Source organism: Variovorax sp. V15 (assembly GCF_041154425.1).
GTDB classification, from domain to species: Bacteria; Pseudomonadota; Gammaproteobacteria; order Burkholderiales; family Burkholderiaceae_C; genus Variovorax; species Variovorax guangxiensis.
The window spans coordinates 3,135,354-3,248,379 of sequence record NZ_AP028659.1 but is presented as its reverse complement, the minus strand read 5'-3'; the positions used below and the strand labels follow the sequence as shown (position 1 = coordinate 3,248,379).

The 113,026-nt window shown below is 68.4% G+C and carries 102 protein-coding genes (2 of these 102 only partly in view); 44 read left to right on the top strand and 58 right to left on the bottom strand.

The features are described 5' to 3' along the window. Together ACAM57_RS15385 and ACAM57_RS15380 are read left to right on the top strand one after the other, a co-directional pair. Positions 1–997 carry the 3' portion of an MFS transporter gene (locus ACAM57_RS15385; protein WP_369662252.1) on the top strand. 194 nt of this gene lie to the left of the window's left edge, so 997 of the gene's 1,191 nt are visible here — the last part of the coding sequence; the start codon falls outside the window, past its left edge; the stop codon is at positions 995–997. 43 nt (positions 998–1,040) lie between these two features. Next, positions 1,041–1,565, top strand: a complete 525-nt coding sequence (locus ACAM57_RS15380) for an N-acetyltransferase family protein (RefSeq protein ID WP_369662251.1) — start codon at positions 1,041–1,043, stop codon at positions 1,563–1,565. 18 nt (positions 1,566–1,583) lie between these two features. On the opposite strand, the gene ACAM57_RS15375 is transcribed toward ACAM57_RS15380, so the two are convergent. Both ACAM57_RS15375 and ACAM57_RS15370 read right to left on the bottom strand, forming a co-directional pair. Next, a complete protein-coding gene (locus ACAM57_RS15375; RefSeq protein ID WP_369662250.1) occupies positions 1,584–4,349 on the bottom strand; it encodes a diguanylate cyclase in 2,766 nt (921 codons plus the stop codon). A 154-nt stretch (positions 4,350–4,503) separates the two neighbouring features. After that, the gene (locus ACAM57_RS15370) at positions 4,504–5,949 is read right to left on the bottom strand and encodes a PLP-dependent aminotransferase family protein (RefSeq protein ID WP_369662249.1); all 1,446 of its coding nucleotides are present in this window, start codon (positions 5,947–5,949) and stop codon (positions 4,504–4,506) included. A 108-nt stretch (positions 5,950–6,057) separates the two neighbouring features. Here ACAM57_RS15370 and ACAM57_RS15365 point away from each other — a divergent pair, with 108 nt between their 5' ends. Next, positions 6,058–6,498 (top strand): carboxymuconolactone decarboxylase family protein, encoded by a 441-nt coding sequence (locus tag ACAM57_RS15365; RefSeq protein ID WP_126020106.1) that lies wholly within the window; start codon positions 6,058–6,060, stop codon positions 6,496–6,498. A 6-nt stretch (positions 6,499–6,504) separates the two neighbouring features. On the opposite strand, the gene ACAM57_RS15360 is transcribed toward ACAM57_RS15365, so the two are convergent. Further along, on the bottom strand, positions 6,505–6,915 hold the full coding sequence (locus tag ACAM57_RS15360) for a PaaI family thioesterase (RefSeq protein WP_369662248.1): 411 nt from the start codon (positions 6,913–6,915) through the stop codon (positions 6,505–6,507). Between the two features lie 30 nt (positions 6,916–6,945). Then, a complete protein-coding gene (locus ACAM57_RS15355; RefSeq protein WP_369662247.1) occupies positions 6,946–7,659 on the bottom strand; it encodes an FMN-dependent NADH-azoreductase in 714 nt (237 codons plus the stop codon). A 99-nt stretch (positions 7,660–7,758) separates the two neighbouring features. Between ACAM57_RS15355 and ACAM57_RS15350 the strand changes: the two genes are divergently transcribed. Together ACAM57_RS15350 and ACAM57_RS15345 are read left to right on the top strand one after the other, a co-directional pair. Continuing rightward, positions 7,759–8,685: a LysR substrate-binding domain-containing protein gene (locus ACAM57_RS15350; RefSeq protein WP_369662246.1), complete on the top strand. Its 927-nt coding sequence runs from the start codon at positions 7,759–7,761 to the stop codon at positions 8,683–8,685. A gap of 132 nt (positions 8,686–8,817) precedes the next feature. Then, positions 8,818–10,341, top strand: a complete 1,524-nt coding sequence (locus ACAM57_RS15345; protein ID WP_369662245.1) for a serine hydrolase domain-containing protein — start codon at positions 8,818–8,820, stop codon at positions 10,339–10,341. A 57-nt stretch (positions 10,342–10,398) separates the two neighbouring features. Here the strand turns inward: ACAM57_RS15345 and ACAM57_RS15340 are convergent, their stop codons facing one another. Beyond that, positions 10,399–10,599 carry a hypothetical protein gene (locus tag ACAM57_RS15340; RefSeq protein ID WP_126020114.1) on the bottom strand — a complete coding sequence of 67 codons (201 nt, stop codon included), beginning with the start codon at positions 10,597–10,599 and terminating at the stop codon, positions 10,399–10,401. Between the two features lie 187 nt (positions 10,600–10,786). Here ACAM57_RS15340 and ACAM57_RS15335 point away from each other — a divergent pair, with 187 nt between their 5' ends. Further along, positions 10,787–11,503 (top strand): hypothetical protein, encoded by a 717-nt coding sequence (locus tag ACAM57_RS15335; RefSeq protein WP_369662244.1) that lies wholly within the window; start codon positions 10,787–10,789, stop codon positions 11,501–11,503. 10 nt (positions 11,504–11,513) lie between these two features. Here the strand turns inward: ACAM57_RS15335 and ACAM57_RS15330 are convergent, their stop codons facing one another. From ACAM57_RS15330 to ACAM57_RS15320, 3 genes are all read right to left on the bottom strand, one after another. Then, entirely contained in the window at positions 11,514–11,786 is a 273-nt protein-coding gene (locus tag ACAM57_RS15330; RefSeq protein WP_240650500.1) for a general secretion pathway protein GspL, read from the bottom strand. A 21-nt stretch (positions 11,787–11,807) separates the two neighbouring features. After that, entirely contained in the window at positions 11,808–12,056 is a 249-nt protein-coding gene (locus ACAM57_RS15325) for a hypothetical protein (protein WP_369662243.1), read from the bottom strand. Positions 12,057–12,359: 303 nt separating this feature from the next. After that, positions 12,360–13,262, bottom strand: a complete 903-nt coding sequence (locus ACAM57_RS15320; RefSeq protein WP_369662242.1) for a LysR substrate-binding domain-containing protein — start codon at positions 13,260–13,262, stop codon at positions 12,360–12,362. 135 nt (positions 13,263–13,397) lie between these two features. On the opposite strand from ACAM57_RS15320, the gene ACAM57_RS15315 reads away from it, so the two are divergent. Further along, the gene (locus ACAM57_RS15315; protein ID WP_369662241.1) at positions 13,398–14,066 is read left to right on the top strand and encodes an FMN-dependent NADH-azoreductase; all 669 of its coding nucleotides are present in this window, start codon (positions 13,398–13,400) and stop codon (positions 14,064–14,066) included. A gap of 10 nt (positions 14,067–14,076) precedes the next feature. Here the strand turns inward: ACAM57_RS15315 and ACAM57_RS15310 are convergent, their stop codons facing one another. From ACAM57_RS15310 to ACAM57_RS15215, 20 genes are all read right to left on the bottom strand, one after another. After that, a complete protein-coding gene (locus ACAM57_RS15310; protein ID WP_369662240.1) occupies positions 14,077–14,982 on the bottom strand; it encodes an SDR family oxidoreductase in 906 nt (301 codons plus the stop codon). Positions 14,983–15,063: 81 nt separating this feature from the next. Continuing rightward, entirely contained in the window at positions 15,064–16,002 is a 939-nt protein-coding gene (locus tag ACAM57_RS15305) for a glutathione S-transferase family protein (RefSeq protein ID WP_369662239.1), read from the bottom strand. A 32-nt stretch (positions 16,003–16,034) separates the two neighbouring features. Continuing rightward, a complete protein-coding gene (locus ACAM57_RS15300; RefSeq protein WP_369662238.1) occupies positions 16,035–17,678 on the bottom strand; it encodes an isovaleryl-CoA dehydrogenase in 1,644 nt (547 codons plus the stop codon). Between the two features lie 102 nt (positions 17,679–17,780). After that, positions 17,781–18,797 carry an NADP-dependent oxidoreductase gene (locus ACAM57_RS15295; protein WP_369662237.1) on the bottom strand — a complete coding sequence of 339 codons (1,017 nt, stop codon included), beginning with the start codon at positions 18,795–18,797 and terminating at the stop codon, positions 17,781–17,783. Positions 18,798–18,827: 30 nt separating this feature from the next. Next, on the bottom strand, positions 18,828–19,289 hold the full coding sequence (locus ACAM57_RS15290) for a PaaI family thioesterase (protein ID WP_184637720.1): 462 nt from the start codon (positions 19,287–19,289) through the stop codon (positions 18,828–18,830). A 138-nt stretch (positions 19,290–19,427) separates the two neighbouring features. Beyond that, entirely contained in the window at positions 19,428–20,225 is a 798-nt protein-coding gene (locus tag ACAM57_RS15285; RefSeq protein WP_126020138.1) for an SDR family oxidoreductase, read from the bottom strand. A gap of 28 nt (positions 20,226–20,253) precedes the next feature. Next, complete coding sequence (locus ACAM57_RS15280; RefSeq protein ID WP_019652558.1) at positions 20,254–20,556, bottom strand: Dabb family protein; 303 nt, start codon at positions 20,554–20,556, stop codon at positions 20,254–20,256. 11 nt (positions 20,557–20,567) lie between these two features. Further along, a complete protein-coding gene (locus ACAM57_RS15275; protein ID WP_184637718.1) occupies positions 20,568–20,831 on the bottom strand; it encodes a hypothetical protein in 264 nt (87 codons plus the stop codon). After that, positions 20,831–22,684: an acyl-CoA dehydrogenase gene (locus ACAM57_RS15270; RefSeq protein ID WP_369662236.1), complete on the bottom strand. Its 1,854-nt coding sequence runs from the start codon at positions 22,682–22,684 to the stop codon at positions 20,831–20,833. Before ACAM57_RS15270 ends, ACAM57_RS15275 begins: the two co-directional genes overlap by 1 nt. 170 nt (positions 22,685–22,854) lie before the next feature. Beyond that, positions 22,855–24,030 carry an acetyl-CoA C-acyltransferase gene (locus tag ACAM57_RS15265; RefSeq protein WP_369662235.1) on the bottom strand — a complete coding sequence of 392 codons (1,176 nt, stop codon included), beginning with the start codon at positions 24,028–24,030 and terminating at the stop codon, positions 22,855–22,857. Positions 24,031–24,085: 55 nt separating this feature from the next. After that, positions 24,086–25,561, bottom strand: coding sequence for a M20 family peptidase (locus tag ACAM57_RS15260; protein ID WP_369662234.1), 1,476 nt, complete (start codon positions 25,559–25,561; stop codon positions 24,086–24,088). Positions 25,562–25,600: 39 nt separating this feature from the next. Further along, positions 25,601–27,706: a 3-hydroxyacyl-CoA dehydrogenase NAD-binding domain-containing protein gene (locus tag ACAM57_RS15255; protein WP_126020152.1), complete on the bottom strand. Its 2,106-nt coding sequence runs from the start codon at positions 27,704–27,706 to the stop codon at positions 25,601–25,603. A gap of 265 nt (positions 27,707–27,971) precedes the next feature. Beyond that, entirely contained in the window at positions 27,972–28,667 is a 696-nt protein-coding gene (locus ACAM57_RS15250; RefSeq protein ID WP_126020154.1) for an ABC transporter ATP-binding protein, read from the bottom strand. Position 28,668: 1 nt separating this feature from the next. After that, positions 28,669–29,439 carry an ABC transporter ATP-binding protein gene (locus ACAM57_RS15245; RefSeq protein ID WP_369662233.1) on the bottom strand — a complete coding sequence of 257 codons (771 nt, stop codon included), beginning with the start codon at positions 29,437–29,439 and terminating at the stop codon, positions 28,669–28,671. Continuing rightward, on the bottom strand, positions 29,436–30,764 hold the full coding sequence (locus ACAM57_RS15240; protein ID WP_369662232.1) for a branched-chain amino acid ABC transporter permease: 1,329 nt from the start codon (positions 30,762–30,764) through the stop codon (positions 29,436–29,438). The genes ACAM57_RS15245 and ACAM57_RS15240 overlap by 4 nt, the downstream gene beginning before the upstream one ends. A gap of 4 nt (positions 30,765–30,768) precedes the next feature. Beyond that, a complete protein-coding gene (locus ACAM57_RS15235; RefSeq protein ID WP_126020162.1) occupies positions 30,769–31,722 on the bottom strand; it encodes a branched-chain amino acid ABC transporter permease in 954 nt (317 codons plus the stop codon). Positions 31,723–31,801: 79 nt separating this feature from the next. Continuing rightward, entirely contained in the window at positions 31,802–33,034 is a 1,233-nt protein-coding gene (locus ACAM57_RS15230) for a branched-chain amino acid ABC transporter substrate-binding protein (protein WP_126020164.1), read from the bottom strand. A gap of 199 nt (positions 33,035–33,233) precedes the next feature. Then, complete coding sequence (locus ACAM57_RS15225) at positions 33,234–34,463, bottom strand: branched-chain amino acid ABC transporter substrate-binding protein (protein ID WP_369662231.1); 1,230 nt, start codon at positions 34,461–34,463, stop codon at positions 33,234–33,236. A gap of 143 nt (positions 34,464–34,606) precedes the next feature. Next, positions 34,607–36,250, bottom strand: coding sequence for a 3-(methylthio)propionyl-CoA ligase (locus ACAM57_RS15220; RefSeq protein WP_369662230.1), 1,644 nt, complete (start codon positions 36,248–36,250; stop codon positions 34,607–34,609). A gap of 114 nt (positions 36,251–36,364) precedes the next feature. Continuing rightward, positions 36,365–38,122 carry a carboxylesterase/lipase family protein gene (locus tag ACAM57_RS15215; protein WP_369662443.1) on the bottom strand — a complete coding sequence of 586 codons (1,758 nt, stop codon included), beginning with the start codon at positions 38,120–38,122 and terminating at the stop codon, positions 36,365–36,367. 279 nt (positions 38,123–38,401) lie between these two features. On the opposite strand from ACAM57_RS15215, the gene ACAM57_RS15210 reads away from it, so the two are divergent. The 6 genes from ACAM57_RS15210 (at position 38,402) to ACAM57_RS15185 (ending at position 43,161) form a co-directional block, all read left to right on the top strand. Further along, a complete protein-coding gene (locus ACAM57_RS15210) occupies positions 38,402–39,439 on the top strand; it encodes an AraC family transcriptional regulator (protein ID WP_184638742.1) in 1,038 nt (345 codons plus the stop codon). Between the two features lie 63 nt (positions 39,440–39,502). Then, the gene (locus ACAM57_RS15205; protein WP_369662229.1) at positions 39,503–40,984 is read left to right on the top strand and encodes a YdiU family protein; all 1,482 of its coding nucleotides are present in this window, start codon (positions 39,503–39,505) and stop codon (positions 40,982–40,984) included. Beyond that, entirely contained in the window at positions 40,981–41,391 is a 411-nt protein-coding gene (msrB, locus tag ACAM57_RS15200; RefSeq protein WP_369662228.1) for a peptide-methionine (R)-S-oxide reductase MsrB, read from the top strand. Before ACAM57_RS15205 ends, msrB begins: the two co-directional genes overlap by 4 nt. Positions 41,392–41,417: 26 nt before the next feature. Next, positions 41,418–41,963: a septation protein A gene (locus ACAM57_RS15195; RefSeq protein ID WP_019652541.1), complete on the top strand. Its 546-nt coding sequence runs from the start codon at positions 41,418–41,420 to the stop codon at positions 41,961–41,963. Next, positions 41,960–42,238, top strand: a complete 279-nt coding sequence (locus ACAM57_RS15190; RefSeq protein ID WP_369662227.1) for a BolA family protein — start codon at positions 41,960–41,962, stop codon at positions 42,236–42,238. Before ACAM57_RS15195 ends, ACAM57_RS15190 begins: the two co-directional genes overlap by 4 nt. Before the next feature lie 137 nt (positions 42,239–42,375). Then, the gene (locus ACAM57_RS15185; protein ID WP_126020178.1) at positions 42,376–43,161 is read left to right on the top strand and encodes a peptidylprolyl isomerase; all 786 of its coding nucleotides are present in this window, start codon (positions 42,376–42,378) and stop codon (positions 43,159–43,161) included. 138 nt (positions 43,162–43,299) lie between these two features. Here ACAM57_RS15185 and ACAM57_RS15180 read toward each other — a convergent pair whose 3' ends face one another. Together ACAM57_RS15180 and purL are read right to left on the bottom strand one after the other, a co-directional pair. Further along, a complete protein-coding gene (locus tag ACAM57_RS15180) occupies positions 43,300–43,611 on the bottom strand; it encodes a hypothetical protein (protein ID WP_369662226.1) in 312 nt (103 codons plus the stop codon). Between the two features lie 7 nt (positions 43,612–43,618). After that, on the bottom strand, positions 43,619–47,590 hold the full coding sequence (gene purL / locus ACAM57_RS15175) for a phosphoribosylformylglycinamidine synthase (protein WP_369662442.1): 3,972 nt from the start codon (positions 47,588–47,590) through the stop codon (positions 43,619–43,621). Between the two features lie 156 nt (positions 47,591–47,746). Between purL and map the strand changes: the two genes are divergently transcribed. From map to ACAM57_RS15125, 10 genes are all read left to right on the top strand, one after another. Next, positions 47,747–48,571, top strand: a complete 825-nt coding sequence (gene map / locus ACAM57_RS15170) for a type I methionyl aminopeptidase (protein WP_093195007.1) — start codon at positions 47,747–47,749, stop codon at positions 48,569–48,571. Between the two features lie 22 nt (positions 48,572–48,593). Next, the gene (locus ACAM57_RS15165) at positions 48,594–51,200 is read left to right on the top strand and encodes a [protein-PII] uridylyltransferase (protein WP_126020184.1); all 2,607 of its coding nucleotides are present in this window, start codon (positions 48,594–48,596) and stop codon (positions 51,198–51,200) included. A gap of 28 nt (positions 51,201–51,228) precedes the next feature. Next, on the top strand, positions 51,229–52,266 hold the full coding sequence (locus ACAM57_RS15160) for a diguanylate cyclase (protein ID WP_369662225.1): 1,038 nt from the start codon (positions 51,229–51,231) through the stop codon (positions 52,264–52,266). 257 nt (positions 52,267–52,523) lie between these two features. Continuing rightward, entirely contained in the window at positions 52,524–52,997 is a 474-nt protein-coding gene (bcsD, locus tag ACAM57_RS15155; RefSeq protein WP_126020188.1) for a cellulose biosynthesis protein BcsD, read from the top strand. Further along, positions 52,994–53,443 carry a hypothetical protein gene (locus ACAM57_RS15150; protein ID WP_369662224.1) on the top strand — a complete coding sequence of 150 codons (450 nt, stop codon included), beginning with the start codon at positions 52,994–52,996 and terminating at the stop codon, positions 53,441–53,443. The genes bcsD and ACAM57_RS15150 overlap by 4 nt, the downstream gene beginning before the upstream one ends. Positions 53,444–53,445: 2 nt before the next feature. Continuing rightward, a complete protein-coding gene (gene bcsQ, locus ACAM57_RS15145; RefSeq protein WP_184637691.1) occupies positions 53,446–54,258 on the top strand; it encodes a cellulose biosynthesis protein BcsQ in 813 nt (270 codons plus the stop codon). Next, a complete protein-coding gene (gene bcsA / locus ACAM57_RS15140; protein WP_369662223.1) occupies positions 54,255–56,423 on the top strand; it encodes a UDP-forming cellulose synthase catalytic subunit in 2,169 nt (722 codons plus the stop codon). The genes bcsQ and bcsA overlap by 4 nt, the downstream gene beginning before the upstream one ends. Continuing rightward, entirely contained in the window at positions 56,420–58,783 is a 2,364-nt protein-coding gene (gene bcsB / locus ACAM57_RS15135) for a cellulose biosynthesis cyclic di-GMP-binding regulatory protein BcsB (protein ID WP_369662222.1), read from the top strand. The genes bcsA and bcsB overlap by 4 nt, the downstream gene beginning before the upstream one ends. A 7-nt stretch (positions 58,784–58,790) precedes the next feature. Continuing rightward, positions 58,791–60,053, top strand: a complete 1,263-nt coding sequence (gene bcsZ, locus ACAM57_RS15130) for a cellulose synthase complex periplasmic endoglucanase BcsZ (RefSeq protein ID WP_369662221.1) — start codon at positions 58,791–58,793, stop codon at positions 60,051–60,053. Then, positions 60,029–64,429, top strand: a complete 4,401-nt coding sequence (locus tag ACAM57_RS15125) for a cellulose synthase subunit BcsC-related outer membrane protein (protein ID WP_369662220.1) — start codon at positions 60,029–60,031, stop codon at positions 64,427–64,429. Before bcsZ ends, ACAM57_RS15125 begins: the two co-directional genes overlap by 25 nt. A 177-nt stretch (positions 64,430–64,606) precedes the next feature. On the opposite strand, the gene ACAM57_RS15120 is transcribed toward ACAM57_RS15125, so the two are convergent. Both ACAM57_RS15120 and ACAM57_RS15115 read right to left on the bottom strand, forming a co-directional pair. Then, positions 64,607–65,962 carry a putative bifunctional diguanylate cyclase/phosphodiesterase gene (locus ACAM57_RS15120; protein ID WP_369662219.1) on the bottom strand — a complete coding sequence of 452 codons (1,356 nt, stop codon included), beginning with the start codon at positions 65,960–65,962 and terminating at the stop codon, positions 64,607–64,609. Positions 65,963–66,104: 142 nt separating this feature from the next. Next, complete coding sequence (locus tag ACAM57_RS15115; RefSeq protein ID WP_369662218.1) at positions 66,105–66,479, bottom strand: hypothetical protein; 375 nt, start codon at positions 66,477–66,479, stop codon at positions 66,105–66,107. Between the two features lie 172 nt (positions 66,480–66,651). On the opposite strand from ACAM57_RS15115, the gene ACAM57_RS15110 reads away from it, so the two are divergent. Genes ACAM57_RS15110 through ACAM57_RS15100 form a run of 3 tightly spaced genes read left to right on the top strand, consistent with a single transcriptional unit; the run spans position 66,652 to position 69,407 of the window. Beyond that, on the top strand, positions 66,652–67,329 hold the full coding sequence (locus ACAM57_RS15110) for an HAD family hydrolase (RefSeq protein WP_126020204.1): 678 nt from the start codon (positions 66,652–66,654) through the stop codon (positions 67,327–67,329). After that, complete coding sequence (gene pgm / locus ACAM57_RS15105; protein ID WP_369662217.1) at positions 67,326–68,981, top strand: phosphoglucomutase (alpha-D-glucose-1,6-bisphosphate-dependent); 1,656 nt, start codon at positions 67,326–67,328, stop codon at positions 68,979–68,981. The genes ACAM57_RS15110 and pgm overlap by 4 nt, the downstream gene beginning before the upstream one ends. A gap of 6 nt (positions 68,982–68,987) precedes the next feature. Continuing rightward, positions 68,988–69,407, top strand: coding sequence for a PPC domain-containing DNA-binding protein (locus tag ACAM57_RS15100; RefSeq protein WP_369662216.1), 420 nt, complete (start codon positions 68,988–68,990; stop codon positions 69,405–69,407). On the opposite strand, the gene ACAM57_RS15095 is transcribed toward ACAM57_RS15100, so the two are convergent. From ACAM57_RS15095 to ACAM57_RS15080, 4 genes are all read right to left on the bottom strand, one after another. Next, positions 69,373–70,734 (bottom strand): homoserine dehydrogenase, encoded by a 1,362-nt coding sequence (locus tag ACAM57_RS15095; RefSeq protein WP_369662215.1) that lies wholly within the window; start codon positions 70,732–70,734, stop codon positions 69,373–69,375. The two genes, ACAM57_RS15100 and ACAM57_RS15095, sit on opposite strands and share 35 nt — an antisense overlap. A 271-nt stretch (positions 70,735–71,005) precedes the next feature. After that, on the bottom strand, positions 71,006–72,061 hold the full coding sequence (locus tag ACAM57_RS15090) for an amino acid ABC transporter permease (RefSeq protein WP_369662214.1): 1,056 nt from the start codon (positions 72,059–72,061) through the stop codon (positions 71,006–71,008). Continuing rightward, positions 72,058–73,047, bottom strand: coding sequence for an amino acid ABC transporter permease (locus tag ACAM57_RS15085; protein ID WP_369662213.1), 990 nt, complete (start codon positions 73,045–73,047; stop codon positions 72,058–72,060). The genes ACAM57_RS15090 and ACAM57_RS15085 overlap by 4 nt, the downstream gene beginning before the upstream one ends. Then, on the bottom strand, positions 73,044–74,078 hold the full coding sequence (locus ACAM57_RS15080; RefSeq protein WP_184638737.1) for an amino acid ABC transporter substrate-binding protein: 1,035 nt from the start codon (positions 74,076–74,078) through the stop codon (positions 73,044–73,046). Before ACAM57_RS15080 ends, ACAM57_RS15085 begins: the two co-directional genes overlap by 4 nt. A gap of 170 nt (positions 74,079–74,248) precedes the next feature. Here ACAM57_RS15080 and ACAM57_RS15075 point away from each other — a divergent pair, with 170 nt between their 5' ends. Continuing rightward, a complete protein-coding gene (locus tag ACAM57_RS15075) occupies positions 74,249–74,644 on the top strand; it encodes a DoxX family protein (RefSeq protein WP_126020222.1) in 396 nt (131 codons plus the stop codon). Between the two features lie 11 nt (positions 74,645–74,655). Here the strand turns inward: ACAM57_RS15075 and def are convergent, their stop codons facing one another. The 5 genes from def to smc form a co-directional block, all read right to left on the bottom strand. Next, positions 74,656–75,195, bottom strand: coding sequence for a peptide deformylase (gene def, locus ACAM57_RS15070; protein ID WP_369662212.1), 540 nt, complete (start codon positions 75,193–75,195; stop codon positions 74,656–74,658). A 46-nt stretch (positions 75,196–75,241) separates the two neighbouring features. Then, complete coding sequence (locus ACAM57_RS15065) at positions 75,242–75,646, bottom strand: hypothetical protein (RefSeq protein WP_126020226.1); 405 nt, start codon at positions 75,644–75,646, stop codon at positions 75,242–75,244. Positions 75,647–75,773: 127 nt separating this feature from the next. Further along, on the bottom strand, positions 75,774–77,861 hold the full coding sequence (ligA, locus tag ACAM57_RS15060; protein WP_369662211.1) for an NAD-dependent DNA ligase LigA: 2,088 nt from the start codon (positions 77,859–77,861) through the stop codon (positions 75,774–75,776). 24 nt (positions 77,862–77,885) lie between these two features. Continuing rightward, entirely contained in the window at positions 77,886–78,989 is a 1,104-nt protein-coding gene (locus ACAM57_RS15055) for a cell division protein ZipA C-terminal FtsZ-binding domain-containing protein (RefSeq protein WP_126020229.1), read from the bottom strand. Positions 78,990–79,007: 18 nt separating this feature from the next. Beyond that, positions 79,008–82,523 carry a chromosome segregation protein SMC gene (gene smc / locus ACAM57_RS15050; RefSeq protein ID WP_369662210.1) on the bottom strand — a complete coding sequence of 1,172 codons (3,516 nt, stop codon included), beginning with the start codon at positions 82,521–82,523 and terminating at the stop codon, positions 79,008–79,010. Positions 82,524–82,694: 171 nt separating this feature from the next. Here smc and ACAM57_RS15045 point away from each other — a divergent pair, with 171 nt between their 5' ends. The 3 genes from ACAM57_RS15045 to ACAM57_RS15035 all read left to right on the top strand — a co-directional run bounded on the left by ACAM57_RS15045 (position 82,695) and on the right by ACAM57_RS15035 (position 85,037). Further along, the gene (locus ACAM57_RS15045) at positions 82,695–83,420 is read left to right on the top strand and encodes a hypothetical protein (protein WP_369662209.1); all 726 of its coding nucleotides are present in this window, start codon (positions 82,695–82,697) and stop codon (positions 83,418–83,420) included. 134 nt (positions 83,421–83,554) lie between these two features. Next, the gene (locus ACAM57_RS15040; RefSeq protein ID WP_126020235.1) at positions 83,555–84,247 is read left to right on the top strand and encodes a mobilization protein; all 693 of its coding nucleotides are present in this window, start codon (positions 83,555–83,557) and stop codon (positions 84,245–84,247) included. Positions 84,248–84,326: 79 nt separating this feature from the next. Beyond that, positions 84,327–85,037, top strand: coding sequence for a DUF4339 domain-containing protein (locus tag ACAM57_RS15035; RefSeq protein ID WP_369662208.1), 711 nt, complete (start codon positions 84,327–84,329; stop codon positions 85,035–85,037). A 28-nt stretch (positions 85,038–85,065) separates the two neighbouring features. On the opposite strand, the gene fabG is transcribed toward ACAM57_RS15035, so the two are convergent. From fabG to ACAM57_RS14985, 10 genes are read right to left on the bottom strand one after another with little or no spacing between them, the layout of a single operon-like run. Beyond that, positions 85,066–85,797: a 3-oxoacyl-ACP reductase FabG gene (gene fabG / locus ACAM57_RS15030; RefSeq protein ID WP_369662207.1), complete on the bottom strand. Its 732-nt coding sequence runs from the start codon at positions 85,795–85,797 to the stop codon at positions 85,066–85,068. Then, entirely contained in the window at positions 85,794–86,276 is a 483-nt protein-coding gene (locus tag ACAM57_RS15025) for a hydroxymyristoyl-ACP dehydratase (RefSeq protein ID WP_369662206.1), read from the bottom strand. Before ACAM57_RS15025 ends, fabG begins: the two co-directional genes overlap by 4 nt. Then, on the bottom strand, positions 86,273–87,043 hold the full coding sequence (locus tag ACAM57_RS15020) for a class I SAM-dependent methyltransferase (protein ID WP_369662205.1): 771 nt from the start codon (positions 87,041–87,043) through the stop codon (positions 86,273–86,275). The genes ACAM57_RS15025 and ACAM57_RS15020 overlap by 4 nt, the downstream gene beginning before the upstream one ends. Continuing rightward, complete coding sequence (locus ACAM57_RS15015) at positions 87,040–87,864, bottom strand: polysaccharide deacetylase family protein (RefSeq protein WP_184637646.1); 825 nt, start codon at positions 87,862–87,864, stop codon at positions 87,040–87,042. The genes ACAM57_RS15020 and ACAM57_RS15015 overlap by 4 nt, the downstream gene beginning before the upstream one ends. Positions 87,865–87,881: 17 nt before the next feature. Continuing rightward, positions 87,882–90,296 carry an MMPL family transporter gene (locus tag ACAM57_RS15010; RefSeq protein WP_369662441.1) on the bottom strand — a complete coding sequence of 805 codons (2,415 nt, stop codon included), beginning with the start codon at positions 90,294–90,296 and terminating at the stop codon, positions 87,882–87,884. After that, positions 90,296–90,943, bottom strand: coding sequence for a LolA-related protein (locus ACAM57_RS15005; RefSeq protein WP_369662204.1), 648 nt, complete (start codon positions 90,941–90,943; stop codon positions 90,296–90,298). The genes ACAM57_RS15010 and ACAM57_RS15005 overlap by 1 nt, the downstream gene beginning before the upstream one ends. Next, on the bottom strand, positions 90,915–91,937 hold the full coding sequence (locus ACAM57_RS15000; RefSeq protein WP_369662203.1) for an acyl-CoA synthetase: 1,023 nt from the start codon (positions 91,935–91,937) through the stop codon (positions 90,915–90,917). Before ACAM57_RS15000 ends, ACAM57_RS15005 begins: the two co-directional genes overlap by 29 nt. After that, positions 91,937–93,649, bottom strand: coding sequence for an AMP-binding protein (locus tag ACAM57_RS14995; RefSeq protein WP_369662202.1), 1,713 nt, complete (start codon positions 93,647–93,649; stop codon positions 91,937–91,939). The genes ACAM57_RS15000 and ACAM57_RS14995 overlap by 1 nt, the downstream gene beginning before the upstream one ends. A 28-nt stretch (positions 93,650–93,677) precedes the next feature. Beyond that, a complete protein-coding gene (locus ACAM57_RS14990; RefSeq protein ID WP_126020253.1) occupies positions 93,678–94,322 on the bottom strand; it encodes a hypothetical protein in 645 nt (214 codons plus the stop codon). A gap of 4 nt (positions 94,323–94,326) precedes the next feature. Then, the gene (locus tag ACAM57_RS14985) at positions 94,327–94,638 is read right to left on the bottom strand and encodes a phosphopantetheine-binding protein (protein WP_093194980.1); all 312 of its coding nucleotides are present in this window, start codon (positions 94,636–94,638) and stop codon (positions 94,327–94,329) included. Positions 94,639–94,738: 100 nt separating this feature from the next. Here ACAM57_RS14985 and ACAM57_RS14980 point away from each other — a divergent pair, with 100 nt between their 5' ends. Continuing rightward, positions 94,739–96,259: a helicase HerA-like domain-containing protein gene (locus ACAM57_RS14980; protein ID WP_369662201.1), complete on the top strand. Its 1,521-nt coding sequence runs from the start codon at positions 94,739–94,741 to the stop codon at positions 96,257–96,259. Between the two features lie 31 nt (positions 96,260–96,290). Here ACAM57_RS14980 and ACAM57_RS14975 read toward each other — a convergent pair whose 3' ends face one another. From ACAM57_RS14975 to ACAM57_RS14965, 3 genes are all read right to left on the bottom strand, one after another. Continuing rightward, entirely contained in the window at positions 96,291–96,932 is a 642-nt protein-coding gene (locus tag ACAM57_RS14975; protein ID WP_126020257.1) for an NrsF family protein, read from the bottom strand. Next, on the bottom strand, positions 96,929–97,519 hold the full coding sequence (locus ACAM57_RS14970; RefSeq protein ID WP_369662200.1) for a sigma-70 family RNA polymerase sigma factor: 591 nt from the start codon (positions 97,517–97,519) through the stop codon (positions 96,929–96,931). The genes ACAM57_RS14975 and ACAM57_RS14970 overlap by 4 nt, the downstream gene beginning before the upstream one ends. Positions 97,520–97,596: 77 nt before the next feature. Beyond that, complete coding sequence (locus ACAM57_RS14965; RefSeq protein WP_184637634.1) at positions 97,597–97,905, bottom strand: hypothetical protein; 309 nt, start codon at positions 97,903–97,905, stop codon at positions 97,597–97,599. Positions 97,906–98,040: 135 nt separating this feature from the next. Between ACAM57_RS14965 and ACAM57_RS14960 the strand changes: the two genes are divergently transcribed. The 12 genes from ACAM57_RS14960 (at position 98,041) to ACAM57_RS14905 (ending at position 110,497) form a co-directional block, all read left to right on the top strand. Continuing rightward, a complete protein-coding gene (locus tag ACAM57_RS14960; protein ID WP_369662199.1) occupies positions 98,041–99,360 on the top strand; it encodes a GTP cyclohydrolase II in 1,320 nt (439 codons plus the stop codon). Further along, positions 99,357–100,772 carry a URC4/urg3 family protein gene (locus ACAM57_RS14955; protein ID WP_369662198.1) on the top strand — a complete coding sequence of 472 codons (1,416 nt, stop codon included), beginning with the start codon at positions 99,357–99,359 and terminating at the stop codon, positions 100,770–100,772. The genes ACAM57_RS14960 and ACAM57_RS14955 overlap by 4 nt, the downstream gene beginning before the upstream one ends. A 44-nt stretch (positions 100,773–100,816) precedes the next feature. Then, positions 100,817–101,449, top strand: a complete 633-nt coding sequence (gene upp, locus ACAM57_RS14950; protein WP_093194973.1) for a uracil phosphoribosyltransferase — start codon at positions 100,817–100,819, stop codon at positions 101,447–101,449. 152 nt (positions 101,450–101,601) lie between these two features. Beyond that, positions 101,602–102,606, top strand: a complete 1,005-nt coding sequence (locus ACAM57_RS14945) for a BMP family protein (protein WP_369662197.1) — start codon at positions 101,602–101,604, stop codon at positions 102,604–102,606. 155 nt (positions 102,607–102,761) lie between these two features. Continuing rightward, positions 102,762–103,646: a 5'-methylthioadenosine/S-adenosylhomocysteine nucleosidase gene (locus tag ACAM57_RS14940; protein WP_240650506.1), complete on the top strand. Its 885-nt coding sequence runs from the start codon at positions 102,762–102,764 to the stop codon at positions 103,644–103,646. Then, positions 103,637–105,286: an ABC transporter ATP-binding protein gene (locus tag ACAM57_RS14935; RefSeq protein ID WP_369662196.1), complete on the top strand. Its 1,650-nt coding sequence runs from the start codon at positions 103,637–103,639 to the stop codon at positions 105,284–105,286. Before ACAM57_RS14940 ends, ACAM57_RS14935 begins: the two co-directional genes overlap by 10 nt. Next, entirely contained in the window at positions 105,286–106,350 is a 1,065-nt protein-coding gene (locus ACAM57_RS14930) for an ABC transporter permease (protein ID WP_184638729.1), read from the top strand. The genes ACAM57_RS14935 and ACAM57_RS14930 overlap by 1 nt, the downstream gene beginning before the upstream one ends. Next, positions 106,347–107,270: an ABC transporter permease gene (locus tag ACAM57_RS14925; protein WP_369662195.1), complete on the top strand. Its 924-nt coding sequence runs from the start codon at positions 106,347–106,349 to the stop codon at positions 107,268–107,270. Before ACAM57_RS14930 ends, ACAM57_RS14925 begins: the two co-directional genes overlap by 4 nt. Further along, positions 107,270–107,743 (top strand): hypothetical protein, encoded by a 474-nt coding sequence (locus ACAM57_RS14920; protein ID WP_369662194.1) that lies wholly within the window; start codon positions 107,270–107,272, stop codon positions 107,741–107,743. Before ACAM57_RS14925 ends, ACAM57_RS14920 begins: the two co-directional genes overlap by 1 nt. A gap of 23 nt (positions 107,744–107,766) precedes the next feature. Next, entirely contained in the window at positions 107,767–108,222 is a 456-nt protein-coding gene (locus tag ACAM57_RS14915; RefSeq protein WP_369662193.1) for a hypothetical protein, read from the top strand. A gap of 30 nt (positions 108,223–108,252) precedes the next feature. Next, on the top strand, positions 108,253–109,539 hold the full coding sequence (locus tag ACAM57_RS14910) for an amidohydrolase family protein (RefSeq protein WP_369662192.1): 1,287 nt from the start codon (positions 108,253–108,255) through the stop codon (positions 109,537–109,539). 73 nt (positions 109,540–109,612) lie between these two features. Beyond that, positions 109,613–110,497 (top strand): alpha/beta hydrolase, encoded by an 885-nt coding sequence (locus tag ACAM57_RS14905; RefSeq protein WP_184637621.1) that lies wholly within the window; start codon positions 109,613–109,615, stop codon positions 110,495–110,497. On the opposite strand, the gene ACAM57_RS14900 is transcribed toward ACAM57_RS14905, so the two are convergent. Next, positions 110,494–111,318 carry an NAD-dependent protein deacetylase gene (locus ACAM57_RS14900; RefSeq protein WP_369662191.1) on the bottom strand — a complete coding sequence of 275 codons (825 nt, stop codon included), beginning with the start codon at positions 111,316–111,318 and terminating at the stop codon, positions 110,494–110,496. The two genes, ACAM57_RS14905 and ACAM57_RS14900, sit on opposite strands and share 4 nt — an antisense overlap. Before the next feature lie 122 nt (positions 111,319–111,440). On the opposite strand from ACAM57_RS14900, the gene ACAM57_RS14895 reads away from it, so the two are divergent. Continuing rightward, a complete protein-coding gene (locus ACAM57_RS14895) occupies positions 111,441–111,863 on the top strand; it encodes a GFA family protein (RefSeq protein WP_240650509.1) in 423 nt (140 codons plus the stop codon). A 13-nt stretch (positions 111,864–111,876) separates the two neighbouring features. Here ACAM57_RS14895 and ACAM57_RS14890 read toward each other — a convergent pair whose 3' ends face one another. The 3 genes in view from ACAM57_RS14890 to ACAM57_RS14880 are tightly spaced (at most 27 nt apart) and all read right to left on the bottom strand, a layout consistent with a single transcriptional unit that may run on beyond the window. Next, positions 111,877–112,440, bottom strand: a complete 564-nt coding sequence (locus ACAM57_RS14890; protein WP_369662190.1) for a GNAT family N-acetyltransferase — start codon at positions 112,438–112,440, stop codon at positions 111,877–111,879. Beyond that, a complete protein-coding gene (locus tag ACAM57_RS14885; RefSeq protein ID WP_369662189.1) occupies positions 112,427–112,882 on the bottom strand; it encodes a DUF3574 domain-containing protein in 456 nt (151 codons plus the stop codon). The genes ACAM57_RS14890 and ACAM57_RS14885 overlap by 14 nt, the downstream gene beginning before the upstream one ends. A 27-nt stretch (positions 112,883–112,909) precedes the next feature. Then, positions 112,910–113,026 carry the 3' end of a CatB-related O-acetyltransferase gene (locus tag ACAM57_RS14880; protein ID WP_184637614.1) on the bottom strand. The gene runs 618 nt beyond the window's last position, so 117 of the gene's 735 nt are visible here — the last part of the coding sequence; its start codon lies off the right edge, out of view — the gene reads right to left on this strand; it ends in the stop codon at positions 112,910–112,912.

The window sequence follows — 113,026 nt, the reverse complement described above, 5'->3', positions numbered from 1 at the left end:
GCCGCGCAAGACGGTGCTGCTCGCGCTGATGGCGATCTTCACGCTCGGCAACCTCGCCTGTGCCCTCGCGCCCAACTACGAAATGCTGATGGCCGCGCGCGTGGTCACCTCGCTGGCGCACGGCACCTTCTTCGGCGTCGGCTCGGTGGTCGCCACCGGGCTGGTGGCGCCGGAACGCCGCGCCTCGGCCATCGCGATCATGTTCACCGGCCTGACTGCCGCCACGCTGCTCGGCGTGCCCGCCGGTGCATGGCTGGGGCTGCATTTCGGCTGGCGCTCTACCTTCTGGGCCGTGACGGCGATCGGCGTGCTGGCGTTCGCGGTGCTCGCGGTGTTCGTTCCCCGCGTGAAGGAAGAGGCCAAGGCCGCGCCGCTGCGCGAGGAGCTGGGCGTGCTTGCGCGTCCGCAGGTGCTGCTCGGCCTGGCGATGACGGTGCTCGGCTTCGCAGGCGTGTTCGTGGTCTACACCTACATCCAGCCGCTGCTCACGCAGGTCACGGGCCTGTCGGAATCGGCCGTGTCGCCGATCCTGCTGGTGTTCGGGGGCGGCCTCGCGGTCGGCAACCTGCTCGGCGGCAAGCTGGCCGACCGGGCGCCGATGGCCGCCGTGTTCGGTACGCTGGTGGCGCTGGCGGTGGTGCTCGGCGCAATGCAGTTCACCATCGGCACGCCTTTCACCGCGGTGGTGTTCGTCGGACTGCTGGGCGTGGCCTCCTTCGCCACCGTGGCGCCGATGCAGCTGCGGGTGCTGGAGAAGGCTTCGGGCGCCGGTCAGAATCTGGCTTCGAGCCTGAACATCGCGGCCTTCAATCTCGGCAACGCACTTGGTGCCTGGGTCGGCGGCGTGGTGATCGACCATGGCCCCGGCCTGCGCGCGCTGGGCTGGGTGGCCGCGCTGCTCACGCTGGTGGGCCTGGCCATCGCGCTGTGGAGCCGCGCGCTCGACAGGCGCGAGCCGCGCGACGCGCTGGCCGACTGCGCTTCGGCCCGGGCCTGAGTTCTTCTTCTGGGGGAGCGCGAGAGCACAATCGCGCGGCCCCATGCCCCGCAGCACTCCCCTTCAAATCCGCCCCGCCATCGCCGCCGACGCTCCCGCGCTGGCGGCGTTGTCCATTCAAGTCTGGCTGAGCACCTATGCGACCGAAGGCGTGAACGAGCTGCTCGCGCGCTACGTGCTGGACGAGTTCACGCCGGCCGCGTTCGTTTCCTGGATGAGCGATCCGGACACCGCCCTGCTCGTCGCCGAGGCAGGCGGCCATCTGGCCGGCTACGCCCGACTGCGCTTCGGCGCACCGCAGGAGTTGTTTCCCGCCGCCAGCACCGAACTCTGCACCCTCTACGTGCAGGAGCCCTTCACCCGCTCGGGCGTGGGCTCCGCCCTGTTGCGGGAGGCCCGCTCCACGGTACGTGGTCGCACGGGCAACGGCGCACTCTGGCTCACGGTCAACGTCCGCAACCGCCGCGCCAGCGCCTTCTACGAGAAGCACGGCTTCGCCCACAGGGGCACGGCCTGGTTCGCGCTGGGCGATGGCCGCCACGAGAACCACGTGCTGGGCGCCTGCTGATTCGCAGGGCCTGCCGGCTCAGTGCTCCAGCCGCGTCGGCGAGCCGCTGTGCGAGCCGCCGGACTGCATGAAGAACGCGAACCTGTCGCGCCCCGCCGCCTTGGCGTTGTAGAGCGCGACGTCCGCGCGCGCCAGCAGCTCCTCGGCCGTGGCCGACGAGCCGCTCGCGCGGTGGAAGGCGATGCCGATGCTGGTCGTCACGTCGACGCGCTGGCCGTCCACCACGAAGGGCGGCGTGTGGACGCGGTCCACGATCTTCTCCGCGACGACGGCGGCCGCCTCCGGCGTGCCCAGCCCCTCCAGCACCAGCACGAATTCGTCGCCGGCCAGCCGCGCGACCATGTCGGTGCCGCGCACGCAGCCTTGCAGCCGCCGCGCGTATTCGGAGAGCACAGCGTCACCCACCGCGTGGCCCATGGTGTCGTTGATGGCCTTGAAGTGGTCGATGTCGAGGAACATCAGGGCCATCGCATGGCCGGTGAGCTGGCTGCGCAGTACCGCGTCGGGCAGGTACTCGTTGAAGGCCAGCCGGTTGGGCAGGCCGGTGAGCGTGTCCAGCCGCGCCAGTTCGATGAGCTTGTGCTCCACCACCTTCAGCGCCGTGATGTCCAGCGCCAGCGAGAAGATGCCGTGCGTCACGCCGTCGGCGCGCACGTCGGGCACGTAGATGACCTGCGTGATGCGCTCGCTGCCGGCGCGCTGCATGCGCGCCTCGAATTCCACGCGCTCGCCGGCCAGCGCGCGCGCCAGCATCGGCTGGCGCGACACGTACACCTCGCGGCCCGACACCTCCTGCACGTGGCGCCCCAGCACCTGTGCCGGATCGAGCCCGAGCCACTCGCGGCTGGTGGCGTTGGCGAAGGTGATCTTCTCCTCGCGGTCGATGTAGGTGATGAGCGCCGGCATGTTGTCGGTGATGGCGCGCAGCCGCAGCTCGCTCTCGGCCTGGCGCAGCTCTGCTTCCTTCAGCGCCGTGATGTTGAAGGACATCAGGTAGAAGCCCACCACTTCGCCGCGCAGGTTCTTGTCGGGAATCAGGTTGACCTGGAAATAGCCCTGGCGGCCGTGCAGCGGCGCGCGCACCGGAAAGCGCACCTTCTTGCCCGAGAACATGACCGGAAGGTACGGTTTGAGTTGGGAATAGATCGTCCTGCCCAGGGCCGAGCGCAGCGTGGTGCCCTGCAGCGCCGACTTCTCGCCCAGGCCGGCCATCTGCCGCGCGCGGATGTTCGCGAAATGGCAGTTCTGCTGGCGGTCGAAGTAGCCGACCAGCGCCGGGATGCTGTCGGTCACGTCGCGCAGGCGGGTTTCCTGTTCGCTCAGCGCGCGGCGGATGTTGACCTCCTCGGTGATGTCGAAGGTCATCGAGAACACGCCGCACACCCTGCCCTGGGCGTCGAGGTCGGGGATGTAGTGCGCCTTGAAGGTGCGGTCGCCGATGCCCAGCGCCGGGTCGCCCGATTTCTCGAGGATCACGGTCTCGCCGGCAAGCGCGCGCATGAAGTGTGGCTCCACGACCGCGAAGTCGGCCGGGCCGCGCACGTCGGGCATCAGGCGGCCGACGAGCGGCCCGTTGCCGCGGTGCAGCGCCCGCACGTGTGCATTGACGAAGGTGTAGCGCAGCGACGCGTCGACGTGCGACACCATCGCCGGAATGCTGTCGGCAATGATGCGGACCTGCGCCTCGCTGTGGGCCAGGCTGCGCTCGATGGCGCGCCGCTGCTCCATCAGCTCGTCGAAGGTACGCGAGAGGTCGCCGATCTCGTCGGCGGCGTAGCGCCGCTGCGCCACGGGCGTCCCTTCGTCCCCCCCGGAGGGCGCCTGCTGGGTGGACTGCATGTGACGGTGCAGTTCCGCCAGCGGGGTGAGCTGCCGGCGCACCACGGCCAGCGTCAGCGCGCCGGCGCACAGCGCGAGCGCGAGTGCGCCGATCCAGGCACCGCGCTCGATGGCGTTGATGCTCGCGAAGGCCTCGCTGCGCGGATACATCGCCCCGACGATCCAGTTCGCCTGCACCATGCGGTCGAAGGCGTAGAGGCTGGGCACCCCGGCCTCGTTGACGCCTTCGCTGGAGCCCTGGAAGCCGGCCATCGCGCGGAGGATCTGGGCGTCGCCGCCGCTGCCGTTGGGCTGGACGTGATTCAGGATGCGCGAGGCGTTCGGGTGGTCGACCACGATGCCGTCCACCGTGGTCACGAACAGGTAGCCGGTCTTGCCGAACTTCACGTCGGCGAGCGTGCCCAGCACGCTGCGGTCCTTCAGGTTGATGGCGCCGGAGATCACGAAGCGCACCTGCCCGGTGCTGTCGAACACCGGCTCGGTGATGGCCACCTGCGCCAGTCCGTTGAGCCGGTTGCGGTACGGCTCGGACACCAGGCCCGTCCTGGAGGCGACCGTCTGCTGGAAATAGGGCCTGTCCTTGACGTTCACCTTGCCGATCGCCTGCGCGCCGTTGAGGTTGGCCACGAGGTTGCCGTCCATGTCGAGGAAGGCGACGTTGTCGAAGGCCTGGCGCAGCGAGGGATGCTTCTCCACGAAGGTCTGAAGCGCCGCCGTGCCCTGGAAGTCCTGGGCCTCGACGCTGCCGCTGAAGGTCTGCAGCAGGATGCGGCGGCTGCCGAATTTCTGGTCGATCGCGTCGGCGATGGCGTCCACCCGGGCGAACTCCTCGGACGCGATCGAGGCGCGCATGCTGCTCTTGACAAGGTGCAGGGCGAAGGTGGCGATCGCGAAGGTGGCCAGCAGGACCACCGCCGCCACGCCCAGGCTCAGGCGTGTGTGCAATCCGAACCGGAATTTCGAGGGACCTGTTTGATTCATTGAACTTGCTCGGGGCCGGTACGTTGCCGGCGGCGCGAATGTTTCCCGTCTCTGAGTATCGGTGGGTTCGGGTTGCGGCGGAAGATACCGGGTTTACGCGGCGCGGGCGCCGCCGGATTCATTCCATTTGCAACAGCACGTCTCGTACCCGGTCCAGCGACGGGTCGATGTCGGCCTCGCCGATGGCGCCGAACCCCAGCATCAGCCCCGCCCGAGGGGGTGAGAAATGGAAGAACGGCGCCAGCGGATACAGCCCCACGTCGACCCGGCGCGCCAGCCGCACCAGCTGGTCCATGTCGATCCGGTCCCCTTTTCCGGGCCTGCACAGCGCCGCCATGTGGATTCCGGCCGAGATCGGCACCAGCTCGAACCACGGCGAAAGATCTTCCGCGAAGCGCCGCACGATGCGCTCGCGTCGCTGCGCATAGGCTGCGTGGCAGCGCCGGATGTGCCTGTTGAGGTCACCGTCGGCGATGAACTTCGCCAGTGCCGACTGCGCCGGCGTCGCGGTGTGGCAGTCGCTCAGGTACTTGGCCGTGGCGGCTGCCTCCAGCACGTCGGGCGGCGCGAGCAGGTAGCCCAGCCGAAGATCGGGCGCCAGCGTCTTCGAGAAGGTGCCGACGAAGACCACGCGGCCGTTGGCATCCATGCCGTGCAGCGAGTCGGCCGGGCGGCCCTCGTAGCGGAATTCGCTGTCGTAGTCGTCCTCGATGACGATGGCGCCCAGTTCGTCGGCCCGCTTCAGCAGTGCCTTGCGGCGCGCCTCGCTCATCGGCATGCCCAGCGGGAACTGGTGCGCGGGCGTCACGTAGATCAGCCGCGTTCCGTCGGGAATGCGCTCAACCACCAGCCCTTCGCCATCGACCGGTATGCCCACCACCTTCGCGCCCTGCCCGGCCAGCAGCAGCCGTGCCGGCGGATAGCCCGGCTCCTCCATCGCGACCGTGCTCCCCGGCTCGACCAGCACCCGCGCGACCAGGTCCAGCGCCTGCTGCGCGCCGTTGGTCACGAGGATGTCGGCCGCGACGCAGCGCACGCCCCTGGAAAAGCTCGCGTGCCGCGCGATGGCGTCGCGCAGCTCCGGCAGGCCCTCCGCCTCGCCGTACAGCCCGCGCGAGCGGGCGCCCTGCCGCAGCGCATGCAGCATGCAGCGGCGCCAGTCCGCGTGCGGAAAAAGATCGCGCGCCGGCGCACCGCCGATGTATTCGTAGCGCGCGCTGCCAGCCGGCGCGGGGTGCCGCAGCGGTGTGCTGATGCCGCGCCAGTGCTCGACCATGGCGCCCCCGGCCAGCGCCCGCGTGGCTGCCGCGCCCGGCTTGCGCGCGGCGTCCCGGGCCACGAAGGTGCCGCTGCCGACACGGCCCGTGAGCAGCTTTTCGAAGCTCAGGCGGGCGTAGGCCTCCGACACTGTCTTGCGCGACAGCCCCAACTGCTGGGCGAAGAGGCGCGACGGCGGCAGCTTCTCGCCCGCCGCAAGCCGGCCGCTGCGAATGGCCTCCTTCAACTGCCGGTACAGCTGGCCGGCCAGGTCCTTGTCGCCTTCGATGACGACGTGCAACTCCATGGGATTGGTCTCCTGCGAATGCCCCGGATTGGCCGCCTGCGGCGACGCCCCTCGCTCCTAGCATCGAGGCTGCATTGAACCACTCAACCCATTGAAGGAACCCGCGCCATGCAATCCCGCCTCGACTTCTACAAGGCTTCTCCCGACGCGCTCAAGGCCATGATCGGCTTCGAAGCGGCCATCGGCAAACTCGGCCTGGAGCCGAAGCTGCTCGACCTGGTCAAGCTGCGCGCTTCGCAGATCAACGGCTGCGCCTACTGCATCGACCTGCACTCGGCCGACTTGCGCAAGGCCGGCGAAACCGAACGCCGCCTGGCCACCCTGTGCGTGTGGCACGAAACGCCGCTCTTCACCGGGCGCGAGCGCGCAGCGCTGGCCTGGACCGAAGCGCTGACGCAGGTGTCGCTCACCCATGCGCCCGACGAGGCCTACGAAGCGCTGGCCGCCCATTTCAGCGAGGCGGAACGTGTCAACCTGACGATGGCGATCAACGCCATCAACAGCTGGAACCGGCTGTCGGTCGGCTTCCGCAAGCAGCTGGCGGACTGACCGGGATCAGCCCTTCACGATGCGCGCGCTGGCCGTGGAACGCGCCACGATGCGGCCGCCGGCATCGCTCAAACGGGCTTCGAGAAAGGCGATCGTCCTGCCCCGCTGCACCACGCGGCCCTCGCCGTACAGCAGGCCGGGCTTCGCGGCAGCCAGGAAGGACACACTGAGGTCGATGGTGACCGAGCAGGTCTCCTCGCCGTTCAGCACCCACAGCGCCGGTCCCATCGTGTCGTCGAGCATCGCGACCAGGATGCCGCCCTGCACCGCGCCCGCGGGGTTGAGGAAGGCGTCGGTGGCGACGAAGCTCAGGCGGATCGAGCCCTTGGCTCTGTCGAAATCCAGCACGCGCTGGCTGAAGAGTTCGGCGGTGGGTGGACGCGGAAAGCGCTCCAACCGGGGGGCGTTGGGCACCATTTTTTCGCTCCGGACGTGGAGCGAGAAATCCTAGGCCGCAGCTGCTGACAGCGTGGTGTCAGCAGGCTCCAGCAGCGCATCCACCAGAGCGTCCACCCGTTGCTCCGCGCGCCGGATCGACTGGGCGAGCTGCTCGCCGCCGAACTCGTCGGACTCCACCGCTGCCTCGTATACCTCCGTGATGCCGATGTAGCCCAGCGCCGAGCGCACGCTGTTCTCGGTGTGGTTGAGATGCGCGATGCGCCCGCCCGCGTCGTAGCCGTGGTCGCCGCGCGCGCCCAGCAGCACCACGCGCTTGCCCGCGTCCGCCAGCATCGGCCAGTACGGCACCGCGCCGCGCGAGCGGTCGAATCCGAAGGTGCGGCCCACGCGCACGATGTTGTCGATCCACGCCTTGAACTGCGCGGGCGCGCTGAAGTTGTACATGGGAAGGCCCACCACGATCAGGTCGGCCGCGACGAGCTGGTCGACCAGCCGGTCGCTTTCGGCGAGCACCTGCGCCATCCAGGGCTCGCGCGCGGCGGGCGGCGTGAAGGCCGCGTGGATCCAGCGGCCGCTGACGTGCGCGGGCGGCTGCTGGCCCACGTCGAGGTAATCGACGCGGTCGCCGGGCCGCGCCTCGAGCCAGCGTTCGACGAAGCGCGCGGAAAGGCGGCGGGTGTGCGAGCCGTGCAGGTCGGTGTCGGAACGGCCCGGCCGGGCGCTGGCGTCGATGTGGAGGATGTTCATGGTCGCGTTCGTCATGGATGAGTTTCCTTCTTTCGTTTCGCGCTGCCAGAATGGAGCGCAGGCCTTGAATCTAGGTTTCAGGAGCCAGCTTCACAAACGATCATTTCTCCACCGATGAACGAGATTGGCTCACCTGTCCGCACGCCGCGCCGTCTGCCTGCGTTGCTCTCGCTGCGCGCCTTCGAGGCCGCGGCCGCACACCTGAGCTTCCAGCGGGCTGCGCAGGAGCTCTCGGTGACGCCATCGGCCATCAGCCACCAGGTGCGCGCGCTCGAAGACACGCTGGGCCAGCCGCTTTTTCGCCGCCTCACGCGCCAGCTTGCGCTGACGCCTGCTGGCCAGCGCCTCTTCGACGACCTGCGCACAGGCTTCGACCTGCTGGAGGCCGGTGTCGACAGGCTGCGCCGCCCTTCCGCCTCGCAGGCCGTGACCCTGAGCACCAACACCGCCTTCGCCGCGCGCTGGGTGCTGCCGCGCATGGATGCCTTCCGCAAGGCCTGCCCCGGTGTGGAACTGCGGCTGCATGCGAGCGACACGCTGGTCGACCTGGCGCGCGGCGAGGCGGACATCGCGGTGCGCTCCGGCAACGGCAACTGGCCGGGGCTGGTGTCGCGCGAACTGATGCCCGAGCGCTACGCGCCGCTGTGCAGCCCGATGCTCGGCCTGAAGGACGCGGCAGATCTGCCGAAGCACCGGCTGATCCACTGCGACTGGCAGCCGCAGGCGCTCGCCCCAGCCGTGTGGCCGCGCTGGTTCCGCGAAGCCGGCATCGCGCCGCCGAGGGGGCGCGCGATGAAGGCATCGGGCCTGTCGTTCTCCGACGAGACGCACGCCATGCTGGCCGCGCTCGCCGGGCATGGCGTGGCGCTGCTGAGCCTCACGCTCTCGGCCGAGGAACTCCGCAGCGGCGCGCTGGTGCAGCCCTTCGGGCCTGTGCTGGACACGGGCAGCTACTTTCTTGCCGTTGCGAACGGCAGGGAAGACGAGCCGGCGTTACGCGCCGTGTGGGAGTGGATCGCATCGCAGGCCACCGCAGCCTGAGCGGAATCTGAAGACCGGGCTTGCAGTCTGTTACCGGTTTCGCGCAGACTCCGGCAACAACTAAGCGAGGAGCCCCCTATGAAGAGGTTTGCCGGCGTGCCCGTTGCCATTGCGACAGGCGCGCTTCTTGTAATGGTTTTGACCTCATGCGGAGGCGGCGGTGGGGGCGGCGGCGGAGGTGGAGGAATAGGCATAGGACTGGGCACCGGCGGAACCACGCCGCCCGCCACGAACACACCCGAACTGCCGGCGCGCGAGGCCCTCATCGCACGCGCCAGAAGCTACGAACTCAACACGCCGTACGTGCCGCCGCCGGGCGATCCGCTGGAGCACAACACCTCGGGCTACGCCAAGGCGATGTGCTCGGCGGCCTTCATCACCGGGCTCGACCCCGCCGTCGCGGCCGAGAGCGTGGGCTACTTCACCGGCCCTTACGCGCAGCGCAAGAAGGTCGGCACGCCGGTGGTCGACCGCGCGAAGAAGGAAGTCCGCATCACCATTCCCAACGGCCCGACGCTGACGGCCCGCTACTACGGCTCGCAGGGCTGCATCACGCTGCCGCCGGGCAGGGACGACGTGTTCTTCACGCCGGTGGCGGTCAAGAGCGCCCTGCCCGACGCGTCGACCCAGGCATGGCCCATGGGCGACGTCATGCCTGGCGGCACTCCGCCCGGCATCGACACCGCGAAGGTGAGCCAGGCGGTCGACGCGGCCTTCGAGCTGCCCGAGGCCTACACGGCGGCTTTCGTGGTCACGCACAAGGGGCGCATCGTCGGCGAGCGCTACATGAACGGCATCGGCCCGGGCACGCCGCTGGAGTCGTGGTCGATGGGCAAGAGCGTGACCGCGACCATGATGGGCGTGCTGATGAAACAGGGCGAATACCAGCTCGACCAGCGCGCGCCCATTCCGGAATGGCAAGGCGCGGACGACAAGCGCAAGGAAATCAGGATCTCCGACATCCTCCACATGTCGAGCGGCCTGCGCATCAAGGCGCCCGACGACCCGGACTTCGACCCCAACGGCACCTACCCCGACCACGTCTACTTCTACACGGGCCGCATCAACATCTTCAACTACGCGGCCACGCGGCCACAGCAATGGCCGCCCAACACCATCGGCCGCTATCGCAACACCGACCCGGTGCTGGCGAACTACCTGATCCGGCTGGCCGTGGAAAAACGCGGCGAGGAATACCTGTCATTCCCGCAAAGAAACCTGTTCGACAAGATCGGCATCCGCACGATGACGCTGGAGACCGACCCCTACGGCAACTTCATGGGCCAGGGCTACGACTTCATGTCGGCACGCGACTGGTCGCGCCTGGCCAACCTGTACCTGCAGGACGGCGTGTGGAACGGCGAGCGCATCCTGCCCGAGGGCTACGTCAAGTTCGTGAGCACGCTCGCGCCGACGTGGGCGGCCGACAAGCGCCCGATCTACGGCGGCTTCTTCTGGCTCAACGGAACGAGCACATGGCCGGTGCCGACCTCGGCCTACTACATGCTCGGCGCCGGCGGGCAGGTGGTGCTGATCGTTCCCTCGCACGACCTCGTCGTGGTGCGCCTGGGTTTCGACAAGGGCGAAAGCTCGTCGGTCCCGAGCCTGCGCAAGGCGCTGTCGCTGCTGATGCAGGCGGTGCCCGCGTCGTCGTGAAATGAAAAAAGGCCTCCCGAAGGAGGCCTGCAACTCGAGGTGGTGTCCGGCTTCGTCTCAGCGCGTCTTGCTCAGCAGCGTCGGCACCACATAGCCATCACGGTAGACGGCCTCGATGGTTCCGTTGACCGTGTCGGACGGATGCGCGGTCACGAACTTTTCCTCCGTCACGCGGTAGACCACCATGGTGCAGGACGAGTGCTTGCTCAGGGTGCGGGCCACGCCTGTGGCCTGCCTCAGGGTCGGATATGTCTCCATGGGGTGCTGCCTCCTCGTGTGCTTGATTGCTCCAAATGTTAACTCTTTGGTACTCAAATATTCCTAAGGGTATTTTCCGAGCGCCAACAACGCGGATTTTCCTCATGGCGTCCTCCGGGGGAACCGGATGATCCCGTCATTGACAGTCCAGGCGACAGGCGCGACGTGCTTACTACACTGCCCACCGATGAACCAGGCGCTGATCTCCTTCTTCCACAGCGGCGGCGACCGCCTCCGCAGCCGCAGCGTGAGCGAGGTTGTGCTGAGCGGCATGGTGGACGTGCCCATGCCTCCCGCTCGCCTGCTCGCCGACTGGGACCGAGAGATTTCCTCGCAGCTCGCGCTGGAGCTCGGAGACGTGGAGCCCCTGCCCCTCGCACGGGCCCGCGCGCGCTGGCCGGACTACCGGCTCTGCGTCCAGGCCGCGTCCGACTGGGCGCAGGCGCAGAGCCTGCCCGGGGTGCTGGCCTCCAGCGACATCGCCCTGATGGCCTGCCGCGGTGCGAAGTACCACCACGACGGCACCCGGTACGGCTTCGCGGCGTTCTGCAATCTCTTCATGAGCGAGGACAAGGGACTGGACCTGCACTTCCCCTTCGCGGACCGGCGCATCCCGCTGAGGCGAGGCACGGTGGTGATCTTCGACACCGGCCAGCCTCATGCCGTGATCCGGCGCGGCAGCAGCGGCTTCGACGCGGCCGACTTCGCGGAGGGCACGGATTGCAACCTGGTCTTCCTGACATGGGAGCTGCCCATCGAGGACGCCTTCGTGGCGAAGGCGCTGCGGATCGAGTTCGACGTGGCCGCACAGAACGCGGCGCAACCCGACGAGGAGTCGCTCATGCTGGGCGGCAAGCCCGCCGTCGTGCACCCGGCTTCCGGCCAGTGGATCAGCGACGACTGACCGGCTTCACTCAGCGCTCCTGCGGACGAGCGGCAGCGCCGGCGGCAAGCTCGGCCAGGCATTCCCTGACCGCCTGAAGCGGCGTCCTCTCATGGCAGCGTGCCGCAGCCTCGCGCGCGACGGCTTCGCTCAGGCGCCGCTCCTGCGCGGCCTCGACCTGCAGTTCGACAATCCATTTCATGAGCACGGCCAGCACGATCAGCAGCCCGATCGCAGCGCCGATGAAGGTCAGGCGCCAGCTGCCGATGCGGAGGATGGGAGCCGTGCCAGGCTTGCCGGCCATGCTTTCTTCCCGCCCGGGCATCTAGCGCGGCAGGCCCGGAAAGACCCACATGCTCAGGCCGAGGATCAGCCCGATCCCAAGGAACACGATGGCGGCCGTGGTGAACACCGATGCCGCCACGATGTTCTGGACGAACAGCGCCATCAGCACGAACCCCACTGCGGCGGCGAAGCACATCAAGACCGGCAGCAGCGCCCTGAGCGCCGCGCCGCGCCCGGGCACCGAGGTTGGTTCGTCCGGGCTGCCTTCGCGCAGGAACGGGGTTCGCATGACTGTCCTCCTCTTCGCGATATCTCGCGTATATGCATGGGGTCCGCTGAAGAAGGCCGGCTGCTTCGGGGCAACCTTTTCTGACCTTCATCAAAGAAAGTGTCCGAAGGTTAAGGAAAGGATCCGGCCGGGCTAAGGGATTACTGCGCGAACCTCGCGCGTGAGAAGAGGCCCGGCGAACAAAGCTCGACGGCCTGCGTAATAGTTAACAACCGGTACACCGCAAGGCACCGCCCGATCCTCGCGCGGACTCTAGAAGCCCGAACCGGCCGCCACCAGTGTCGAAAGTCATTGCACGCGAAGTCAGCTATTCGCGCCGGGCGGCTGAAGCCCCCTCACCCACTCGAACACCGCCGCCACGGCGGGTTCGTCGCGCCGGGCCTGGGGGCAGACGAGATGGAACGGCAACCCCGGCAGTTCCGGGCCGAAGGGCTGCACGAGATTGCCCGCGCGCAGTTCGTCCGCGATCAGCGCCAGGCTCATCAGCGCGACGCCCTGCCCCTGCAGCGCGGCCCACACCGTGTGCGTCTCGTCGGAGAACACCGGCCCCGCCGACACGTCGAGGCCCGGCACCTGCGCTTCCTGCTGCCACGCGGCCCATGTGCCGGGCTGGCTCTTGCTGCCGGGCACCGTGAAGTGCAGCAGCGTGTGTCGCACCAGTTCGCCAGGGCGGCGCAGCTTGAGCGCGGGGCTGCACGCGGGCGCGAAGACGTTGTCGAACAGCTTTTCAGACACCATGCCCGGCCACTGCCCGCGTCCGTAGCGGATCGCGAGGTCGGCCGTGACGCCATCGAGCGCCACCGCGTCGTGCGACGCGTGAATGCGCAGGTCGAGCCGCGGATGCAGCGCGCGCAGCGTGCTCACGCGCGGCAGCAGCCATCGCGCCGCGACCGCCGGGGTGGTCGACAGCGTGATGGCCATGCGCTCAGGTGGCGCACGCAGCCGCGCAACGGCATTCGCCATCGCGTTGAACGATTCGCCGAGCACCACCTGCAGTTCCCTGCCTTGCGGCGTGAGCACCAGTTGCCTCGGCTGGCGGATGAAGAGCGCCACGCCCAGCGAATCCTCCAGTTGGCGCACCTGGTGGCTGATGGCCGTGGGAGTCACCGAGAGCTCGTTGGCCGCGAGCTTGGCGCTGCAATGCCGCGCCGCGGCTTCGAAGGCGCGCAGCGCCGCCAGCGGAGGGAGTTGGCGAAGGTTGGCCATGGATGAATTTATTTTTCAGAAACGCAAAGAAATCGTCGTTTGTCGCCTTGGCGGTGCGCCGATAAATTTCTCTCCATGCCAGGCAGACAGCTGAATTCTCTTCATCCAACCCTTCATGTCAAAGAGGACCGCACCATGACCACACTGCTCCACATCGACGCCAGCGCCCGCCCCGGCCGTTCGGGCACGCATGTCCACGGCTCGCATTCGCGCCGCCTCAGCCATCACTTCGTTACGACCTGGCGGGCAGCCCGGCCCGACGACGAAGTGATCTACCGCGACATCGGCGCCACGCCGCCCGGCAACGTCACGGGCGAGTGGATCGCCTCGGGCTATACGCCGGCCGGGCAGCGTGAGCCGTGGATGCACGCGGTGCTCGCCGAAAGCGACGCACTGATCGACGAGCTCCGCCGCGCCGACGTGCTGGTGATCGGCGCGCCCATGTACAACTTCGGAATGCCCGCGCCGCTGAAGTCGTGGATCGACAACATCGTGCGCATCGGCTCGACCTTCGACTTCGACCGCGACCGCGAGAACCCGTACGTGCCGTTGCTGGCCGAGCGACACCGCCGCACGGTGCTGCTCACCTCGTGCGGCAGCAGCGGCTACGGCCCGGGTGGATTCCAGGCGCAGATGGACCTGCTCACGCCGGGCATCGCGAGCCCGCTGGCGCTGCTCGGGCTCAACGAAGTGCACAGCGTGGCGATCGAGCACGCCGAAGACCACGGCGACCTGCTCGACCGCTCCATCGCCAGAGCGCTTGCCCGTGTCGAAGCGCTCGTGGCCGAACTGCAGGCCGGCTGAACGCCCCGGCTCAGGCCGAGCGCAACTGCTCGCGCAGCCTCTGGCCGATTTCGGGCCGCTCCAGGAACGGGTCGGCCGGATTGGTGATGGAGACGATGTTCTCCATGCGGCTGCGCACGTTGCCCAGCGCCTTCGGATGGCTGAACACGTAGAACTGGTTGTCGCTGATGGCTTCGAACACCTTGGCGGCCACTTCGGCAGCCGTGATCTTGCCGCTGCTCACAGCCTTGTTGCTCATCGCCTGGCCGATCAGCTGGCTCTTGGTGAGCTCGCTTTCCTTCGGCGCGTTCGGACGGTTGCGCTCGCTGCTGGTGATGCCGGTGGGCACGAAGTACGGGCACAGCAGGCTCGCGCCGATCTGGTCGGTGACGAGGTTCAGGTCCTGGTACATCGTCTCGGTAAGGCTCACCACCGCGGCTTTCGCGGCGTTGTAGATGCCCATGTTGGGCGGCGTGAGCAGGCCGGCCATGCTGGCCGTGTTGGTCACGTGGCCGCGGTAGGACGGGTCCTTGGCCGCAGCCTCCAGCATCATCGGCACGAACAGGCGTACGCCATGGATCACGCCCCACAGGTCCACGCCCAGCACCCATTCCCAGTCGGCCACGGTGTTCTCCCACACCAGGCCGCCGGCGCCCACGCCCGCGTTGTTGAAGACGAAGTGCGGCGCACCGAAGCGCTCCTTCACGGCAGCGGCCAATGCCTCCATCTGCGCCGCGTCCGACACATCGACCTTGCGCGCCAGCACCTGCACGCCGGCCGCTTCCATCTCGGCCTGGGCCTTGTCGAGCGCATCCTGCTGCACGTCGACCAGCACGAGGTTCATGCCGCGGGCGGCGCCGATGCGCGCGCACTCCAGGCCGAAGCCCGAACCCGCGCCGGTGAGAACGGCGGTCTTGCCCTTGAAGTCCTGAATCATTGGGTGCTTTCCTTTGGTTGACTCTGTGCCGTCTATTGGACCGCTTCAAGCGGAGAACGGCTGTCGTTCGCGTGACGCGAGTCAGCCCTCGGCCTTCTTCAGCACATAGCCGATCCGAGGAAAGTGCACATGCACCGTGCCCGCGCGCTCGCTGCTGCGCTCCAGCGTGTAGTGCGTGCGCGTGGCGGCCACGAGCGTGCCGGGCGTCTCCTCGAGGCCGAAGCTCTCGGCGCGGATGGTGACCGCGGTGCCCAGCGGGATGCCGTGGTCGTCCTGGAAGGTGCTGTCGGTCAGCAGTGAATGCGGCGTCGAGGCCTTCGCCACCGCGATGGCTTCCTCACTCGAGAACTTCTCGGGCACGTCGTGGCCTATGGCGGCCATGCGGTCCATCCAGTCGATCACCGCGGGCGTGAGGTCGAGGATGGTGCGGACCGACTCTATGCGCCGCGTGTACCACAGCGGGTGGTAGGCCGAGAAGTCGGCGATGCTGGGCACCTCGCCGAGCAGATAGGGCTTCTCGTCGAGCATGTCCGACAGGCGGCGCAGGTACGACTTGTAGGCGCTGGTGGCGTCGGCCGGGCGCAGGCGGGTCATGTTGCCCGCGCTCATCTTGCCGCGGTCCTCGCCGAAGGCCTTCGCGGCTTCGGGCGGCGCCTTGGCAAACACTTCCGCCGCGCCCCTGGGCTGCAGGTTCCAGGCCATGGCGGCCCAGAAGAGCGTGGTGTCGGCCCACTGCGCGAGGATGCGCGACATGCCTTTTTCAGGCTCCGGATAGAGCGTGGGTTCGGGCCGCAGATGCTCGAGCACGTCGGCGATGAGCGCGCTGTCGCAATAGATGTCGGCGCCGATCTGCAGGAACGGCGTCTTGCGGTAGCCGCCGGTGAGCACCTCCACGTCGGGCTTGGGCATGATCGGCGGGATGAAGACCGACTTCCACGGCAGCTTCTTGGCGCCGAGGATGAGGCGCACCTTCTCCGAGAACGGCGAGGTGAGGTAGTGATGGAGGATCAGGTCGGCCATGGTGTTTCCCGTGGGTTGTCGTTCGTGTTGCTTCAGCACGGCTGTGCGCGCTGGATGATGGCGTCGAAATCTGTGCCTGCGCCCAGCGTACCGAAGGCATTGCCCCAGTCGCCGGCCAGGCGCGATGCGCAGAACGCGCCGGCCACTGCAGCCGGCGCCGTCTGCACCAGCAGCGCGGCCTGCACGGCCAGCGCCACGTCCTGCGCGAGACGGCGGGCCTCGGCTTCCGAAGCCATCGCCTCGATGCGCGCCGGTAGCGCATCGGCCAGCCGGTCGAGCGCGGCGTGATGTCCGCGCGCAGGTGCGAGTTCCTTCGCCAGCGTGGCCGCCGCGTCGCCCTTGCGCAGGCCGCGCAGCAGGTCGAGCGCCATGATGTTGCCCGCGCCTTCCCAGATGGAGTTGAGCGGCATCTCGCGGTAGATGCGGGCCATGATGCCTTCGCCGCCCTCCTCCACGTAGCCGTTGCCGCCCAGGCATTCCATGGCTTCCTGCGCGAAGGCGCTGCCGCGCTTGCAGATCCAGAACTTGGCGACCGGCGTGAGCAGCCGGGCCATCAGGCGCTCGTGCTCGTCGGACTGGTTGTCGAAGGCCCTCGCGAGGCGGATGGCGAGCGCGGTGGCGGCCTCGCTCTCCAGTGCGAGGTCGGCCAGCACGTTCTTCATCAGCGGCTGGTCGATCAGCGCCTTGCCGAAGGCCATGCGCTGCGTCGCGTGGTTGAGCGCGATGGCCAGCGACTGGCGCATCAGCCCGCTGGTGCCCAGCGCGCAGTCGAGCCGCGTCATCGTGCCCATCTCGAGGATCTGCGGGATGCCACGCCCCTCCTCGCCCACGAGCCATGCGATGGCGCCATGGAACTCCACCTCGGAGCTCGCGTTGGCCTTGTTGCCCAGCTTGTCCTTCAGCCGCTGGATGCGGATCGCGTTGCGCGAGCCGTCCGGCAGCACGCGCGGCAGGAAGAAGCAAGAAAGCCCGGCGGGCGCCTGGGCCAGCACCAGGAAGGCGTCGCACATCGGCGCCGAGAAGAACCACTTGTGGCCGGTGATGGCGTAACGCTCGCCCCAGGCGTCGCCGGTGCCGTCGCGCACGGCCTGCGTGGTGTTGGCCCGCACGTCGGAGCCGCCCTGCTTCTCGGTCATGCCCATGCCCATGGTCACGCCGGGCTTGTCGCTGAAGGGCTTGAGCGCCGGGTCGTACCAGAGGCTGCCGAGCTTCGGCGCCCAGTCGGCATGCACCGCCGCGTTGCCGCGCAGCGCGGGTGCAACGGCGTAGGTCATGGAGACGGGGCAGAGAATCGACGGCTCCAGCTCGGTGAAGAGCATGAAGCCAGCCGCGCGCAGCACGTGCGGCGAGGCCGATGTGCCGGTCCACGGCGTGCCGTGCAGCCCGGCGCCCACCGCGGCGCTCATCAGCGCGTGATAGCCCGGATGGAACTCCACCTCGTCGATGCGCCGCCCGAAGCGGTCATGCGTGTGCAGCTCGGGCGTGTGGATGTTGGCGAGCCGCGCATGCGCCTGCATGCCGGCCGAGCCGAGGGTTGCGCCCAGTTCGTGCAGCTGCGCGGTCTGCAGCGCGGGCGCGTTGAACTTCAGCGCATCGCGCAGGGGCCGGTTGGTGTCGAAGAGGTTGTAGTCCACCAGCGGCGTGGGCTGGTTGAAGACCTCGTGCGTCGAGTCCATTCGAATACCTCCGTGCTCTGCACTGCGGTGCGCGCTGGCTTGGGCGGCCCGGCGCGGCGCGCATGGCCGGCCTCCTTGCCGTGCGTTCAGCTCATTGATGCATCAGATCAGCTTAACCAGTTGCTTGCCGAAGTTCTTGCCCTTGAGCAAGCCCAGGAATGCCTCGGGCGCAGATTCGATGCCCTGCGCGATCGACTCGCGCGGCTTGAGCTTGCCAGTGGCCACCAGCGTGCCCAGCTCGGCCAGCGCCTCGGGCCACACTTCCATGTGCTCGCTGACGATGAAGCCTTCGATTTTCATGCGGTTGATGAGGATCAGCGCCGGGTTGGCCAGCGGCAGCGGCTGGCCGTCGTAGCCCGCGATCATCCCGCACAGGGCCACGCGGGCGAAGGCGTTGGCGCGCAGCAGCACCGCGTCGAAGATGTAGCCGCCGACGTTCTCGAAGTAGCCGTCGATGCCGTCCGGGCAGGCTTCCTTGAGCGCCGCGCTCATCGACTTGAGGTCGGGGTGCTGGCGGTAGTCGATGCAGGCGTCGAAGCCCAGCTCGTCCGTCACGTATCTGCACTTGTCGGCGCCACCCGCGATGCCGACCACGCGGCAGCCGCGCGCCTTGGCCAGCGCGCCGAAGGCACTGCCGACCGCGCCGCTGGCGGCTGTGACGACCAGCGTTTCGCCGGCCTTGGGCGCGATGATCTTCACCAGCCCGTACCAGGCGGTCACGCCCGGCATGCCGACGGCGCCGAGGTAGTGCGACAGCGGCACGTGCGTGGTGTCGACCTTCTTCAGCGCGCCGGGCTGCGAGGCATCGACCACGCTGTATTCCTGCCAGCCGCCGAAGCCCACCACCTTGTCGCCCACGGCGTACTTGGGGTGCTTGCTTTCCACCACTTCACCGACCGTGCCGCCCTGCATCGTCTGGCCCAGCGGCTGCGGCTGCGCGTAGCTCTTGGAGTCGTTCATGCGCCCGCGCATGTACGGGTCGAGGCTCATGTAGTGGTGGCGCACCAGGACCTGGTTGTCCTTGAGGTCGGGGGTCTGGGCCGTGACGAGCTTGAAGTTGCTGGCGATGGCCTCGCCCTCGGGGCGGTTGTCGAGATGGATCTGCTTGTTGGTGGGCATGGAAGGCTCCGGGGGAGAAATAGGGTCGGGTCAGTCGGTCGAGGGCGGGCGCATCTCGTTGGCGCTGGCCGGGCCGGTCGGCAGCCGGCGCTTCACGTACTTGAAGGTACCGGTGGCGTGGGCGCACACGCGCTCCTGCTCGTCGTAGATTCTGGCCTCGGTGAAAGCCAGCGTCGCCGTCCTGTGAATGAGCGTGCCGCGCGCGTGCAGCGGGCCGACCGAGGGCTGCATGAAGCTGGTCTTCATCTCGATGGTGACCACGCCCATCTCGGGCGCGATGCTGCGCGCGGCAGCGGCCATGGTGATGTCCAGCAGCGTCATGCAGGCGCCGCCGTGCGTCACGTCGAAGGTGTTCAGGTGCTCGGGCTTGGCGGTGTAGAGGATCTCCGATTCGCCGTTCTCGAACTTCGTCAGCTCGAAGCCCAGGTGGCGCGCGAAAGGGATGCGGCTCGTGTACGAGCGGAAATTGATGTCGTCGGTTTGATCGGTCATTTCAGTTTGCCAGCCTCCTGCACCTCTGCGCGGCCCGTTCGCGGGCTCCCGCGGAACCGGCTTCGCCGGGCCGCAGGGTGCGCCCCCTCGAGGGGGTGTCCGAGCCACACGAAGTGGGCGAGGCTGGGGGTGGTCATTTCAAGCTGCGCCGAGCACCACGCTCACGCCACCGTCCACGGCCAGCCACTGGCCGGTGACGTGCTTGCCGGCGTCGCTCGCGAACAGCAGCGTCAGGCCCTTCAGGTCCTCCTCGTCGCCCAGGCGGCCCAGAGGCGCCTGCGCGGCCATCTTCTCCTCGCCCAGCGACTTGATGAGGCCCGCGGCCATCTTCGTCATGAAGAAGCCCGGGCAGATGGCGTTCACGTTGATGTTGTACTTGCCCCATTCGGCAGCCAGCGTGCGGGTGAAGCCGATGACCGCGGTCTTGGAGGTGTTGTAGGCCAGCGTCTGCATCTCGGGCGGGTTGCCGTTGAGGCCGGCGATGGAGGCGATGTTGATGATGCGGCCCGATTTCTTCGGGATCATGTAGCCGTTGGCGATCTGCTGCGACAGGATGAAGTAGCCCCGCACGTTGAGGTTCATCACCTTGTCCCAGGCCTCGACCGGGTGGCTCTCGGCCGGAGACCCCCAGCTGGCGCCCGCGTTGTTCACGAGGATGTCGACCGCGCCCATGCGCTGCAGGGTCTCGTCGGCCAGGCGGCGGGTGTCTTCCTCCTTCGAGCAGTCGGCGGCGATCCAGCGCGCGTCGATGCCGGCGGCCTGCAGCTCGGCGGCCGCCTGCTCCAGATCGTCGGCCTTGCGCGAACTCAGCATGATCTTCGCGCCGGCCTCGCCCAGCGCGTGGGCCATCTGCAGGCCCAGGCCGCGCGAGCCGCCGGTGACGAGGGCGGTCTTGCCGGTGAGGTCGAAGAGTTTCTGGACGGTGCGTGCGGTCATGGGTTGTCTCCGGGGTTCTGGTAGTGGTTCAGATCGTGTAGTCCATGCACTGGCGGGCTTCGCGCACGGCGCCGATGAATGGCTTCAGGGCCACGTGCTGCGGATGGTCGGCATAGGCCGCCAGGGCGGCGGCGTCGGTGAATTCCGAATAAAGGACAAGGTCGTAGGTGGCTTCCAGCCCGGGTTGGGCGATGGCTACCTCGAAACGCAGCGTGCCGGGCGACAGCTTCGCGCAGGCGTCGAGCAGCGCCTTGGCCTTGAGCAGGTTGGTGGCCTTGTCGGCGCCCTCGGCGTGCTCCTTGAACTTCCACATCACGATGTGCTTGAGCATGGCGGGCCTCGTTACTTGCTTGAAGGGGTGTTGGGAAGGCGCGAGCGCACGTAGATCAGCACGAAGCCGACCAGTGCCACGATGCCGCCGGGCACGGAGATGGACCAGCCCAGCGCGGCATCGGTGCGGCCGGTGGCGATGCCCAGGATCACGACGAACAGGCCGCCGTAGATCAGGATCCAGATCCATTTCTCCAGCCGCGCATGCGGCTTCGGCGGCTTGGCGGCGGGGGTGTTGCTGCTGGGGGTGGGGTTCGGCGAATCGGTGGTGGCCATCAGAAGGCGTCCTCGGGCAAAGCTGTACAGGTCGGATCACGGGTTTCGACCACGTTGAGCCATGCGCCGATTTTCGGCAGCTCGTAGTGGAAGAAATAGTCCGTGGCGCCGATCTTGCCAGCTGTTACCGCCCTCGCCTTTTCCGCGTCGGTTTGCAGGGCCTTGCCCGCGACGTCGAGCCAGATCCAGGCCAGCACCGTGTGGCCGAAGGCCTGCATGTACGGCACCGCATTGGCCAGCGCGTCGGCCGGGTCGCCGGTGGACCAGGCGGCCTCGGTGGCGCTGCCGATGCGCTGCAGCGCGGCGCCCAGCGCCTTGGCGTGGCCTGCCAGCGCCGGCACCTTGGCCGCGCGGCCGATGGTGTCGGTCATGCGCGCGGCCAGCAGCTGCAGGCCGCGGCCCTTCTCCATCAGCACCTTGCGGCCGAGCAGGTCGGCCGCCTGGATGCCGTGGGTGCCCTCGTGGATCATGTTCAGGCGGTTGTCGCGCCAGTACTGCTCCACCGGGAAATCGCGCGTGTAGCCATAGCCGCCGTGCACCTGGATGGCCAGCGAATTCGCCTCCAGGCACCACTCGCTGGGCCAGCTCTTCGCGATGGGCGTGAGCACCTCCAGCAGAAGGCGCGCGTCGTCGGCGGCCTGCGCGTCGCCGGTCTTCTGCTCGTCGACAAGGCGGGCGCAGTACAGCTCCAGCGCCAGCGCGCCCTCGCAGTACGCCTTCTGGGCCAGCAGCATGCGGCGCACGTCGGCGTGCTCGATGATGCGCACCTGCGGCGCGGCCGAATCCTTGGCGACCGCCGTGCCGGCGGCTTCGGGCTTCTTCACCAGCCGGCCCTGCGGGCGGCTCTTCGCGTATTCGAGCGAGGCGTGGTAGCCGGCCATGCCGAGCATGGTGGCCGCCGTGCCGACGCCGATGCGCGCCTCGTTCATCATGTGGAACATGCAGTGCAGGCCCTTGCCGGGCTCGCCGACCAGGTAACCCACCGCGCCGGCCTTGCCGTCGACCGGGTACCTGCCCTCGCCGAAGTTCAGCAGCGTGTTGGTGGTGCCGCGCCAGCCCAGCTTGTGGTTGAGGCCCGCGAGCGCCACGTCGTTGCGCTGGCCCGTGAGATTGCCCTGGGTATCGACCATGCGCTTGGGCACGATGAAGAGCGATATGCCCCTCGTGCCGGGCACCAGCCTGCCGTTCTCGTCGGGAATCTTCGCCAGCACGATGTGCACGATGTTCTCGGTCAGCTCGTGGTCGCCCGCCGAGATCCACATCTTGTTGCCCGTGAGGCGGTAGCGCGGACCCAGCGGATCGTTCTGGAAGTCGTCGCCGTCGGGCACCGCGCGCGTGGCCACGTCGCTCAGCGACGAACCGGCCTGCGGCTCCGACAGGCACATGGTGCCCGCCCAGCGGCCCGAGAACTCGTTCTTGGCGAAGACCTCCTTCTGCATCTCGGTGCCATGCACCATCAGCAGGTTGGCGTTGCCGCTGGTGAGCATGTTCGAGCCGATGCTCACCGAGGCCATCGCGAAGAAGCTGTTGGCCGCGGCCTGCAGCGTGTAGGGCAGCTGCATGCCGCCGATGTCGTAGTCCTGTGCCGCGCTCATCATTCCCGACTCGACGAAGGCCTTGTGCGCATCGTGCGTGGCCTGCGGCAGCACGACCTTCTCGCCGTCGAAATGCGGCTCCTGCGTGTCGACCGTGCGGTTGAACGGCGCGTACTTCTCGCGCGCGATGCGCTCGCAGGTGTCGAGCACGGCGTCGAAGGTCTCGCGCGAATGGTCGGCGAAGCGCTCGCGCTGGTTGAGGGATTCGGCGTCGAGCCAGTCGTAGAGCAGGAAGTCGAGGGTGGGACGAAGGCTCATGAAATTCTCCAGGGGGTCGGGATCGGACAGCCGAACGCAAAAGAGGTACGGGAAATACGCAGAAGTCGCAGAGAAAAACCAATCAAATTCTGGTTTCTCTTCTGCGACTTCTGCGTAACCTTCGCGACCTCTGCGTTCGGAAGTCCGAATTCAGCGGCTCAGGTGGAAGCTCAGAGCACCTCGAACACGCCCGCGGCGCCCATGCCGCCGCCGATGCACATCGTGACCACGACCTTCTTCGCGCCGCGGCGCTTGCCTTCGATGAGCGCGTGGCCCGTCAGGCGCTGGCCGCTCACGCCATAGGGGTGGCCCACGGCGATGGCGCCGCCGTTCACGTTCAGGCGGTCGGCCGGAATGCCCAGCTTGTCGCGGCAGTAGATCACCTGCACGGCGAAGGCTTCGTTCAGCTCCCACAGGTCGATGTCGTTCACCGTGAGGCCCAGGCGCTTGAGCACCTTCGGAATGGCGAAGACGGGGCCGATGCCCATCTCGTCGGGTTCGCAGCCGGCCACTGCGAAGCCGAGGAAGCGGCCCATGGGCTTCAGGCCCTTCTGCTGCGCGTACTTCTCGTCGACCACCACGCAGGCGCCGGCGCCGTCGGAGAACTGGCTGGCGTTGCCGGCAGAAATCAGGCCGCCGGGCAGCGCCGGGCGAATGCCGCTGATGCCTTCCTTGGTGGTGCCTGGGCGGATGCCTTCGTCGTTCTCGACGGTGACTTCCTTGGTACGCAGGCCCATCACGGGGTCGGCTACGCCGGCCAGCACGGTGATGGGGGCGATCTCGTCCTTGAACTTGCCGGCTTCCAGCGCGGCGGTGGCGCGCTGCTGGCTCTGCGCGCCGTATTCGTCCATGGCGTCGCGGCCGATGTTGTAGCGCTTGGCGACCTGCTCGGCCGTCTGCAGCATGTTCCAGTAGATCTCGGGCTTGTTCTTCACCAGCCACGGGTCGGCCAGCATGTGCTTGTTGGCTTCGTTCTGCACGCACGAGATGCTCTCGACGCCGCCGGCCACGTAGACCTCGCCTTCGCCCGCGATGATGCGCTGGGCTGCGGTGGCGATGGTCTGCAGGCCCGAGGAGCAGAAGCGGTTGATGGTCATGCCCGAGGTGGTGATCGGCAGGCCGGCGCGCAGCGCGATCTGGCGCGCGATGTTGGAGCCGGTGGCGCCTTCGGGCGTTGCGCAGCCCATGAGGACGTCGTCGACCGATGCGGGGTCGATGCCGGCGCGCTGCACGGCGTGCTGCACCGCGTGGCCGCCCAGCGTGGCGCCGTGCGTCATGTTGAAGGCACCCTTCCAGCTCTTCGCGAGCGGCGTGCGGGCAGTGGAAACGATGACGGCGCTGGTCATGGTGAGGTCCTTTGAAGCAGATGGAAGGGAAAAGAGGTTGCGTAAGCAGGTGTCGTCATTGCGCCGGAGCAGCGTTGGCGTTGCTCAGGAGCTGGCGGTAGAAGCCGATCATCTCGCCATAGTTCGAGATGGCCAGGCGTTCGTTGTTGCCGTGGAAGCGCGCGAGGTCTTCGTTCTTCATGCGGAACGGCGAGAAGCGGAAGACGGCGTCGCTCACGATGCTGAAGTGGCGCGAGTCGGTGGCCGCGGTCATGAGGCCCGGGGCCACCACCGCATCGGGAAAGCTCTGGCGCACGGCCTGTTCGATCGCGCGGTAGCCGGTGCTGTCGGTCGACGACACCGGTGACGGCTCGGAGTTGCCCGGGTAGGCCTTGATCTTGATGTCGTCGTTGCCCAACGCCTTGCGCAGATGCGCCTCGGTGCTGGCGATGGTGTCGCCCGGCAGGATGCGGAAGTTGACGGCAGCCTCGGCGCGGCCGGGCAGCACGTTGTCCTTGTTGCCTGCGCGCACGATGGTCAGTGCGGTGGTGGTGCGCAGCATGGCGTTGCTGCTCGGGCTCTTCTCGAGGATGCCGCGCACCAGCGGTTCGGTGAGCCACAGGTTGGAAAGCATCACGCGGTTGACGCCGCTCATCTCGGGCGCGAGCGCGCCGAACATCTGGCCGGCCACGCCCTTGATGCCGCCGGGCATCGGGTCGGCTTCGAGCCGCGCCAGCGCCGCGCTCATGCTGCCGATGGCGCTGTGCTGCGGCGGCATCGACGAATGGCCGGGCGCGGTGTCGAGCGAGAGGAAGAAGGTGGCGTAGCCCTTCTCCGCCAGGCCGATGAGCGCCGCCGGCTGCTTCAGGCCCGGCAGCACGCCGTCGAGCACCAGCAGGCCCTCGTCGAGCACCCAGTCCAGGCGCACGTTGCGCGACTTGAGCAGTTCGGCGATGGGCAGCGCGCCACGCAGGCCGCTCACCTCCTCGTCGTCGCCCATCACGAGGTAGACGGTCTGCCTAGGCTTGAAGCCGCTGCCGATGAGCAGTTCGATGGCCTCCATCTGCGCGAACAGGTTGCTCTTGTTGTCGAGCGTGCCGCGACCCCAGATGAAGCCGTCCTTGATCTCGCCGGAGAACGGATCGACCGTCCATGCCTTCTCGGTACCAGGCGCGATGGGCACCATGTCCTGGTGCGCCATGAGCGCTACGGGCCTGGCCTGCGGATCGGTGCCGGCCCAGGTGTAGAGCAGCGCTTTGTTGCCCACCACTTCCTTCTTCAGGGTGGCGTGCACCTTCGGGAACTGCTGCTCGAGGTAGGCATGCAGCTTGTCGAACTCGGCCGCGTTGGCGGCCGGGTCGTCGAGGCCCGATACCGTGCGGAACGTGATCGCCGTGGACAGCCGCCTGGCGGCCGCCTGCAGGTCGATGTCCAGCTTGGGCGCGGGCGCCACCGCCAGCTGGCGCGACGGCGTGGTCCAGGTCTTGACCGCCACGGCGGCCGCGAGCAGCACAACTGCCAGCAGCAGCCCGAGGAAGATGCGTTTCAACATTGGCGGTCTTGGTCCCGGCTCAGGTTCTGCGCGTCGTCATCAGCCGAAGGACTTGCCTTCTGCCACCAGCTTCTGGATCAGCGGCGCGGGCTGCCAGAACTCGGCGTCGTCGCGCGGGTTCTTCGCGAAGCGCTTCATCGTCTCGGCCACGTTGTACAGGCCGACCTGCGACGCGTAGTGCATGGGGCCGCCGCGGTAGATCGGGAAGCCGTAGCCGGTGAGGTACACCATGTCGATGTCGCCCGACTTGGAGGCAATGCCGTCTTCCAGGATGTGTGCGCCTTCGTTGACCAGCGCATACACCAGGCGCTGCACGATCTCCTCGTCGGAGATCTTGCGCGGCGTGATGCCCAGCTCCTTGCGGTGGTCCTCGATCATCTTGTTGACCAGCTCCGACGGAATGGCGTCGCGTTTGCCGGCCTGGTAGTCGTACCACCCTGCCCCGGTCTTCTGGCCGAAGCGGCCCAGTTCGCAGAGCTTGTCGGCCGTGCGGCTGTACTTCATGTCGGCGCGCTCGACGGCGCGGCGCTTGCGGATGGCCCAGCCGATGTCGTTGCCGGCCAGGTCGCCCATGCGGAACGGGCCCATGGCGAAGCCGAACTTCTCGATGGCCTTGTCCACCTGCTGTGGCGTGGCGCCTTCGTCCAGCAGGAAGCCGGCCTGGCGGCTGTACTGCTCGATCATGCGGTTGCCGATGAAGCCGTCGCAAACGCCCGAGACCACGGCCGTCTTCTTGATCTTCTTGCCGATGGCCATTACGGTGGCCAGCACGTCCTTGGCGGTGGCCTTGCCGCGCACCACTTCCAGCAGCTTCATCACGTTGGCGGGGCTGAAGAAGTGCATGCCGACCACGTCCTGCGGACGCTCGGTGAACGACGCGATCTTGTCGACGTCGAGCGTGGAGGTGTTCGACGCCAGGATCGCGCCCTTCTTGGCGACGCGGTCGAGTTCCTTGAACACCTTCTCCTTCACGCCGATTTCCTCGAACACGGCCTCGATGATGAGGTCGGCGTCCTTCAGCTCGTCGTAGCTGAGCGTGGTGCTCAAGAGGGCCATGCGCTGCTCGTATTTGTCCTGCTTGAGCTTGCCCTTCTTGACCTGGGCTTCGTAGTTCTTGCGGATGGTGGCAATGCCGCGGTCGAGCGCTTCCTGCTTCATCTCGAGGATGGTCACGGGAATGCCCGCGTTCAGGAAGTTCATCGAGATGCCGCCGCCCATGGTGCCGGCGCCGATCACGCCGACCGACTTGATCTCGCGCTTGGGCGTGTCTTCGGGCACGTCGGGGATCTTGCTCGCGGCGCGCTCGGCCATGAACAGGTGGCGCAACGCCAGCGACTCGGGCGTGAACATCAGCGAAGTGAAGATGCGGCGTTCCTCGGCCATGCCGGCGTCGAACTTCATCTTGGTGGCGGCCTGCACGGCATCGACGCACTGCAGCGGCGCGGGGTAGTTCTTCGACATGCCGCCGACCATGTTCTTCGCGAACTGGAAGTAAGCATCGCCCTGCGGGTGCTTGCACGGCAGATTGCGCACCAGGGGCAGCTCATCGCCCGTCTTGCCGGCCACGCTCTTGGCGAAGGCCACGGCCTCGTCGAACACCGATTCGGCCGAGGCGGCCAGCTTGTCGAACAGCTTCTGGCCGGGCACCGACGCGAGCAGCTCGCTCTTGACCGGTTCGCCGCTGACGATCATGTTCAGGGCCGTCTCCACGCCCAGAACGCGCGGCAGGCGCTGCGTGCCGCCCGCGCCGGGAATCAGGCCCAGCTTGACTTCGGGCAGCGCGACGTTGGTGCCGGGAGCGGCCACGCGGTAGTGGCAGCCCAGGGCCAGTTCGAGGCCGCCGCCCATGCACACCGAGTGGATGGCCGCGACGATGGGCTTGGGAGAAGCTTCCAGCGCAAGGATCACGCTCAGCAGGTTGGGCTCCTGCAGCGCCTTGGGCGTGCCGAACTCCTTGATGTCCGCGCCGCCCGAGAACGCCTTGCCGGCGCCGGTGATGACGATGGCCTTGACGGCGTCGTCGGCATTGGCCTTGGACAGGCCGTCGGTGATGCCGATGCGCGTCGAGAAACCGAGACCGTTGACCGGAGGATTGGTCATGGTGATCACGGCGATATCGCCGAGCACTTTGTATTCAGCCGTCATGCTGCGTTCCTTGGTGTGTGAAGAAAAAGAAGAAAAAGCACGAGTGTTCTTTTTCGGGGATTCTAGGCGTTTCGCGTGGCCCAACAATGGCACGCAGTCGCTGTAGAGACAAGGGCCGTGGATGCGGGAACGGGTACCGAACGCAGAAGACGCGAAGATTTCGCAAAGGACGCGAAAGGGAAAGCAGATCATTTTTTCTGACTTGCTTTCGCGTCCTTCGCGAAACCTTCGCGCCCTCTGCGTCCGGAAATCCGCATCCAGCGGCCTAGACCTCCAGCCACTCCTTGCGGGTGGTGGCGTCGGCGCGCAGGCCGGCGGGGGTGCCGTCGAAGACGATGCTGCCGTGGCCCATGACGAGCGCACGGTCGGAGATTTCCATCGCGATGGTGAGCTTCTGCTCGATCAGCAGCACCGAGATGCCCTTGTCCTTGAGCGTGCGCAGGTACTGCCCCACCAGCTCCACGATCTTGGGCGCGAGGCCCTCGGTGGGCTCGTCGATGATGATCAGGTCGGGGTCGCCCATCAGCGTGCGGCACAGCGTGAGCATCTGCTGCTCGCCGCCCGAGAGCACGCCCGCCTCGGTGTGCTGGCGCTCCTTCAGGCGCGGGAACATGCCGTACATGTCGTCGAACGACCAGCGGCTGCCCTTGCCCGAGCCCTTCTGCCCCAGCAGCAGGTTCTGGTGCACCGTGAGCTTGGGGAAGATGTCGCGGTTCTCCGGCACGTAGCCGATGCCGCAGTGCGCGATCTCGTAGGCCTTTCGGCGCAGGATGTCCTGACCCTTCCAGTGCAGGCCGCCCTCGGCATGCACCAGGCCCATGATGGCCTTGGCGGTGGTCGAGCGGCCCGAGCCGTTGCGGCCCAGCAGCGCGACGATCTCGCCCGGGTTCACGTCGAAGGAAACACCATGCAGCACATGGCTCTTGCCGTAGTAGGCGTGGATGTCTTGAAGCTTCAGCATTTCAGTGTCCAGCCCCTTGTGCATCGGCGACGGCGGAGCCCAGGTAAGCCTCCTGCACGCGCGCATTGGCGCGGACGGCAGCCGGCGTATCGAAGGCGATCACCTCGCCATACACCACCACCGCGATCTTGTCGGCCAGCCCGAAGACCACGCCCATGTCGTGCTCCACCGTCAGCAGCGTCTTGCCGACGGTGACGTGCTTGATGAGCGAGATGAAGTGAGAAGTCTCCGTCTTGCTCATGCCGGCCGTGGGTTCGTCCAGCAGGATCACGCTGGCGCCGCCCGCTATGGTCACGCCGATCTCCAGCGCGCGCTGCTCGGCGTAGGTGAGGTTCACCGCGTGCACGTCGCGCTTCTTCTCCAGGCCGATCTGGCGGATGAGTTCTTCCGTGCGCTCGTTGGCGTCGTCGAGGTTCGAGAGAAAGCGCAGGAAGGTGTACTTGTAGCCCAGGCTCCACAGCACGCCGCAGCGCAGGTTCTCGAAGACGGTGAGCTTCGGGAAGATGTTGGTGATCTGGAAGCTGCGCGACAGCCCCATGCGGTTGATCTCGTACGGCTTCATGCCGTCGACGCGCGTGCCGTTGAGCAGCACCTCGCCGCTGCTGGGCGCGAGCCGCCCGCTGATCAGGTTGAAGAGTGTCGACTTGCCCGCGCCGTTCGGCCCGATGATGGCGATGCGCTCGCCGGCCTTCACGGCCAGGTCGACGCCTCGGATGATGTCGGTCTTGCCGAAGCTCTTGCGCAGGTTCTTGAGTTCGAGTGAATAGGTCATGCCGTCTCCCGCCGCTTGATCTCGGCTTCGATTTCTTCCTGCGCATGGCCCCATACCTTCGCGAAGCGCCGGCGCACCACCTCGAACACGCCCAGGCCGACAGCGAACAGGACCACGGCGACCACCCAGGCCATGGCCGAGGATGTGTCGAGCTGCAGGCCGGCGAACGGCACCATCGGCCCGAGCGCCGCGTTGAGCTGCATGTGATAGATCATCTCGACGATGGCCGCCGCACCCGCGAGCATGATGGCCGCGCCAACGAGAAGGCCCACGTACAGCAGGTAGAAGCGCTTGATCTTGCCGAACAGCGCCACGCGCACGTTCATCATGATCAGGCTGGCCACGCCGCCGGGCGCGAACATCACCATCAGCAGGAACACCAGGCCCACGTACAGCAGCCAGGCCTTGCTGAGCTCCGACAGCAGCACCAGCGCGAATACCAGCAGCGCCGCACCGATGATGGGCCCGAAGAAGAAGGTCGCGCCGCCGAGGAAGGTGAACAGCAGGTAGCTGCCCGAGCGCAGCCCGTTGAGGCTGTCGGCCGCGTTCACGATCTCGAAGTTGATGGCCGCCAGCCCGCCGCCGATACCGGCGAAGAAGCCCGCGATGATGAAGGCGTAGTAGCGCACGCGCTGCGTGTTGTAGCCGATGAACTCCACGCGCTCCGGGTTGTCGCGCACCGCATTCAGCATGCGCCCGAGCGGCGTGCCGGTGAAGGCGAACATCAGCCCGGTGCAGATGAAGCAGTAGACGGCGATCAGGTAGTACACCTGGTTCTGCGGACCGAAGTTGAGCCCGAAGAACGAGGCGCCGTACACGCGGTTGGTGGTGATGCCGCCCTCGCCGCCGAAGAAGCTGGGGAACATCAGCGCCATGGCTGCCACCAGTTCGCCCAGGCCCAGCGTGATCATCGCGAAGGTGGTGCCCGACTTCTTGGTCGACACGTAGCCGAAGAGCGCGGCGAAGAACATGCCGCCCAGCCCGCCCACGAGCGGAATGAGCACCAGCGGAACCGGCAGCTTGCCCGCGCCGGCCAGGTTCATGGCGTGGATGGCGATGAACGAGCCCATGCCCACGTACACCGCATGCCCGAAGCTGAGCATGCCACCCTGCCCCAGCAGCATGTTGTAGCTCAGGCAGATGATGATGAGATAGCCGATCTGCGACAGCATGGTCAGCGCCAGGCTGCTGGTGAATATCATCGGCGCCACGATCAGCAGCAGCGCGAAAAAGGACCAGATCAGGATGCGGCCGATGTTCAGCGGCTTGAACCGGTAGTAGCGCACCGGCGTGGAGGTCGAAGCGGTTGTCGTTGCGGTGTTCATCGCGTCAGTCCTCCCGCGTTCCGAGAAGACCCTTGGGCCTGAAGATGAGGATCAGCACCAGGAAGAGGTACGGAAGGATCGGCGCGACCTGCGAGATCGTCAGCCTGAGCAGCTCGTAGCCGAAGGTCTGGTCGGTCACCGCCACGCCGAAGGCCTGCAGGCCGGTGGCGAGCGACTGGTCCATGGCCACGGCGAAGGTCTGCACCACGCCGATGATCAGCGAGGCCAGGAAGGCACCGGCCAGCGAGCCCATGCCGCCGACCACCACCACCACGAAGATGATGGAACCCACCGACGCGGCCATGGCCGGCTCGGTGACGTAGGTGTTGCCGCCGACCACGCCGGCCAGCCCCGCCAGCGCGGCGCCGCCGCCGAACACCAGCATGAAGACGCGCGGCACGTTGTGGCCCAGCGCCTCGACCATCTCGGGGTGCTTCAGCGCCGCCTGGATCACCAGGCCGATGCGCGTGCGCGTGAGCAGCAGCCACACCGACACCAGCATCAGCACCGCCACCAGCATGATGAACGAGCGCGACTTGGGGAACTGCGTGCCGTAGAGCGTGAAAAGCGGCCCCTGCAGCGCCGACGGCAGGCCGTACGGCACCGTGGAGCGGCCCCACACCAGCTGCACGACTTCGAGGATCAGGTACGAAAGACCGAAGGTCACCAGCAGCTCGGGCACATGGCCGAACTTGTGGACGCGGCGCAGGCAGTAGCGCTCGAAGGCGGCACCCAGCGCGAACACCAGCACCGGCGCGATGACCAGCGCCGGCCAGAAGCCGACGATGCCCGACAGCGTGTAGGCGAAGTAGGCGCCCAGCATGTAGAAGCTCGCGTGCGCGAAGTTGAGCACGCCCATCATGCTGAAGATCAGCGTGAGGCCTGAGCTCAGCATGAACAACAGCAGGCCGTAGCTCACGCCGTTGAGCAGCGAGATGACGAAGAATTCGACGTTCATCGGTCTTTCGTGTCAGTTGAAAAAGAAAAAGGCCCGAGTGTTGAAGTCGGGCCTCGACCGCGTTGGCGCGTTCCCGGAATCAGGAGGGACGCTTCATCTGGCAGGAGGTGGGCGTGCTCGCCACGTAGGCGTCGTAGAACTTCACCGGCACCAGCGTGTAGCCGGTGTTCTCGGGGCTGTAGGGGTACTTGGCGGTGGCCTTCTCCCAGCGGGTGATGTACAGGCCCTGCTGAGCCTGGTGGTCGGTCTTGCGCAGCTCGATGTCGCCGTTGAAGCTCTTGAACTTCAGGCCTTCCATCGCGGCCGCGACCTTCACCGGGTCGGTCGACTTGGTCTTCACGAAGGCCTCGGTGAGCGCCTGGAACACCGTGTAGATGTCGGTGGTGTAGAGGTCGTCGTTGAACTTCTTCTTGAAGTCGTCGGCGTACTTCTGCATGTCGCCGCCCATGTTGTAGTGGGCGTAGCCGACCTGGTAGACCTTGCCGTCCGAAGCCGCGCCCATGGCGGTCGGCGTGCCGGTGGTCACGGCGTAGTAGGTGTAGAACTTGACGTTCAGGCCCGCATCGTTGGCCGCCTTGATCAGCAGCGCCAGGTCGGAGCCCCAGTTGCCGGTGATGACGGTGTCGGCGCCCGAGGCCTTGATCTTGGCGATGTACGGCGCGAAGTCGCGCACCTGGGCCAGCGGATGCAGGTCGTCGCCCACGATCTGGATGTCGGGACGCTTGTGCTTGAGGTCTTCCTTCGCGAACTTGGAGACCTGCTGGCCGTGCGAATAGTTCTGGCCGATGATGTAGACCTTCTTGATCTCCGGCTGGTCCTTCATGTAGGTGGTCAGCGCCTCCATCTTCATCGACGTGTCGGCGTCGAAGCGGTACTGCCAGTAGCTGCACTTGCTGTTGGTCAGGTCGGGGTCGACGGCGGCGTAGTTCAGGTAGAGCGCCTCCTTGCCCGGGTTGCGCGCGTTGTTCTTCTCGAGCGCGTCGATGATGGCGAGCGCCGGGCCGGAGCCGTTGCCCTGCACGATGTAGCGCGCGCCCTGGTCGAGGGCCGAGCGCAGCGCGCTGGTGGTCTCCTGCGGGCTGAGCTTGTTGTCGATGCCGATGATCTCGAACTTCACGCCCGCCGCGTTCTTCTTGTTGAACTCCTCGGCGAAGAACTGGAAGGTCTTGAGCTGGTTGGTTCCGACCGCGGCCATGAGGCCCGACAGCGGATCGAGCCATGCGATCTTGACGGTTTCACCCTTCTGGGCAAAGGCACCGGTGGCGGTGGCAGCGATGACGGCTGCGGCGGCGATTTTCAGAGCGAACTTCAATCTATATCTCCTGGTCAAACCGATTCAAAACGCCGCACGAGAGTACAAGCGTTTGCAGCCCCTCCCCTCAGGGAATGCCCGTAAGAGGGGTGCTGCAAAGGCCCGTTTCTATCGCGCATGCGACACCGCGTTTCTCCAATTTGCTACCCGCCGGTAGACAGCTGCTACCGATGGGTAGGAAACGCGTTCACAAAGACGCCTAGGGGCGCTTCATCTGGCACGACGTGGGCGTGCTCGCCACGTACGATTCGAAGTACTTCACGGGAACGTTGGTGTAGCCGGTGTTCTCCGCGTCGTACGGGTACTTCGCGCTCGCCTTCTCCCACCTCGCGATGTAGAGGCCCTGCTGCAACTGGTGGTCGGACTTGCGCATCTCGACCTCGCCGTTGAAGCTCTTGATCTTCATGCCCTCCAGGGCCGCCGCCACCTTCACCGGGTCGGTCGACCTGGTCTTGACGAAGGCGGCATCGAGCAGCGCGAACACGTGATAGATCGACGACTGGGTGAGGTCGTCGTTCATGCGCTTCTTATAGCCCGCGAGCAGCTGCTGGATCTCGCCGCCCATGTTGTAGTGGGCATAGGCCACGGTGTAGACCTTGCCTTCCGAGGTGGCGCCCATCGCCGTGGGCGTGCCCGCGCCCGGCGCGTAGTAGGTCAGGAACTTGACGTTCAGGCCCGAGTCGTTGGCTGCCTTGATGAGCAGCGAGAGGTCGGAGCCCCAGTTGCCGGTGATGACGGTGTCTGCGCCAGATGCCTTGATCTTCGCGATGTAGGGAGAGAAGTCGCGCACCTGCGCCAGCGGATGCAGGTCGTCGCCCACGATCTGGATGTCGGGGCGCTTCACCTTCAGGTCTTCCTTGGCGTACTTCGACACCTGCACGCCGTGCGCGTAGTTCTGCCCGAGGATGTAGACCTTCTTGATGTCAGGCTGGTCCTTCATCCAGGTGGTCAGCGCCTCCATCTTCATCGACGTGTCGGCGTCGAGCCGGAAGTGCCAGTAGCTGCACTTGCTGTTAGTCAGGTCGGGGTCGACCGCCGCGTAGTTCATGTACAGCAGCTCCTTGCCCGGGTTGCGCGCGTTGTTCTTCTCGATGGCGTCGATGATCGCGAGCGCGGGGCCGGAGCCGTTGCCCTGCATGATGTAGCGCGCGCCCTGGTCCTGCGCGGAACGCAGGGCCGCGGTGGTCTCCTGCGTGCTGAGCTTGTTGTCGATCGCGATGATCTCGAACTTCACGCCCGACTGGTTCTTCTTGTTGAACTCTTCGGCAAGGAACTGCGTGGTCTTCAGCTGATTGGTGCCCACCGCCGCCATCAGGCCCGACAGCGGGTCGAGCCAGGCGATCTTGACGGTCTCGCCCTTCTGGGCGAACGCCGCGGCAGCGCTCACCAACATTGCACAGGCAGCTACAGACTTGATGGCAAATTGCATGAAGAGTCTCCGGTGTGAAAGGCGGACCGCCAGCGTACAAGCGGCCTTTTTTTCGCCGCACAGGGATTGCCCGCAAGCAGGGCCGCCGGGGCCGCCTTGCTATCGCGTATGCGACAGCGCGGCGCTCGCAGCGGGCCCGGCGGTCATGCCGTGGGCAGCTTGTAGTCCTTGAGCAGCTCCCGCAGCTTCGTCTTGAGGATCTTGCCGGTGGCGCCCAGCGGGATGGCCTCGACGAACACCACGTCGTCGGGGATCTGCCACTTGGCGGTCTTGCCCTCGTAGAACTTCAGCAGCTCCTCGCGCGTGACCTCCGCGTTGGGCTTCTTCACGACGGCGATGATCGGCCGCTCGTCCCACTTCGGGTGGAACACGCCGATGCACGCGGCCATGGCCACGCCCGGGTGCGCGACGGCGATGTTCTCGATGTCGATGGAGCTGATCCACTCGCCGCCGGACTTGATCACGTCCTTGCTGCGGTCGGTGATCTGCAGGTAGCCCTCGGCATCGATGGTGGCCACGTCGCCCGTGGGAAACCAGCCGCGGTTGCGTTCATCTGGAATGAGCGGATCGCCGCCCTCGCCCTTGAAGTACTCCTTGACGATCCATGGCCCCTTCACCAGCAGATCGCCGTAGGCCTTGCCGTCCCAGGGCAACTCCTTGCCGTCGCCGTCGACGATCTTCATGTCGACGCCGAAGATGGCGCGGCCCTGCTTCATGCGGATCTGCAGCTGCGCGTCGGCCGGCAGCGACAGGTGCTTGTTCTTGAGCGTGCACAGCGTGCCCAGCGGGCTCATCTCGGTCATGCCCCAGGCGTGCAGCACCTCCACGTTGTAGATGTCCTGGAACGCCTTGATCATGGCCGGCGGGCAGGCCGAGCCGCCGATCACCGTGCGGTTGAGCTTGCTGAACTTCAGGCCGCCCGCCTGCATGTGGCCCAGCAGCATCTGCCACACGGTGGGCACACCTGCCGCGAAGGTCACGCCTTCGGCCTCGATCAGGTCGTACACCGACTTGCCGTCGAGCGCGGCGCCGGGAAACACCAGCTTGCAGCCCACCAGCGCGGCCGAGTACGGGATGCCCCATGCGTTGACGTGGAACATCGGCACCACCGGCAGCACCGAGTCGCGCGCCGACAGGCGCATCACGTCGGGCAGCGCGGCGGCGTAGGCATGCAGCATGGTCGAGCGATGGCTGTAGAGCGCAGCCTTGGGGTTGCCCGTGGTGCCGCTCGTGTAGCACATGCTGGAGGCGGAGTTCTCGTCGAAGGTCGGCCACTCGTACTCGGTGGACTGCGACCCCATCCAGCTCTCGTAGCTCACGAGATTGGGCACGCCGCTGTCGGCCGGGAGCCTGTCGGCGTCACACAGTGCAACCCATTTCCGGATCGTGGGACACCGCGCATGCACCGCCTGCACCAGCGGCAGGAACGTGAGGTCGAAGCACAGGATCTGGTCTTCGGCATGGTTGGCGATCCACGCGATCTGGTCGGGGTGCAGCCGCGGGTTGATGGTGTGCAGCACGCGGCCGCTGCCGCTCACGCCGTAGTACAGCTCCAGGTGGCGATAGCCGTTCCAGGCCAGGGTGGCGATGCGGTCGCTGAACAGCAGCTGCTCGCCATCCAGCGCGTTGGCCACCTGCTTGGCGCGCGATGCGATGTCGCGCCACGTGCAGCGGTGGATATCGCCTTCGACACGGCGCGAGACGATCTCGCCGTCGCCGTTGTGGCGCTCGGCGAACTCGATCAGCGACGAGATCAGAAGCGGTTGGTCTTGCATCAAACCCAGCATCTACGGACTCCTATGTGAAATGACTTCTTCAAAGCTCGGGAACAACGCATTCACGCAAGCTTCGGCCATTTGCACAATGACACAAACCCGCACTGCACGATTGAACGAAGCGGCTCATTGCATGAGCGTGATCTTGGTGGCCGTGGGAGTGGCGTCGAGCAGCAGCTGCGAGGGCCAGGGCGCCCAGGTTGCACCAAGTTCGGGCGTGTTCGGGTCGCCCGTTCGCATGAAGGCGCCCACGCTGGCCATGACCGCGTTCGATAGCGCCAGCCTCCCCTTTTCGTTGGCCTTGCCGCGGATCACGTTCGACAGCACCGAGGGACCGAAATTGCCGAACACGAAAGGCAGGTCGAAGGCGTGAGCCGCGCCGTAGACGTCGTTCCAGGGCGAGGCTTCCTGGGCCCAGTCGAGGCGGTAGTGCCAGATGTTCGACTGGCGCGTCTTCATCGTGTCGAGCAGGTTGTCGCGGTTGGCTTCGAACAGGCCCTTGGTGATGAGCGCGGTGGCCGCGTTGTAGCCGGTGCCGGCCTTGTCTACCGGAAGGTAGAACGGGTCGATGATGTCTTCCACCTTGAGCGTGGGCGCCGCATCGGGGTCGAAGCTGAACATCATCGAGAAGCGCTGGGCGTCGTTGACGATCCACCCCGGCTTCGGGAAGCCGATGGTGCCCAGCAGCGACGCGAAGAGCTTGCCCTCGTCGCGCGTGTTGCCCGAGAGCATCGGCACCTTCGCGTACTGGTCGGCGGCGATGGCGCCGATGGGGTCGGTCGGGATCACCGTGCCGTCGGGAATGGGCCCGACCGCACCGAGGCCGGCGGCGACCACGGTGGTCAGCATCCTGCCGCCGTCCTGAGCGCGCAGGTACTCGGCGATCTGCGCCGGCGTGCGGGTGGCGATGTAGTTCTTGGCGGCCGTCGCATCGGCCGCAGTGCCGTCGGCTACGAGCAGCTTCTCGAGGATGGATTCGCCCTGCGCCAGCGAAGCAGATGCCGGCGACAGCGAAGGCAGCGTGCCCGGCGGCAGGTTGCTCGCGAGCGAGATGCCGCCGCTCATCTCGAAGGCCTTGTGGAACAGGCCCTTGGCCATCGGCGAAGTCATCACCGACAGCAGGTTGGTGGCGCCTGCCGATTCGCCCGAGAGCGTGACGTTGCCCGGGTCGCCCCCGAAGCTGGCGACGTTGTCGCGGATGAAGCGCAGCGCCGCCATGTTGTCGAGCAGCGCGAAGTTGCCCGAGTCGTCGCCCTCGCTGCCGCCCGGACGCAGCTGCGGCACGTTCAGGAATCCCAGGATGCCCAACCGATAGCTGGCGGTGATGACCACCGCGTTGGCGGCCTTGGCCAGCGCCGCGCCGTCGTACAGCGGGTCTGCCGTGTAGCCCGAGATGTTGCTGCCGCCATGAATGAAGAGCAGCACCGGCAGGTTCTTCTCGCCAGTGGCCGGGCGCCAGATGTTGACGAACAGGCAGTCCTCGCTGCCGCTGGGCTTGCCCAGCATGGTGCCGATGGTTTCGTCGTAGGTGTTGTTGGCGCCGGGGCTGAAGATGCGGCCGATCTGCAGGCAGGCGTTGCCGAACCTGGTGGCCGGGCGGATGCCGCTCCAGGGCTCGGGCGCCGCAGGCGCGCGCCAGCGCAGTGCGCCGACTGGCGGCTTGGCGAACGGAATGCCTTTCCAGAACCAGGTGCCGGTCCTGGCGCTGTCGTCCACGCCCTCGACCTTGCCGGCAACGGTCTGGCGGACCATGGGGCCATCCGCCGCGGGCGGGGCTGGCGCCGGAGCCGGTGCGGGCGGCGGGCCCGGAAGGAAGGCGAAGCCGGACGAGCCGGAGCCGCCACCGCCGCAGGCCGAAAGAGCCGCCAGGGCGGCCGCGGCCATCACCAGGGCGACGGCCCTGGCCGTTGCCGTCTTCTTTACCGCCGCCGGACCCTGCCAGTCGCGTGCGTTCGTCTCTGTCTCCATGTTTCTTGTCTCCACACCGGGTTAATCGGAATTCCTGGTCTGACGCGCCGCGCCCATACTCCGGGGCCGCCGAACGCGTAAAAAAATTCTAGAAACCGGCACGGTTTTCATCGCTATCGCAACAAAGCCAAACGAATGACTTCAGGAGCCTCCACGCCACTGCGCCAACGCGGCACCCAGCGCCGGGCGGGCTGCATGCCGCAGCCGGAGCTGCGCACCAGCTCGGCCGCGTGGCTCGAGGGCGTCCTGTCGATGTTCGAGGCCGAAGGACTGGATGTGCCCTCGCTGCTGCGCGAAGCCGGCTTCGACCCCGACTCGCTGCACCGGCAGAACGCGCGCATCCCGGTCGATGAGATCTCGGTGCTCTGGCAGCTCGCGGTGGCCCGCGCCGGCCGGCCCACGCTGGGCCTGCACCGAGACCTGGCTTCCACACACAGCAAGCTGGGCACGGTGGGGCATGCGATGTCGTGCAGCTCCAGCCTCGAATCGGCGCTGGTGCGGCTCACGCGCTACATGGCCGTTATTTCGGACGCCACCGCCTTCTCTCTGCACCCCGATCCGCGCGGCTGCTGGATGGTGATGCGGCACACCGGCGGCAGCCTGCCCATTCCGCGCCAGCGCGTCGAATACGCCCTGCTGACCGTGCTCATGCAGTGCCAGTGGCTCACGCGGCGCGAGCTGCAGCCGCTGGCGATGGAGTTCGTCTACCCCGCCCCGGCCGACGACCGCCTGCACCGCGAGGCCTTCGGCTGCGAGGTGCGCTTCAACGCCGAGGCCAACCGCCTGCTGCTGTCTTCGGCCGACATGGCGACGCCGCTGCCCACCTTCCACGAAACGCTGGGCGAGATGCAGGAGCACCTGCTGGACGATCAGCTCGATCTGCTGGGCCAGACCACCACCAGCACGCTGGTGTGCGCCGAGATCGCGCGCCGCCTGCAGCACGGCGAACCGCGCCGGCAGGACGTGGCCTCCGGCCTCGGGCTGGCCGAGCGCACGCTGCAGCGGCGGCTGCAGGAGGAGTCGGTGTCCTTCCAGTCGCTGCTCGACCGCACCCGCCGCGAGCTGGCCAAGCAGTACCTGGCCGAAGACCGCCACACGCTGACCGATGTGGCGGACATGCTGGGCTTCGTCGATACCAGCAACTTCTTCCGCGCCTGCAAGCGCTGGTTCGGCGTGCCTCCGGCGCAGTACCGGGCCCGCCTCTGGGACACCCCCGCCGCCCTCGCGGCCTGACACCGGCGGGCCCCCGATGGCCCGCCAGGCCAGGGGTTACGCGCGGTGCCGGACAATCCGGACATGAGCTTGCTTGCTGAAGACACCGAGGCCGCGGACCTGGGCTTGCGCTGGAAACCGGGTTTCGCCGCCCTTGGACCGGCCTTCCTCACCGAACTGCGCCCCACGCCCCTGCCCGAACCCTATTGGGTAGGCCGCAGCGAAACCGTCGCCCGCCAGCTCGGGCTGCCGGCCGGCTGGCACGAATCCGGCGCCACGCTGGCGGCCCTCACCGGCAGCCTGCCCGTTACAGGCACCCGCCCCTTCGCCACCGTCTACAGCGGCCACCAGTTCGGCGTGTGGGCCGGGCAGCTCGGCGACGGGCGCGCCATCATGCTCGGCGAGACCGAAGGTGGTCTCGAAGTGCAGCTCAAGGGCGCCGGGCGCACGCCCTATTCGCGCGGCGGCGACGGCCGCGCGGTGCTGCGCTCGAGCATCCGCGAATTCCTCTGCAGCGAGGCCATGCACGGCCTGGGCATCCCGACCACCCGGGCGCTGTGCGTGACCGGCTCCGATGCCCCCGTGTACCGTGAGGAGATCGAAAGCGCCGCCGTCGTCACCCGCGTGGCGCCCAGCTTCGTGCGCTTCGGCCACTTCGAGCATTTCGCGGCCAACCAGCGCAACGACGAACTGCGCGCTCTGGCCGATTACGTCATCGACCGCTACTACCCCGCCTGCCGCACCACCGAGCGCTTCGGCGGCAACGCCTACGCCGCCTTCCTCGAAGCCGTGAGCGAGCGCACCGCCGCCCTGCTCGCCCAATGGCAGGCCGTGGGCTTCTGCCACGGGGTGATGAATACCGACAACATGAGCATCCTCGGGCTCACCATCGACTACGGCCCGTTCCAGTTCCTCGACGGCTTCGACCCGCGCCACATCTGCAACCACAGCGACACCAGCGGGCGCTACGCCTTCAACCAGCAGCCCAACGTCGCCTACTGGAACCTCTTCTGCCTGGCGCAGGCGCTCCTGCCGCTGATCGGCGACCAGGAAGTGGCCGTGGCCGCCCTGGAGTCTTACAAGACGGTGTTCCCGAACGAGTTCGAAGGCCGCATGCGCGCCAAACTGGGCCTTCCTGAAGCAGCCGAGTGCGACCGCGCGCTGATCGAAGGCGTGCTCAAGCTGCTGGCCGCCGGCAAGGTCGACTACACCATCTTCTGGCGCCGGCTCTCCAACTACATGGCCGACGGCAACGTGGAGCCGGTGCGCGACCTCTTCCTGGATCGCCCGGGCTTCGACGCCTGGCTGCTATCGTTTTCGCAGCGCCATGCCGCCGCCGACAGGGCCCGGGCCGCGGAACTGATGCGCCGCTCCAACCCGAAGTTCGTGCTGCGGAACCACCTGGGACAGCAGGCCATCGAAGCGAGTCAGCAAAAGGACCACTCGGGTGTGGCAGTCTTGCTGGCTCTGCTGCAGACCCCATTTGAAGAACATCCCGGCGCCGACGCGTATGCCGGGTTCCCGCCCGACTGGGCCTCCACGATCGAAATCAGCTGCTCATCATGACCACTCCCGTACAGAAAACCGACGCCGAATGGAAAGCCCTGCTCACTGAAAAAGGCGCCGAACCCGCGGCCTTCGAGGTGACGCGCCACGCGGCCACCGAACGCCCCTTCACCGGCAAGTACGAGGCGCACTGGGAAGACGGCACCTACCACTGCATCTGCTGCGGCGCCAAGCTCTTCGAGTCGGCGACCAAGTTCGACGCCGGGTGCGGCTGGCCCAGCTTCTCGCAGGAAGCCGTGCCGGGCGCCATCCGCAACATCATCGACCGCTCGCACGGCATGGTGCGCACCGAGAATGTCTGCGCCAATTGCGGCGCCCACCTGGGCCACGTGTTCCCCGACGGCCCGACCGAAACCGGCCTGCGCTACTGCATGAACTCGGCGTCGCTCGACTTCCAGAAGAAATAAGAGAAAAGAAACAGGCAACCCGCTCGATGAAACTGATCCTCGACTTCTTCCCGATCCTGCTCTTCTTCATTGCCTACAAGATGGGCAACATCTACACCGCCACCGGCGTGCTCATGGCCGCCACGGTGGTGCAGATGGCGATCATCTACGCCACCGAGCGCAAGCTGCAGGCGATGCAGAAAGCCACGCTGGTGCTGATCCTGCTGTTCGGCACGCTCACGCTGGCGCTGCACGACGATCGCTTCATCAAGTGGAAGCCGACGGTGCTCTATGGCGCCATGGCGCTGGCGCTCGCGGTGGCGCTGTGGGCGCTGAAGAAGAACTTCCTGAAGATGCTGCTGGGCTCGCAGCTGGAGCTGCCCGACCGCATCTGGGGCCGGCTCAACGTGGCCTGGATCGGCTACTGCGTCTTCATGGCCGTCATCAACGGCTACGTGGCGGCGTACTTCACCACCGAGGCCTGGGTCAACTTCAAGCTCTGGGGCTACGTGTTCCCCATCGTCTTCCTGGTGGCGCAGGGCCTGTACATCGCGCCGCACCTGAAGAACGAAGAAGACAAGCCCGCGGCATGACGAGCACGGCCGCCCCCCTTCCCACCACGGCCGAACTCGAGGCGGCGCTGCGCAAGGCGCTTGCGCCGACCGCGCTCGAGGTGATCGACGAAAGCGCCGCCCACGCGGGGCACGCGGGTGCCAACGCCGAGGGCCGGGGCACCCATTTCAGGGTGCGCATCGCCTCCCCCCTGTTCGACGGGAAGCCGCGCGTGGCGCGGCATCGGCTTGTGTATGATGCCCTCCACGTTTTCATCGCACAGGGTCTGCACGCCATCGCCATCGAGGTGCTCTGAGTCAGTCGTCCAACGCATCGCTCGCACGCCGCGCCCGCACCGGCAGCTGCTTTCTCCCTTTCTTCCCTCAATCCCCTGCTTTCATTACCGCGCAACTCCTACACGCGCATTTCCTTCCCAGCTCGACCATTCATTCCATGAAAAAACAAATCTTGCAGGCCGTCGCGGCCGCAGCGCTGCTCGGTGCTATCCCCATGGCGGCCCTGGCGCAGAACGCAGCCATCGTGAACGGCAAGCCGGTGCCCAAGGCCCGCATGGACGTCCTGGCCCAGCAGCTGGCAGCCGCCGGCCGCCCGGTGACGCCCGAGATGCAAGGCCAGCTGCGCGAGGAAATCGTGGCTCGCGAAGTGTTCATGCAGGAAGCCCAGAAGCAGGGCCTGGACGCCACCGAGGACTACAAGAACCAGCTCGAACTCGCCCGCCAGGCCATCCTGATCCGCGCCCTGTTCGAGAACTACCGCAAGACCAACCCGGTCTCGGACGCCGACGTGAAGGCCGAGTACGACAAGTTCGTCGCTGCCAACGGCGGCAAGGAATACAAGGCCCGCCACATCCTGGTCGAGACCGAAGACCAGGCCAAGAAGATCATGGCCGACCTGAAGAAGGGTGCCAAGTTCGAAGACATCGCCAAGAAGCAGAGCAAGGACCCGGGTTCGGGCGCCAACGGCGGCGACCTCGACTGGGCCAACCCCGCGAGCTTCGTGCCCGAGTTCTCGGAAGCCATGATCAAGCTCAAGAAGGGCGAGACCACCCCCGCCCCGATCAAGACCCAGTTCGGCTGGCACATCATCCGCGTCGACGACATCCGCCAGGCTCAACTGCCGAAGCTGGAAGAAGTGAAGCCGCAGATCACGCAGCAGCTGCAGCAGCAGCGCCTGCAGAAGTACCAAGAAGACCTTCGCGCCAAGGCGAAGGTGGAATAACACCCAGGCGTCGCGCACTTCGTGTCGCTACGCCCACTCCTGAAGGGGCAGCACCTGCGGCCCGGCGAAGCCGGTTCCGCGGTGTTCTGGAAATGAAAAAGGCGGCCTGCGGGCCGCTTTTTCGTGGGCGTCCTTGTTTCAGATCGCCCAGGTTCCGAAGTTGTCGCCTGGGCCGTCAAGAACGACGAAAGCCTGCCAGGCGCCATCCGCGCTGTCGCCCTGCGTCGCGCGGCGCAGCGCATCGAGCGTGCGCGCGATCTTCTTCGAAGCGCCAAAGTGCGCGGCGTTGAGCGCATCGAGTTGCGGCAGCAGCACCTGCAACACCTGCGCACGCGCCACAGCCTCGGCGGCCAGATCGTCCCGCCACGCGAGCAGCTGCTTGCGGATCAGGCCCTCGATCCGCGCCGCTTCCAGAACATGCCGGCTTCGCGGGTGATCGAGGTCGAGCATTCGAGCCTCAGCCCACCCAGCGGCGCGCATTGCGCCAGATCTGCATCCAGGGGCTCAGCTCGCTCTTGTCGCCCGAGGTCCAGCTCATCTGGATGTTGCGGAACACGCGCTCCGGATGCGGCATCACTGCGGTGAAGCGGCCGTCCGGCGTGGTCACGGAGGTCAGGCCGCCGGCGCTGCCGTTCGGGTTGAACGGGTACTGCTCGGTGGGCTTGCCGTGGTTGTCGACGAAGCGCATGGCCGCGATGGCCTTGTCGGCGTCGCCGCGGTACTTGAAGTTGGCATAGCCCTCGCCGTGCGCCACCGCGATCGGCAGGCGGCTGCCGGCCATGCCCGCGAAGAAGATGCTGGGCGACTCGAGCACCTCGACCATCGACAGGCGCGCCTCGAAGCGCTCGCTCTGGTTGGTGGTGAAACGCGGCCAGGCCTCGGCGCCCGGAATGATGTCGGCCAGCTCGGCGAACATCTGGCAGCCGTTGCACACGCCCAGGCCGAAGGTGTCGGCGCGGCCGAAGAAGGTCTTGAACTGCTCGGCCAGCTTCGGGTTGAAGGTGATGCTGCGGGCCCAGCCGATGCCGGCGCCCAGCGTGTCGCCGTAGCTGAAGCCGCCGCAGGCGACCACGCCCTTGAAGTCGGCGAGGTCCGCCCTGCCCGTCTGCAGGTCGGTCATGTGCACGTCGAAGGCTTCGAAGCCGGCTTCGGTGAAGGCGTAGGCCATCTCGACGTGCGAGTTGACGCCCTGCTCGCGCAGGATCGCGACCTTGGGGCGCGACTGCAGGATGGCCGGGGCAGTGGTTTGTTGCGCGTTCGGCAGGAACACGTGCATGCCCGGGTCGGCCGGATCGCCGGCCGCGGCGTGTTCGGCATCGGCGCAGGCGGGGTTGTCGCGCTCGCGGGCGATCTTCCAGCTGACCGAGTCCCACACTTGCTGCAGGTCGTGCAGGCTCGCGCTGAACACGGACTTGGCGTCACGCCAGACTTCGATCTTGCCCTTGCCCGCGTCCATGGTGGAGCTGGCCGGACGGGTCTTGCCGACGAAGTGGCTGTGGGTGCTCAGGCCGTGGGCGCGCAGCACCTGCATGACGTCGTTGCGCTCGGCGGTGCGCACCTGCAGCACCATGCCCAGCTCCTCGTTGAACAGCGCCTTGAGCGTGAGTTCCTCGCGGCGCGCGCTGACCTGCTGCGCCCAGTTCTTGGCGTCGCCGGTCTCCATGCGGCTGTCGGAGATGCCATCACCTTCGGTGACGAGCATGTCGACGTTGAGCGCCACGCCGACGTGGCCTGCAAAGGCCATCTCGCAGGCGGTGGCGAACAGGCCGCCGTCGCTGCGGTCGTGCATCGCGAGGATCTTGCCGTCGGCGCGCAGCGCGTTCACGGCATTCACCAGCGCCACGAGTTGCGCCGGGTCGTCGAGGTCGGGCACCGTGTCGCCGCTCTGGTCGAGTGTCTGCGCGAGGATGCTGCCGGCCATGCGGTGCTTGCCCTGGCCCAGGTCGATCAGCACAAGGGTGGTGTCGGCCTCTTCGGCGTCGAGCTGCGGCGTGAGCGTGCCGCGCACGTCAGGCAGCGTGGCGAAGGCGCTGACGATCAGGCTCACGGGCGAGGTGACCTTCTTCGCCTCCGCGCCATCCTTCCACTGGGTGCGCATCGACAGCGAATCCTTGCCGACGGGAATCGACACGCCCAGCGCCGGACACAGTTCCATGCCGACGGCCTTGACGGTCTCGTACAGCGCGGCGTCCTCGCCGGGCTCGCCGCAGGCGGCCATCCAGTTGGCCGACAGCTTCACGCGCGAGAGTTCGATGGGCGCGGCCAGCAGGTTGGTGATGGCCTCGGCCACCGCCATGCGGCCGGAGGCCGGCGCGTCGAGCGCGGCCAGCGGCGTGCGCTCGCCCATGCTCATGGCTTCGCCGGCGAAGCCCTTGTAGTCGGCCAGCGTCACGGCGCAGTCGGCCACGGGCACCTGCCACGGGCCGACCATCTGGTCGCGGTGGCTCATGCCGCCCACCGTGCGGTCGCCGATGGTGACGAGGAAGCGCTTGGAAGCCACCGTCGGGTGCGAGAGCACGTCGATGGCCGCCTTCTGCAGGTCGACGCCGGTGAGGTCGAGCGGCTTGAAGCTGCGCGCCACGGTCTTCACGTCGCGGTGCATCTTCGGCGGCTTGCCGAGCAGCACGTCCATGGGCATGTCGACGGGCTGCACCTCGGCGCCTTCATCGGCCACCAGCAGCTGGCGCTCTTCGGTCGCCACGCCAACCACCGAGAACGGGCAGCGCTCGCGCTCGCAGAACGCCTTGAACTGTTCGAGCGATTCGGGCGCGATGGCCAGAACGTAGCGCTCCTGGCTCTCGTTGCACCAGATTTCCTTCGGCGCCATGCCCGACTCCTCGAGCGGCACTGCGCGCAGGTCGAAGCGCGCGCCGCGGCCGGCGTCGTTGGTCAGCTCGGGGAAGGCGTTGCTCAGGCCGCCCGCGCCCACGTCGTGGATCGCGAGGATGGGGTTGGCCGCGCCCTGCTGCCAGCAGTGGTTGATGACCTCCTGCGCGCGTCGCTCGATCTCGGGGTTGCCGCGCTGCACGGAGTCGAAGTCGAGCTCGGCCGCGTTGGCGCCGGTGGCCATCGAGCTGGCGGCGCTGCCGCCCATGCCGATGCGCATGCCGGGGCCGCCGAGCTGGATCAGCAGCGAGCCGGCGGGGAACTGGATCTTCTTGGTCTGCGTCGCATCGATGCTGCCCAGGCCGCCCGCGATCATGATCGGCTTGTGATAGCCGCGCTGTACGGTGTCGACGTCGCTCGCCACGGTCTGCTCGTACTCGCGGAAGTAGCCCAGCAGGTTGGGGCGGCCGAACTCGTTGTTGAACGCGGCGCCGCCCAGCGGGCCCTCGGTCATGATCTGCAGCGGGCTGGCGATGTGCTCGGGCTTGCCGTAGCTGCCCTCTTCCGGCCAGAGCTTCGAGACGGTGAAGCCGGTCAGGCCGGCCTTGGGCCTGGAACCACGGCCGGTGGCGCCCTCGTCGCGGATCTCGCCGCCCGCGCCGGTCGAGGCACCCGGAAACGGCGAGATGGCCGTGGGGTGGTTGTGCGTCTCGACCTTCATCAGCACATGGCTCAGGGCGCTATCTTTTTGATAGCTCTGCGAGCCGCTGGCGGGCACGAAGCGCTCGATGGCCGTGCCTTCCATGATCGAGGCGTTGTCGGCGTAGGCCACCACCGTGTGCTGCGGGTTCAGCTTCTCGGTGTTACGGATCATCGAGAACAGGCTCTGCGGTTGGGCCTGGCCGTCGATGGTGAAGTTGGCGTTGAAGATCTTGTGGCGGCAGTGCTCGCTGTTGGCCTGCGCGAACATCATGAGCTCGACGTCGCTGGGGTTGCGGCCCAGGCGGGTGAAGGCGTCGACCAGGTAGTCGATCTCGTCCTCGGCCAGCGCCAGGCCGAAGCCGGTGTTGGCCGCCACCAGCGCGGCGCGGCCGCCGCCCTGCACGTCGACCTGCGCCATCGGCTGGGCCGGCAGCTCGCTGAAGAGGCTGGCGGCCTGCTCGACCGTGGCCAGCACCGATTCGGTCATGCGGTCGTGCAGCGGGACGGCCACGGCCGCCAGCTGGTCGCCGTCGAGCACGGGGGCCTTGCCGATCAGCGGGGCCTTCAGCTTCAGGTGGTACTGGGTGACGCGCTCGACGCGCCGCAGGGCCAGCCCGCAGTTGTGGGCGATGTCGGTGGCCTTGGAGGCCCAGGGCGAGACGGTGCCCAGGCGCGGCGTGACCACCACGCTTGTGCCCGCCTTGGCCGGCGCCTCGAAGGGGTCGCCGTAGGTCAGCAGCGCGGCGAAACGCTCGCGGTCGGCCTGGCCGAGCGCCGCGTCTGTCACCACGAGGTGCACGAAACGGGCCGAGATGCCCTCGATGCGCGGCTCGATGGCCTGCAGCTTCGGCAGGAGCTGGCGTGCGCGAAAGTCGCTGAGTGCGCTGCCGCCCTCGAACATGGTTACGACAGGAAGGGCTTGAGGTGCGGGCTGCGTCACGGTCGATGGGGCCTCGGGGGCCGCGTTGGGAAATCAAGGAATCGAGGCGGATGGCCGCTGACTGGGGTCATCCGCGTTAACCCGGGATTTTAGCCGGGCCAATGGGATAATTCGGCCATGAGCATTAACTACAAAGACGCTGCAGGCATCGAAGCCATGCGGGTCGCATGCCGCCTGGCCTCCGAGGTGCTGGACTACCTCACTCCCCTCATCAAGCCCGGCATCACGACCAACGATGTCGACCGGCTGGCTGCCGAGTACATGGTCAAGCAGGGCACCACCTCCGCCACGGTGGGCTACATGGGCGCGAGCAGCGTCCCGTTCCCGAAGTCGCTGTGCACCTCGGTGAACCACGTGGTGTGCCACGGCATCCCGAACGACAAGCCCCTGAAAAAGGGCGACATCATGAATGTCGACGTCACCGTCATCAAGGACGGCTGGTTCGGCGACAACAGCCGCATGTACGTGATCGGCGACGCCTCCATCGCGGCCAAGCGCCTGTGCAACATCACCTTCGAGGCCATGTGGCACGGCATCCTGCAGGTGCGCCCCGGCGCGCACCTGGGCGACGTGGGCCATGCGATCCAGAAGTTCGCCGAGGGCCAGGGTTTCTCGGTGGTGCGCGAGTTCTGCGGCCACGGCGTGGGCCAGCGCTTCCACGAGGAACCCCAGGTGCTGCACTACGGCCGCCCGGGCACCATGGAAGAACTCAAGCCCGGCATGATCTTCACCATCGAGCCGATGATCAACGCCGGCAAGCGCGACGTGAAGGAAGACTTCAAGGGCGGCCAGTACGACGGCTGGACCATCGTCACGCGCGACCATTCGCTGTCGGCCCAGTGGGAGCACACCGTGCTCGTCACCGAGACCGGCTACGAGGTGCTGACGCTGTCGGCCGGAAGCCCGCCGCTGCCCTCCTTCGTCACCGCCACCAAGACCTGACGCGCAGACGCACCCCCTCGCCGTGATCGAAGCAGCCAACATCGACGTGGCGACGCTGCGCGAAGCCTATCGCGCGAAAAAGCTCGCCCTGTTCGACACCCTGCGCTTCGCGCGCGCCCCGACCCGCAGCGTCCACACGGTGCTGCGCCAGCTCTCGGCGCTGGCCGACGAAACGCTGTGCACCCTGTGGCGCGACGCCGGCTTCGGCGACTCGCTCACGCTGGCGGCCGTGGGCGGCTTCGGGCGCGGGGAGCTGTTTCCGTATTCCGACGTCGACGTGCTGCTGCTGCTGCCGCCCGAGGGCGAGGCCGGCGGTATCGAGCCGGCCCGCATCGAGGCCTTCATCGGCCAGTGCTGGGACGCCGGCCTGGAGATCGGCTCCAGCGTGCGCACTGTCGAAGAATGCCTGGCGGAGGCCGAGAAGGACGTCACCGTGCAGACCTCGCTGCTCGAGGCGCGCCTGATCGCCGGCAACAAGAAGCTCTTCACCGCCTTCCGCCGCCGCTTCTCGCGCGCCATCGACCCGCAGGCCTTCTTCGTGGCCAAGTCGCAGGAAATGCGGCACCGCCACCAGAAGTTCGACAACACGCCCTACGCGCTGGAGCCCAACTGCAAGGAATCGCCGGGCGGCCTGCGCGACCTGCAGACCATCCTCTGGATGACCAAGGCCGCCGGCTACGGCAGCCGCTGGGACGACCTGGCCAAGAACGGCCTGGCCACGTCCTTCGAGGCGCAACAGATCAAGCGCAACGAGGCACTGCTTTCGCTGATCCGCGCCCGGCTGCACGTGATCGCCAACCGGCGCGAGGACCGCCTGGTGTTCGACCTGCAGACCGCCGTGGCCGCCAGCTTCGGCTACGAGAGCGAATCACAGCGCAAGTCGAGCGAGGCGCTCATGCGGCGCTACTACTGGGCCGCCAAGGCGGTGTCGCAGCTCAACCAGATCCTGCTGCTCAACATCTCCGAGCGGCTGCAGCCCAGTGACGAGCAGCACACGCCGATCAACGAGCGCTTCTACGAACGCGCCGGCCTGATCGAGATCGCCAGCGACGACCTCTACGAGCGCGAGCCGCACGCGGTGCTAGAGACCTTCCTGCTCTACCAGAAGACCATCGGCGTGAAGGGCCTGTCGGCGCGCACGCTGCGCGCGCTCTACAACGCGCGCCACGTGATGGACAGCAAGTTCCGCAACGACCCGGTCAACCACCAGACCTTCATGCGGATCGTGCTGCAGCCCTACGGCATCACGCACGCCTTCAGGCTGATGAACCAGACCTCGGTGCTGGGGCGCTACCTGCGGGTGTTCCGCAGCATCGTGGGGCAGATGCAGCACGACCTGTTCCACGTCTACACGGTGGACCAGCACATCCTGATGGTGCTGCGCAACGTGCGGCGCTTCTTCATCGCCGAGCACGCGCACGAGTACCCGTTCTGCTCGCAGCTGGCGGCCGGCTGGGACAAGCCCTGGATCCTGTACGTGGCCGCCCTCTTCCACGACATCGCCAAGGGCCGCGGCGGCGACCACTCCACGCTGGGCGCGCGCGACGTGCAGCGCTTCTGTAAGCAGCACGGCATCGCCCGCGAGGACGCGAAGCTCATCGAATTCCTCGTGGCCGAGCACCTGGTGATGAGCCAGGTCGCCCAGAAGCAGGACCTGAGCGATCCGGAGGTGATCGGCGCCTTCGCCAAACGCGTGGGCAACGAGCGCTACCTGACCGCGCTCTACCTGCTGACGGTGGCCGACATCCGCGGCACCTCGCCGCGCGTGTGGAACGCCTGGAAGGGCAAGCTGCTCGAGGACCTTTACCGCTACACCCTGCGGGCACTGGGCGGCCGCATGCCCGACCCGGACGCCGAGGTCGAGTCGCGCAAGCGCGAGGCCCTGGTGCAGCTCGCCCTGCATGCCCAGCGCTTCGAGGCGCACAAGGCGCTGTGGGACACGCTCGACGTCGGCTATTTCATGCGCCACGACGCCGGCGAGATCGCCTGGCACGCCAAGCAGCTCTCGCGCTTCGTGCCGCCGCCGAACGTGCCGGCCGACCCCAAGGCAGCGCCCATCGTCAGGGCGCGCCTGTCTCCGGTGGGCGAAGGCCTGCAGGTGGTCGTGTACACGCCCGACCAGCCCGACCTGTTCGCGCGCATCTGCGGCTACTTCGACCAGGCCTCCTTCAGCATCCTGGACGCCAAGGTGCACACCACGAGCAACGGCTACGCGCTCGACACCTTCCAGGTGGTGACCACCTTCCTGCCGGATCACTACCGCGACCTGATCAGCATGGTCGAGTCGGGCCTGGCGCAAACGCTCACCGAGGCCGGCGCGCTGCCGCCGCCCAGCATGGGCCGGGTGTCGCGCCGGGTGCGCAGCTTTCCGATCAAGCCGCGCATCAGCCTGCTGCCGGACGACAAGGCGCAGCGCTGGCTGCTCAGCATCTCGGCCAGCGACCGCGCGGGCCTGCTGTATTCGGTGGCGCGGGTGCTGGCGCGCCATCACCTGAACCTGCAGCTCGCCAAGGTCACGACGCTGGGCGAGCGGGTGGAAGACACCTTCCTGATCAGCGGCCCCGAACTACAGGGCCAGAAGACGCAACTGGCCATCGAAACAGAATTGATGGAAGCACTGGCCTCCTGACACCCCGGGAGCCCTCAGAATGTCGGCCATGGAATTCCTGATCGAACAGCTATCCGAAACCGTCTCCTCGGCCACGACGCTGGAAGACCTCGCGCGCCCTATGCTCGAAATGCTCGAGGCGGCAACCGGCCTTGAATCGGCCTATCTCACGGTCATCGAGCCCGACGAGGCCCGCCAGCACATCCTCTTCGCCCACAACGCGGGCGAGCTGACCATTCCCGAAGGCGCCTACGTTCCCTGGGGCGACACGCTGTGTCGCCATGCGCTGGAAGAAGACCGCATCTACGCCGACGATGCCGGCGGCTGCTGGGGCGATGCCGATGCGGCCCGCGAACTGGGCATCCAGACCTGCGCGAGCGCACCCGTCAGGCTCGACGGCGGCGGCCTGCATGGCGCGCTGTGCGCCGCCAGCGCCCGGCAGATGCCCCTGCCGGCCATCGCCGAGCCGGTACTTCGCCTGTTCGCAAAGCTGATCGCCCAGCAGGTGGACCGCGAGCAGATGGTCGCCAGGCTCGACAAGGCCGGCATCGAACTCTCGGCCAATGCAGCGACCGACGTACTTACCGGCCTGCCGAACCGCCGCGCCCTGGTCGACGCGCTGCAGCGCATGCTGGCGCAGGGTGCGCGCAGCGCCCAGAGCGTGCTGGTCGGCTTCATCGACATGGACGACTTCAAGAAGATCAACGATGCGCACGGCCACGCGGTCGGCGACGAGTTCCTGGCGGCCATGGCGAAGCAGCTGTCGAACTGCGTGCGCGCGAGCGACATGCTGGCGCGATTCGGCTCCGACGAGTTCGTGGTGATCGGCCTGGGCCCCGGCCTCGGCGAATCGCCGCGTACCGGCGCGATGGCGCTGGGCGACCGGCTGGCGGAAAACACCAAGGGCGAACTGCGGCTCAGGAACCTGACCATCGACTACGCGGGCGCCAGCGTCGGCGTGGTGGCGGTCGATCCGCGCACCACCTCCGCCGAGGAGGCCCTGCGGCAGGCCGATGCCGCCATGTACGCGGTAAAGCACGGCCGCCGCACCATGTTCCAGCACGCGGGCAAAGCCCTCTCGGACTGACCCCGGGCCGAGTCGCGACGCGGGCGCACGGCAGCGTCGTCCGCGCCTGTCTCCGATGACGGCGGGGACGAAAGCGCACTTCACCAGAAACTTGAATCCGATCGCGCCCGCGCGACGTATGGAACTCGACCCGACGAAGGTCGCGGCTCGAGCTCGTCCCCGAATTCAGACAGTTGGCCAGCTCAAATTCAGTTCTTTCGTACTAATTAGTTCACATTCATTGTCAATAGTTAACTGATCCAAGAGAATGCCTCGGCATGGAAACTGGTGCGACGTTTATTGACTATTACGAAAAGAAATCCTGCAGCGCCCAATGGTTGGAATTCAACCGCGGCATGGCCGCCGAGTTGAGCGCCGGGTTGCCTCCGGAAGATCTGAGGCAGCTTTTCTTTCGCATCGGCCAGCGTCTCGCGCAGGCCCTGCCGATCCCCCGCTGCCGCACGCTCGAGGAGTTGCAGGACCAGTTCAACGCCCGCTGGGACGGCATCGACTGGGGCTTCGCCGTGCTGAACGAGGAAGCCGACGGCGTCGCCATCACCCACGCCTGCAGCCCAGTGGCCGCCGCCTTCGGGCCCGGATCGACCGACTGGAGCGTCGGTTTCTTCGAAGGTGCCTACCAGACCTGGTTCGAGGCGCAGCACATGCCCTCCACGCTGCGCGTGCAAGCGTTGCAGCCCGAGGTCCAGGCCGGGCCGCGCATCGATCTGCGCCTGTCGAGGGCAGGCGCATGAGCACCGAGGAACACATGCCCGAGGACATCGCCGGCCTGTTCGGCAAATTCGGCGGCAACGGCAACGGCTACAAGGAATTCGCGCCGCCCGACGCCGAGGCGCCGCGCGTGTGGCCACTGCTGTCGGGCGAGAAGATCACCCATCCGCCGGCGGTCACGGCTGCCGCCCCGGTCCCTGCGCCCGCACTGGCGCCCGCTCCAGTTCCGGTCGGCGCGGCCCCCCCCCTGCACGCGCCCTCGCCCGCACCGTTGGTCGCCGCTCCAGCTGCCCATGCACCGGCCGCGGTCCCGGTGTTCGCACCCGAGCCCGCACCGGCTCCGGCCGCCATCGCCTCCGGCCCGGGTTCCGCTGCGACACCGCTCGAGCAACTTTTCGCACGTCTGGCCGCGCCGCAGAAGGCAGCCGTGGCGCAGGGTCCCATGTCACGCTGGCGAAGGCCGACGTGACGATGGTTGTCATCCCCGTAATCTCCTCCAAGGGCGGCGTAGGCAAGACGACGATTGCCGCCAACCTCTGCACCGCGCTCGCGCAGCGCGGCAGGCAGGTGCTGGCCATCGATCTCGATCCGCAGAACGCGCTGCGTTTCCACATCGCCAACGAGCCGCAGGCCTGCGACAGCGGCCTGGTCGAGGCTGCCACCGGCCTGATGCCGTGGGCCCGCGCCATCCGTCCCGCGCACGGCGGCGTGATGCTGCTGCCTTTCGGCGACGTCGACGACGAACGCCAGATCGCGTTCGAGCAGCAGCTGGCCCGGTCGCCCGGCTGGCTCGGCGACACGCTGGAGCGCTTCGGCCTGCCCGCCGGCACGCTGGTGGTGCTCGACACCCCGCCCGGCCCCTCGGTCTACCTGCAGCAGGCGCTGCGCGCGGCCAGCTTCGGCGTGGTCGCGGTGCTGGCCGATGCGGGCTCCTTCGCCACGCTGCCCATCGTCGAGCGCATGCTCGACAAGTACGCCCGCCCACGCGGCGGCTACCTCGGCACCGGCTACGTGGTGAACCAGATCGACCCGGGCAAGAGGCTCAACCACGATGTCTTCGAACTTCTGCGCCAGCGGCTGCGCCCCGAGCTGCTGGGCATGCTGCACCTGGACCAGGCGGTGCCAGAGGCGCTGGCCTCGGCCGCGCCGGTGCAGCGCTACGCGCCCATGAGCCAGGCGACGCAGGACATCGACGCCTGCGCCGAGCGCCTGCTCGAACGCCTAGACACCGCGCGCCAGGCGGCGTCCTTCCCGACCCTGCGGACCACGGAAACGAACCGATGAAACACGCCCAGTCCGCCGCGCCGGCCCAGCCGGAGCCCCGTCCGGCGCCGGCCATCCTGAAGCTGCTGCCGGTGCGCATCCTCGGCTGGATCGTGGCGCTCACGATGCTGCCCGCGCTGATCATCGCGCCGATGACCTTCGAGCAGCAGATCGTGCTGTCCGTGGGCATCTTCGTGGCGGCGCTCGTCACCAACCGCTTCCGCGGGCGCTTCGCCAGCCTGGTTCTGATCTTCCTGTCGGTGGTGGTGTCCTCTCGCTACACCTACTGGCGGGTGACCGAGACCATGTTCATGGACAACCTGCTCGACCTGGTGCTGGGCGTCGGCCTGCTGATGGCCGAGCTCTACGCCTTCGTGGTGCTGCTGCTGGGCTACGTACAGACCGCCTGGCCGCTGGAGCGCAAGCCGGTGCCGCTGCCGGAGGACCCGGCCGAGTGGCCGACCATCGACCTGTTCATTCCGACCTACAACGAATCGCTGTCGGTGGTTCGCTCCACGGTGCTGGCCGCGCAGCTGATCGACTGGCCGCGCGACAAGATCAAGATCTTCGTGCTCGACGACGGCCGGCGCGAGGAATTCCGCGTGTTCTGCGAACAGGTCGGCGTGACCCACGTCACGCGCGACAACAACCGCCATGCCAAGGCCGGCAACATCAACGCCGCGCTGAAGAACACCACCGGCGAGTTCGTCGCGATCTTCGACTGCGACCACATCCCCACGCGCTCGTTCATGCAGATCGCCATGGGCTGGTTCGGACGCGACCCCAAGCTGGGCATGGTCCAGCTGCCCCACTACTTCTTCTCGGCCGACCCCTTCGAGCGCAACCTCGACACCTTCGGCACGGTGCCCAACGAGGGCGAGCTTTTCTACGGCCTGATCCAGGACGGCAACGACCTCTGGAACGCCACCTTCTTCTGCGGCTCCTGCGCGGTGCTGCGCCGGACCATCGTGGAAGAAGTGGGTGGCATCGCGGTCGAGACCGTCACCGAAGATGCCCACACCGCGCTGAAGATGCACCGCCTGGGCTACAACACCGCCTACCTCGCGCTGCCGCAGGCCGCGGGCCTGGCAACTGAAAGCCTCTCGGGCCACGTGGGCCAGCGCATCCGCTGGGCGCGCGGCATGGCGCAGATCTTCCGCATCGACAACCCGCTCTTCGGCCGCGGGCTGCACTGGGCGCAGCGCCTGTGCTACGTGAACGCGATGCTGCACTTCCTGTACGGACTGCCGCGGCTCATCTACCTGACGGCGCCGCTGGCCTACCTGTACTTCGGCGCGAGCGTGATCCACGCCTCGGCCTCGATGATCTTCGCCTTCGCGCTGCCGCACATCCTGCACGCCAACCTGACCAACAGCCGGATACAGGGGCGATTCCGCTACCTGCTGTGGAACGAGGTCTACGAGGCGGTGCTGGCCTGGTACATCTTCCGCCCGACGCTGGTGGCCCTCATCAACCCCAAGCTGGGCAGCTTCAACGTGACGGCCAAGGGCGGCCTGATCCAGGAAGAGTATTTCGACAGCACCATCGCCAAGGCCAGCCTGGTGCTGCTCGCGCTGAACTTCGTGGGCGTGTGCCTGGGCGTGTGGCGGCTGACCTGGGTCGACTCGCAGCACATCGCCACCGTGTGGCTGAATCTCGCCTGGACGGTCTACAACCTGATGATCCTGGGCGCATGCGTGGCCGCGGCCAACGAGTCGCGCCAGCTGCGCGGATCGCACCGCGTCGAACTCAACCTGCCGGCCACGCTGTACTTCGCCGATGGCCGCTCCCTGCGCTGCAACACCTTCGATTTCTCCAGCGGCGGCCTGGGCCTCGAGCTCCCGCAGGACCTGAAGCTGGACCTCGAAACGCCAGTAGAGGTGGCGCTGTACCGCAACGACCAGGAATCGCGCTTCGCATCCACCGTGCGCTTCAGCAGTGGCAAGCGCCTGGGCCTGAGCTTCGTGCCGATGAGCTTCGCGCAGGAACGCGCGCTGGTGCAGTGCACCACCGCGCGCGCCGACATCTGGGCCGCGCGCTGGGGCAACCACCCGCGCGTGCCGATCCACCGCGTGCTCGGCCACATCATCAGCATCAGCGGCACCGGTTTCCGAGACATGTTCAGCCATTACTACCGTGCGGCCGCCTCGCGGCTGCGTCCCGTCAAAGCGAAGGAATCCACGTGACGACCCACGTGACGCCCAACCAGCGTGCGCATCGCCGCGCCGAGCATCCCGTCAGCGTGGCTTCGTCCCCGTTCGTCTCCCGCGCCGTGGCCCTCGCCGTGGCCCTCGCCGCCGCCGGCACGGCCTTCGCCCAGCCCCGGCCGGCCGAGCCCCAGGCTGCGGCCGCCGCTGCCGCCCCGCAGGCGGCGCCGGCTCCCATTGCTGCCGCGGCACCTGCCGGCGGCGCGGTGCGCGAACTCAACCTCACGCAACTCGGCATCGACTACGCGGTTCAGCTGCGCGGCATCAGCGGCACGGTGGGCATCCCGTTCAACGTGCGCGCCGACGAGCTGGTGACGGCCGCCTCGTTCAGGCTGAACTACGCCTACTCGCCCTCGCTGATCCCGGAGCTCTCGCACCTGAAGGTCACGGTGAACGACGTGCTGGTGGCCACGCTGCCGGTGCCCACCGCGGGCGCGGGCCGGCCGCAGACGGCCGACATCCCGATCGACCGGCGCCTGATCACCGAGTTCAACCGCATCAACGTCGAGCTCATCGGCCACTACACCCGCGAGTGCGAGGACCCGGCGCACACCAGCCTGTGGGCGCGTATCGACGCCACCAGCACGCTGAAGCTGACGGTGGCGCCGCTGAAGCTGGTCAACGACCTGGCCGCCCTGCCGCAGCCCTTCTTCGACCGCCGCGACGTGCGCCGCGCGCGCATTCCCTTCGTGTTCGGCACCGCCGCCTCGGGCCCGGTGCTGGAGGCCGCGGGCGTGGTGTCGTCGTGGTTCGGCGCGCTGGCAGATTACCGCGGCGCGACCTTCCCGGTGTCGGGCGGTGACCTGCCCACCGGCCACGCGGTGGTGTTCGTCACGCCCGATTCGAGCATTCCGGGCCTGACGCTGCCGGCCATCCGCGGGCCGGGCCTGGCGATCGTCGACAACCCGCGCGACGCCAACGGCAAGCTGCTGCTGGTAATGGGCAGCACGCCCGCCGACCTGCGCACCGCCGCCGCCGCGCTGGCGCTCAACGCCAAGGCCTTCGCGGGCGCGACCGCATCGATCACCGCCTTCCAGGAGCCGCCCGCGCGCAAGCCCTACGACGCGCCGCGCTGGGTGCCGAGCGACCGTCCGCTGCAGCTGGGCGAGCTGGCCACGGCGGCCGACCTCTCGGTGTCGGGCTACAACCCCGACGTGGTCCGCGTGAACCTGCAGCTGCCGCCCGACCTGTTCACCTGGCGCAGCCGCGGCATTCCGCTCGATCTGCAATACCGCTACACGCCGCGCGTGCGGCCCGACCAGTCGACGCTGAACGTCAACGTCAACGAGAACTTCGTGGGCGGCCTGCCGCTGCGCTCGGCCAACCCGGCCGGCGACCGCTGGTGGAACCCGCTGGCGGTGAAGCTGATGCCCGACGGCACGCTGGCCGAACGCAAGGAAATCATCCTGCCGCCGCTGGCCATGGGCCCGCGCAGCCAGTTGAGGCTGCACTACTACTTCGAGCCGGTGGGCGGGCGCTGCGTGCCGCAGCTGGACAACGTGCGCGGCTCGATCGACCCGACTTCGAAGATCGACGTGTCGGGCTTCCCGCACTTCATCGCGATGCCCGAGCTTGCCGCCTACGCCAACGGCGGCTTCCCGTTCTCGCGCATGGCCGACCTTTCGGACACCGCCGTCATCCTGCCCGACCAGCCCAGCAGCAGCGACACCGAAATGTTCCTCGGCCTGCTCGGCCAGATCGGCCGCTCCACCGGCTACCCCGCGCTGCGCGTGAAGGTGGGCCGCTCGGGCGAGGCGCCGCAGTGGGCCGACAAGGACCTGCTGGTCATTGGCAACCTGCAGAACCAGCCGCTGTTCACCCAATGGGCCGACCGGATGCCGCTCAAGCGCAACGGCACCGCGCCCGAGCTGAAGCTCAACAGCTGGATCGACAACGCCATCGACTTCGTGATCGGCGCACGCACCCGCGAGGACCTGCCGGGCTCGATGCAGATCTCGGTGAGCGCCGACGGCCGCGACGCGGTGCTGGCAGGCTTCCAGTCGCCGCTGCAAAGCGGCCGCAGCGTGGTCGCCGCCATCACCAACAGCGAGTCGAAGGACGCGCTGCTCAACGCGCTGATGACGCCCGAGCTGCTCAAGAGCGTGCAGGGCAGCATGACCATCGTGCGCGACACGCAGGTCAACAGCGTGCTGGGCCAGGACACGTATTACGTCGGCCGCCTGCCGCCCGTCGCCTGGGTGCAGTGGCACCTCTCGCGCAGCCCGCTGATGCTGGCCGGGCTGGTGATCGTGCTGGCGCTGCTGGGCGCGGCCGTGTCGTACGCGGGCCTGCAGCTGCGCGCGCGCCGCCGGCTGTCTGTGAAGGCCAAGGGGAAGTAAGGAACTCATGCGACGCTCGAACACGGCGCCCCCACCCGAGCGGCTTGCGAGCCGGCGTGCCCTGCTGGGCGCGGCCGGGCTGGCGCTGGCGCTGCCCCGGCTGGCCGCTGCAGCGCCCACCGCAGCGCCCCCGGCGCCTGCCGCTGCTCCAGCTGCCGCACCGGCCTGCCACCCCGCCACCGACTGGGCCGCCTTCGCCGCGCGCCATATCCAGCCCGACGGCCGGGTGATCGACTTCAACACGCCGCAGCAGCAGTCGACCTCCGAAGGCCAGTCCTACGGCCTGTTCTTCTCGCTGATCCACAACGACCGCGCCACCTTCTCGCGCGTGCTGGCGTGGACCGAGGCCAACCTCGCGGGCGGCAGCCTCGCAAAGCAACTTCCGGCCTGGCAATGGGGCCGCAAGCCGGCCGGCGGCTGGGGCGTGCTCGACGCCAACGCCGCATCCGACGCCGACCTGTGGATCGCCTATTCGCTGATGGAAGCCGGCCGCCTCTGGAACGATGGCGCCTATCGCACGCTCGGCCGCGAGGTGCTGGCGCTGGCGGTGCGCGAGGAGATCATCAACGTGCCGGGCCTCGGGCGCATGCTGCTGCCCTGGCCCAAGTCGGTGGCGAGCGGGCCGCTGTGGCGCCTCAACCCGAGCTATGCGCCGCTGCAGCTGCTGCGCTACTTCCAGCAGGCCGACGCGGCTGGCCCGTGGAACGAGGTCATCGACAACACGCTGCGCATGTTCGGCGCCGTCACGCCCAAGGGCTTCGCGCCCGACTGGTGCGCCTGGTCGCAGGATTCGCGCTCTTTCGTTGCCGATCCGCAGAAGGGCGTCACCGGCAGCTACGACGCCATCCGCGTCTACCTCTGGGCAGGCATGCTTTCCGAGCGCGACCCGGCGCGCAAGATGCTGCTGCTGAGCCTGCGCGGCCCGCGCCAGGCACTCGCCGAGAACCACGCGGTGCCCGAGTACGTCGACACCGTCACCGGCCAGGTCCGCGGCATGGCGCCGCTGGGCTTCTCGGGCGCAATGCTGCCCTACCTCAAGGCGCTGGACGCCGCCGACGCCCTGGCCGACCAGGTCGCCCGTGTGCCCGGCGGCCGTGCGGCGCCTCCCGCCCCCAACGCAACGACGCCACCCGTGGCGCCCTTGCCGTACTACGAACAGTGCCTGTTGCTTTTCGGACAGGCGTGGCTCGACGGCCGCTATGAATTCGGCCGCAACGGCCAGCTGCAAACCTCATGGAGAACGCTATGCCGTCCCAATCGACCGGCCTGAAGCCCCGGCGCTCGCTCGGCGTCGCCCCCGGCTCGCGTCCTTTCCCGAGCCCTTTTTCGCTCTCGCCGCAATCCCGTCAATGGACGGCCTGCCTCGGCATGCTCGTCGCGCTGTGCGCCGCCAACCCCGCTCACGCGCAGGCAGACGCCAGCGCCGCGCTGATCGAGCAAGGCAACTACTGGCAGGCCCAGGGCCGTGCCGATCTCGCCGAGGAAAGCTGGAAGAAGCTGCTGAGCGTGCAGCCCCAGTCGACCGACGCGATGTACGGCATGGCGCAGGTCGAGCTCTCGCGCGGCAACTCCGAGGCCGCACGCGGCTGGATCGCCAGGCTGCGCACCGCGAACCCGAACGACAGCCGCCTCGCCCGCCTGCAGCAGCAGTCGCAGCAGCCTGCCGGCGCGCAGAGCACGCTGCAGCGCGCCCGCGCCGCCGCGCGTGCCGGCCGTGCCGCCGAGGCGGTGGAGCTGTACCGCAGCCAGTTCGACAACCGCCCGCCGCCCGAGGCGCTGGCACTCGAGTACTACCAGGTGCTGGCCAGCACGCCCCAGGGCGCCGACGAAGGCCGCCGGGGCCTCGAGCAGCTGGTGAAGGATCACCCGGAAAACACCAGCTACAAGCTCGCGCTGGCGCAGCAGAAGACATACAGCGAATCGACGCGCCGCGCCGGCATCCGTGAGCTGGTCGAGCTGACCCGGCAGCCAGCCGTTGCCAGCGCCGCGCGCGCCGCGTGGCGGCAGGCGCTGATCTGGCTCGACGCCCGCCAGCCCGACGTTCCGCTCTACCAGGAATACCTGAGCAACAACCAGACCGACGCAGCCGTGGCCGCGCGGCTGGAAAGCCTCACCACCGCCAAGGCCGCGGCCACCAGCTCGCCCGGCGTTCCGGTGGGCGAAGGCTTCAAGGCGCTGGACCGCGGCGATGCGAGCACCGCCGAGCAGCGCTTCCAGCAGGCGCTTCGCACCAAGGCCGACGACACCGAGGCGCTGGGCGGACTGGGCCTGGTGCGCCTGCGCCAGGAGCGCTTCGCCGAGGCGCAGGAGCTGCTGGAGCGCGCGGTGCGCGGTGGCGGCAGCAAATGGAACTCGGCACTGCAGAGCGCCAGCTACTGGGTGCTGGTCGGACAGGCCCGGGCCGCCCAGGGCAAGAACGACCTGCGCGGCGCGCAGTCGCTCTACGAACGCGCGGTGCGCATCGATCCGCGCGAGCCGGTGGGCCAGAACGCGCTGGCCGACCTGCGCGCCGCCGCGGGCGACTACGCGCAGGCCGAACAGGGCTACAAGCGCGTGCTCGAAAGCCGTCCGCAGAACACGCAGGCGCTGCGCGGGCTGATCTCGGTCTACGGCCAGACTGGCCGCCCGGACGAGGCGCTGGCCCTGTCGCGCCGCCTCACGCCCGAGCAGGCCACGCAGTTGGGCGGACTGCGCGACATCCAGGTCGAGCAGGCGCGCAACCGCGCCCGCCAGCAGGCCGATGCTGGCGATACGGCCGGCGCGCAGCGCACGCTGGAAGACGCGATGCTCGCCGCGCCCGACAGCCCCTGGGTGCGGCTTGACCTCGCCAATCTCTACCGCAAGCGCGGCATGGTGTCCGAGGCACGCGGCGTGATGGAGGGCCTGCTGATGTCTCAGCCCGACATGCCCGACGCGCTGTACGCCAGCGCCCTGCTCGCCTCCGAGACCGGTGATGCGGCCGCGGGCATCCAGTACCTCGAACGCATTCCCGCCGGCTCGCGCACGCGCGACATGGCGGCACTGCAGCGCCGCCTCTGGGCGCAGCAGCAGGCGGCGCGCGCGCTGGCGCTGGCTCGCCAGGGCCAGGTGGATGCCGCGCGCGGCGTGCTCGCGCAGGCAGAGTCGGCGCTCAGCGCCGACATGCCGGCCGAGCTCTGGGGCCAGCTCGCGGGCGCCTATGCCGAGATCGGCGACGCGCCGCGCGCCCTGGCCATGAGCCGCCAGCTGCTGGCGCGCTCGCCCACGCCGAGCACCGGCGACCGGCTGCTGTACGCCTCGGTGCTGCTCAAGACCAGGCAGGACATCGAGCTGTCGGCCGTGCTGCGCCAGCTGGCCACCACCAACATGACGGCCAGCCAGCGCGCCGACTTCGACAACCTGCGCATCGCCTTCGCGCTGCGCCAGACGGATTCGCTGCGCGAGGCCGGCAACCTCGAAGCCGCCTACAACGCGATGGCGCCGGTGCTCGCCGAGCGCCCGGACGATCCGCAGGCGCTGGCCGCGCTGGCACGCCTGTACTCGGCGGCGCGCGACGAAGGCCAGGCGCTCGCGCTCTACCAGCGCGTGCTTCAGCGCAACCCGACCGATCTCGACACCCTGCTCGCCGCCGCGGCCAGCGCCAGCGCACAGCGCGACCACAGCTCGGCCGAGAACTACGTGATGGCCGCGCTCAAGCAGGCCCCCGACCAGTCGCGCGTGCTCGCGGCGGCCGGCCGCGTCTACCGCAACGCGGGCGAGAGCCGCAAGGCCGAGCAGTACCTGCGCGCGGCGGTCGAGGCCGAGCGGCAGGTGGCGTCGGGCGGCTTCGCGCCCGGCGGCATGGCGGCCTCGCCGTTGCCGCCGGCCAATCCCTTTGCGGGCATGACGGGCGGCGCGCCGAGCGCGGCCGTGCCGGCCAGCTATCCGGCAGCCAACGGCAATCCATTCGCTCAGGCGCGCATGCAACCGGCGTCCTATCAGGCATCTCCGGTGCCGGCGGGTTACCCGGTCGCGCAGGCCTATCCGGCGGCGAACCAGGCGTATCCGGCCTATCCCGCGGCTGCGGCACCGAATGCCTATCCGCCTGGCGCCCTGCCCTGGAACCCGGGCGCTCCGGCGTCGAACGCCAAGGGCCGCACGACGGCGGCCAAGTCGTCGTCGACGCGCACGGCGCGCAATGCCGCGGCGAATCCGAACAACGTGCCACAGGCCTCCGCGTACATCGCGCAGCCGGCGCAGCAGCCCCTGCCGCAGTACCCGGTGCCCGGCACGCAGCAGGTCGCGCCGGTCTACATTCCGCCGGCGCAGCAGCCCGGCGGCTATCCGGCTCCCGGCTATCCGCAGGCGAATGCCGCGTATGCGCAGGCCAACACGCCACGCGCGGACACCAGCTGGAATGCGCCGCCGCGCAGCGCGCCCGCGGCGAGTTCGGTGGCCGCCGAGCTGCAGGAGCTCGAATCGCAGCGCGCCGTGAGCCTCACGGCGGGCACGGTGTACCGCAACCGCGCCGGCGAGGCGGGGCTGAGCCGGCTGTCGGACTTCCAGCTGCCGATACAGGCGCGCTTCCCGGCGGGTGAAGGCAAGATCGTCGTGGGCGTGACGCCCACCGTGCTCGATGCCGGCACGCCCGCGAGCGACTACGCCACCGGCAGCCGCTTCGGCGGCGGCCCCAGCGCCGCACTGAACGCGCTGCGCAGCGGCGCCTCGGCCGGCCAGCAGAATGCGGCCGGCGTCGGGCTCAACGTGGGCTACGAGGGCAAGAACATCGATGCCGGCATCGGCACCACGCCGCTGGGCTTTCCCACCACCAACGTGGTCGGCAACGTGACCTTCAAGGGCAGCATCGGAGACTCGTGGAACTACAAGGCCGACATCTCCCGCCGCGCCGTGACCGACAGCGTGCTGTCGTTCGCGGGCGCCAAGGACGAGCGCACCAACGAGCGCTGGGGCGGCGTGGTCGCCACCGGCGTGCGCGGCGACATCGGCTATGACGACGGCACCTACGGCGTGTACAGCTACCTCGCCGCGCACGGCATCACCGGCAGGAACGTGCAGAGCAACTCGCGCGTGGAAACCGGTGGCGGCGCCTACCTGCACCTGCTGAACAGCCCGAACTCCAAGCTCACGCTGGGCATGAACATCGGCCTGATGGGCTACCAGAAGAACCTGAGCTACTACACCTTCGGGCAAGGCGGCTACTTCAGCCCGCAGAGCTTCGTGAGCGTGGCCTTCCCGGTCGACTGGAGCGGGCGCAGCGACAGGCTCTCGTGGCGCCTGAACGCCTCGCTGGGCGTGCAGTCGTTCACCCAGAAGTCGTCGCCCTACTTCCCGACGGACCCATCGCGCAACGCGGCCGCATCGAGCGCCGCCTACCAGGCGCTGGCGCTGGGGCTGAGCAGCTCGGCCTACAACAACACCTACGCCAGCAGCTCCAAGACCGGCCTGGCCTACAACCTGGCCGCGGTGGTGGAGTACCAGCTGGCGCCGAAGATGTTCCTGGGCGGGGCGCTGGGGTTCAACAATGCACAGAACTACCGGCAGTTCACCGGCAGCGTCTACCTGCGCTATGTGTTCGGCGGCTCGAGCAGCATCGGCGTGCCCGGCTACGGCACCGGAAGCGGCACCACGCTGAGCCCGATGACATCGCCCTACACGCCGCTGCTCTAGGGCCTGTTCACACTATTTCCGGGCTCGCGTTGGTGCGCCAACCCTGCGGGAAGGGCCGCCAGGGCGGGCCACTCGGCGTTGCGCTCCTAGCGTGTGCGCATGCACACACGTCGTCGCGCGCCTTGATTGGCCCGCCCTGGCGGCCCTTCGCGACCCCGGAAATAGTGTGAACAGGCCCTAAGCGGGGAGGCCCAGGGTGGGCCACCCGTCGCGGCCCCACAGCGGGGCGCGCTCGTATTGGGCCACCCACGGCGCCACGTCCTTGGCCGCCATCGGCTTGCTGATGCCGAAGCCCTGTCCCAGCGTGCAGCCCATGGCCAGCAGCGCCTCGCCCTGCTTCACCGTCTCGACGCCCTCGGCCACGGCCGTGAGGCCCAGCGCGTGAAGCAGCGCGATGATGCCCTGCACGATGGCCCGGTCCTGGCTGTTGTCGAGCATGCCGCGCACGAAGGACTGGTCGATCTTCACCGTCGACACCGGCAGCTGGCGCAGGTAGGTCAGCGACGAGTACCCGGTGCCGAAGTCGTCGATGGTGACGCCCACGCCCAGCAGCTTGCAGGCCTCGACGAACAAGGCGACGTTCGCGAATTGGCTGATGGCCGTGGTCTCGAGGATCTCGAGTTCGAGCATGCCCTCGCCCTGCTTCGGAAACTGCGCGAGGTGCCGTGCCAGGCGCTCGACGAAGTCCCAGCGCATCATGTGGCGCGGCGCCACGTTCACGCTCACCGAGATCTGCAGGCCCGCGAGGCGCCACTGGTGCGCCTGCCACAGCGCGGTGGCGATGGCCCAGTCGCCGACCTGCTCGACCAGCGCGTCGTCTTCGATCAGCGGAACGAACTGCGAGGGCGGCATCAGGCCGCGCTCGGGGTGCTGCCAGCGGATCAGCGCCTCGACGCCGACCACTACGCCGCGCAGCATGTCGACCTTGGGCTGGTAGACAAGGAAGAACTCGCCCTGCAGCAGCCCTTCCTGGATGCGCTGGCGCTCGCGCACCACCTGCTCGTCTGCGCGTGCCTGCGGGGCGTCGAAATAGTGGACCTTGCCGTCGGCCGCGCGCTTGGCGAAGAAGGCCGCGTGCTGCGCCTGGCGCAGCGCCGTCTCGGGGGGCGGGCCGTTGCTGTCGAGCAGCATGGCGCCGATGCTCGCGTCGATGCTGGCCGACTGGCCGCGCCAGTCCCAGGGCTCGGCGAGCGATGCCTGGATGCGCTCCAGCACCTGCGCGCACTGCGAGGTGCCGAGGCCGGCGAACAGGGCCGCGAACTCGTCGCCGCCCACGCGCGCCATCACGCTCTCGCGCGGCAGCTCGGCCTTGATACGGCGGGCCACTTCCTCCAGGGCCGCATTGCCCGCGACCATGCCCAGGCGCGAATTCAGCTCGGCGAAGCGGTCGACATCGATGTAGCAGACCGCGGCCAGCCGCTTGCCGGCCCGGGCCCAGTCCGCCATCAGCGGGCGCAGCACCTCATCCGGCGGGAGGCGGGCCGATCCGTCGTAATACGACGGCAACGAGACTGTGGGTTGCTGGTTCGACAAAAGACTGGAGCTCCGGAAGTCGCGGGCTATTGTTCTCCCAATTGGGACTGATCCACCCTTTGCAGCGAAGATTTGTTACCGGTACGTGTTTGCACCACAACACCTTCGTATACATCACGGTGGCGTGGTCCGGCGAAGTCCGCTAGCCGCAGTACGCGCCGACCACCCGGCCGGTGGGCTCGACCTGCACGTTGAGCCGCATCATGTCCTGCGCCGGGTCGGCCGGCTCGGTCGCGAGCACGCTGCGCGCCATGCGGGCGCCGGCGCGCTGGCGCATTTCCTCCAGCAACTGCTGGGTGATGCGCAGCCCCAGTCCGAAGCGCACGGAGGCCGCCTGGCAGGTCTCGGGCGGCGTGACGAAGGTCGGGGGTTCCGGCACTTCCGAAGTCAGGGGCCGGTCGGCGGGGGGCGCCTGGCAGGCGGCCAGGGCGAGGCAGAGGCCCAGGGCAGCCATGCCGGGCAGGTGTCGACCGTTCGCGTGGATGCGCATCTTTCTTGCTCCTTCGTCGTTCTTCATGCTGTGCGGAAGCTTATTCAACTCCGGGGGGCGGCCCTGTGGCACAGGTTAAGCCAGCGGGCCTCGACGCATCAACTAAATCACGGGGGCGCGGCCCGGCGTCGCATCCGAGGGGTATGCTGAAAGCAACGCGCGCAGCCCATTGCAGTCAAGGCCCCTCGGGCACGAACCCATGACACAAACCCCTGCCACGGTCTTCCTGATCGACGTCGACAACACCCTGCTCGACAACGACCGCTTCATCGCCGATCTCCATGCCCGCCTCGACGAGGCTTTCGGCGCCGAGCTCGCCAGCCGCTACTGGACGGGCTTCGAGAAGCTGCGCGACGAACTCGGCTACGTCGACTACCTCGGCGCGCTGCAGCTCTTTCGCGCCGGCGCGGGCCGCAGCGGCATGAGCGACCCGCAGCTGCTGCGGATGTCCGGCTTCGTGGTCGACTACCCCTTCGCCGACAGGCTCTACCCCGGCGCGCTAGAAGCGCTGAAGCACCTGCGCCGCCACGGCCCCACGGTGATCCTCTCGGACGGCGACGTGGTCCTGCAGCCGCGCAAGGTGCAGCGCTCGGGCCTGTGGGAGGCCACCGAGGGCCGCGTGCTGATCTACGTGCACAAGGAGGAGATGCTCGACGCCGTCGAGCAGCACCACCCCGCGCGGCACTACGTGATGATCGACGACAAGCTGCGCATCCTCTCGGCCATGAAAGCCATCTGGGGACCGCGTCTTACAACCGTCTTCGTGCGGCAAGGGCACTATGCGCTCGACGCCGGGGCCAACGCGGCCCACGCACCCGCCGACATCACCGTCGAGCGCATCTCGGATCTCATCAACTTCGACTTCCCGTCCACATGAGCCAAGCAAGCAACCCTCTCGCGGGCAAGCCCGCCCCCATCGAACTGCTGGTCGACGTGCCGCGACTCGTCTCGGCCTACTACACCGGCCGGCCCGACCCGTCGGTGCCTTCGCAGCGCGTGGCCTTCGGCACTTCGGGGCACCGGGGCTCCTCCTTCGACGATGCCTTCAACGAATGGCATGTGCTCGCGATCAGCCAGGCCATCTGCGACTACCGCAGGCAGCAAGGCATCGACGGCCCCCTCTTCCTCGGCATCGATACGCATGCGCTCTCCACTCCGGCCTTCGGCAGTGCAGTCGAGGTACTGGCGGCCAACGGCGTGGAACTGATGATCTCGAAGGACGACGAGTACACGCCGACGCCGGCCGTGTCGCACGCGATCCTGGTCTACAACCGCGGCCGCACCTCGGGGCTGGCCGACGGCATCGTCATCACTCCCTCGCACAACCCGCCCGAGAGCGGCGGCTTCAAGTACAACCCGCCCAACGGCGGCCCGGCCGGCACCGACATCACCTCGGCCGTGGAGGCCGCGGCCAACAGGATGCTGGCGAACGGCCTGGAAGGCGTGAAGCGCATGCCGCTCGCGCAGGCGCTGCGCGCATCGACCACGCACCGCCACGACTACCTGAACAGCTACGTCGAAGACCTGGCGCAGGTGCTCGACATGGAAGCGATACGCGACGTGAACATCGACCTGGGCGTCGATCCGCTGGGCGGCGCCGGCGTGCGCTACTGGCCCGCCATCGCCGAGCGCTACAAGCTCAAACGCCTGAACGTGCTCAGCCGCGAGGTCGACCCGACCTTCCGCTTCATGTCGCTCGACTGGGACGGCCGCATCCGCATGGACCCGTCGTCGCCCGACGCGATGCACAAGCTGATCGAACTGAAGGACCGCTTCGGCATCGCTTTCGCCTGCGACACCGACCACGACCGCCACGGCGTCGTCGCCGGCAGCACGGGGCTCATGCAGCCCAACAGCTACCTCGCGGTGATGATCGACTACCTCTACACGCACCGCCCGAACTGGCCCGCGCAGGCGGCCATCGGCAAGACGGTGGTGAGCAGCCAGATGATCGACCGCGTCGCCACCCGGCTCGGGCGAAGGCTGCACGAGGTGCCGGTGGGCTTCAAGTGGTTCGTCGACGGGTTGGTCGACGCTTCGCTGGCCTTTGGCGGCGAAGAGAGCGCGGGCGCAACCTTCCTGCGCAAGGACGGCTCGGTGTGGACCACCGACAAGGACGGCATGGTGCCAGCCCTGCTTTCCGCCGAGATCGCCGCGCGCACCGGACGCGACCCCGGCGAGCGCTCTGCCGAGCTGACGCAGGCGCTAGGCAGGCCGGTGTCGAACCGGGTGGACGCGCCGGCCACGGTCGAGCAGAAGAAGCGGCTGTCGAGCCTGTCGCCGCAGCAGATTCGCTCCACCGAGCTGGCAGGCGACAGGATCGTCGAGGTGCTGAGCCATGCGCCGGGCAACGGCGCGGCCATCGGCGGCGTGAAGGTCGTGACCGCCAACGGCTGGTTCGCCGCGCGGCCCTCGGGCACGGAGAACATCTACAAGATCTATGGCGAGAGCTTCAAGGGCGAGGAGCATCTCGCGCGCATCCTCGAGGAGGCGCAGCAGGTCGTGGACGGTGCACTCTCCGGAAACTGAAGCCGCATGCGGACGCTGGTGCTGCGGCTGAACCCGGGCGACGACCTGCGCGCTTCGCTCGATTCGGCGCTGGGCCGAAGCGGGAGCGATGCGGCCTTCGTCGTCTCGGGCATCGGCAGCCTGAGCGGCGCGAGCATCCGGTTCGCGGGTGCGCCGACGCCGGCCCGCATCGAGGGCGACCTGGAAATCCTCACGCTGGCGGGCAGCCTGTCGCCGGACGGATCGCATCTGCACATCAGCGTGTCGGATGCCGAGGGCCGTGTCTCCGGCGGGCATGCGGCGCCGGGGTGCGTCGTGCGGACCACGGCCGAGATCCTCGTCGCCGTGCTGCCCGACTGGCGATTCGCGCGAACGCTCGATCCGCTCACCGGCTATGCCGAGCTGAGCGCGCTCAGCCTTCCAGCGACTCCACGCGCAGGGTCGTGACCGCGCCTGCCACCTCGGCGCGCGCCTGCAGCGCATGCACAGCCAGGTCGAGCGTGCCCTGCTCCACCGGGCCGGTCAGCACCAGCACCTGAGGCCCCGTGCCGGGCCGCTCGGCCGCCAGCGCGACCTGGCGCACCGGCACTTTCTGCTCCGCGAGACTGGCCGCGACGGCCTGGATCTGATTGACCGCATGCACCGGCACGCGCAGGTAGTGCGATGTGTGGACGGCTGCGCGCGGCAGCACGGCCAGCGCGTTGGTCGCATGCGCATGGACGCCAAGGTGCGGCACGTGCTGAGCGGCATGGACGCCATCGAGACGCGCCACGTCGACCAGGTCGGCGATCACGGCGGAAGCCGTCTGCTCCGAGCCGGCGCCCGCGCCGTAATACATCGTGAGGCCGGCTGCGTCGCTCTTCACCATGACGGCGTTCATCGAGCCGCTCACCTGCGCCATCAGGTGCGTGGCCGGCACGAGCACCGGCTGCACGCGCAACTCGACGCCGGCCGCCTGCCGGCGCGCGACGCCGAGCAGCTTGATGCGGTAGCCCATCTGCTCGGCGCAGGCCACATCCACGCCCTGCAGCGCGGTGATGCCCTCGACCTGCGCGTCGGCAAAGCGAAGCGGCATGCCGAAGGCGTTGGCCGCCAGCAGGGTCAGCTTATGGGCCGCGTCGATGCCCTCGATGTCGAAGCTGGGGTCGGCCTCGGCATAGCCCAGCGCCTGGGCCTGCGCGAGTGCGGCGGCGAAGTCCAGGCCCTCGTCGCGCATCTTGCTCAGAATGAAGTTGGTGGTGCCGTTGATGATGCCGGCCACCCATTCGATGCGGTTGGCGGCAAGGCCTTCGCGCAGCGCCTTGATGATGGGGATGCTGACGGCCACGGCGCCCTCGTAAGCCACGATCACGCCCTTCTCGCGCGCGGCGGCGAAGATTTCGGCGCCGTACACGGCCAGCAGCGCCTTGTTGGCCGTGACCACGTGCTTGCCGTGCGCGATGGCGGCCAGCACCCAGTCACGCGCCGGGCCGGTGCCGCCGGCCACTTCGACCACCACGTCGACGTCGGGATGCGTTGCGACCTGCATCGCGTCGGCCGTCAATGCGACGCTGTCTCCCACGACGCCGGCCGCTCGCTCCAGGTTGCGCGCGGCGACCATCACCAGTTCGATGGACCGGCCCGCCCGCGCGGCGATGTCGGCCCGGTTGCGCGCCAGCACGCGGAAGGTGCCCGAGCCCACGGTGCCGATGCCGATCATTCCCACGCGCAGGGTACGAATGGCCGCATGGCGGTGGTGCAAGGGCTCTAGGGATTCAACGGGATCGCGGTACATGGACAACTCCTGACGAAAAAACAAAACCCAGCTGCCAGAGCTGGGTTCATTCGTTCGGGGAGAGAGCGATACACCAGGTGGCTGCCGGAACGGCCACCTGCGCGTGCTCAGGTGGCCGCGGTGGTAATGGTGGTAATCATTCGGGCAACGACCATCGCCTGCGCGGAGGCAGGCGGCATCATGCGGCCCATGGGGGCTGCGAAGGATGCGAAGGGGAAGCGTTGGCTCGACATGAAGCCCCGGAGTGTACAGGAGCCGGCGGCGCCACCGGTCAGGGCGCGGCCGACAGCCGCTTTTCGAGCCACACGCTGTAGCGCGAGAGCCCGAAACACAGCAACCAGTAGACCGCAGCGATGAAGAGATAGCCCTCGAGGTAGAACGGCCGCCAGGTCGGGTCGCCGCCCAACGCCAGCCCCAGCGCACCCGTGAGCTCGAAGAGCCCGACCACGGTGACCAGCGAAGTGTCCTTCAGCGTGCCGACCACGTTGTTGGTCAGCGCGGGCACGACGAGCCGCAGCGCCTGCGGCAGCACGATGTCGCGCTGCACCGGCCAGCGGCCGAAGCCCAGCGCCATCGCCACTTCGGTCTGCCCGCGCGGCACAGCCTGCAGGCCGCCGCGGATGATCTCCGCAAGGTACGCGGCCACGAAGAGCGCCAGGCCCGCGAGCACGCGCACCAGCACGTCGGGCTGCCACCCGGCCGGCCACAGCAGCGGCAGCAGGAAGGAGGCCATGAACAGCACCGAGATCAGCGGCACCCCGCGCACCAGCTCGATGTAGCTCGCGCTCAGCGTGCGCACCACGGGCCATCCGGAGCGCCGCCCCAGCGCCAGCAGCAGCGCGAGTGGAAAGGCCAGCGCCAGCCCCACCACCGCGAGCCCGATGGTCAGCGGCAGGCCGCCCCAGCGTCCGGTGGGCACATGGCTCAGGCCCAGTACGCCGCCGCGCATCAGCAGCACGAAGAGCAGCAGCGCGACGACCCACAGCGGCACCAGCCACCAGCGCCAGCTGCGTGGCCAGGCGCTGAGCATCGTCACGGCCGACAGCACGATCACCGCGACGGCGGGACGCCACTGTTCCTCGTACGGAAAACGCCCGAACAGCATCGGCCGCCACTTCTCGGCCACCACGCCCCAGCAGGCGCCATGCTGCACCGCGCGACAGGCCTCGGCATCGGGACGGAACACCGCGTGCACGACGCCCCATTCGACGACGTGGAAGCCGATCCAGGCGAACAACGCCAGCAGCAGCAGCGTCGCGACCGCGCGAAGCGGCGAACCCCAGAGTTCGCTGCGCCAGGCGATCGGCCCCCGCGCGGCATTCCTCATCGCCAGCCCCGCAATGCGACGCGCGCGTTGTAGCGGTTCATGCCGAAGGAGATCACCAGCGACAGCATCAGGTAGACCGCCATGATGATCGCGATGCACTCGAAGGCCCGGCCGTTCGTGCCGATGGTGGTGTTGGCCACCGATACCAGTTCCGGATAGCCCACTGCCACCGCCAGCGACGAGTTCTTGGTGAGGCTCAGGATCTGGTTGGTGAGCGAAGGCACGATCACCCGCAGGGCCTGCGGCAGCACGACGATGCGCAGCTGCTGCACCGGCGACAGCCCCAGCGCCTGCCCCGCCAGCACCTGCCCCTGGGGCACCGACAGGATGCCCGCGCGCACGATCTCGGCCACGAAGGCGGCCGAATAGAGGCTCAGGCCGGCCACGATGGTCACGTATTCCGGGCTCAGCGCCGCGCCACCGCTCACGCCGAAATCACCGCGCTCTGGAAGCTCGAAATGCAGGCCGCCCTCGCCCATCATCGGCCACGGCACGCTGAGGCCGCCCTTGCTCAGCCATACGCCCGGGAGCAGCCGTACCGGCTCCGTCGGATCGGGCAGCAGGTTCGCCATCGCGAAAGCCAGCATCAGCAGCTGCACCAAGAGCGGCACGTTTCGCACCAGCTCGACATACGCGGTGCAGATGCCGCGCAGCAGCACATGCGGGGCCAGCCGGCCGATGCCGATCAGCGTGCCCAGCACCACCGAGAAGATGGCCGCCGGCACCGCCGCGCGCACCGTGTTGATCAGCCCCGCGAGGAAGGCGCGCCAGAATGGCTGGCTGGCATCGAAGTCGAGCCAGCCTTCGCTGATGGAAAAGCCCGTGGGCTCGGTCAGGAAGTCGAAGCCCGATCGCACGCCGCGGGCACGCAGCACTTCGAGCGCGTGGTGCACCACCCAGACAGCGCCGGCCACCACGGCCAGCACCAGCAGGGCCTGGACGGCCCAGGCCAGCCAGACCCCGCGGCGCGAGGCCCGGTCGTTCATCGAACGGGGGGTGCGTAGATCAGGCCGCCCTTGCTCCACAGGTTGTTGGAGCCGCGCGGCAGCTTCAGCACCGACTTGGGCCCGACGTTGCGCTCGAAGATCTCGCCGTAGTTGCCCACGGCCTTGATGGCGCGGAAGGACCAGTCCTTGTCCAGGCCCAGCAGCTTGCCGAGGTCTTCACCGCTGCCCAGCAGGCGCTGCTGTGCAGGGTCCTTGCTGCTGGCCTTGAGCTCGTCGGCGTTGGCCTGGGTGATGCCGAACTCCTCCGCCTCGATGAGCGCGTTCGGCACCCACTTGGCGATGGCGAACCACTCGTCGTCGCCGCGGCGCACCAGCGGCGCCAGCGGCTCCTTGGAGATCAGCTCGGGCAGGATGATGTAGTCGTCGGGGTTGGTCGCTTCCTTGTTGCGCAGGCCGGCAAGCGCCGAGGCGTCCGTCGTGAAGGCCTGGCAGCGGCCCGAGAAGAAGGCCTTGAACGAGGCCTCGAAGCTCTCGAACACCACGGTCTTGACCGGAATGCCCTGCGCGCGGAAGTAGTCCGACACGTTCTTCTCGTTGGTGGTGCCCGACTGGGTGCAGATGGTGGCGTTCTTCAGCTGCCTGGCGCTCGTCACCTTCAGCTTCTTCGGCACCAGGAAGCCCTGGCCGTCGTAGTAGGTGATGGTGGTGAAGTTGAAGCCCAGCGAGGCGTCGCGCGTGAGCGTCCAGGTGGTGTTGCGCGCGAGGATGTCGATCTCGCCGGCCTGCAGGGCCGAGAAGCGCTGCTGAGAGTTGAGCGGCACGAAGTCGACCTTCTTGCCGTCGCCGAGCACGGCCGCCGCAATGGCGCGGCAGGTGTCGACATCCAGCCCCGACCAGTTGCCCTGCGTGTCGGGCGCCGAGAAGCCGGCCACGCCGTTGGTCACGCCGCACTTGACGGTGCCGCGCTGCTTGACCGCGTCGAGCGTCTTGCCGGCAAAGGCCGGAGCAGCGAAGGCCATGGCGGCGATGCAGGCGCCTGCGAGCAGTGCCGGGCGGAATCGTTTGTTCATCATTGGTGTTCTCCTCAACAACGGTAAGCAAAAGGCAGTGTACGGGCCGACGCCGGACTCTGCCAAAGAACTCCGGGTTGGATGCATATGCGCCGCACAAGGCTGGATCGACAGGCCCAGGGTTCACTACCATACGGCCCTTCAACAACCACTCAATGGGAATCCACACAATGGTCAAATCCGACGACACCGGCAAGTTCATCCTGCGCGTTTCGCTTGGCGTGCTGATCCTGCTGCATGGCATCGCCAAGCTCCAAGGCGGCGTCGGCTTCATCTCCGGCATGCTGGCCCAGCACGGGCTGCCGGGCGCATTGGCCTACCTGGTCTACGTCGGGGAAGTGGTGGCGCCGGTGCTGCTGATCGTCGGCCTCTACACGCGGCCTGCGGCCTGGATCGTGGCCATCAACATGGTGGTGGCGATCGCGCTGGTCCATACGAAGGAACTGGGCGCGCTCGGCAAGCAAGGCGGCTGGGCGCTCGAACTGCAGGGCATGTTCCTGGCCGCGGCCCTCGGCCTCGCTTTCATGGGTGGCGGCCGCTTCGCACTGAGCAGCAAGTACAACTGAGCCGATCCGGCTCAATCGTCGTCGGCAGCATCGAGGCCCGGGAACAGCACCTCGGTGTAGCCGAAGCGCGAGAAATCGCGCACCCGCATCGGGTAGAGCTTGCCCAGGAGATGGTCGACTTCATGCTGCACCACGCGCGCATGAAAACCGGTGGCGACCCGCTCGATCGGATCGCCATACGGGTCGAACCCGGAGTAGCGGATGTTGGCGAAGCGCGGCACCACGCCGCGCAGGCCCGGCACCGACAGGCACCCTTCCCAGCCCTCCTCTTCATCGTCGTTCAGCGGCGTGATGATGGGGTTCAGCAGCACGGTGCGCGGCACCGGTGGCGCATCGGGATAGCGCGGATTCACGACGTCGGTGCCGAAGATCACTAGCTGCTGGTCGACGCCGATCTGCGGCGCGGCAAGGCCGGCGCCATTGACAGCATGCATGGTCTCGAACATGTCGCGCACCAGCATGTGCAGCTCGTCGGTATCGAAGGCGGCGACCGGCTGCGCGATTCGCAGCAGCCGGGGGTCGCCCATTTTCAGGATTTCGCGGATGGCCATGGCGGGATTATCGCGATGGCTCCAGTTCTCCACTCCCGACGGGGAATCAGGGAGGGGTCTGAGTCTTGGAGTCGGGAGAAGTCCACAGTCGCGCGTTGCCGCGCGGTGGTGTGGGGATCGAACCCGGACCGCCACCAGCGATCGGCGGCCGGGGCGGCACCACCACCGGCGGAGCTACCGGCCGGCCACCGCCACCCCAGACCGGCGGGCGTGCCGGATAGCCCGGACGATCGTAGTAAGGCCTGTCGTAGTAGCGCGGACGCCGCTCGTAGTAGGCCCCGCCGTTGATGTAGACCGGCGCCGGCACCACCACAGGCGCAGGCTCGCTGTAGTAAGGCCCCGACGAATAGCCCCCGCCGTAGTAGGGATCGGCGGGCACGCCCACGCAGCCCGACAGCAGCACGACGCCACCGGCTGCAGCAAGGGCACCGAGAACTCGAATTTTTTTCATGAGGGACTCTCCTTGTGGCCTTCAATTAGCTTTCAACGCCAGGTTTTAGACCCTGTTGACTGCGCTCCGATGAAGTCGCGTAACGGCCGGTAAAGAGGACTGGCCGCCTTTGCCGACTGCGCCCCGTTCAGGCCGCCAAAACGCCATTGGCGAGGATCTCCAGCATACGCGCCTCGTCGATGATCTCCACGCCGGCTTCGCGCGCCTTCTCGAGCTTGCTCCCGGCCTCTTCGCCGGCCACCAGGTAGTGGGTCTTCTTGCTGACCGAGCCGGACACCTTCGCGCCGGCCGCCTCCAATTTATCCTTCGCTTCGTCGCGGCTCAACGTAGGAAGGGTGCCGGTGATGACGAAGGTCAGTCCCGCCAGCGGCTTCGGCGCCCTGGCGGCCGGCTCGCCCTCTTCCCAGGCCAGTCCGCAGGCGCGCAGTTGCTCGACCACCTCGCGGTTGTGCGGCTGGTCGAAGAAGGTGCGCAGGCTCTGCGCCACCACCGGGCCGACGTCGTTCACCTCGAGCAGCTGTTCTTCGGTCGCGTCCATGATCGAATCCAGCTTGCCGAAATGCTTGGCCAGGTCCTTCGCGGTCGACTCGCCCACGTGCCGGATGCCCAGCCCGAACAGGAAGCGCGGCAGCGTGGTCTTCTTCGAGGCTTCGAGGGCATCGACGAGGTTCTTCGCCGACTTCTCCGCCATTCGATCCAGTCCCGCCAGCGTGGTGAAACCCAGCTTGTAGAGGTCGGGCAAGGTGCGGATCAGGTTCGAATCCACGAGTTGTTCGACCAGCTTGTCGCCCAGCCCGTCGACGTCCACGGCGCGGCGCGCCGCAAAGTGCAGGATGGCCTCCTTGCGCTGCGCCGCGCAGAACAGGCCGCCGGTGCAGCGGTAATCGACTTCCCCCTCCTCGCGCACGGCTTCCGAGCCGCACACGGGGCACTTGTGCGGCATCGTGAAGACGGCGCCGCGCTGCTCTTGCGGCTTGGCCAGGCTGTCCGGTGCCACGCCGACCACCTCGGGAATCACGTCCCCCGCGCGGCGCACGATCACCGTGTCGCCCACGCGAACGTCCTTGCGGCGGGCCTCGTCCTCGTTGTGCAGCGTCGCGTTGGTCACGGTCACGCCGCCGACGAACACCGGCGCCAGCTTGGCCACCGGCGTGAGCTTGCCGGTGCGCCCGACCTGGATCTCGATGCCGACCACCTCGGTCAGTTGCTCCTGCGCCGGGTACTTGTGGGCCACGGCCCAGCGCGGCTCGCGAGAGACGAAGCCCAGCTGCCGCTGCAGTTCGATGCTGTCCACCTTGTAGACCACGCCGTCGATGTCATAGGGCAAGGCGTCGCGCTGGCGTCCGATGTTCTCGTGAAACGCTATGAGTTCGATAGCACCGGTAGCCCGAGCAGTCTGCGTAGCCACGGGGAAGCCCCATTCATGGAACTGCTGCAGCCAGTCGAATTGCGTCGGCCAGTCGGGCCCGCCCTCGGCCACCGGCGTGACCTCGCCCAACCCATACGCAAAGAAGCTCAGGGGCCGCGCCGCCGCGATCGCCGGATCGAGCTGGCGCACCGCACCGGCCGCCGCATTGCGCGGATTGACGAACACCTTCTCGTTCTTCTGCCCCTCGGCGATCTTCTGGCGTTGGCGTTCGTTCAGCGCGTCGAAATCCGCGCGCTTCATGTAGACCTCGCCGCGCACCTCGACCACCGGCGGCGCCTTGCCGTCGAGGCGCAAGGGAATCTCGCGCACCGTGCGGATGTTCTGCGTGACCTCCTCGCCCACCTCACCGTCGCCGCGCGTCGCGGCCTGCACCAGCACGCCGTTCTCGTAGCGCAGGTTCATGGCCAGCCCGTCGAACTTCAGCTCGCAGACGTAGCTCACCTGCGGGCCGTCCTCGGCCAAGCCAAGCTCGCGGCGCACGCGCGCATCGAAGGCGCTGGCGCCGCCGGGCGTGATGTCGGTTTCGGTGCGGATCGACAGCATCGGCACCTTGTGGCGCACCTTCACGAAGCCGTCGAGCACCTTGCCGCCCACGCGCTGGGTCGGCGAATCGGGCGTGCGCAGATCGGGAAACTCGGCTTCGATGGCCTGCAGGCGCTGGAAGAGCTTGTCGTACTCCGCGTCCGGCAGCTCGGGCGCGTCGAGCACGTAGTAGAGATGGGCGTGCCTGTGGAGCTGTTCGCTCAGTGCGGCGGCTTCGCGTGCCGCTTCGTCGCGCGTCGTCATGGTGTCTCCCGGGGAGGAATCGGATTAGCTGAAGAGCCGCCGCGCCAGCGGAGAGCCCGCCGCAAGGTCGCGCCCGTCGAGCGTGTCGTAGAGCTGTTCGAGGTCGGCGCCGATCACGTCCATGGTCTCGTCGCGCAGCAGCTGGCCGTCGCTGTCGGTGACCACGCCGTCCATCTCGCGCGCCAGCGTGGCGGCGGCTTCGCGCATGCGGCGGAAGGGTTCCTCGGCACGGTCGACCTGCGGCACGTCCAGGCTCAGGCTGAGTTCGCGGATGGCCGACTGGGCCGGATCGTCGGCCAGCGCGGCCTGGGTGTCGAAGGCCAGCCCGAGGATCGGCGGCAGGCCCGCCTCGCTGGTCGGCAGCACCATGCGGCCCGGGATGATGCCAGCCACGAAACCGAGGCGCGCGGCGTTCTGCTGCACGTAGCCCGGGCTCCAGGCCGCATGCAGCGCGCGCAGCACGAAGCCCAGCTGCGCATCGTGCGCGCTGGCGAACTGGTCGAGCTCGCGGGCGCGCGCCACCTCGTCGAGCATCTCGGGAAACTCGGGCGCGCCGTTGACGGCATCGGCAAAGGCCTGGGCCTTGACCACGAACTCAGAGTACTCGATCTCGTTGAGCGCCCCGGTGCGGTTGGCCAGCTGCACGCCGACCTGGAAGGCGCTGTAGCGCTGGCCGGGCACGGGCGGCTCCCACTGGCCGGTGTGTTCGTTCAGGCCCTCGATGGCCACCGGCTTGCTGCCCGCGCGGCGAGTGGGCGGCATGGCGGCGATGGCGGCGTCGCCCGAGGCCAGGCCGTCGAGCGAGATCGGCGCGATCACGTCGATCAGCGGATCGAGCCCGCCGCGGCGCTCGGCCGCGGGCGCTGGCACGCCGCTGGGCGCAGGAAGATCGGGGTCGAACAGCGGCTCATGCCGGTCGGAGCCCTGCACCTTGTTCGGATCGGCGTGCAGCACCGGCTCCACGCCGTCATCGCCAGCGGCCAGCGCGCGCTCGGCCTCGTCGAGCGCGACGTCGACTGCATCGGGTTGGCGGGGCGCGTTGCGGCGCGACATCATGGCCTCGTAGCCGACAACGGCCGCGAGAACGAGGCCGCCGAAGATTGCCAGGGCGAGTGTGAGATTGCTCATGGATCGTTGCCGCCCGGCTTATGCGGCTTCGACCATCGAGACCGCCGACTCCATGTCGACAGCCACGATGCGCGACACGCCCTGCTCCTGCATCGTCACGCCGATCAGCTGTTCGGCCATTTCCATGGCGATCTTGTTGTGGCTGATGAAGAGGAACTGGGTTTCGCGGCTCATGGCAGAGACGAGTTTGGCATAGCGCTCGGTGTTGGCGTCGTCCAGCGGCGCGTCCACTTCGTCGAGCAGGCAGAAAGGCGCCGGGTTCAGCTGGAAGATGGCGAACACGAGCGCAATGGCCGTGAGCGCCTTCTCGCCGCCCGACAGCAGATGAATGGTCTGGTTCTTCTTGCCCGGGGGCTGCGCCATCACCTGCACGCCGGAATCGAGGATCTCGTCTCCGGTCATCATGAGCTTGGCGTTGCCGCCGCCGAAGAGCTCGGGGAACATGCGGCTGAAGTGCTCGTTGACGATCTTGAAGGTGCCGCCCAGCAGGTCGCGTGTCTCGGCGTCGATCTTGCGGATGGCGTCTTCCAGCGTGCCGATGGCTTCGTTCAGGTCGGCCGACTGGGCGTCGAGGAAGGTCTTGCGCTCGCTGGCAATGGCCAGTTCGTCCAGCGCCGCCAGGTTCACCGCGCCGAGCGCGACCACCTCGCGGTTGAGGCGGTCGATTTCGCCCTGCAGCCCCGTGAGCTTCACCTTGTCGTTCTCGATCGACTGCTCGACGGCTTCGAGGTCGGCACCGGCGTCGTCCAGCAGCTGTTGGTATTGCTCGACGCCCAGGCGCGCGGCCTGCTCCTTGAGTTGGAACTCGGTGATGCGCTGGCGCAGCGGATCGAGCTCGCGCTCCAGCTGCAGGCGGCGTTCGTCGCTGGCGCGCAGCTTGAGCGTGAGGTCGTCGTACTGGCTGCGTGCCGAGCCCAGCGCGGCTTCGCGTTCGAGCTTGAGCGACAGCGCGTCCTGCAGGCCGGCCTGCGCGGCGGCGTCGGACAGGCGGCTCAGCTCGGCGCGGGCGCGCTCGTCCTCGTCGGTCAGCGCGACGGTCTGCTGCGCGGCGGTCTCGATCGAGCGGTTGAGTTCGGCACGGCGTGCTTCGAGCGTGCGCTGCGAGAAGGTGGCCTCCTGCGCCTGGCGCTCGAGGCTGCGGTGCTGCTCGCGGCTCGCGGCCAGCGCGCGGGTGGCCTCGATCACGCGTTCGTCGAGCTCGGCATGGCGTTCCTGGCTGTCGGCCAGCTGCATGTCGAGTTCCTCGAAGCGGCCTTCGGCGGCAATGCGCCTTTCCTGCAGCTCCTCGAGTTGCGCATCGACTTCGCCGATGTCGGAAGCCAACTGCTGGCTGCGGGCGCGGGTCTGCTCGGCCAGCTGCGTCATGCGCAGCGTCTCGACCTGCAGCTCGTGCGCGCGCGACTGGGTTTCGGCGGCTTCGCGCCGTGCCGTGACGAGGCGCGAGGCGGCGTCGGCATACGCGGCTTCGGCGCGGACCAGCGCGGTGCGCGCTTCCTCGGTGATGAGCGTCTGGGCGCGCAGCTGGCGCTCCAGGTTTTCCATTTCCTGCTGGCGGGCCAGAAGGCCTGCCTGCTCGGAATCGGGCGCGTAGAAATTGACGCTGTGCGCCGACACGGCATGGCCGCTGCGCACATAGATGACCTCGCCCGGCTGCAGCGAGCCGCGCTGGGCCAGCGCTTCCTCGAAGCTCGCGGCGGTGTAGCAGCCGTGCAGCCAGTCGTTCAGCAGGGCTTGCTGGCCTGCATCGTTCAGGCGCAGCAGGCTCGACAGGCGCGGCAGCGCGGCCGAGCCCTCGGGCGTGCTGGCGGCCGGCGGGCTGTAGAAGGCCAGCTTGGCGGGCGGCGCGTCGTTGCCGAAGGCGCGGACCATTTCCAGCCTGCTGACCTCGAGCGCACCCAGGCGCTCGCGCAGTGCCGCTTCGAGCGCGTTCTCCCAGCCCTGCTCGATGTGGATGCGGCTCCACAGGCCCTGCAGGCCGTCGAGGCCGTGCTTGGCGAGCCAGGGGGCCAGCTTGCCGTCGGTCTTGACCTTTTCCTGCAGCGCGCGCAGCGCCTCCAGGCGGGCCGAGAACTCGGCGTGGCGGGCGCCCTCGGTGTTGACGGCCTGTTGCTTCGTGCGGCGATCGTCGTCGAGCTGCGGCACGGCTTCGAGCAGCTCCTGCAGGCGCGCATCGGATTCGCTCGCCGCCTCCTGCGCCATCGCGTACTGCTCCTGCATGTCGAGCAGGCGGGCCTCGTCGGGCGCGGCCAGTGCGTTCTGGTCGGCGCGCAGGCGTTCGCTGCGCTGCATGAGCTGGCGGCTCTGTTCCTCGATGTTGCGCTGGTCGGCGGCCAGCACCTGGATCTGCTGCTGCACTTGCGACACGGTCGTGCGCTGGGCGTTGGCTTCGTCCTGCGCGCGCTGCACGGCCTCTTCGAGCTCGGGCATGCGCGCATCGTGCTCCTCGAGCTGTGCGGCCAGCATGATGGCCTGCTCCTCGGCATCGACGCCCGCGCCGGCCAGGGTCTCGATCTCGGCTTCTGCTTCCTCGCGGCGGCGGCCCCATTGGCCCATCTGCTCGCGCAACTGGACGAGGCGCTGCTCGACGCGCTGGCGGCCCTCGACCACGAAACGGATCTCGCCTTCGAGCCGGCCGACTTCGGCGCTGGCCTCGTAGAGCTTGCCTTGCGCCTGGTTGACCTGGTCGCCGGCGCCGTAGTGGGCCTGGCGCACGGTTTCGAGCTCGGCCTCGATGTGGCGCAGGTCGGCCGTGCGCGATTCGAGGTCGTTGATCGCGCGCTCGGAATCGGCCTTGATCTTCGCCTGGTCGGCGTTGCTCTCGCTGCGCTTGAGGAACCACAGCTGATGCTGCTTCTTCGTGGCATCGCCCTGCAGCGCGTTGTAGCGGGCGGCCACCTCGGCCTGCTTCTCGAGCTTCTCGAGGTTGGCATTGAGTTCGCGAAGAATGTCTTCCACTCGCGTGAGGTTCTCGCGCGTGTCGCCCAGGCGGTTCTCGGTTTCGCGGCGGCGCTCCTTGTACTTGGAGACGCCGGCGGCCTCCTCGAGGAAGAGGCGCAGTTCCTCGGGCTTGGATTCGATGATCCGGCTGATCGTGCCCTGCCCGATGATGGCGTAGGCGCGCGGGCCGAGGCCGGTGCCCAGGAACACGTCCTGCACGTCGCGGCGACGCACCGGCTGGTTGTTGATGTAGTAGCTGCTGGTGCCGTCGCGGGTCAACACCCGGCGCACCGCAATTTCGCCGAACTGGTTCCACTGGCCGCCGGCGCGGTGGTCGGCGTTGTCGAACACCAGTTCCACGCTCGAACGGCTGGCCTGCTTGCGGGTCGTCGTGCCGTTGAAGATCACGTCCTGCATCGACTCGCCGCGAAGCTCCGAGGCGCGCGATTCGCCGAGCACCCAGCGCACCGCATCCATGATGTTCGACTTGCCGCAGCCGTTGGGCCCGACGACGCCCACCAGTTGGCCCGGCAGCATGAAGTTGGTGGGTTCGGCGAACGACTTGAAGCCCGATAGCTTGATGGAATTAAGACGCACGACTTGTCGGCCTGCCTTGGCTGTAGAGCCAAGGTATTGATTTGTAAGGAAAATTGCACGGGCCCGCAGCTTGCAGCAGGCCGCCGCCCCAGCCGTGGATGATAACGTCAGGGCATGCACGATTCCCCGGTTCCACCCCTCGCCGCACGATGGGCCCGCCGCCCGGCGCGCATGGCCACCCGACTTGCCGTTCTGCTCGCCGCCCTGGTCGGCATGGCCGGCTGTTCGTCGATGCGCGACACCGAGCGCGCCGAGCCCTACACCAACCAGGAATGGCTGCAGTCCGGCGCCAACCGCATCGCCAATCTCTCGCTGCGCGACAACCTGCAGTCGGTGCGGCGGGTGCAGAGCACGCTCTACAAGCGCAACCCACGCGAATGGCGCAAGTCGGCCGCCAGCATGGACGAAGCCACCCAGCGCGCCTGGGACGCCGTGCTCAAGGGCCCGCCGCTGCCCGAACTCAAGGGCGCCAGCGGCATCGACGCCATCCGCATGGCCTTCGACACCACGCCGCAGGGCTACCAGGGCGACCGCGTCGCGGCGCTGGTCTACGGCTGGGCCACCATGCTCAAGCAGGCCAACGGCGACACCTGGGACCAGACCATGCTCGACGGCGTCAACGCCGAAAACAGCTTCCGGGCCGCGCGCAACTTCGAGATCTCGCTGTGGCTCATCTCCTCCAAGACCGGCCCCGACGGCCAGCCCCTGCTGCTGGCTACCGAGATCAGCGACCGCGGCCGCAATCTCGTGGCCGACCGCGAACTGTCGAAGGTGGTTGCGCGACTCGACCTCATGGCTGCACAGGCGGACGAGAAATACCGCCGGGCCGCGCTCGACTTCGGGCAGAACTGGGTGATGGGGGTGGTCATGCCCCTGTTCACGCTCGTGCCCAAATGAGCCGGGCGGGCGCGTCTCTTGCTGCACGCCGTTACGCGATGGCCGCGGGTGGCAAGCCGAAGCAGAAAACCGCCCCCTAGAATGGCCCGGCCCTCCCCCTCTCTTCCTCAACCCATGCGAGGCAGCAGCAACTCATGAGCTCCATCAACTTCATCGGCGGCGAAAAAGGCGGTGTAGGCAAGTCGGTCACCGCGCGGGTGCTGGCCCAGTACTTCATCGACCACAGCCGGCCCTTCACCGGCTTCGACACCGACCGCTCGCACAGCTCGTTCACCCGCTTCTACGAAGGCTTCGCCTCGCCGGTGGTGGTCGACAGCTTCGAGGGCCTGGACACGGTCGTCAACGGCTTCGAGACCAACCCGCAGCAGAGCGTGATCGTCGACCTCGCGGCGCAGACGCTGGCGCCGCTGGCGCGCTGGATCAAGGAATCGGACCTCTTCGACGTGTTCGCCGAGATCGGCGTCACCGTCAACTTCTGGCACGTGCTGGACGACGGCAAGGACTCGACCGACCTGCTCGGCACGCTGATCGACACCTTCGGCAACCGCCCTAACTACATCGTGGTGCAGAACTACGGACGCGGCAGCGACTTCGGCATGCTGCTGGGCTCGCAGTCGCTCTCGAAGGCCACCGCGAACGGCGCCCGCGTGATCGCCCTGCCGCGCCTGCACGACGCGAGCATGCGCAAGATCGACGCGCAGAACACCAGCTTCTGGAAGGCCGTGAACGACCGCGACGGCCCGCATGCGCTGGGCCTGCTGGAGCGCCAGCGGGTGAAGTCGTGGCTGGCCACGGCCTACGCGGCCTTCGACACGCTGCCCCTTTGAGCCTTCGCCCGGTCGGTCGAGGCTGCGCGCGCTCGGGCAGACCCTAGATCCCACAAGAACAGAAAGAGGGAGATTCGCCTTGCACATCCACGTCAACCGGAACGGCCAGGCCTTCGGCCCCTACGAAGAGAGCGAGGCCAGGGCGCTCTATGCCCGGGGCAACATCGCCGCCACGGACATGGTCTGGCGCGAGGGCATGGCCGAATGGCAGACGGCCCTGCAGATGTTCGGCGAACGGGCGACGCAGCCCGGTGCGCCTGCCGCCGTCTCGCCACCTCCCTTGCCGCCGCAGCAGGTGCCCGCGGTGCCGGGCTACGCCGCGCCGCCGTCCTCCTACGGAAAGCAGACCGTGGTCCCGCGACAGGACCTGCCGCCCAGGCTGCATTGGGCGCTGGTCCTGTTGTTCACGGTGCTGAGCTTCGGCATCTTTGCCCTCGTCTGGCCGTTCATCCAGTCGACCTGGGTGCGCAAGATCGATCCTCGATCCAATGCGACCCTGTACCTGATCGGCTACATGATCCTGGCGGTCATCGGGGGCCTGATGGACAGCGCCTCCGACTCCTCGGGCAACCAAGGGCGTGACCTGCTGCTGCAGATCCTGTCGTACGTGCTCTTCTATTGCGGGTGCTACTCGATGAGGCGCTCGATGATCGAGCACTACAACAATGTCGAACCGATCGGACTCAGGCTCTCCGCAGCCATGACCTTCTTCTTCGCCATCTTCTACCTGCAGTACCACATGACGCGGATCGCCAGGTGGAAGGCGACCGGAGACATCACGCCGCAGTAGCCGCCGCCGTGTTCCGGAGCAGGGTCCCTCAGATCATCCCGCCGTTGATCGAGATCACCTGCCCCGTGATGTAGCCCGCACCCTCGCTCGCGAGGAACGAGGCCAGCGCCGCCACTTCCTGCGGCGTCCCGGCGCGCTTCACCGGCACCATCTGGTTGATGACGGCGGGGTCGAACACCGCATCGGCCATCGGCGACGAGATGATCCCCGGCGCGATGGCGTTCACCGTCACGCCGCGCGAGGCCACTTCGAGCGACAGCGCCTTGGTCGCGCTGTTCAGCGCGCCCTTGGCCGCGGCGTAGTTGACCTGCCCGCGGTTGCCCGCGATGGCAGCCACCGACGAGATGTTCAGGATGCGCCCCCAGCGTGTGCGCATCATCGGCAGCAGCAGCGGCTGCGTGACGCGGAAGAAGCCGTTGAGCGACACGTCGATCACCTTGTGCCACTGGTCGGCGCGCATGCCGGGCAGCACGGCGTCGTCGTGCACGCCCGCGTTGTTGACGAGGATCTGCACCGGCCCGCCTTCGAGGATGCGCGCGCAGGCGGCAGCAGACGCCTCGTCGCTGCACAGGTCGAAGACGTGGCATTCGGCCTTGCCGCCCGCGGCCGCGATCGATGCCGCCAGCTGCTCGACCGCCTCCGGCCGCGAATTGGCGTGCAGCAGCACCGTGGCGCCGTCGCGCGCCAGGCGCTCGGCCATGGCGGCGCCGAGCGCGCCACTGGCGCCCGTGATCAGTGCGCGTTTTCCTTCGAGGCTCATGGAGACGGCGTGCTTTCTTGTGCTGCCGCGGCGAGCGGCGTGTTCAGGACCACCACGGCGCGGCCTTCGGCCAGCATGCGGCCGTCCTCGGCCGCCACCGTGAATTCATAGAGGATCTGCCGGTCGTCGCCCGACAGGCGCCGGGCCCCGACTTGCAGGGCGCCGGCCACGTCGTCCAGCCGCGCCACCGCCAGCTTCACGTTGCGCGCGCTCGCGAGAAAGCCGGCCGACGGCGCGCTGCCCTCCTCTGCCAGCAGGCCGCCATGCAGGGCCATGGCCTGTGCGGCGTATTCGATGGCGTTCGGCGCCAGCAGCCCGCTTTCGGTGCGCAGAGGGTTGTCTGCCTGCGCGTGGGTGGTGGTGGTACAGCGGATGGATTCGGTGTCCCAGCCTTCGAGCCGCTCCAGCAGGCACATGCTGCCGCTGTGCGGAATGCGCAGGGCGATGCCCGCGCGGTCGAGCGTCTGTGGCGCGGTCAAGCGGCCGGCTCCAGGTCGGCCACCAGCAGCACGTTGGCGAAGGGAGTGCCTTCGCTCATCGGAATGCTCTGCACGCGGAAGCCCAGGCGGTCCAGCACAGCCGTCCACTCGGCCAGCGGACGGCCCCAGGTCGGCGAGACCTTGTGGCCGCGGATGCGCGTGACCGTGCGGTCCACCCACTGGCTGATGGCGAAGCCGCGCCGGCTGGACGCATCGCCCACGCGCAGCAGCAGCCGCGCGTGCGGGTTGCCGCCACGGCGCAGTGCGTCGCGCACGCGCAGCAGCACGCCCTCCTGCGCTTCGAGGTTGACGTAGTGCAGCACGTCGAGGATCACGACGAGGTCGCACTCGGGCAGATCGGCCTTGCACATGTCGGCGCAGACCAGCCGGGGCGTGGGCTCCAGGTGGCCGATGGAGGCCTCGGCGCGCGCCACGTCCTTGGGCATGAGCTCGATGCCGGTGTAGTCCGCGCCGTGCGGCGTGGCGTCCCACGACGACGGCCAGCGGCCCTGCTTCTGCATCGCGCTCATCGAGGCCAGCAGGCTCGCGAAAAGGCCCTGGCCGCAGCCGATGTCGACCACGCGCTGGTGCTGCGCGCCGAAGAGCCGGCGTTCGAGCAGCCCGCGGAACACCGGGTCGCGTCCCAGCTTGCCGCGCGCGAAGTGCCAGGCGAAGTTGCCACCCTTCTTGTACGGAATGGTGGCGGCCTCGTGCAGTTCGCGCCACGCGACCTCGGTCGAAAGCGAAGGCGACATCGTGGCGTTCATGGTTTCAGCCCTTCCGGCAGGGTCACGGAGCGCAGTCCATCGGCGCGCAGGCGTTCGAGCAACAAGGGCAATACCTCCAGCAAAACAGGTTGTCCCGCAGCGGTGCGCGCGGCGTTGCCGTCATGCAGCAACAGGATGTCGCGCGCCTGCAGGTTGCGGCTCAGGCGCGCCATCACCTTGGCGGCGTCGCCCTCGCGGGTGTCGAAGCCGCGCCGCGTCCAGCTCACGAGCGAGAGGCCGAGGCGGTGCAGCACGGGTTCCAGGAACGGGTTGCGCAGGCCGGCCGGCGCGCGGAAACAGGTCGGGCGCTGGCCGGTGACCTCGGCGAGGATGTCCTGCGCCCGCGCGATCTCGGCCGCGAACCCGCGCGGCCCGAGAAACGAGAAGTTGTGCCGGTGCCGCGCCGTGTGGTTCTGGATGCTGTGGCCACGCGCGACGATCTCGCGCGCCAGCGCCGGCTGCGCCAGCACGCGCTCGGCGATGCAGAAGAAGGTGGCGCGCTGGCCGTGCGCATCGAGCAGGTCGAGCACGCGTGGCGTGACCTCGGGCTCGGGGCCGTCGTCGATGGTGATGGCGACTTCGCGCCGCGCCGCGGCCGCCTCGGGCAGCCGCGTCACGTTCGGGCCCAGCAGGCTGCTGCGCGGCGTAAGGCCCGCGCCGGTGATCAGCGCGTGGTTCAGCACGATCGCGCCCACGGCCCACGGCAAGGCCCCCGGCACCAGCACGCCCGCGCCGATGGCTGCCGCGTGCCAGGCCGCGCTGGCGCGGATGGCCGGCGGCCAGGGCCAGGATTCGTTGGTGGACGCGGGAGCGGAAGACATGGCGCTGGATTTTCCCCTCATGCGCTGCGTGGAGCCTTCGAAGGCCCCACTCGCCGCGCGAAAGCCGCCGACAGCAGCAGCGCCAGCAGCGCCCCCGGCGCGACCACCCGACCGATGGACGACAGCGCCGGAATGTCGGAAATCGCGATCAGCCCGAAGGACACCACGGTCGTCAGGTTGGCCAGCATCAGCGAGGCCAGCGTGTCTTCGTCGGCCCTGCCGGTCGTGCGCAGCTGGTCGAAGAAGAGCGCGTAGTTCGAGCCCACCGCCACGATCAGCAGCAGCCCCACCAGGTGCAGGATGCCCAGCGCCGCCTGCAGCACGGCCATGCCGCCCAGCGTGAGCACCACCGCGAACAGCAGCGGCTGGCACACGGCCAGCAGCCGGCGCCACGAGCGCAGGTAGATGCCGAGCAGCACCACCACCGCCAGCGCGCCGAGCAGCACCTGCACGAAGGCCTCGTGCAGGTAGCGCTGGTACAGGCTGGCCAGCTCGCGCCCCACGTCGACCACCTGCACTTCGGGCAGACCCGCCAGCGCCGCTTCGAGGCGGCCCTGGTCGAACTTCGCGCCGGGGTGCAGCACAACCAGCGTGCCCCAGCCGCCGCCAGGGCGCTGGTACATCAGCGTGTTCAGGACCGGCCCCAGCGGTCCCTCGGCCAGTTCGGCGCGCTGCACCGGCGGCAGCTTGCGCGCGGCCTCGATGTCGGCGAGGAAGGGCTCGAGCCGCGAGGCCGGCAGCGGCAGGCCCTTGGTGGCCTCGGCCAGGTTGGCGCGCAGGGTCGCGGCATCGGGCGGGCCCGCGATGCGCGCGAGCTGCACCTCCATGCTCGGCAGCACGCGGGTGACGGTCTCGTAGCCGACCAGTTCGCCGCTGTCGACCAATGCATCCAGCTTCGCGGCGGCCGCCTCGGTGTGGCGCAGCGCGGCCTGCTCGTCGTCGCCGAAGGCGACCACCAGCACGCCGCCGTCGCTGGCGCCGATGTCGTTGCGCAGCATTTCGTCGAGCTGCTGGGAAGCCTTGGGCACCGGGCTCATGGCGCCGAGGTCGGCGCGCCACAGGTGGCCGCCCTGCCACAGCACCAGCGCCAGCGCCGCCACGCCCAGCGCTGCCAGCGGCCAGCGCAGGCGCGGCAGGCCGCGCACCAGCGCGCCTGCCAGCTGCGCCATGTAGCGGCGCATGCCCATGCCGGTGGCGCCATCGGGCGCCAGCACCGGCAGCACGTAGCGCGTGGCCAACGCGGCCGAGACGAGCCCGGCGATGGAGAACACGCCCAGTTGCGCCAGCCCCGGGAAGCCCGAGAACACCAGCGCCGCGAAGCCGCACACCGAGGTCAGCAGCCCCAGCCGCACGGTGGGCCAGTTCAGGTCGCGCCAGCGCTGCCAGCCGGTACCGGCCACCGCGCCCGCGCCGACCTGGCGCGCCTGGATCAGGTAGTAGATGGCGTAGTCGACCGTCTCGCCGATCAGGGTGCTGCCGAAGCCCAGCGTGAGGCCGTGCACGGAGCCGAACACCAGGCTCACGCTCGCGGTGCCGATCACCACGCCGGTGGCCACCGGCAGGAAGGCGATCACCAGCGCGCGCGGCGAGGCGAAAGCCAGAAGCAGCAGCCCGCCCATGACGATGCCGCCCACCACGGCGAGATGGATCGCCTCGGTCTTGATCTTGTCGCGGCTCATCACCGAGAACACCGGCGGGCCGCTCAGCAGCAGCTTGGGAGCCTCGGCGCCCATGCCGCGCGTCGCGGCCTCGTAGGCCGAGTGCACGCGGGCGATGGCGACGGCCTGCGCGTCGAGGTCGCTGCCGGCGGCGCGCGTGGTGGCGATCATCAGCGCGCGCGGCGCGGTGCGCGACATCCACACGCCGTCCTCGCTGCGCGGCGAGCTGGCCGGCACCAGTTCCATGGCGATGCGCTGCGTCTCGCCGGTCGGGTCGCGGTCGAGGAAGGGCTTGATCACGTTGCCGGCCGGCGTGCCCAGCATCGACAGAGTCTCGTTGATCGCGTCGCGCAGGCCCTCGACGGTGAAATGCCCCGGGTTCATGCCCGGCGAGAGCTGGTAGCGGTGCTGGAACACCCAGGTGCCGCTGTCGCTCCAGTCGCTCACGTCGCCGTTCTGCACCAGCTCGAAGAGCTTGCTCTCGCGCATTTCCTTCGCAACCGCGCGCGACACGGTGGCCCGCTGCGCCGTGCTGCCGCCTTCGATGCCCAGCATCAGCGTGCGCGAGGCGACGCCGCTTTGCAGCTGCTCGATCAGCACGCGCTGGCGCACGTCGGGGCTCTTGGGCAGGAAGGCCGAGAGATCGGCGCCGATCTGCGTGCGCGCGATGACCACCACGCCGCACAGCAGCACCAGCAGCCATGCCAGCAGCACGGCCGCCCTGCGCCTCCAGGCCGGCGGACCGCCCGCCTGCTGCAGCTGCCCCGGCTGCATCACGGCGTGGTGCGTCCGGGAGCGCCGGCCGGCGCTGGAGCCGGCCCGGGGCCGGCGGCGCCCGGCGTGATGTTCATGACCGAGCGGTCGCCGCCGACGAATTCCATCTCGAGCCCGAGCACGTCGCTCGCGCGGCCGCTGATGCGCATGCTGCGCACCTGGGCGGCAAGGCGGCTGTCCAGCGGCGCGAGGTCGAGCGTCCACCTGGCGGCGGAGCCCGACACGGTGCTGCGGAAGTAGCGTTGCAGCGTGGCGCCGTCGCCCGTCAGCGTGCCGCGCATCGCTTCGACCAGGCCGAGCAGTTCGGGCATGCTGTCGAGCGCCAGCGTGCGGTTGCGACCGCCGCGCGAGAGCGTGAGCGTGTTGCCTTCGACCGCCATCGTCTCGACGCGCGGCGACAGCGTGCGGCGCACCAACTTGTCGGGCGCGTCGAAGCTCAGCGTGCCGCTGGCGTCCAGCGGGCCTTCGAGGCCGTGCACGAAGCGCTGCTCGGTGAAGCGGGCCTCCCCGCTCTTCTGCTTGGCCAGCAGCGTCATCAGCTCGGGCAGGTCGAATGCAGCAGCCCAGGCCGGCACGGCGCAGAAGGCCAGCGCGAGCACGAATGCCCTGCAGAGCCGGTCAAGCCGCATCTTCGAGCCAGAAATCATGGAAATTGAACCAGTTGTAGGGGTACGCACGGCACATCGCCTCCAGGCGCGCCACGTAGGCTTCGACCGCCGCGCGGATGCGCTGCTCGCGCTCCGCCGGGCTGGCGGCCCGCTCGCCGAAATCGGCCAGCGGATCGAACCGGACATCGTAGCGCGCGCCGCCGTCGTAGAGACCCGCCATGAAGAACACCTTGCGGCGCAGCAGCGCGGCCAGGCGGAAGGGACCGTCGTTGAAGACGGCGGGCTGCCCGAGAAAAGGCAGCACGATGTTGTTGCCGCGCTGGTGCGCGGGCTGCTCCTCGCCGCCGGGCAGCGTGCGGTCGGCCAGCATGCCGCCCATGCCGCCGCTGTCGAGCCAGTCGCGAAGCTCCAGCATCGAATGTGGCCGGCCCAGCGCGATGACGTGGGGGCGCAGCTCGGGCACCGCGATGGCGTTGAGGATGCCGGTGATGCGCCGCGCGTTGTCGGGGTACATCAGCATCGCGACGCGCAAGTGGCGCTGGTGCGTCTGCTGCTTGCAGGCGCCCAGCGCCTCGAAGCTGCCGACGTGGGCGCCGAGCAGGAAGGCGCCCCGCCCGTTCGCCATCTCGAGGTCGAGCGGCTCGTTGCCCCGGATCTTCACCTTGAACAGGTCCATGCGCCCGCGCAGGAAATACACGCGGTCGAGCACCGTCGAGGCAAAGGCATGCAGCAGCCGGAAGCCGTCGACCCAGCCCGCATGCGGCCCGATGGCGCGGAACAGGTAGCGCTTGATGTGCCGGCGCTGCGCCGGTGCGAACAGCAGGAAGTACAGGGCAATGGGCGGCAGCAGCAGCCGCGTGATGTGCCGGCCGAACACCAGCGCCATCATCACGATGAAGCGCAGCGCGAGCATGTTGCTGCGCTCTGGCGCGCGTGCCCAGTCGCCGCCCTCGCCACGCTCCCCCTTGGGTTCCGTCTGGCCGTTGCGGGAAGCCTCATCCAGGGCGCGCCTCTCGACGTCGGTGTGCTTCATCAGCCCGACTCTTGCACGCCGGTCCAGCGGCCGGTGACAGCCACCACGCCGTCGCAGCGAACGTCGAATCGCACGCCGCGGGAGGCGCCGGCCTCGGGGTTCAGTTCGATGGAGAGCACGGCGCCGGGACGCACGGGCGCGAGGAACTTGGCCGCTGCCAGCGTGGGATGCCCGCCCAGCCGAGTGACCAGCGCCGGCACGCGGCGGATGGCCTCCATCACCTCGGCCAGCACCAGCGCGCCGGGAAGCAGCGGCTGGCCCGGAAAATGGCCGGCGAACACGGGGTGATCGGCCGGCACCGCATGGGCCATCTGCACCGGCGTATCGTCTTCCGCGAGCTGCGCCAGCGCGAATTCGCGCAGTGCCCGCACGGTGAGCTTGCCCGTGCCCTCGCGCGGGAAGGACTTCACCTGCACCACGCGGCGCGGCACGAAAACCGCCTCCAGCCGCTGGCGCAGCGCGGCGATGATCTCGCCCGCCGACAGCGTGGGCGCGACCACGAAGGCCACCGGCCGCACCACGCCGTCGGCCACCTCGTCGGGCAGCCAGAAGGCGCCGTCGTCCACGCCGGGGATGCTGTTGAGGTGGAAATTCAGGTGCGCGAGCGAACTGCGCCGGCCCGCCACGTGGATCAGGTCATTGGCGCGGCCGAAGAGCCGGAAGCGGCGCTCGTCCAGCAGCTCGAGCACGTCGGCCATGGGCGTGGGCTCGGGCATGAAGTCGCCGCTGAAGATGAAGCGCTCGGGCCCGCCGTCGGCCGAGGGCTCGGCATGCACGCGGATCTCGCCGAAGGTTTCCCAGATCTCGTTGTCGGTGGTGCGGCGCGTGGCGACCTGGCCCGACTCGGTGCTGCCGTAGATCTCGAGCAGCACGCCGCCCATCGCCTGCTCGGCCTGCTGCGCGAGCTGCGGGGACAACGGCGCGGTGGCCGACAGGATCAGGTCGACCGGCGGCAGCTCGATGCCCGAGAGCAGCAGCGTCTTGAGGTGGAACGGCGTGGTCACCAGCGCGCGCGGGCGCGGCACCGAGGCCAGCGTCTTCGCGACGTCGGCCGGGAAGAACGGCCGGCCGCTCTCGAAGGCCGCGCCGCCCAGCATCGCCAGCAGCACCGACGACTCCAGGCCGTAGCTGTGCTGCACCGGCACCGTGGCGACCAGGGTCAGGCCTTCGAGCGTCGGGCGCTCCAGCACCCGGCACAGGCGCTTGACGGCCACGGCCACGTCGCCCACCAGCGTGCGCCAGGTCTTGGCGTGCGGCTGGGGGACGCCGGTGGAGCCCGAAGTCAGCAGGCTCGCGGCGTGCATGCCCGCGTCGATGCGCGGCACGTCCACGGGAGCATCATCCGCGGGGCCGGCCAGTCCTTCGAGCAGCAGGCGCCCGATACCCGGCGTCTGAATGTGCGAGGCGTCGGTGTGCGCGAAAAGCGGCGAGCCGTGCGATTCGAGCAGCCGCGAGATCGTGTCGGGCCGCGCGTCGGGCGGCAGCATGCTCGCGCGGCCGCGCACCAGCGCCGCGCCGAGGCTCACCGCGAAGGCATAGCGGTCGCCGCAGAGATTGACGGCATCGCCCTCCGCGGGGAGCGTGGGAGCGAAGCGGGCCACGTCGGCCAGGAACTGGCGCGCGCTCACGGGAACGCCCGCGCGCCATGCAAGGGGTGCGTCGGGGTCGCGGTTCGCGAGCAGTGGCAGGAATCGGTTGTCGTCTGTCGTCACGCGGGCGGGGCCTGTGTCGAGGCCTGTTTCATTGGCCGCCGGGGCTGCTGTCAACCGACGACGTGCCATAGAACGCGCGCACCGCGTCCACGAGGCGCGTGCGTTCGAATTCGGGATGCAGCCGGTAGCGCACCAGGTGCTCGCCCACGAAGAGCAGCGTCACCATCACCGGCGACAGCACGTTGGCGAACAGCGACCAGTCGGAGAACGGCCGTGTCAGGTAGATGATGACCGAAGCCAGCACCATCACGGCGAAGAAGCCGGTCCAGATGCGCGTGAGCTGCGTGGTGTAGGAAAGCATGTGGCCGCGCAGCGGATGCACGCGCTGCGCGAACTGCGTGATCAGGGGCAGTCCCTTGCCGCGCAGCGTGGAGCCGAACCAGCCGCACAGCGCGCCGTTGATGGCCACGTGCTGCATCACGTACAGCCGGTTGGGGTCGCCCGCCTCGCCGAGGAAGACGAGCGAGAAGCCGCCGATGCCCACTGCAGCAGCAATGGCGACGCCCCAGCGGCCGAACCAGCTGCCGGCCAGGCCCATGGCTGCGAGCCACAGCGGACCGAGCAGCACGACCACCGCCCACGGCTGGGTCGCGTGGAACAGCGTCATCCAGTGGGAGAGGCCGGCATATGCGACCCCCACCACCAGCAGGAGCGCTATTCGCCATCGGGACATGGGATCAGGTGGCTACGCGATGCTGGGCCACGTGTGCCGCGAGCGTGCGCAGCGACTGGAAGATCTGCTGGTTGCGTTCGTCGTCGGAACGCAGCTGGAAGCCGTAGCGGCGCGAGACTTCGAGCGCCACTTCGAGGATGTCGATGGAGTCGAGGCCGAGACCTTCGCCGTACAGCGGTTCGGTCGGCACGATGTCCTCGGGAGCGACCTCGAGATTCAGCGCGTTCACGAGCAGCACGGCCAGCTCTTTTTCGATCGGCGACTGTTCGGAGGCGTCGCCGTTGGCGGGAATGGGGGGCTGGGCAGTCGATGACAAAAAAACCTCCTAAAACTTTTTCCTGAACCACCGTGCGGGCCGTGGATTATAGGAGTGCCGGTTGATTAGACTGCCCGCTTCCCATACGACGGAGCGCCCAATGGCCGACCCTCTTCTGATCGCACGGCACGACACCATCGAGTGCAACCTCCTGCCCGGCCTGGCCAACCGCCATGGCCTCATCACCGGCGCCACCGGCACCGGCAAGACCGTCACGCTGCAGACCATCGCGCAGAAGCTTTCCTCCATCGGCGTGCCGGTGTTCATGGCCGACGTCAAGGGCGACCTGACCGGCATCAGCCAGAAGGGCAGCATCGGCGACAAGCTGGCCGCCACGCTGAAGGAACGCGGCATCGAGCTGCCCGAGCCCGCCGCCTGCCCTGTCACGCTCTGGGACGTGTTCGGCGAACAGGGCCACCCGGTGCGCGCCACAGTCTCCGACATGGGCCCGCTGCTGCTGGGCCGCATGCTCGACGTGAACGAAACGCAGGCCGGCGTACTGAACCTGGTGTTCAAGATCGCCGACGACAACGGCCTGCTGCTGCTCGACCTGAAGGACCTGCGCGCGATGCTGCAGTACGTGGGCGAGAACGCGAGCCAGTTCACCACCCAGTACGGCAACATCAGCGCCGCCAGCGTGGGCGCCATCCAGCGCGGGCTGCTGCAGATCGAGACCCAGGGCGGCGACAAATTCTTTGGCGAGCCGATGCTCAACATCGCCGACTTCATGCAGACCGTCGGCGGCAAGGGCGTGGTCAACGTGCTCGCGGCCGACAAGCTCATGAATTCGCCGCGGCTGTACGCCACCTTCCTGCTGTGGATGCTGTCGGAGCTCTTCGAGCAGCTGCCCGAGGTCGGCGACCCCGAGCAGCCCAAGCTGGCCTTCTTCTTCGACGAGGCCCACCTGCTGTTCAACGAGGCGCCCAAGGCGCTGGTGGAGCGCATCGAGCTCGTGGTGCGGCTGGTGCGCTCCAAGGGCGTGGGCGTGTATTTCGTTACGCAGAACCCGCTGGACATTCCCGACACCGTGCTGGCCCAGCTCGGCAACCGCGTGCAGCACGCGCTGCGCGCCTTCACCCCGCGCGACCAGAAGGCCGTGAAGGCGGCCGCCAGCACCATGCGCCAGAAGCCGGGCCTGGACATCGAGACCGCCATCACCGAACTCGCGGTCGGCGAGGCGCTGGTGAGCCTGCTCGACGAAAAGGGCCGCCCCAGCGTGACCGAGCGCGTGTTCGTGCTGCCGCCGGCCAGCCAGCTCGGCCCGATCACGCCCGAGCAACGCAAGGCGCTGATCGACGGCTCGCTGGTCGCGGGCATCTACGAGAAGTCGGTGGACCGCGAATCGGCCTACGAAAAGCTAAAGGGCCGTGCCGAAAGCGCGCCAGACGCCCCTGCCCCTACCGCGCCGGGCGCCGCCAAGGGCACCGCCGAATCCTCGGGTTCGGGCATGGGCGGCATGCTCAACGACATGCTCTTCGGCACCACCGGCCCGCGCGGCGCCAAGCACGACGGGCTAGTGCAGACCATGGCCAAGTCGGCGGTGCGCACCATGGGCACCTCGGTGGGCAAGGAGATCCTGCGCGGCGTGCTGGGCGGGATCTTCGGCAGCAAGAAGCGCTGAGAGCCCAGGAACCGGCCCGCCTGACTGCTGCCTACCAGCGCAGCAGGCGCGGCCCCAGCAGCGCCCCCACCAGCACGGGCACCGCGATCCCGCTCACGTACCACACGGCGAGGAACGGCGCGGTCAGTTCCATGCAGTGCAGCGCATAGACCGAAGCCCCCACGCCACCTGCCAGCGCGCCGGCCGCCGCGCCCGCCAGCGCGGGCCGCGTGGGCGCCATGCCCTTGAGCGCGACCAGGGCGGCCGCGAACACCGGCAGCGCCATTAGCCCGATGCTCGCCGCGCAGATGCGCCACGACTGTCCCATCAGCGCCGGCATGCGATCGTCGGCCGGCATGGTGAACCAGGCTATCGCCGCCAGCAGCCACACCCCGAGCACCGGCAGCACCGCGCCCATCCAGGCATGCCGGGGCTTCACGCCCGGCCGCGCGAGCCGTTCGGCGGCCACGAAGCCGGCGGCCGCGATGCACAGCGGAAACAGCACCTTGACCCAGAACATCGGCCAGAACATGGCCTGCACGATGTCGTGCCGCACGCCGTAGCCGGCGAGCAGGATCGCGAACGAGAACGGAAGCCCCAGCAGCACCGCCAGCCAGATGCGCGAACTGGCGCGCCGGCGCGAGACGGCCACCTCGCCGTTGGCCAGCATCGAGACGAGGTCGTCGGTCTTCATGCCGCAGCCCCCCAGCCATGTCCGAAGCGGGCGGCCAGCGCCTTCAGCCCCCGGTGGATGCCGACCTTGACGGCCGACTCCGACATGCCGGTCAGGCTCGCGGTCTCGGCCACCGAGCGGCCCTCGATCTTGACGTGCACGATCGGCAGGCGCTGGCGATCCGGCAGGGTCTCGAGCAGGCCGCCGAGGTCGCGCTTCGCGTCACTGGCCTCCTGCGCCGATTCGGCGAACACGGCCAGGTCGTCGTCCAGCGGCTCATGCAAATCTTCGCGGGCCGACTTGGCGCGCAGCAGATCGATCATCTTGTAGCGCGCGATGGCGTGCACCCAGGCCGTCAGCGGCTGGTCGCTCTGGTAGGTGTGGCGCTGGTTGTGCATGGCGAGCAGGCATTCCTGGACGAGGTCTTCCACTTCATCGGGCCAGCCAAAGAGGCGCTTGCCCAGAAAGGCGCGCAAATGCGCGCTGAGCTGCTGCAGGAAGTCGCGGTAGGCCTTCGCGTCGCCGTCGAGGCCGCGGAGGAACAGGCCGCGCAGCGCCGCTTCCACGTCGCCGGGGTTCTTCCTGCTGCCTACGGTGTTTCGTTCCATCGGGCTGGCTGGTTACAGCCTTGTCGAAAAAGTTCCGGCCGATTGTGCCGGGGCCGGCGGCGCCGGCAGGGGCTGCTTCAGGGTTGCTTCAAGCACTGCTGGATGATCGGGCCGATTCGCGCCCCGACCTTTTCCTGGTCCTGCAGGTCGGCCACGGAGGTGTCCTTCATGACGCTGTCGGCCGCGCAGGTGCACAGCTTCTTACGCTCTTCCTCCGACTTGTTCCCGCGCTCGCCCGCGCTCTTGACGCAGCTGCCGATGAAGCTCTCCCGGAAACTGGCCCTGAAGGCGGTATCGAAGCCTTCGGAGAAACCCTCCTTGGCCTTGTCGCAGCCGCTCAGGCCGAGCAGGCCCAGGGCGAGAAATACACAGGGAAGCACACGCATCGTTCTTTCCTCCATCGCATCCGGTCCATCCGCCGTCCCCGCGCATTGTTCCCCATTCGCGCCGCGGCTCGCGCGTGGCCCGTTGCTTGCAAGCCGCACGCCTGATCGGTACATTGCATTTTTTGAGGGCCACCAATGTCTGCTGACAGCACAACGATCCCTTCCGTCCCCGGCGGCGCCACCGGCGCGATGCCCCTCCCCCCGCTGCACCCCTCCACGTCGACCGGCCACATCCGGCTGACCTCGCACGCCGGCGGCTTCGGCGCGCTGCCCATCCGCTGGGGCGCAGCCACGGCAGCCGAGCGGGGGCCGGTGGTCGGCACCACCACCAAGCGGGCGCACCGCAACGTGATCGGCACGCACAGCGGCTCCTACAGCGTCTACCGGGCGCTCGCGGTGGCGGCCGGCGCGCTCAAGCGCGAGCACAAGGCCGACCTGACCAACACCGCGCCTACCGACACGATCGGCCCCTATCCGCAATGGAGCGAGCCGGGGCGCATCGTGTCGCTGGACCCCTGGGGCGCGCAGGTGGCCGAGGTGTTCGCCACCGAACTGGCGGCGGGCTACGACATCCGCCCGACCATCGCGATCACCAAGGCGCACGTGATCCTGCCGGAGGTGATCGAGGCGCTGCAGAAGGGCCGCCTCAAGGCCGACGGCAAGTTCCTCACCGCAGGCGGCGCCGCGATGGTGACCAAGGCCGCCATCGAGCCCGTGTGGTACCTGCCCGAGGTGGCGCGCCGCTTCGGCTGCTCCGAGACCGACCTGCGCCGCACGCTCTTCGAGGAAACCGGCGGCATGTACCCCGAGCTGGTCACGCGCTCCGACCTCGAGGTGTTCCTGCCGCCCATCGGCGGGCAGACGCTCTACGTCTTCGGCAACCCGCGCGACCTGGCCAACCCCGAGGTCGAGCTCACCGCGCGCATCCACGACGAGTGCAACGGCTCGGACGTGTTCGGCTCCGACATCTGCACCTGCCGCCCCTACCTGACGCACGCGATCGAGGAATGCATCCAGGGCGCGCAGCGCGGCGGCGTCGGGCTCATCGCCTATTCGCGCAAGGAAGGCCGCGCGCTGGGCGAGGTGACCAAGTTCCTGGTCTACAACGCACGCAAGCGCCAGGTGGGCGGCGACACGGCCGACCAGTATTTCGCGCGCACCGAGTGCGTGGCCGGCGTGCAGGACATGCGCTTCCAGGAGCTGATGCCCGACGTCTTCCACTGGCTCGGCATCAAAAAAATCCATCGGCTCGTGTCGATGAGCAACCTGAAATTCGACGCGATCACCGGCTCGGGCATCGAGATCGGCGAGCGCGTGAACATTCCCGACGAACTGATCCCTGCGGACGCCCGCGTCGAGATGGACGCCAAGATGGCGGCGGGCTATTTCACGCCCGGCCCGGTGCCGGACGCCGAGGAACTCAAGAAGGCCAAGGGCCGGGGATTGAGCGAATGAGCAAGAACAGCAACAGCAGCAACGACGACCCCAACCTGCCGGTCGACGGCTCCGGCAGCCTGCCGCCCGGCGGCGCGGGCGAGGTCGATCCGTCCATCGAATTCAACGCCGACACCGCCCACCCGTCGGGCGCGGCCACGCTGCTGCGCACCACCGCGGCCATCCGCCAGCGCGCGAACGCCCTGCTGGCGCGCGCGCGGCGCGGCGAATCGCAGTGGTTCCGCATCGGCGGCGACGACGCGCTCGAGGACGCGGCGCGCACCGTGGCCGAGGTCACGCGCGAGCGCTATCCGTGGGACACCATCCCGTATCACAGCCGCTGGCGCCACTTCGAGGCCGGCGGCGTGAACCGGGTCGAGGAACTCGACAGGCTGCTCGGCAAGGTCGACGCACGCCAGCGCGCCAGCGCGCACATCGACCTGGTGCTGGTGAGCGTGCTGCTCGACGCCGGTGCCGGCGCCGGCTGGCACTACACCGAATCGGCCACCGGCCAGCGCTTCACGCGCTCCGAGGGGCTGGGCGTGGCGAGCTTCCACGCGTTCACGAGCGGCCTCTTCTCGTCCGACCCCGACCGGCCTTTCCAGGTCGATGCGGCCGGCCTGCGCGGCCTGGTCACCGAGCGGCTGGGCGACGCTTTCCAGGTGAGCGAGGTCAATCCGCTGGTCGGCCTCGCGGGCCGCGCTGTGCTGCTGCGCCGGCTCGGCGAGGCGATGAGCGAGCAGCCCGAGACCTTCGGCGACGAAGGCCGGCCCGCCGGCATGTTCGATGCACTGGTGGCGCCTTTCGGCGCGGCCACGCCGCCCACCGCCGAGATCACGGCGCACCAGATCCTTTCGCTGCTGCTGGAGACGCTCTCGCGCATCTGGCCGGCGGCCAACGCGGTCGACAGCATCGCGGCCGACGGCAGCGACAGTCCGGGCGGCATTGGCTCGGGCGACCCGGCGCTGGCGCTCGGCGACTGCTGGCGCCACAGCGCCGTGCGCGGCCCCGGCCTCACCAATGGCTGGATGCCCTTTCACAAGCTCTCGCAGTGGCTCACGTACTCGCTGCTCGAACCCTTCGAGTGGGCCGGCGTGAAGGTGCGCCATCTCGACGCGCTCACCGCCCTGCCCGAGTACCGCAACGGCGGCCTGCTGATCGACAGCGGCGTGATCGTGCCGAAGGACCCGGCCTTCCTCTCCCGCAACTGGAAGGTGGGCGACGAATTCATCGTCGAATGGCGCGCGCTCACCGTGGCGCTGCTCGACGAGGTGGCGCCGCGCGTACGCAAGGTGCTCGACCGCACCGAGGAGGAGCTTCCGCTGGCCTGCGTGCTCGAAGGCGGCACCTGGGCGGCGGGCCGCGCGCTGGCACAGCGCTTGCGTGACGGTGCTCCGCCCCTGCTGATCGAGAGCGACGGCACCGTCTTTTAGACTCTCGGGTTCCCTGTCTTTCAGCAACGCCACAAAGAACTCCAATGAGCAGCAACGTCCACCTCCTCGACCACCCCCTCATCCAGCACAAGCTCACGCTGATGCGCCGCAAGGATGCGTCCACCAACAGCTTCCGCCGACTGCTGAACGAAATCAGCATGCTGATGGCCTATGAGGTCACGCGCGACATGCCGATGCAGGACATCGAGGTCGAGACCCCGCTCGAAACGATGCAGGCCAAGGTCATCGACGGCAAGAAACTGGTGCTGGTGTCCATCCTGCGCGCCGGCACGGGCATCCTGGACGGCATGCTCACCGTGGTGCCAGGCGCGCGCGTCGGCCATATCGGCCTGTACCGCGACCCCAAGACGCTGACGGCCGTGGAGTACTACTTCAAGATGCCCGGCGAGATGGAGAACCGCGACGTGATCGTGGTCGACCCGATGCTGGCCACCGGCAACTCGGCCGTGGCGGCGGTCGAGCGGCTGAAGGAGCTCAACCCCAAGTCGATCAAGTTCGTCTGCCTGCTGACTTGCCCCGAGGGCGTGGCGACGATGCAGAAGGCGCACCCGGACGTGGCGATCTACACCGCAGCGATCGACCGCGAGCTGAACAGCCACGGGTACATCCTTCCCGGTCTGGGCGACGCGGGCGACCGGATCTTCGGCACCAAATAAGGCTCGCTCCCAGGCTGCGCGCACTTCGTGTCGCTTCGCCACCCCCCTAGCGGGGGCAACACCTGCGGCCCGGCAAAACCGGTTCCGCGGTGTTCCTGGAAGAGAGGCGCACCGTTGCAAGCCAAGAATTTTTATCACCGAGGAGAAGTACCGTGACCGCACGCCGTCAATTGATCATCCGTTCCGTCGCCGTTGCCGCAGCGCTTGCCGCGGTTGGCGCCCCGGGCCTCGCACTCGCGCAGGCCAAGCTGAAGGTGGCGGCGGTGTACACCGTGCCCTTCGAGCAGCAATGGGTGGGCCGCATCCACAAAGCGCTGAAGGCGGCCGAGGCGCGCGGGGAGATCGAGTACAAGGCCACCGAGAACGTGAGCAACGCCGACTATGAGCGCGTGATGCGCGAGTACGCCACCGGCGGCAACCAGCTGATCCTGGGCGAGGTGTTCGGCGTGGAGGCCGCGGCGCGCAAGGTGGCGAAGGACTTCCCCAAGGTCGCCTTCCTGATGGGTTCGTCGCTCAAGCCGCAGGCGCCCAACTTCAGCGTGTTCGACAACTACATCCAGGAGCCCGCCTACCTCAGCGGCATGGTGGCCGGCGGCATGACGAAGAGCAACCGCATCGGCATGGTCGGCGGCTTCCCCATTCCCGAGGTCAACCGCCTGATGAACGCCTTCATGGCCGGCGCGAAGGACACGAACCCGAAGGTGGAATTCAGCGTGAGCTTCATCAACAGCTGGTTCGACCCGCCGAAGGCCAAGGAAGCGGCCTTCGCCATGATCGACAAGGGTGCCGACGTGATGTACGCGGAGCGTTTCGGAGTCTCGGATGCCGCCAAGGAAAAGGGCAAGCTCGCCATCGGCAACGTGATCGACACCCAGAGCCAGTACCCCGACACGGTGGTGGCATCGGCCCTGTGGAACTTCGAGCCGGCCGCCGACCGAGCGATCAAGCTCGTGAAGGAAGGCAAGTTCGCCGCCGAGGACTACGGCGTTTACGCGCAGATGAAATACAAGGGCTCCGAACTCGCGCCGCTGGGCACCTTCGAGAAGAAGGTTCCGGCCGACATCGTCGCGAAGGTGAAGGCCAAGCAAGCCGACATCCTCTCGGGCAAGTTCACCGTGAAAGTGGACGACTCGCAGCCGAAGTCCACCGCAAAATGAAGTACACCCCCAGGCTGCGCGCACTTCGTGTCGCTTCTCCTACCCCCTTGCAGGGGGCAACACCTGCGGCCCGGCAAAGCCGGTTCCGCGGTGTTCCCCGAACAGTCAGAGGCGTTCTTGCCGCCGCGGTACTCGGTATTTCGCTGATCGGCTGTGTGGGTGTCTACAAGGGCGGCGCCGTCGCCATCAACAGCAGCACCCGGCTCGACGATACGCCGCGCATCGCGGTGCTGTCGGCCTTCGAGCCGGAGCTGAAACTGCTGCTCACGCGCCTGCAGGGGCCGGCGAAGCACAGTGTGAACGGGGTGGAGTTCACCACCGGCACGCTCGAAGGCAAGCCGGTCGTGCTGTTCCTCTCGGGCATCAGCATGACCAACGCCACGATGAACACGCAGCTGGTGCTCAACCGCTTTCGCGTGACCAACATCGTGTTCAGCGGCATCGCCGGTGGCGTGAACCCGTCGCTGCACGTGGGCGACGTCACCGTGCCGGCGCAATGGGGCCAGTACCTCGAGGTGCTGATGGCTCGCGAAACCGCGCCCGGCAAGTACAGCGCGCCACCCTTCATCACCGACGCCACGCTGCCCAACTTCGGCATGATGTTCCCGCGCCCGGTCGAGGTGCGCTCGGCGGCGCACCCCGAGATCCAGCGCAAGTTCTGGTTCGAGGCCGACCCGAAGATGCTGGAGGTGGCACGCAGCATCCGCAACGTCGACCTCGCCAATTGCAGCGCAGGCAAGTGCCTGCCGCGCAAGCCGCAGCTGGTGGTGGGCGGCAATGGCGTCTCGGGCCAGGCCTTCATGGACAACAAGGCCTACCGCGAATACACCTACAAGACCTTCCAGGCCAACGTGCTCGACATGGAGACCGCCGCCGTGGGCATGGTCGCCTACAGCAACGGCGTGCCCTTCATCGCCTTCCGCTCGCTCAGCGACCTCGCGGGCGGCGGCGACGGCGAGAACGAGATGGGCACCTTCATGGGCATCGCGGCGGACAACTCCGCCAAGGTCATGCTGGCCTTCCTGGCCGCGTGGAAGTGACGGCACCTGCGTCGCCGCTCCCTCCGGCGGGGGGAGCAAGTGCCACCGTCCTGCGCCTGCAGGGCATCACCAAGCGCTTCGGCAGCCTCGTCGCCAACGACGCGGTCTCGCTCGACCTGAAGTCCGGCGAAGTGCTCGCGCTGCTCGGCGAGAACGGCGCGGGTAAATCCACGCTGATGTCCATTCTTTTCGGCCACTACGTCGCCGACGAGGGCGGCATCGAGGTCTTCGGCGCGCCGCTGCCGCCGGGCAACCCCAAGGCGGCGCTGGCGGCCGGCGTGGGCATGGTGCACCAGCACTTCACGCTGGCCGACAACCTGAGCGTGCTCGACAACGTGATGATGGGCACCGAGCCGCTGTGGCGCCCGGTGTCGCGCCGCGCCGCCGCGCGCGAGCGGCTGCTCGACGTGGCGAGGCGCTTCGGCCTGCCGGTGCAGCCCGACGCGCTGGTAGGAAGCCTCTCGGTCGGCGAGCGCCAGCGCGTGGAGATTCTCAAGGCGCTGTACCGCAGAGCGCGCATCCTCATCCTCGACGAGCCCACCGCCGTGCTCACGCCGCAGGAGAGCGAGGCGCTCTTCGCCACGCTCGCGCAGATGGTGGCGCAGGGGTTGTCGGTGATCTTCATCAGCCACAAGCTCGACGAGGTGCTGCGCGTGTCGCACCGCATCGCCGTGCTGCGCGGCGGCAAGCTGGTGGCCGAGGCACGCACGGCCGACACCACGCAGGCGCAGCTCGCGCTGTGGATGGTCGGGCACGCGGTCGAAGCGCCGCAGCGCCGGCCCGCGAAATCGGTGGGCGATGCCGTCTGCGTGCTCGACCACGTGAGCACCACGGCCTCCGCCAAGGGCGACGGACGCGACCGGCTGCGCGAGGTATCGCTGACGCTGCGCGCGGGCGAGATCACCGCCATCGCCGGCGTCTCGGGCAACGGACAGGTCGCGCTGGCCGAGCTGCTCTGCGGCACGCGCCGCGCGACCTCGGGCACGGCGCAGCTGATGGGCCGAGCGTTGCCGCCCTCGCCTGCCCGGCTGGTGCAGCGCGGCGTCGCGCGCATCCCCGAAGACCGGCATGCGGTCGGCGTGGTCGGCGACCTGCCGGTATGGGAGAACGCGGTGTCGGAGCGGCTGCGCAGCCCCGTGTTCTCGCGCTGGTCGTGGATCGTGAAACGCGCCGCCGCCCGCCTCCATGCGCGGCGCATCGAAAAGGCCTTCGACGTGCGCGGTGCCGGCCTCATGGCGCCGGCTCGCTCGCTCTCGGGCGGGAACATGCAGAAACTGATTCTTGGACGCGCCCTGCTGGCGCCCGAACAACCCGAGCCCGATGCCGGCCAGGACAAGGCCGACAGGAAGCACCCCAACCGAGCCCCGCGCCTGATCGTCGCCCACCAGCCCACCTGGGGCCTGGACATCGGCGCTGTCGCCTACGTGCAGCAGCAGCTGATCGCCGCGCGCGACGCAGGCGCCGCCGTGCTGGTGATTTCCGACGACCTCGACGAAGTACTCGCGCTGGGCGACCGTGTGGCCGTGATGCACGGCGGCCGCCTGGGCGAAGCGCGCCCGGCCTCGGCCTGGACGCGCGAGGCGATCGGGCTGGCCATGGCCGGTGCGACAGCAGCTCCCGCCAAGGGAGCCCCGTCATGATGCGGCTCGAACGACGCCACGAAACCTCGCGCACGGCGCTGGTGCTCGCCCCCATTGGCGCGATCGTCTTCACGATGGCGATCAGCGCGCTGCTGGTGCGGTGGGCCGGCGCGCCGGTCGGCCGCACCTACGCGCTGCTGCTGCAGGGCGGCTTCGGCTCGGTGTTCGCGTGGAGCGAGACGCTGACGCGCGCGATCCCGCTGATCCTTACCGGGCTGGCGGCCACCGTCGCTTTCAAGGCGCGGCTCTTCAACATCGGCGCCGAGGGGCAGCTCTACGCGGGCGCGCTGGCTGCCGTGGCAGTGGGCGGCATGCACGGCGGCACCGGCTTCGAGCTGTCGCCGTGGCTGCTGTTTCCCTTGATGATGCTGGCCGCCGCCATCGCGGGCGCGCTGATGCTGCTGGGCCCGGCGCTCATGAAGAACAGGCTGGGCGTGGACGAGGTCGTGACCACGCTGCTGATCAACTTCATCGTGCTGCTGGGCGTGTCGGCGCTGCTCGACGGGCCGATGAAGGACCCGAGCGCCATGGGCTGGCCGCAGAGCGTGTCGCTGCAGTCCGACCTGGAGCTCGGCAAGCTCGTCGCGCAGACGCGGGTGCACACCGGCCTGCTGTGGGCGGTGTCGCTGGCGGTGATGGTGTGGGCCATCTTCAAGTACACGGTGCTGGGCTTCGACATCCGCGCCGTGGGCGCGAACGCGCGCGCCGCCGCCTTCGCGGGGGTGCCGGTGACGCGCACGGTGGTGATGGTGGCGCTGCTCTCGGGTGCGCTGGCCGGGCTGGCGGGCGCCATAGAGGTGGCGGGCCGCACCAGCTACGTCACGCTCGACATGTCACCGGGCTATGGCTACACCGGCATCGTCATCGCGATGCTGGCGGGGCTGCATCCGCTGGGCGTGATCGCAGCCGCCGTGTTCGTGGCGGGCGTGCTGGTCGGCGCCGACACCATGAGCCGCGCGGTGGGCGTGCCGACCTACATCGCCGACGTGATCGTCGCGGCCTCGCTGATCGCGGTGCTGGTGGCGACGCTGCTCACGCAGTACCGGGTGAGGATGTCGAAATGAGCGACCTCCTCGACATTCTTTCCAACGCCGCCTTCTGGGTCGCGGTGCTGCGCATCGCCACGCCGCTCATCCTCGGCACGCTCGGCGTGCTGCTGTGCGAGCGTGCGGGGGTGCTCAACCTCGGCATCGAGGGGATCATGGTCGCGGGCGCCTTCACCGGCTGGCTCGCGGTGTATGCCGGCGCACCGCTGTGGGTGGGCGTGGGCGTGGCCGCGCTCGCGGGCATGGTGTTCGGGCTGCTGCACGCCTTCCTGACCGTGGGGCTGGCGCTATCGCAGCACGTCTCGGGGCTGGGCATCACGCTGCTGGCGACCGCGCTGAGCTACTTCGGCTATCGCGTGAGCTTTCCGAAGGTGAACACGCCGCCCACCATCACGCCCTTCGCGCCGATGGACTGGCTGCCCATCCCGATCCTGAACGCACAGACCGCGCTCACCCTGTTCGCGCTGCTGCTGGTGCCGGTGGTGGGCTGGGTGCTGTACCGCACGCCGCTGGGCCTGGCGCTTCGCATGGCCGGCGAGAACCCGCAGGCAGCCGAAAGCCAGGGCGTCTCGGTCGCGGCCACGCGCACCGGCGCCATCGTCGCGGGCTCGGCGCTGATGGGCATGGCCGGCTCCTTCCTCACGCTGTCGGCCTTCAACGCCTTCTTCTTCAACATGGTGAACGGGCGCGGCTGGATCTGCGTGGCGCTGGTGGTGTTCGCCTCGTGGCGGCCGGGCAAGGCCCTGCTGGGCGCGCTGCTGTTCGCCTTCTTCGATGCGCTCCAGCTGCGGCTGCAACAATCCGGCGACGCCGTGCTGCCATACCAGATCTACCTGATGCTGCCCTACCTGCTGTCGATCCTGGCGCTGGTGCTGGTGGCACGCAAGGCGAGCTACCCGCAGGCGCTGATGAAACCGTACCGCAAGGGGGAACGCTGATGACCACGAGGACCGCCAACGCCGCTCGAAGGGCCCTGCTCTCGGCATTGCTGGCCATGCTCGCAATGGGCAGCAACGGCGCCCGCGCGCTCGGCATGAACTACGGCTACGAGGCTTTCAGCACGGCCGACGCCGTGACCTGGGTGCAGATGTGCGGCACCTGGGGCAAGGACCACCAGGGCACCTACCGCGTGGTGCACGCCGAGCAGTACGCCCAGTCGTTCCTCTACGTGCAGTGGATGAGCCGCGACGCCAACGGCAGCCTGCGCGCCGAGCACACGGTGGCAATTGCAGAACTCGACAACGACCACGCGGAGATCTCGCTGTCCGACCTCACCTGCCGCGCCACGCCGCGCGGCATCGTCGTCACGGCAAAGGCCGATTCGGGGCACGACGAGAAGCTGCGCCGCGTGACCATCGAGGTCGGGCCTGCGCCAGGGCAGTACCGGTACCGGGCGCAGAACACGCGCTGAGACGCTGGCATCCGGGCGGTGAGGTGAACACGGCACTCCATCTGGACACGACGAACGGCTGTCTCTCGGCGGCCGGCGTCGTTGCCTGCGCCGAGACCCGCGCCGACAGCCTGCCAGACTCTTTCGCACGGACGGCCCAGGCCGTGCTTGTCGAAGGCCAGCTCGTCGATTGCGTCTTCGCACGCGCAACCACGACATCCGGCGACATGGCCGTGCAGCTCATGTTGCGTTTCGAAGAACTGCTGTTGGTCAGCTGCTCCCTCACTCTCACGACGCCCGCCCTGCGCAAGCTCGAGGACGCCGACTTCTACGGCAGCGTAGGCCAGCGCTATCGCTTCCACGAGCGCTGGCTGGCCTCCATGGGCGTTTCCCGCAACCCGGCGGCATTCCCCTGGGGCCGTACCGGCGTCGCCCGCGACCGCAGCGACAACGTGTACATCTACATCCACAACCGGAACAACCGCTGGGCTCTCCGATAGCCTCGCGAGGAACAGGAAAAGGCCCCCACGATGCTCGACCTCCTCATCACCAACGCCACCCTCCCCGACGGCCGCACCGGCATGTCGGTCGCCGTGCAGGGCGGACGCATCGCCGAAATCACTCAGGGCATGGATGCGCCGGCACACGAAACGCTCGACGCGCAGGGACTGCTGCTCGCGCCCCACTTCGTCGACCCTCATTTCCACATGGACGCCACGCTGAGCTACGGCCTGCCGCGCGTCAACCAGAGCGGCACGCTGCTCGAGGGCATCGCGCTGTGGGGCGAACTCAAGCCGCTGCTGACGGCAGACGCACTGATCGAGCGCGCACTGGCGTACTGCGACTGGGCGGTGGCCAAGGGATTGCTGGCCGTGCGCTCGCACGTGGACACCAGCGACCCAAGCCTGCTGGCAGTCGATGCGCTGCTGGAGGTCAAGCGCAAGGTTGCGCCGTATCTCGACCTGCAGTTGGTCGCCTTTCCGCAGGACGGCGTGCTGCGCTCGCCCGGCGGCGTCGAGAACCTGGAGCGCGCGCTCGACAAGGGCGTGGACGTGGTCGGCGGCATTCCGCATTTCGAGCGCACCATGGCCGAGGGCGCGGCGAGCGTGAAGCTGTTGTGCGAGATCGCCGCGGCGCGCGGCAAGCTGGTCGACATGCACTGCGACGAGTCGGACGACCCGCTTTCGCGCCACATCGAGACGCTGGCCTTCGAAACCCAGCGCCTCGCTCTGCAGGGCCGCGTGACGGGCTCGCACTGCACCTCGATGCACTCGATGGACAACTACTACGTGAGCAAGCTGCTGCCGCTGATCGCGCAGAGCGGCGTGTCGGTGGTGTCCAACCCGCTCATCAACATCACTCTGCAGGGCCGCCACGACACCTACCCCAAGCGCCGCGGCATGACGCGCGTGCCCGAACTCATGGCGGCCGGCGTGAACGTCGCCTTCGGCCACGACTGCGTGATGGACCCCTGGTACGGCATGGGCTCGGGCGACATGCTCGAGGTGGCGCACATGGGCCTGCACGTGGCGCAGATGACGAGCCAGGACGGCATCCGCCAGTGCTTCGAGGCGGTGACGACCAACGCGGCGCGTGTGATGCACCTTGAGAACTACGGCCTCGAGGCCGGTTGCGACGCGAGCTTCGTGCTGCTGCAGGCGCGCGACGCGGTCGAGGCGATACGCCTGCGCGCCGCGCGGCTCAAGGTGTTCCGCAAGGGCCGCCTGCTGGCCGAGACGCCGGCCGCCACGGCCAGCCTGCACCTTCCGGGCCGGGGCGCCTCGACGAGCTGGATGGCGCCGAAGCACGCCGGTTGAACCCCAGGGCCAGCCCTGCTACAGGGCCGGCGCGCGAAAATCCTGCCCTCATCGGTCCACCGGGAACCTTTTCATGAAGCGTCTTGCACGGATCTGCGCGACCTGGCTGCTGGCGCTGGCGTTCGCGCCGGCCAACGCGCAGCAGCCCGGCGGCGAAACGGCCGCGCCGCCCGCAGGGGTGCGCCTGCTGGCAGACCAGCCCTACGGCCCCGATCCGCGCCAGCGCATGGACGTCTACCTGCCGCCGAAGGCGCAGCAAGGCGCGCCGGTGCTCGTGATGGTCCACGGCGGGGCCTGGATGTTCGGCGACAAGGCAGCCGCATCCGTGGTTAACCGGAAGATCGCGCACTGGGTGCGCGAGCAGGGCTTCATCCTCGTTTCGGTGAGCTACCGCTTCGTGCCGCAGGTCGACGTGATGCAGCAGGCGCAGGACGTGGCGCGTGCCGTCGCCACAGCGCAGGCGAATGCACCGTCGTGGGGCGGCGACGCCGGCCGCTTCGTGCTCATGGGCCATTCGGCTGGCGCGCACCTCGTCGCCCTGCTCAGCGCATCGCCTTCCATCGCGCGGCAGCAAGGCGCCCGCCCCTGGCTCGGCACCGTGGCGCTCGACAGCGCGGCGCTGGACACGGCCGCGCTGATGCAGCGCCGGCACATGCCCTTCTACGACCGCGTTTTCGGCAGCGACCCCGCCTTCTGGCGCAGCGTGTCGCCCTCCGACGCGCTCGCACCTGGCGCGCCGCCGATGCTGCTGGTGTGCTCCACGCAGCGCCGCGACGGCTCGTGCACACAGGCGCGGCAGTTCGCGGCACGCATCGGGGCAACGGGTGGCCGTGCGGAGGTGGTGCCGGAAGATCTTTCGCACGCGCAGATCAACGACGAACTGGGGCAGCCCGGCGCATACACCTCGGCGGTGGATGCCTTCGTCCGCTCGCTGACCGGGACGCCCGGCCGGAGCTAGGCCAGCTGCCGCGCGAGCGTCGTCAGCGCCTCGCCGACAGGCTGCTCGACCTTCAGCGAAAGCAGCGCATCGGCCCGCGTGCGCCCCAGGTTCACGGCCGCCACCGGCTTGCCTGCCGCGGCGGCCGCCTGCACGAAGCGGAAGCCCGAATAGACCATCAGCGAAGAGCCGGCCACGAGCACCGCATCGGCCTGCTCCAGCGCGGCGAAGGCGGCTGCGACGCGCTCCTTCGGCACGCTCTCTCCGAAGAACACCACGTCGGGCTTGAGCAGGCCACCGCAGTGCGGGCAGGCGGGCACGTCGAAAGTGGAGAAATCGCGGCCTTCGAGGTCGGCGTCGCCGTCGGGTGCGGCGCGGGCTTCCAGCTCGGCCCAGCGCGGGTTGCGCCGCCGCAGTTCGAGCTGCAGTTCGGAGCGCGGCGTGCGCCGCTCGCAGCCCATGCAGCGCACGGTGTCGATGCGCCCGTGCAGGTCGACGGTGCCGCGGCTGCCGGCCGCATCGTGCAGGCCGTCGACGTTCTGCGTGAGGAGCAGGCCGACGCGCCCCGCGTCGCCCAGCTTCGCCAGCGCGCGGTGCGCGGCGCCGGGCCGTGCGCCCGCCATGGTCGGCCAGCCGATCAGGCTGCGCGCCCAGTAGCGCTTGCGCGTGGATTCCTCGCCCATGAAGGCCTGGTAGGTGACGGGCGACGGGCGCTTCCACTCGCCGTCGAGGTCGCGGTAGTCGGGAATGCCCGATTCGGTGCTGCAGCCTGCGCCGGTGAGCACGAAGAGCTTGCGGTGGCGCGTGGCGAAGTCGGCCAGCGCGGCGGAATTGGCGTCCATGCGGGCGAGCATACGTGGGCGCGCCGTGGGCCGCTCGCGCCGGGGATTGGCGGCAGCCGGCATTGCGTACGGCAGCCTGCGTTCCTAGGATGGCGGTCTTTCCCTCGAAGGAGCCAGTTCGCATGATGAAAGTACAGGGCGCCTGCCATTGCGGCCGGATCAGCTACGAAGCCGAGGTCGATCCCGAGAAGGTCGGGCTGTGCAACTGCACCGACTGCCAGGTGCTCTCGGGCACGGCGTATCGCGTGTCGGTGACGGTGCCCGCCGCCGGCTTCAGGCTGCTGAGCGGCAAGCCCCGCGGCTACGTGAAGACGGCCGACAGCGGCGTGCTGCGCCGGCAGAGCTTCTGCGAGAACTGCGGTACGCCGGTCTGGGCCAGCGCCGACAGCGACACGCCTCCCAGCTACACGCTTCGCATCGGCCCGCTGGCGCAGCGCGCACTGCTGGCCCCGCGCCGCCGGATATGGTGCCGCTCGGCGCTGGCGTGGTCCGAGAACCTGAGCGGGCTGCCTGCGGCGGACGCGGAACCCGCGCCATCGGCCTGACAAGCTCCAAGGGTCAGGCCCGGCCCTCGCCGAGGTCGCACCACATGTGCACCTTTCCAAGCAAGGCACCACCGAGCGCAATGGCCATCGGCTCGACGCCGAAGCTGCGGAAGCCGCAGTCCTCGTAGAGTTTCTGCGCGGCTTCGTTGCCCTCGGTGACCGTGAGTTGCACCACCCGCAGGCCGGCGCGCGCCCGCGCGTGGTCGAGCAAGGCCAGCACCAGCCGGCGGCCGAAGCCCACACGTCGCGCAGAGGCCTTCACCGACATGCCGAACAGCGTGGCCTTGTGGCTGGCTCGCTCGCGCGTCTCGAAGCTCAGGCCAGCCGCGCCGACCAGCGCGCCGCTGTCGTCGAATGCGCCGTAGACCACGCTGTCGCCGCTCGCACCATCTGCGGCCCCGAGGCGCTCCATCCACCAGCTCAGCGGCAAGGCGGCACGCTCCTCCACCGTGGAGGTGAAGGCGCTGGGGTGCCTGGCGTAGGCGTCGAGCATCACGGCGCGATAGGCCTCGGCGTCGGCCGCGCTCAGGCGGCGGACGACGTTGCGATCGCGCGGCAATGCCTCAGAAGCGGACACAGACGGCCTGCCTCTCCTGCAGCACGGCTTCCTGCGCGAACCTCTGGCGGTACGCGCCGATGATGGCGGCGATGGCGGCGTCGTCCTTCTCGCTGCGCGCATGCAGCAGCACGAGCAGCTTGGAGCGCTCGCGCACCACCTCGCCCGACACGCCGCGCCACTGGCCCGCCGCATCGATCACCGTCAGGCCCTGCGGGAACGCGGGTGTCACGGTGCCGTCGAGGAAGGCGGTCCACTCGGCGTCCGACACCTGGCCGCCCGAGGGAATGGCACGGCCGAAAAACAGGGTGTCGCGCTCGAAGGTCTCGAAGCCGCTCCCGCAGGCCCTTGCGCCGCCGGCCCCCGGGGGCGGCAAGGTGCCGCAGCCGGCCAGCGCCAGGGTGGCCCCGGCGGCCGCAAGCGCGACACGGGCAGCAGACAGGGTCGCTCTTCTGGTTGTCATGCGCGCACCTCCTTGCATCGTCGTTGTTCAGCCCGGCAGAAAGACCAGCGGCGCGGGCTGGCCCTCGGCGGGCGGCTGGCCGCGGTCGAGCAGCCGCCAGCCGGGATTCCAGCGCGAAAGGCGGTTTTCGGCAACGGCCTCCTC

What these genes read in the sequence shown, in the direction of transcription:
- ACAM57_RS15220 (WP_369662230.1), bottom strand. Translation starts at nt 36,250, where the DNA reads ATGCTGGGTTTGATGCAAGACCAACCGCTTCTGATCTCGTCGCTGATC.
- ACAM57_RS15355 (WP_369662247.1), bottom strand. Translation starts at nt 7,659, where the DNA reads ATGACGAACGCGACCATGAACATCCTCCACATCGACGCCAGCGCCCGG.
- ACAM57_RS15095 (WP_369662215.1), bottom strand. Translation starts at nt 70,734, where the DNA reads ATGTACCGCGATCCCGTTGAATCCCTAGAGCCCTTGCACCACCGCCAT.
- ACAM57_RS15285 (WP_126020138.1), bottom strand. Translation starts at nt 20,225, where the DNA reads ATGACCGCACGCACCGTCCAGAAACTCTTCGACCTCACCGGCAAGACC.
- ACAM57_RS15380 (WP_369662251.1), top strand. Translation starts at nt 1,041, where the DNA reads ATGCCCCGCAGCACTCCCCTTCAAATCCGCCCCGCCATCGCCGCCGAC.
- ACAM57_RS15300 (WP_369662238.1), bottom strand. Translation starts at nt 17,678, where the DNA reads ATGGACTCGACGCACGAGGTCTTCAACCAGCCCACGCCGCTGGTGGAC.
- purL (WP_369662442.1), bottom strand. Translation starts at nt 47,590, where the DNA reads ATGTTCGAGGGCGGCAGCGCACTCAGCGACTTTCGCGCACGCCAGCTC.
- ACAM57_RS15265 (WP_369662235.1), bottom strand. Translation starts at nt 24,030, where the DNA reads ATGACCAGCGCCGTCATCGTTTCCACTGCCCGCACGCCGCTCGCGAAG.
- ACAM57_RS15090 (WP_369662214.1), bottom strand. Translation starts at nt 72,061, where the DNA reads ATGAGGAATGCCGCGCGGGGGCCGATCGCCTGGCGCAGCGAACTCTGG.
- map (WP_093195007.1), top strand. Translation starts at nt 47,747, where the DNA reads ATGAGCATTAACTACAAAGACGCTGCAGGCATCGAAGCCATGCGGGTC.
- ACAM57_RS15225 (WP_369662231.1), bottom strand. Translation starts at nt 34,463, where the DNA reads ATGCAATTTGCCATCAAGTCTGTAGCTGCCTGTGCAATGTTGGTGAGC.
- ACAM57_RS15335 (WP_369662244.1), top strand. Translation starts at nt 10,787, where the DNA reads ATGAACCAGGCGCTGATCTCCTTCTTCCACAGCGGCGGCGACCGCCTC.
- ACAM57_RS15370 (WP_369662249.1), bottom strand. Translation starts at nt 5,949, where the DNA reads ATGGAGTTGCACGTCGTCATCGAAGGCGACAAGGACCTGGCCGGCCAG.
- ACAM57_RS15015 (WP_184637646.1), bottom strand. Translation starts at nt 87,864, where the DNA reads ATGTCTTCCGCTCCCGCGTCCACCAACGAATCCTGGCCCTGGCCGCCG.
- msrB (WP_369662228.1), top strand. Translation starts at nt 40,981, where the DNA reads ATGACCACTCCCGTACAGAAAACCGACGCCGAATGGAAAGCCCTGCTC.
- ACAM57_RS15310 (WP_369662240.1), bottom strand. Translation starts at nt 14,982, where the DNA reads ATGATTCAGGACTTCAAGGGCAAGACCGCCGTTCTCACCGGCGCGGGT.
- ACAM57_RS14905 (WP_184637621.1), top strand. Translation starts at nt 109,613, where the DNA reads ATGAAGCGTCTTGCACGGATCTGCGCGACCTGGCTGCTGGCGCTGGCG.
- ACAM57_RS15345 (WP_369662245.1), top strand. Translation starts at nt 8,818, where the DNA reads ATGGTTTTGACCTCATGCGGAGGCGGCGGTGGGGGCGGCGGCGGAGGT.
- ACAM57_RS15320 (WP_369662242.1), bottom strand. Translation starts at nt 13,262, where the DNA reads ATGGCCAACCTTCGCCAACTCCCTCCGCTGGCGGCGCTGCGCGCCTTC.
- ACAM57_RS15040 (WP_126020235.1), top strand. Translation starts at nt 83,555, where the DNA reads ATGAGCTCCATCAACTTCATCGGCGGCGAAAAAGGCGGTGTAGGCAAG.
- fabG (WP_369662207.1), bottom strand. Translation starts at nt 85,797, where the DNA reads ATGAGCCTCGAAGGAAAACGCGCACTGATCACGGGCGCCAGTGGCGCG.
- upp (WP_093194973.1), top strand. Translation starts at nt 100,817, where the DNA reads ATGAGCAGCAACGTCCACCTCCTCGACCACCCCCTCATCCAGCACAAG.
- ACAM57_RS15260 (WP_369662234.1), bottom strand. Translation starts at nt 25,561, where the DNA reads ATGTTGAAACGCATCTTCCTCGGGCTGCTGCTGGCAGTTGTGCTGCTC.
- ACAM57_RS15085 (WP_369662213.1), bottom strand. Translation starts at nt 73,047, where the DNA reads ATGAACGACCGGGCCTCGCGCCGCGGGGTCTGGCTGGCCTGGGCCGTC.
- ACAM57_RS15190 (WP_369662227.1), top strand. Translation starts at nt 41,960, where the DNA reads ATGACGAGCACGGCCGCCCCCCTTCCCACCACGGCCGAACTCGAGGCG.
- ACAM57_RS15305 (WP_369662239.1), bottom strand. Translation starts at nt 16,002, where the DNA reads ATGGCCGACCTGATCCTCCATCACTACCTCACCTCGCCGTTCTCGGAG.
- ACAM57_RS15150 (WP_369662224.1), top strand. Translation starts at nt 52,994, where the DNA reads ATGAGCACCGAGGAACACATGCCCGAGGACATCGCCGGCCTGTTCGGC.
- ACAM57_RS15125 (WP_369662220.1), top strand. Translation starts at nt 60,029, where the DNA reads ATGCCGTCCCAATCGACCGGCCTGAAGCCCCGGCGCTCGCTCGGCGTC.
- def (WP_369662212.1), bottom strand. Translation starts at nt 75,195, where the DNA reads ATGGCCATCCGCGAAATCCTGAAAATGGGCGACCCCCGGCTGCTGCGA.
- ACAM57_RS14910 (WP_369662192.1), top strand. Translation starts at nt 108,253, where the DNA reads ATGCTCGACCTCCTCATCACCAACGCCACCCTCCCCGACGGCCGCACC.
- ACAM57_RS15315 (WP_369662241.1), top strand. Translation starts at nt 13,398, where the DNA reads ATGACCACACTGCTCCACATCGACGCCAGCGCCCGCCCCGGCCGTTCG.
- ACAM57_RS15005 (WP_369662204.1), bottom strand. Translation starts at nt 90,943, where the DNA reads ATGATTTCTGGCTCGAAGATGCGGCTTGACCGGCTCTGCAGGGCATTC.
- ACAM57_RS15210 (WP_184638742.1), top strand. Translation starts at nt 38,402, where the DNA reads ATGCCGCAGCCGGAGCTGCGCACCAGCTCGGCCGCGTGGCTCGAGGGC.
- ACAM57_RS14895 (WP_240650509.1), top strand. Translation starts at nt 111,441, where the DNA reads ATGATGAAAGTACAGGGCGCCTGCCATTGCGGCCGGATCAGCTACGAA.
- ACAM57_RS15000 (WP_369662203.1), bottom strand. Translation starts at nt 91,937, where the DNA reads ATGAAGCACACCGACGTCGAGAGGCGCGCCCTGGATGAGGCTTCCCGC.
- ACAM57_RS15280 (WP_019652558.1), bottom strand. Translation starts at nt 20,556, where the DNA reads ATGCTCAAGCACATCGTGATGTGGAAGTTCAAGGAGCACGCCGAGGGC.
- ACAM57_RS15290 (WP_184637720.1), bottom strand. Translation starts at nt 19,289, where the DNA reads ATGACCGATCAAACCGACGACATCAATTTCCGCTCGTACACGAGCCGC.
- ACAM57_RS15080 (WP_184638737.1), bottom strand. Translation starts at nt 74,078, where the DNA reads ATGAACAAACGATTCCGCCCGGCACTGCTCGCAGGCGCCTGCATCGCC.
- ACAM57_RS15115 (WP_369662218.1), bottom strand. Translation starts at nt 66,479, where the DNA reads ATGAAGAACGACGAAGGAGCAAGAAAGATGCGCATCCACGCGAACGGT.
- ACAM57_RS14980 (WP_369662201.1), top strand. Translation starts at nt 94,739, where the DNA reads ATGGCCGACCCTCTTCTGATCGCACGGCACGACACCATCGAGTGCAAC.
- ACAM57_RS15295 (WP_369662237.1), bottom strand. Translation starts at nt 18,797, where the DNA reads ATGCCCACCAACAAGCAGATCCATCTCGACAACCGCCCCGAGGGCGAG.
- ACAM57_RS15235 (WP_126020162.1), bottom strand. Translation starts at nt 31,722, where the DNA reads ATGAACGTCGAATTCTTCGTCATCTCGCTGCTCAACGGCGTGAGCTAC.
- ACAM57_RS15180 (WP_369662226.1), bottom strand. Translation starts at nt 43,611, where the DNA reads ATGCTCGACCTCGATCACCCGCGAAGCCGGCATGTTCTGGAAGCGGCG.
- ACAM57_RS14885 (WP_369662189.1), bottom strand. Translation starts at nt 112,882, where the DNA reads ATGACAACCAGAAGAGCGACCCTGTCTGCTGCCCGTGTCGCGCTTGCG.
- ACAM57_RS15275 (WP_184637718.1), bottom strand. Translation starts at nt 20,831, where the DNA reads ATGGCCACCACCGATTCGCCGAACCCCACCCCCAGCAGCAACACCCCC.
- ACAM57_RS15365 (WP_126020106.1), top strand. Translation starts at nt 6,058, where the DNA reads ATGCAATCCCGCCTCGACTTCTACAAGGCTTCTCCCGACGCGCTCAAG.
- ACAM57_RS15075 (WP_126020222.1), top strand. Translation starts at nt 74,249, where the DNA reads ATGGTCAAATCCGACGACACCGGCAAGTTCATCCTGCGCGTTTCGCTT.
- bcsD (WP_126020188.1), top strand. Translation starts at nt 52,524, where the DNA reads ATGGAAACTGGTGCGACGTTTATTGACTATTACGAAAAGAAATCCTGC.
- ACAM57_RS14965 (WP_184637634.1), bottom strand. Translation starts at nt 97,905, where the DNA reads ATGCGTGTGCTTCCCTGTGTATTTCTCGCCCTGGGCCTGCTCGGCCTG.
- pgm (WP_369662217.1), top strand. Translation starts at nt 67,326, where the DNA reads ATGAGCCAAGCAAGCAACCCTCTCGCGGGCAAGCCCGCCCCCATCGAA.
- ACAM57_RS15055 (WP_126020229.1), bottom strand. Translation starts at nt 78,989, where the DNA reads ATGAGCAATCTCACACTCGCCCTGGCAATCTTCGGCGGCCTCGTTCTC.
- ACAM57_RS14960 (WP_369662199.1), top strand. Translation starts at nt 98,041, where the DNA reads ATGTCTGCTGACAGCACAACGATCCCTTCCGTCCCCGGCGGCGCCACC.
- ACAM57_RS14900 (WP_369662191.1), bottom strand. Translation starts at nt 111,318, where the DNA reads ATGGACGCCAATTCCGCCGCGCTGGCCGACTTCGCCACGCGCCACCGC.
- ACAM57_RS14970 (WP_369662200.1), bottom strand. Translation starts at nt 97,519, where the DNA reads ATGGAACGAAACACCGTAGGCAGCAGGAAGAACCCCGGCGACGTGGAA.
- ACAM57_RS15045 (WP_369662209.1), top strand. Translation starts at nt 82,695, where the DNA reads ATGGCCACCCGACTTGCCGTTCTGCTCGCCGCCCTGGTCGGCATGGCC.
- ACAM57_RS15215 (WP_369662443.1), bottom strand. Translation starts at nt 38,122, where the DNA reads ATGGCCGCGGCCGCCCTGGCGGCTCTTTCGGCCTGCGGCGGTGGCGGC.
- ACAM57_RS15250 (WP_126020154.1), bottom strand. Translation starts at nt 28,667, where the DNA reads ATGCTGAAGCTTCAAGACATCCACGCCTACTACGGCAAGAGCCATGTG.
- ACAM57_RS15010 (WP_369662441.1), bottom strand. Translation starts at nt 90,296, where the DNA reads ATGCAGCCGGGGCAGCTGCAGCAGGCGGGCGGTCCGCCGGCCTGGAGG.
- ACAM57_RS14955 (WP_369662198.1), top strand. Translation starts at nt 99,357, where the DNA reads ATGAGCAAGAACAGCAACAGCAGCAACGACGACCCCAACCTGCCGGTC.
- bcsA (WP_369662223.1), top strand. Translation starts at nt 54,255, where the DNA reads ATGAAACACGCCCAGTCCGCCGCGCCGGCCCAGCCGGAGCCCCGTCCG.
- ACAM57_RS14990 (WP_126020253.1), bottom strand. Translation starts at nt 94,322, where the DNA reads ATGTCCCGATGGCGAATAGCGCTCCTGCTGGTGGTGGGGGTCGCATAT.
- ACAM57_RS15240 (WP_369662232.1), bottom strand. Translation starts at nt 30,764, where the DNA reads ATGAACACCGCAACGACAACCGCTTCGACCTCCACGCCGGTGCGCTAC.
- ACAM57_RS14920 (WP_369662194.1), top strand. Translation starts at nt 107,270, where the DNA reads ATGACCACGAGGACCGCCAACGCCGCTCGAAGGGCCCTGCTCTCGGCA.
- ACAM57_RS15360 (WP_369662248.1), bottom strand. Translation starts at nt 6,915, where the DNA reads ATGGTGCCCAACGCCCCCCGGTTGGAGCGCTTTCCGCGTCCACCCACC.
- ACAM57_RS15160 (WP_369662225.1), top strand. Translation starts at nt 51,229, where the DNA reads ATGGAATTCCTGATCGAACAGCTATCCGAAACCGTCTCCTCGGCCACG.
- ACAM57_RS15065 (WP_126020226.1), bottom strand. Translation starts at nt 75,646, where the DNA reads ATGAAAAAAATTCGAGTTCTCGGTGCCCTTGCTGCAGCCGGTGGCGTC.
- ACAM57_RS15255 (WP_126020152.1), bottom strand. Translation starts at nt 27,706, where the DNA reads ATGACGGCTGAATACAAAGTGCTCGGCGATATCGCCGTGATCACCATG.
- ACAM57_RS14975 (WP_126020257.1), bottom strand. Translation starts at nt 96,932, where the DNA reads ATGAAGACCGACGACCTCGTCTCGATGCTGGCCAACGGCGAGGTGGCC.
- ACAM57_RS15330 (WP_240650500.1), bottom strand. Translation starts at nt 11,786, where the DNA reads ATGGCCGGCAAGCCTGGCACGGCTCCCATCCTCCGCATCGGCAGCTGG.
- bcsZ (WP_369662221.1), top strand. Translation starts at nt 58,791, where the DNA reads ATGCGACGCTCGAACACGGCGCCCCCACCCGAGCGGCTTGCGAGCCGG.
- bcsQ (WP_184637691.1), top strand. Translation starts at nt 53,446, where the DNA reads ATGGTTGTCATCCCCGTAATCTCCTCCAAGGGCGGCGTAGGCAAGACG.
- ligA (WP_369662211.1), bottom strand. Translation starts at nt 77,861, where the DNA reads ATGACGACGCGCGACGAAGCGGCACGCGAAGCCGCCGCACTGAGCGAA.
- ACAM57_RS15110 (WP_126020204.1), top strand. Translation starts at nt 66,652, where the DNA reads ATGACACAAACCCCTGCCACGGTCTTCCTGATCGACGTCGACAACACC.
- ACAM57_RS15185 (WP_126020178.1), top strand. Translation starts at nt 42,376, where the DNA reads ATGAAAAAACAAATCTTGCAGGCCGTCGCGGCCGCAGCGCTGCTCGGT.
- ACAM57_RS15350 (WP_369662246.1), top strand. Translation starts at nt 7,759, where the DNA reads ATGAACGAGATTGGCTCACCTGTCCGCACGCCGCGCCGTCTGCCTGCG.
- ACAM57_RS15340 (WP_126020114.1), bottom strand. Translation starts at nt 10,599, where the DNA reads ATGGAGACATATCCGACCCTGAGGCAGGCCACAGGCGTGGCCCGCACC.
- ACAM57_RS14925 (WP_369662195.1), top strand. Translation starts at nt 106,347, where the DNA reads ATGAGCGACCTCCTCGACATTCTTTCCAACGCCGCCTTCTGGGTCGCG.
- ACAM57_RS15245 (WP_369662233.1), bottom strand. Translation starts at nt 29,439, where the DNA reads ATGACCTATTCACTCGAACTCAAGAACCTGCGCAAGAGCTTCGGCAAG.
- ACAM57_RS15325 (WP_369662243.1), bottom strand. Translation starts at nt 12,056, where the DNA reads ATGCGAACCCCGTTCCTGCGCGAAGGCAGCCCGGACGAACCAACCTCG.
- ACAM57_RS15020 (WP_369662205.1), bottom strand. Translation starts at nt 87,043, where the DNA reads ATGAACGCCACGATGTCGCCTTCGCTTTCGACCGAGGTCGCGTGGCGC.
- ACAM57_RS15270 (WP_369662236.1), bottom strand. Translation starts at nt 22,684, where the DNA reads ATGAGCCTTCGTCCCACCCTCGACTTCCTGCTCTACGACTGGCTCGAC.
- ACAM57_RS15100 (WP_369662216.1), top strand. Translation starts at nt 68,988, where the DNA reads ATGCGGACGCTGGTGCTGCGGCTGAACCCGGGCGACGACCTGCGCGCT.
- ACAM57_RS15195 (WP_019652541.1), top strand. Translation starts at nt 41,418, where the DNA reads ATGAAACTGATCCTCGACTTCTTCCCGATCCTGCTCTTCTTCATTGCC.
- ACAM57_RS14930 (WP_184638729.1), top strand. Translation starts at nt 105,286, where the DNA reads ATGCGGCTCGAACGACGCCACGAAACCTCGCGCACGGCGCTGGTGCTC.
- ACAM57_RS15205 (WP_369662229.1), top strand. Translation starts at nt 39,503, where the DNA reads ATGAGCTTGCTTGCTGAAGACACCGAGGCCGCGGACCTGGGCTTGCGC.